This is a genomic window from Pandoraea norimbergensis (genome assembly GCF_001465545.3).
Lineage (GTDB): Bacteria > Pseudomonadota > Gammaproteobacteria > Burkholderiales > Burkholderiaceae > Pandoraea > Pandoraea norimbergensis.
Window position 1 is genome coordinate 1 of record NZ_CP013480.3, and the last position, 115,343, is coordinate 115,343.

Genomic DNA, 115,343 nt, shown 5'->3' on the forward strand with positions numbered 1-115,343 from the left:
ATGAACGACTTCTGGCAACACTGCGCGACGCGTCTCGAGCAAGAGCTCACGCCCCAGCAATTCCGTACGTGGATCAAACCGCTGGCGCCGCTCGACTTCGACGAGGCTTCGCGCACGCTCAAAATTGGTGCACCCAACCGCTTCAAGCTGGATTGGGTGAAGAGCCAATTTTCGGGCCGCATCCAGAGTATGGCGTCCGACTTCTGGAACGAGCCGGTCGAAGTGACCTTCGTGCTCGACCCGAAGGCCGGCATGCGTGTGCCGTCGTCCACCCCTGCCCCCACGCCTGCTCCGGCGCCGGCCGCCACGCAGGCGCCGGCCGCTCGTACGACGCCGGTTGGTGCGCAGACTGGCGCGAACGGTGTCAATGGTTCAAACGGCGCGCATGGCGGACAGCACGGGTCGCATGGATCGAATGGTTCAGACGGCGCGGCGCTCGATGGCGAGCGCCCCGATCTGGAAGCCAGCGAAGCCGAGGCCGTGCGCCGCAATTGGCGCGTCACGCCGCAAGAGCCGGCGCAGACCCATGAGGTCGAATCGATTTACGAGCGCTCGAAGCTCAACCCGGTGCTGACCTTCGACAACTTCGTGACGGGTAAGTCGAATCAGCTCGCCCGCGCGGCGGCGATTCAGGTCGCGAACAATCCGGGTACGTCGTACAACCCGTTGTTCCTGTACGGCGGCGTCGGTCTGGGTAAGACTCACTTGATTCACGCCATCGGCAACCAGTTGCTGGCCGAGAAGCAGAATCCGCGAATTCGTTACATTCACGCCGAGCAATACGTTTCCGACGTGGTGAAAGCCTACCAACGGAAGGCTTTCGACGAGTTCAAGCGTTATTACCATTCGCTTGATCTGTTGCTGATCGACGATATTCAGTTCTTCTCGGGCAAGAGCCGTACGCAGGAAGAATTCTTCTACGCGTTCGAGGCGCTGATTGCGAACCGTGCGCAGGTGATCATCACGAGCGACACGTATCCGAAGGAAATCACCGGCATCGACGACCGCCTGATTTCGCGTTTCGATTCGGGGCTGACCGTCGCTATCGAGCCGCCTGAGCTTGAAATGCGCGTCGCCATCCTGATCAAGAAGGCGCAGGCCGAAGGCGTGGGGCTCTCGGAGGACGTGGCGTTCTTCGTGGGTAAGCACCTGCGTTCGAACGTGCGCGAGCTCGAAGGCGCGTTGCGCAAGATTCTCGCGTATTCGAAGTTCCATGGCCGCGAGATCACGATCGAGCTGACCAAAGAAGCGCTGAAAGATCTGCTGACGGTTCAGAATCGTCAGATTTCTGTCGAAAACATCCAAAAGACCGTCGCCGATTTTTACAATATCAAGGTCGCCGACATGTATTCGAAAAAGCGGCCTGCCAATATTGCACGGCCGCGACAGATCGCGATGTATCTGGCGAAGGAACTCACGCAAAAGAGCCTGCCGGAGATTGGCGAACTGTTTGGCGGACGCGACCATACGACGGTGTTGCACGCCGTGCGCAAGATTGCCGAAGAGCGTAGCAAGGATGCGCAACTCAACCACGAGTTGCACGTGCTGGAGCAGACGCTCAAGGGTTAAAAGGAAAGGCCTGACGAAGGGCCGGCGAGAGATTGGCAAAAGGCAGGCGGCAGCATCAATGCCGGGGGGGTATGGCAGGGCACGAGCGGGGTTGCTCGTCTCCCTGTGGATAAGCTGGGAGCGGTTTGGGGGCAATTCGTGTTTTCGGGCACAATAGCGGATCGGCGCACATTGCGTCCCCCGATCATCCACAGCGTTTTCCGCCCTGTTATCCCTTTTGCAAGCGATTGATTGGTAAGGGAATCTTCGGGTTATCAGCAGGAACTGGCGCCCGTTAACAGTTACTACGAAGGATAAATATGCAATTGGTCAAAACTCAACGAGACAATCTGCTGCGGCCGCTGCAAATTGTGAGTGGCATCGTCGAGCGTCGCCATACGTTGCCGATTCTGGCCAATTTGCTCATTCGCAAGCACGGACAGGACATCTCGTTCCTCTCCACCGATCTGGAACTCCAGATCACCACGACCGCCGATTGCGGCGCGGGCGCCGATGATGTGGCGACCACCGTGGCGGCGCGCAAGCTGCTCGACATCCTGCGCAACATGCCGGACGCTGAAGTGGCGCTCTCGCTGTCGGACAAGCGTCTGACGGTGCAGGCCGGCAAGAGCCGTTTCCAGTTGCAGACGCTGGCAGCGGAAGATTTCCCGACCGTGGCCGAGGCGAAAGATTACGCCGCGAGCTTTGCGTTGCCGCAGCGCACGTTCCGCCAGTTGCTGGCGATGGTGCACTTCGCGATGGCGCAGCAGGACATCCGTTACTACCTGAACGGCATGCTGCTGGTGGTCGATGGTGAAGAGATCAAGGCAGTTGCGACGGACGGTCACCGTCTGGCGTACAGCAGCACGAAGATTGCCGGCGAGAAGTTTGCCAAGCAGGAAGTGATCATCCCGCGCAAGACGATTCTCGAGCTGCAACGTCTGATGGAAGACATCGACGACCCCGTGCAGATCGACGTGGCGCCGAGCCAGGTCAAGTTCCGTTTTGCGAATGTCGAGCTGGTGTCGAAGCTGGTCGAGGGCAAGTTCCCGGACTTCACGCGCGTGATTCCGAAGGGCTACGCCAACAGCTTCACGATCAGCCGTGAAGAGCTGCATCGTTCGCTGCAACGTGCAGCGATCGTGACGTCGGACAAATTCAAGGGCGTGCGCTTCACGCTGGCGCCCAATCTGCTGACGATCATCGCAAGCAATTCCGAGCAGGAAGAAGCGCGCGAAGAAATCGAAATCGATTACAGCGGTGACTCGGTGGACATCGGTTTCAACGTCACGTATCTGCTCGACGTGCTGGCCAACCTGAAGGTCGAGCAAGTGAAGATCAGTCTGGGCGACGCCAATTCGAGCGCGTTGATCACACTGCCGGACAACGACGAGTTCAAGTACGTCGTGATGCCGATGCGCATTTAAGCGGAAATTCCGCTACACGCGCCGCCATGCGCGAAGGGGCCGAGCGCCCCTTTGGCGTTTCTAGAGGATGATCCTTTTGCAGGATAAATCGCTCACCGGGTGCCAAAAGTGCCTGGGAGCGACAGGGTCATGAAGCAGCAAACCGTCAGCAATGACGCAGTAACCGGAAGATTGTCATGAGCGAACAGCAAAAACAGGCCGAAAACGGCTACGGCGCAGCATCCATCCAGATCCTGGAAGGTCTGGAGGCCGTACGCAAGCGTCCAGGCATGTACATTGGCGACACGTCGGACGGTACGGGCCTGCATCACCTGGTGTTCGAGGTGCTGGACAACTCGATCGACGAGGCGCTGGCGGGTTATTGCGACGACATCCACGTGATCATTCACGCGGACAACTCCATCTCCGTGACCGACAACGGCCGCGGTATTCCCACGGGCATCAAGTTCGACGACAAGCACGAGCCGAAGCGTAGCGCAGCGGAAATCGTGATGACCGAGTTGCACGCGGGCGGCAAGTTCGACCAGAACAGCTACAAGGTGTCGGGTGGTCTGCACGGCGTGGGCGTGTCGTGCGTGAACGCACTGTCGACGTACCTGAAGCTCACGGTGCGCCGCGACGGCAAGAAGTCCTTTATGGAATTCCACCGTGGCGTGCCGCAGAACCGCGAGCTGGAAGTCATCGATGGCGTCGAGACCTCGCCACTGAAGGTGCTGGGCGATACCGACAAGCGCGGTACCGAAGTGCACTTCCTGGCGGACCAGGAGATTTTCGGCAAGGTTGAATTCCACTACGACATTCTCGCCAAGCGTATGCGCGAGCTGTCCTTCCTGAACAACGGTGTGCGTATCCGCCTGTCGGATCTGCGCACGGGCAAGGAAGAAGACTTTGCTTTCGCGGGTGGCGTGAAGGGCTTTGTCGAGTACATCAACCGCTCGAAGTCGGTGCTGCACCCGACCATCTTCCATGTGATCGGCGAACGCGACGGTATCGGCGTGGAAGTGGCGATGCAGTGGAACGATAGCTACAACGAGTCGGTGCTGTGCTTCACGAACAACATTCCGCAGCGCGACGGTGGCAGCCACTTGACCGGTCTGCGCGCGGCGATGACGCGCGTGATCAACAAGTACATCGACGAGCACGAGATGGCCAAGAAGGCCAAGGTCGAGACGACGGGCGACGACATGCGCGAAGGTCTGACCTGCGTGTTGTCGGTGAAGGTGCCGGAGCCGAAGTTCTCGTCGCAGACGAAGGACAAGCTGGTGTCGTCCGAAGTGCGTGCGCCGGTGGAAGAGTACGTGGCGAAGGCGCTTGAAGAGTTCCTGCTCGAGACCCCGAACGACGCGAAGATCATTTGCGGCAAGATCGTCGAAGCGGCGCGTGCGCGCGACGCGGCACGCAAGGCACGTGAAATGACGCGCCGTAAGGGCGTGCTCGACGGCGTTGGCTTGCCGGGCAAGCTGGCGGATTGCCAGGAGAAGGATCCGGCGCTGTGCGAAATCTACGTGGTCGAGGGCGACTCGGCAGGCGGTTCGGCCAAGCAGGGTCGTGACCGTAAGTTCCAGGCCATTTTGCCGCTGCGCGGCAAGGTGCTGAACGTTGAGAAGGCGCGCTTCGACAAACTGATTTCGAGCGAGCAGATCGTCACGCTGATTACTGCGCTGGGGTGCGGTATCGGCAAGGACGACTACAACATCGACAAGCTGCGTTATCACCGCATCATCATCATGACCGATGCTGACGTGGACGGCGCGCACATCCGTACGCTGCTGCTGACGTTCTTCTATCGTCAGGTGCCGGAGCTGATCGAGCGTGGTTACATCTACATCGCGCAACCGCCGCTGTACAAGGTCAAGCACAACAAGGACGAGCGTTACATCAAGGACGAGTCCGAGCTGGCCGCGTACATGCTGAAGCTGGCGATGAACAATGCCGAGCTGACGCCGTCGACGGGCGCGACGCCGATTTCGGGCGATGCGCTGGGCGAGCTGACGCGCAGCTACCAGTTGGCCGATAGCGTGATCGAACGTTTGAGCCGCCTGTACGAAGCGTCGGTGCTGACCGCAGTGACCGAAGGTGTCGAGATCAGTCTGGACACTGAGGAAGCCGCAGCGAAGTCGGCGCTGGCGTTGGAGGCTGCGTTGAGCGACGACCCGCTGGCACCGGAGATCACGATCAAGGCGGTGACGGAAGACGTCGAGAATGCGGAGCCGGTGATTTCGCTGCGCGTGATGCGTCGTCACCATGGCAACGTGAAGGTGAGCGTGATCGATCCGTACTTCCTGCAATCGGCGGACTTTGCGCAGTTGCAGAAGACGGCCGAGACGTTCAAGGGCCTGATCGGCGAAGGCGCGACGATTCGTCGTGGCGAGCGTTCGCAGTCGGTGGCGAACTTCAAGGCCGCGATGAAGTGGCTGATGGCCGATGCCGAGCGCAACGTGTCGAAGCAGCGCTACAAGGGTCTGGGCGAAATGAACGCGGGACAGCTGTGGGAAACCACGATGGACCCGACCGTGCGCCGCCTGCTGCGCGTGCAGATCGAAGACGCGATTGCCGCCGACGGCATCTTCACGACGCTGATGGGCGACGACGTCGAACCGCGTCGCGCGTTCATCGAATCGAACGCACTGCGCGCGGGCAATATCGACGTTTGAGGCGTCGCATCCCGTAGGGCGCCAGAGTAAGTGCGACTGGCGCCACAATTGTGCGACTAGACGACTTAGTTTGCGCGACTGGCCGACCTGAGCCGAAGCGGATCACCGCTGTGGTGAACGCTACGATTGTTTTGAGCAAGCGTCGTTATCTAGCGCATGGGTACAGCAAGAGAGATTCAGGCTCGCTTCGCCGCCGCGCTTGAAAAGGCGGGGTGGAGCGTCGAGTGGGAAGTCTTCGTAGAGTATGTCCACCACTATATGGACGACGAACGGTCGCCTAGCTATAGAAATGGACGGATTGACCTCGTCGCCACCCGCGATGGGCGAACCATTGCATACGAGCTTGATTGGGACTACCCGCGCCGAAAATCCCGAGAAAAGCTAAAGGCCTTCGAATGCGATGAGGCGTGGATAATCTGCAAGCTCGATCGCCGGGTACGTGTGAAGTGACGTTTCGGGAGGAACATCCTAGAACTCCTCACGTCTGGTAGAAGCAATGAATCGAGTCCTCTGCCGTCGTCCATAGACGCTTAAATATGTCTCGATATTGCTTCCCATGTACATTTCGGGATCGACTTGTTTGGGCGAGATTTCGGTATTGGTGTCTCGGAAGCAGCTCGGCACATTAAATTATTTGCTCTGCCTCAATCCACTCATAGTCGGCAATTGCCGCCCGAACAGCACACCGCTTTGCGGATGCAAACTCGGCCCGATCTTCAAGCTTCTTCTTAATATCGTTAACGTGACGGTCGAAAGTGTTTCTGGCACGAATGCCCCCATCGTGGTTTTTCCACAATTTATATGCTGTGTTTGCATTTCTCAGATCGGTTTGAATGTCGGTGATGTGCTCAGCACGCTTTCGTTTCAGCTCATATTTGTCAAGGTGATATAGCCAAATAGTAGCTTTGACCCGCCGCTCATCGATGTCCGTTGAGCGCCTTTTCCAAGTTGAGCATGATGGCGCTCCCACTGGGTCGAACCAAAGCAAACTTACATCGCTGGCCGAGCATGGATCGAGGGCCAGTATGTCCTCTTCGACGAGGTCATAGTCGAGTCGCTCAGCGGCTCGCTCGCCCACAATCGGAAAATAGTCCCACTTTCCTCCGTTGGTTTCGCTGTCCACACGCCGCTGATTTGCATGTTCAGAGCTCAATCGAAAATTCCGCAACTCAAAGGCCCACCACCAGTAGCCTGACCAAGTCGTTTTAGTCGGTCGGAGTTCGTTGTCAACCTCTCGAACGCTGCCTTTGGGCCGGAAATGGTCGACATTAGGATCCGCGCCCTCTAGTGGTACTTCCGAATACCAACACTTATTTCCCACCACCGCTCTGAGAGTCTCGAGCAATTCAGGGTGACCCCATGTGCGGTCCCTCTTTGAATTAATGAACTCGATCCTGTCATTGGGATTCTGCTTCAACAACTCTGCCGAGAGCTCCGCGGCATCGTTTCTCCAATGCTGCGGGGGGACGATTTTCTTAGGGTTAATGAATATCATTCTTCCTCCTTAGCCGCGCCCTCGAAGAGATTACTGGCGAGTCGTTCAACCAGTTCCACTCTGTTTCCTGCCAAATCACTTGTATGCAGCGCCCGATCAAGTGAGAGTTGATACGCTTGACGGGCAATATTTCGAAAAGGGTCGGGCGACGATTCGGCAATTTCGAGTGAGGGCACTAGGCGCCGCAGTCGCCTAAGATAGCGGGCTCTGCGATCACTTTTACTTTCAAGCGACACCTCATATATTCGCTTCAAGACTGATAGGCTGAAGCGGTCTAACTGGCTTTCGAGTCCGTACAATGGGCTGGTCAGAACGCCAGCAACCCCGGTGCCACGTGGGCTTTCCGTTGGCGTCACGACGTCAACTCTGCCATCAACTCCCCGTCGAAGAACTCGTATTTCGTCTTTTAGAAGGCCAGCGACCAACAGCGGCTGATGGCTGGCAATCAGCGTGTGACTATTTCTATGGAGTCCGCCAATATTCCGTAGATCCTCCAAATAGTCCATTCCCCATGCGGGATTCAAATGAGTGTCCGGCTCGTCGAGCAAATATAACGACGCGTCATTTCGAGTAAACCGCATCAACCCCAATACAGTTAAAAGTTGTTGCTCCCCTTCGCTCAATTGTCTAGTGTGAATCGCTGTGGTAGCCCCTTGTATGCGTACACGCACTCGGAAATCATCTACCAGGTCGCTTAGTCTCATTGTGTCGAGTGCTTGAAAAAGCGCGCGTTGATCTCCACCATATTCGCTAGCTAACTTGTGTAGAGCATCAACATCGGGCAGAAAGAGATACATAAGTTCATGCTGCCGGCTTCTCTTCCGAAACCCTTCAGGGCGACTGAAAGTATTGAAAAACGGTGCCAGAGAATATTGACGAAATCTCTCCAATAGATCTCGAACAGGGCCTTTTGCATCCCAGAAATTCTCAGCTTTGGCCTTCGGACTAGCCCATTCCGGCTTCTTGACCACCAAGAGGGCCGAGTCAAAGCTATCTATGCGCAGTACACTTCGCATAAATTCCATGACGTGAGCGTCGTCCGAGAAATAGAACGCAAGGAGAGAGAATAGTCCGTGGACTGGTCGCGCGTAGATAAACTGACGAAGAGCTAACGTAGATGGTTTTTCGCTATTTTTTTGGGTAGTATCAACTAGTGTTTCATCTAATGCGCGACGATCATGACGCTGAAAAAGTTTTTCAAATCGATCGCTTACACCGGAATAATATCCGACGACATATTTGGGGCTCCATTTCGATCGAAGCTGAGTCAACGGAATGGAATCGGTGTTTAACTTCGCTAACGGCTGTCGTCCAGCATCAGCTGTGACTTGAACCTTTTGACCGTTGATCTCGTAGCGAATGTCGAATGAGAACTCCGCCACCTCGGCGAGATCGATGCGCGTGAAAATAGTGATTATTGCCTCGAGCAAATTGCTCTTGGCTGCACCATTGCGACCGAGAAGAACCGTTACATCCTTCTCTAGATGAAAATCGATTTCGAATCCCTCAAGATTTTTCCAGGGGCTCAATATTTTGAGTGACTCAATTCTCATCAGAAATATCCCGGATCAGGCCATCTCCAAAGGGTACAGACAGGCGATTGGATGATTTCGCCTCGCGAAGGAGATCAAAAAAAACCTCAATGTCGTCATTCGAAGTACCTAGTCCGCTCGCGCCATGAAGATCTCGTGGAGAAGCCGATGGACCGAACGTTCTCAGGCACTCGACCAATGCGTCCACCGTACCTATGGAGCTCACTTTCGAGACACGATGGTCTGGCAGGGAGGGGATCTCATTCGGATCTTTGTTTTTCATTTTGCTGGCCATTACATCTCGTGGTGCAGGAGGGATGGCGGGCTGAGTCTTCCCCTCACGTTTCCCGACAGAGACCCCAAATACTGCTGATAGATACATCTCCGTTTCAAGTTCTCGAGACTTGAACTCGGTCTCCAGCTTATCGCATATAGCGTTTAAGGAAGTGGCAGTCGATACAATGCGACTTTGTTCGGCTTTCGGCGGCAGCGCAATCGGAAATGATAGCAGCGTAACCTGATTGATCTTGGGCATTGTAGTCTGAGCACCGGTTGCCCTAGATGTGAAGTATTCTCGCCCAAATGGAGAGTTCGCAAACAGATGAATGTAGTCCACATTTATCTGATCGGAAACTCGAACTTTTATCATTAGATCAGGATAGATAAATTCATTTGGCCCCTCTTTGTAAACAGCAGAAATCCCCACGTGTTCGCGCGAATTCCCTCGCTGAAATAGCAGGTCTCCAAAACGAAGCCACAGCTCAGAGTCATCAGGGATATCGGCATCGACTTTCTTGAAATGCCGTGCATCGAACGAGCCCGACGTCGTAGCAGTTAGCGTCACGGCACGGGGAGCATCGACACGAGTAGTCTGCTGGGGCGAAAGTCCGTTCTGGGGGCCGAAGATCAAAAGATCCTGGAGACGCACCCATCGCCAACTTGGTGGGATTTGGAACACCTCATCCAGAGCGACAGGTGGCAACGCTCTACCGCGCTTGAGTGTGCCATGCTCTAGAAGCTGATCCCTTTCTGTTTGAAGTGAATCAACAAGCGATGAAATGCTCTCGTCCTCGGTGTTTTGAGACGTAAGCTGCCCTCGTATCGCTAAACTCGAGATCAACTGTCTTACATGGCCAATATGTGTTTCAGTGCTGAGTCTTCCCGTAATATTAAGAATGTGCGATCGCATTACCTCTGCATTTTCGGGGTTCGACTTGCCTGTGTAAGACGAACTATCCGTCAATAATCGCCCGAGGCTCGCAGAGATTAGCTCGTCCCTTGCCTTTTCTCTATCGAGCTTTGCCCTCTCGAAATCATCGATGAGTTGCATCAGATGCTTAACAAGGTGGACGATACTGTCCTGTACCGATTTCGACGGGACAAGGATAGGGAGTTGTAGGAATTTCCGCAGAGACACGCCCCCGATCATTCCCGTCATCTCGTTGAGAAAAGATTCGTAGAAAGTGGACGACTGGTATACGAGCAACAAGTATTGCGGATTGATGTCGTCTGTTACTTCGATCGCATATAACTTGTTACCAAAACAGACGCTACGATCTGTTATGCCACACTTCTTCCCTGCACTTCCTCCCTCTGCACAAATGAAGACTGCACCCGCCGCAGCAACCTTATAAGACGTGTTGTCAAACGGGACCTTGAGTCCATTTTCGTAGTTGAGAGGAGTGTCGCCACGTCCGACATCTTTCGTAGCGATAAACGGATATCCTTCCTTCACTCTCGCCAGGGTCTCTCGCTCGCTATCGCTGACGCTATTCCCACCAAAAATGCGCCCCAGATCTGTGAGCTGAACTTGTCGCCATCCGTCAGGAAGCTCTCCGGGATAATGGATGTCGAGCTTCCGTAACGAGTTTCGCTGTGCGAGCTTTCCGATCGAGGAGGTCAAACCGGAGAGTTGGTTGAGCGAACTGACCTCACCATCAGACGGCACAGCGAGCCTTCCGCTTGTTGCCGCGTCGAGGACGAATTGGCGAAATCTAGAAATACCGCCCGTCGCCTCCAAAATACGATCGAGACTAGCAACTGGCATGTTTTTCTTCATTGTAGGAGTATCTGCATGAGCGCGTGTTTCAGCCGATCACGAAGCTCAGTGGTAATTTTCTCGCCTTCTTCTAGCCTTGCGAGGAGGTCTGCTGGTTCGTCGAGCTTGTCGACGCTGTTATATGGATTCCTAATTGCAATATTGTAATTTCGAGTCTCGATCTCCGCTAGGCCAATTCTCCAGGCCACGTCGCTTTCCGCGCGATTTCTCCGATCCGGTCCGCCCCACCATCGAACGCAATCGTTCAAGTGATCTTCTTTAATTGGTTTGGACATTGAGTAGGCTTTCTGTCCGTCCGGAATGCGAAGCTCGTAGAACCAAATCTCGCGGGTTGGTTTGCCTTTGTCAAAAAAGAGCAAGTTCGTCCCAACGCTGGCGTAAGGCTTAAAAACGCTGTCAGGCAACCGCACGATCGTGTGTAAGTCGCATTGCTCTAGGAGTGCCTTCTTAAGACGGCGTTTGATCCCGTCTCCAAAAAGCAACCCGTCTGGTAGAACGACTGCAGCCCGGCCTCCAGGTTTCAGAAGCCGCATGTAAAGAGCCAAAAAGAGATCGGCAGATTCTTTTGTTCGAAATTCTATAGGGAAGTTTTGCTCTATTCCTTCTTCGATTTGCCCCCCAAAGGGAGGATTAGAGAGGATGACATCTACTTCATCTCTTCTTGTATAGGATTCATACGGCCTGGCGAGCGCGTTACCATGAATTACAAATCCTGGATCCTCAACGCCATGGAGTAGCATATTCGTGACGCAGAGCATGTGAGGGAGTTGCTTTAGTTCCACTGCGCGTAACCCTGCCTGGAGGGTTCGTTCATCATCTGGCGTTTTGACAAAGCGCCTCATGTGCCGAATCGAGCATGTAAGAAATCCACCAGTCCCGCACGACGGATCCAAAATGGTCTCGCCTAGTTGCGGATTTATTCTCCCCACCATAAACGCAGTTATGGCGCGTGGAGTATAAAACTCGCCTGCGTGCCCCGCGGCTTGGAGGTCGTTAAGAAGTTGTTCGTATATGTCACCAAAGTGTTTTCGTTCGGCTATGTCGTTGAAATCAACTTCGTTGATTTTTTTAATAACCTGCCGCATCAGTTTTCCGGACTTCATGTAGTTGAATGCATCTTCAAAAACGGCATTCACCACTCGGGCTTGCTTTTTGTTGCGTGGCAACGATTTTAGTGCGGGAAAAAGTTCTCCGTTGACGAAGCTGATTAAATCAGATTCATCATTTAAAGATTCGCTCTTTGCCCAATTTTTCCATCGAAACTTCGTTGGAATGGTTGATCTGTAATGCGAATTCTCATTTTTTAATTGTTGTTCTTGGTCGTCGATAATTTTCAGAAAGAACATCCAGCACAGCTGTGACAGACGTTGAGCATCTCCGTCGATGCCCGGGTCTTTCCACATGATATCTTGGATTGATTTAATAACACTTCGAATCGACATGGTTAATTAATAATAAACCTTCGGGTTGCGAGAAAAAATTTGTGGGCCTGATTGACAGGTCACGCTCATTCTTCATCGCAGTTTTGAGCCTGGTGAAGTCCATGTGCAGCGCGGAAGGCGATCTGCTACAGGGCGTTTCTCGAGGCGGGGATGCTTAGTCAGACTGCCCAGTCAGCAGATCCACGACATCGGAACCGAGCGTGGAGGCCAAAGTGGCAAGTACCTGCAACGATGGATTTCCGATCTCTCGCTCAAGTTGGCTTACGTAACTCCGGTCTACGTGTGCACGTACGCTCAGCTGTTCTTGTGACAAGCCGGCTCTCTTGCGTAGGTTCTTGAGGTTTGACGCGAGATCTTGCCGCAGCTTTTCGTAGCAACGATGTGCCATTCAATCCTCATTGGGTGAGCAAATGTGTGGATTATAGTCCACACATTTGCCCCGTGGTCGGTGTTAGTGCATCTCCGTCGCCTGTGAGTTGAGGGTCCCCCGACGCGTTATGGAAAACAGAGACTGAAAAGGGTAGCCGTTGATTACTTGAGTGGTCGATCTCCGTGCAGATGATCCAAATAAATGATTTTTTTTCAATCGCGAACAATCAAAGAAAAATAGTGATTTTTTACAAAAATATCACTATTCGGATAAGCGAATTTTGATTTTGCAAAGGACGAATATTCTAGGTACGCTCCGTAACATTGATCATCAACAAATGCGAGACGAGTGTTATGAGCGCGCTCGGCGATTTCATTCGAGCTAGAAGGAAGAAATTAGGCCTAACGCAGACGGCGTTGGCTGCGCGTGTCGGCGTGGACGACACATATGTAAGCGCCGTCGAAACCGGTAAACGCACTCCGGATGGCGAGCAATTCCTGGAGTTGGTAGCAGCAGCGCTTGAGCTTAATGATGACCTCAAGCGTGATCTAGCTGCCGCCGCTCGCAGATCTCAGCGCATCTTTCGACTGCCAGCCGAAATCTCGGTGCACAAGCACGAGGTTCTTCGAGCACTGGCGATGGACATCAAACTTTCCGACGACGATATGAGTGCATTTGCCGCGATCCACGCTGCGCTTGCGCGCAGCCGGACGTCGGAAGCGGTGGATACCCAAGAATCCACGATAGGAGGTCCTATGTAACGAAAAAGCGCCACAAACCGGAAGGCTTGAAGCGCTTTTCGGGTCCGAATCGACGAAGACTCAGCTCCTAGACAAAGCCAAGTCTCCGCCTCTTCGACCCTAGCGTCAAGCCCTTCTTTTCCTCTTCAGTTTGCACCTGGAGGGATTTGATCAATTCCGATCGAATCCTTGACCGCGTTCGTCCGCAATTCCATACGCTCCCGCGCGGTAATTGTCGGAACCGAGGTGCAAACCAACCACGTGAGCGTCATATCGAGACGCGACGGAGAGAGCTCGTGCCTAGAAAATCGAAGACCGCTATTTCCCCTCCTTTAACACGCCGCCCGCGCCGGATCGTTACAGTCTCGGGCCGAGGCGTTCGAGGGCGATTCCCCAGCAGAAAGGCCCCAAAGCCTCTGCAGTTTGAAAGCCTGGTCGAAGAGATGATGCTGCTCGTTGCCGAAGTGGTGTTGATTTTCACCAAATCTTGACCCGGGATTTTCATCGAAATTTAACCCACCCCCAATCAGCCTAGTACATCTACTTCTGTGTGGATAAGTCGTCATTTTCCGTGCCCTTGGGGGCCTTTTTCCGCGATACCCGAGACTTGGCCGAACTGGTCTTGAAACGCCAGGAATCGTTGCCCGTTTCTACGATGTGGCAGTGATGCGTCACCCGGTCGAGCAGCGCAGTTGTCATCTTTGCGTCCCCGAATACGCTGGCCCATTCGCTAAAGCTCAGATTCGTCGTTATCGCCACGCTGGTGTGCTCGTACAGCTTCGAGAGCAGATGAAATAGCAGTGCACCGCCCGTCTGGCTGAATGGCAGGTAGCCCAGCTCATCGAGGATCACCATATCCACGTACATCAGCTTGTGCGCTATTTGGCCTTGCTTGCCGATAGCCTTCTCTTGCTCCAGCGCGTTCGTCAGTTCCACTGTCGAAAAGTACCTAACTCGCTTGCCTTGGCGCTGCACCGCTTGGATGCCTATCGCAGTCGCCAAATGCGTCTTGCCGGTACCGGGCCCGCCGATAAACACCACGTTGTGTGCGCTGGAGAGAAACGCCAGGTCATGTAGTTCTCGCACCAGCATTTCATCTACGTGCGCTTGGTCGAAATCGAATCCGGTGAGATCGCGATGTGCCGGGAAACGAGCCGCAGTCATTTGATAGGCAATAGATCGGACTTGGCGCTCTGCCGTCTCAGCCATCAGCAGTTGCTTCATGAAACGCTCCGGATCAAACTCCGTGTGCCTGGATTGTGCGAGCAGCTCCGGCCAACTGCTTGCCATGCCGTGCAACTTCAAACCCTTGAGCTGAGCTGTAATGTCATTAGACATGGCGATTCTCCGGGGCATTGGGCCTTAGGCTCTCATAGCGATCGACATCCGCTGAGGGCTCTTCGGTCAGGTGCAGTTTGGTTGGTGCGGGCAGTAACGGCCCGACTGGCGTTTTGAGCCGGCCCAGCACATTGATGACATGCTCGGCACTCGGCCGACCTGACTCCAATGACATTTTTACGGCAGTCAGCACAGCGTCTAAACCGTGGTCACGTACTGCCGCTAGTACTTGCGTCATAACCCGGTCGCCACCGGGATGCTTGAGCAAGTAATGCTGTAAGCGCTGCAGCGGCACCGGCATCGTCGCAAACGGTGCTCCGTTGCGCAGTGCACCGGGTTTTCGCTCCACCAAGTCGATGTAGTGGCGCCAATCGTAAAAAGTGAGGTATCGATCAAAGCTACGCTCATGTCGGGCGACTTCTTGCCCTTCGGAAACGATGCTCAGATATGTCGGGTAGCAGCGCACGCTAACGACCTGATTGGTCAGATTCGATGGCACGCTGTAGCGATTGCGTTGGAAGTGAATCAGGCTCGTTGAGGAGACGCGTAGCGTCTGCTCAACATATCCATCAAATGGCTTAGGGTTGGGCATCAACTTCGTGCGCTCATCTTGCAACGCGTCAGCAATGGTGAGCTCAGGCCACTGCGGGTGTTTGCCTTGCCACGCGCATAGGCATTGGTCGGCAACCCACTCGTTGAGCGTCGCAAGTGTTTCCCATCGATGCTCGGCCGCTTCATGCCAAATCTGTCGTCGCCGATCTTGCACGTTCTTCTCGACGATACCTTTCTCCCAACCGGCAGCGCGATTGCAGAATTCGGGCTCAAAGAGGTAGTGGCCACACATCGCCTCGAAGCGGGCGTTGATCGCTCGCTCTTTGCCTCGGCCGACCTTGTCGACCGCAGTCTTCATGTTGTCGTAAATCCCTCGCCGAGGCACGCCACCAAATGCTGCAAAAGCTCGAGCATGTGCGTCGAATAGCATCTCATGGCTCTGCGTGGGATAGGCAACCAACCAGAATGCGCGACTGGCGTTGAGTTTGACGTGGGCGACCTCGAGCCGCCGGCGCAAGCCTCCCACGAAGGCATACTCGCAGCTCCAATCAAACTGGAACGCCTCACCCGGATCGAAAGCCAACGGCACGTAAGCTTTGGTGCGTGGTGCCTGGGATTGCGTCTCGTGCCAGTGCCGCACGAAGGCGCTCACTCGTGCGTAGCTGCCGGCGTAGCCCTGTGCATGGATTGCCTCAAACATGAAGCGAGCGGTACGGCGATCACGCTTTGGCCGATGGCTGTCGGTGCGTAACCAGCAGCTCAATTGCTCCGCCCACTCATCGATGACGCTGGGGCTGATTCGCTTGGGGTAATGGGGTTCGACCGCATCGGTCTGGCGCAGCCAGCTGCGAATCGTGTTTCGGGACAGGCCCGTGCGTCGCGCAATCTCTCGCAGCGGTACCTTCTCGCGGAAATACATCCGCCTGATCTTGGCTAGCATGCCCACCGTGATCACCTTGGTATCTCCTGCTCAAAGGTTGAGCAGGACATTGAATCACGTGGGTCAATTTTCGATGAAAACTACACCCCTCAAAGGGTCAGTTCTTGGTGCACATCAACACTTATGTTCTCCGCGTTCCAGATGGGCTTTGATCACCCCATGCTGATCGATCAAAACGCGTCGTAAACCGAAACCTGCGGGACCACCTTGCCGGTACCCCAGCTCGATTAGTCGACACTGTCCAGCGAAAACTTTCGCTGATAACTCTCGACTATATTCACCTGCCATCGCCCGCTTAACGCCCTTTACGATAGTGGAGACGGGAGATCCATCGTTCTCGAATTGCTCTGCACAGTACAACACTTGTATGCCAGCGCGGCGGCACAAGTACTCGTAATACGCACTTTCGTCTGAATCTTGAAATCGTCCCCATCGACTAACGTCGTAGACGAGAATAGTGTCGAAATCCGCCCTCTCGTTTTCGACGTCGCTGATGAGCTCCTGCAGCGCTTGCCTACCGTCAATCTTCAAGCCGCTCTTGCCCTCGTCAGCGTAGGTCCGGACGATCGTGAGCCCACGTTGCGTTGCGTATTCTCGGATTCGCTCACGCTGATTTTCTGTCGAGTATTGCTGATGCTCGGTGGACATGCGCACGTACTCCGCCGCGTGCAGACGTTCTCCCGGTGTTGGCGCTGATGGAGTTTTTCGATCGGACGACATGACTTGGTTCCAACACCATAACCATGCAACGATTGCTCGCAGTTCCTGCGTATAGCGGGATCGACGGCGAGCGGCTATGAAATCACATTAGCAGACACACCGCGAAAATTTACTGGTCATCTCTTTGCAAGCCTGACGTGATCCCTCGCAAGGCTCGAACGGCGGTTATCTGTACAAGGTATTCGTCCATATTTGCAAAGTCATAAGCGCCAACGAATTTAATCAGGTACAGGCCCTCCAGTAGTTCGACAGAGACGGGTGACGCGTCCATTTTTGCAATCGCGGATGTGTGATGTTCTGAGTTCCGTATCCGTTGAAGCTCCCTGTTACGTTGGCAATATTCGGGATGCGATCGACGATAATTTCGCCAATAATCGGGGTGTCGGGCCTGCCAGTCTGACTGGGCGCGCTGCTGGTTGACCAGATAGTCAGAATCGGTGTGCAACTTCCGCTTGTGCCACTCGTAACGCCGTTGCCGTTGGCAGACCGCGGAGGAGCAGTAGCGTTGATCGGGTATGTTTGGGCGCGGGGTGAAATCTGCGCCACAGTAAACGCAGCGTCGGCTTGCTCTCATGATTTGCTCCGTGTGCCCCGTCGCGGATGGCACCAGAGACTAGGCCTCGAGCCGCGAACTACTTCGCTGTTTCAAACTTTGTGTCGAGGAGCTGCGCCATGCCTGCAATCAGCAGAGTTTACCGTGGCTGCGAAATGGAAATTTCAATCGACGAAGACCCTTCGATGTGGAGAATCACGATAGTGATTACCCCGCTTGACGGGGTTGAGCTCATCACGCCGTTTGAGGTCAAGCACATGAAGCTGCCCAAGGAGGATACGTTGCCCATAATCCGAGCAATGCTCATTTCTGAAGCATGCCTCGCAATTGACGATCGAATTGTGGGCGGCTAGCGAGGAACCAAATCACGGGGGGCAGTAGTCCCGTCGAGAGGTGAGTGTGCGTCAGCTTTGGCGCCACAGTTCTGCGACTGTGCGACGAAGTTGACGCGACTGACATACCGCCGTGCCAAAGCAGTAACCCTTTGGCGGCGTGCGAAGGAGAATAGGCCTTGATATTCAAGGCTTTTTTCTTTTTCGGCGATTATCTAATGGACGATGCCAGTTATCGCCTAAAGCGGGCAACGTCCTAGAGCCCAATCCGAGTCTGCACTAAGCGCTCGACAGGCCGCTTCTGATAGCACAAAGGCGGGAAGTCGCGTAAAATCCTAAACCCGCGCACTGCGGCTCAAAGACAAACCGGCGAGTCGGCAGGGGGCGAATTTTCGTCACATCGTTACTACCAGCATGCAGTTTCCGCCATCCGGTGGGGCCGGCTTCAGAACGGCGTCCACCGTCTCATAAAAAGGACCCGTTTTGGACAATAAGCTTCGCAAAACTATTGAAAATCTAGTGCGGCTCGACGCCGAACATCGCCATCGTGAAGACGACGAGTATCCCGAAGTCATCACGTTTGGAGGCAACGACTCCTCGGGCGCGAAGGCCGTTGCCTCCGTCCTTCGCAGTAGCCCCAATCCCACCATCGCTGTTCTCGAAAGGCTTACCAAGCCCGAACTGGCCTACATCATGGCCTTGATGTATTTCGGTCGGGGCGACGCCGGTGATGATTTTCAAAGGGCGCGCAAACTCGCCGCCGCTGAAATGAACGCGACAGCCGTTCTGTATTTGGCGCAAAAGCCTTTGTCGAAGTATCTGCCCGACGGTATCGAGCGTCTCAAGCGGCTGGGGCTGTAGCATTGGAGACAGCTTCACTTCGTCCGTCCGTGAGATTTTCGTTCTGCGTGACCCGAGCGTTCCCTTTGATTTCAACACATCGTAATCGCCCGTCTCCCAACACACGACCTAAGCGGCGATGAAGGGTGGAAGTGAGACCCGCGGAGTCGCGCCGCAACGAGGCGTCGAACGAGTCGCAGCGTCAACATCCGCTTCAGGCGGATGTGCGACTACTGTGGCGGTCCGGTAGGCCAGTCGCAAAAATTTTGGGTCTGCTGTCGGCCCACCTATTGGCGCTTACGGTAATAACTCATTGTTTTTATTAAACTCGTAGTCGCGTCGTCTTTGGCGCCCTACGCATCCCCAAGGCGCCAGAGTGTGTGCAACTGGCGCCACCGTTTCACGACGGTTCGACGTAACGACAATGCAGGTGCAATTGGCCTGCTTTGGTATCGAACCGGTAAGACATAAGCGGGACGGAAATTGAAAAGGCCTTGATCATTCAAGGCCTTTTCTGTATCTGGACGCAATGATCGTTTCGCGTTGATCGCTGCACATCGATCACGTCAAATCGATCAGATCACATCAATCACCAAAGGAACAAGACGTTGGCACCATCGGAACACGAGCCGCACCGCGAGGGCGGCAAGGCGGGGGCTTCTGCCCCGGGCGAACTGCGACGGACGCTGTCGGCGCGCCACCTGACGATGATCGCGGTGGGTGGGTCGATCGGGACAGGCTTGTTCGTGGCCTCCGGCGCCACCATCGCGCAGGCGGGCCCCGGTGGCGCACTGCTAGGTTATGTGCTGATCGGCATCATGGTCTATTTCCTGATGACCAGTCTGGGCGAATTGGCCGCTGCCATGCCGGTGTCCGGCTCGTTCTCGACGTACGGCGCGCGCTATGTCGAAGAAGGCTTCGGCTTCGCGCTGGGCTGGAATTATTGGTACAACTGGGCCGTCACCGTCGCGGTGGATCTGGTCGCCGCGCAACTGGTCATGGCGTACTGGTTCCCCGACATACCGGGCGTCTACTGGAGCGCGTTGTTCCTCGCCATCACCTTCGGTCTCAACGCGCTCTCGGCGCGCGGCTTCGGTGAAGCCGAATTCTGGTTCGCGCTGATCAAGGTCGTCGCCGTGCTGGCCTTCGTGGCGATGGGCGTCATGATGCTGCTCGGCATCATTCGTGGCGGCGAGACCGGTGGCCTCGCTAACTGGACCGTGGGCGATGCCCCCTTCGCGGGTGGTTTCGCCGCGCTGATCGGCGTGGCGATGGTCGTCGGTTTCTCGTTTCAGGGCACCGAACTCATCGGCATCGCCGCCGGTGAATCCAAAGACCCCGCACGCAATTTGCCGCGCGCTGTGCGTCAGGTGTTCTGGCGCATTCTGCTCTTCTACGTGGCGGCAATTCTGGTGATCGGCCTGCTCATCCCGTACACCGATCCGCATCTGCTGCGTAACGACGTGAGCGACATCAGCGTCAGCCCGTTCGCCCTGATCTTCGAGCGTGCCGGGCTGCTGGGCGCAGCGTCGGTCATGAACGCGGTGGTGCTGACGTCGATCCTGTCGGCGGGCAACTCGGGCATGTACGCGGCGACGCGCATGCTCTTCAGCCTCGCGCGCGATGGCAAGGCCCCGCGCATTTTCGGCCGCATCTCAAGCAACGGCGTGCCGATGTGGGCGCTGCTGGCGACGGCCACTGTCGCGGCCTTGTGCTTCTTTACCTTCGTGTTCAGTCCCAACGCTGTTTATATCTGGCTGCTCAACACCTCGGGCATGACGGGCTTCATCGCGTGGCTGGGCATCGCGATCAGTCACTATCGGTTCCGTCGCGGTTATATCAAGCAGGGTCACGATCTGGCCAATCTGCCCTACGTGTCGCCGTTTTTCCCGTTCGGTCCGATCTTCGCGTTCGTGCTGTGTCTGATCATCACGCTGGGCCAGAACTATCAGGCGTTCCTGCAAGACAAGATCGATTGGGGCGGCGTGGTCGCGACGTACATCGGCATTCCGCTGTTCCTTGTGATTTGGGCGGGCTACCGGCTGGTGAAAGGATCGCGCTTCGTGAAGTACCGTGAGATGAAGTTCCCGGATGCGCGGGCACGCAACCGCGCAGAGGCCCCGGCGTCTGGCGCGGCTACCGAAATCGCATAGCGCGTTTCAGTACCACTGCCGTTGCAACAAAAGTGAAGGGCCTTGATACTCAATGCCCTTCTTTTTAAATCTCACGCCTCGTAAAACAACCCGTACTCCCCGCCTGTTCGCTTGATTCGCGCGAAGCCTAGTTCGCCCAGATGCATCCCGGCGATCATCAAGCCCTCCGAACTGACCCTATCCAGAAGCCGTGATCGTGTGTCGGCTGCCATCGTCGCATCCTGATCGAAGGCGATCGTCACGTCAGGCCGTTGAATCTGGATATGCGGGAAATGAACGATGTCGCCCCAGACCAGCACGCCTTGATTACCGGATTCGATGAGATAACCGGTGTGCCCGTCCGTATGCCCCGGTAGCGGCATCGCGCTGATCCCCGGCAGCACATCGCCGGCATCGAACGTACGAACTCTCTCGCGATAGCCGTCGAAGACCTGACGCGCGATCAGGAAATTACCGCGTGCCCGCTCGCTGGCCCGACTCAGGTTGCCGTCGTCCTGCCAGAACTGGATCTCCCGCTGATGCACCACAAGCTCTGCGTTCGGGAAGGCAGTTGCCCCGTCGGCATTCACCAGCCCCCCAACATGATCCGGATGCGCATGAGTCAACAAAATGGTGTCGATCGAAGACGGCTCGATGCCGGCAAGCATCAAGTTGGTTTTCAATCGGCCGCCCCATTGCTTGATACCACCCGCCCCGCCATCGATGAGAATAGTGCGGCCCGCGCCGCGCACCACGTAACAGTTGATATGCACCGCGTCGGGCGCCTTCTGTCCGGCATCACTCTGGATTCTGGCGGCGTCCGAGGCCTCGATATTCGCGAGGAAGTCGAGGCTGGCGGTGAGATAGCCGTCGCTGACGGCGGTAATCGTGAATTCCCCGAGTTGCTGACTGGGAAAGATAAGGTTGGACACAGGGCAGCTCCAGAACGACTAATCGCGGGGGTGAATGTTTGGGGTTAAGGACGTTGGCGCGTCAGCGTCCGACGCAATCGCCAGAACACGAGGCGAGGCGCTTGTCAGTTGCGCCGTCATCGGCAAGTAAAGATGGACACCTTCCGCGATGGACTCGACACGCTGCGCGTCCTTCCGAGGCAACACCGCAAGCCAACGTCGCACCGGAAACATCTCCAGCGCAACGGCGTGCATGGCCAGCGGTTTAAGCCCCATTTGAATCAGCGGCTCAGGCCCAGTCGCACAAAGCGCGAGAATCTCGTCGTCATTCACCGCCGGGGCAAGACCAATGCCGTCATACAGATTGCGATGCCAATCCGTGATGTGTTCCTGCCACTTCGCGAAGTTGCCGCCGCCCTTCCGGCGATACTCCTCGCCCGTCAAAACATCGAGCCCATCAATCGTGTGGATGGCCAGATAAACGGGGCAGCCGTCGCTGATCGCCTTGAAGCGCTGCGACGTGTGAAAGCCCGTGACCGAGATGAGCGCGGGCAGCTTTTCAAGGCTGTAGAAGTCATTCCATTCGGCTTCGCTTTCGGCGTCGGCGAAGCTGCATTCCACGGTATAGAGCATCAGATGGTCCTTAGTGACTGATGAGCATTCGCCGGTGAGAAAACGCATGCTCATTGCATTAACGTAATGCTAATCTGATGCTTTCGGCCTTCACATCGATATAAAGTCAGCCTTCAGTGATGTTTGATCAAGCTGACATCGCGCACAGGCCAATCCGCGAGACCCTCATGCGACGCAAGATCCCAAGCAATTCCGCGCTCCAAGCCTTTGAGGCCGCGGCCCGACACGGCAGCTTCGCCCGTGCGGCGGATGAGCTAGCGTTGACCGAAGGCGCTGTTAGCCGCCAGATCGCCCGATTGGAGGCGTTTCTGGGCGTCACGCTTTTCGAGCGTGCTGGAAATCGCGTGCGACTTGCCCCGAACGGCGCGCGATACGCGGTGCAGGTGCGCGAGACGCTGGATCGACTGGAACGCGACAGCCTGTATCTGATGGGCCAACCCATCGAGGGCGCGAGCATCGATATCGCCGCGAGTCCGACCTTCGCTACCCGTTGGTTAATCCCGCGCCTGAAGCATTTCCAGAACAAGCATCCCAACGTCACCGTGCATATCGCAGAGCGCATGGAGCCCTTCCTCTTCGCGGGAAGCGGTTTCGACGCGGCGATTCATTTTGACCATCCGGCGTGGGCCGGCATGCATCTGCATCCCCTGCTGGAGGAGGTGCTGGTGCCAGTGTGCAGCCCGGCGCTTCTTGCGGAAGCCGGGCCGAACACGTTGCTCGACGCACTACCGCGTCTTCACCGCCGTCAGAACCCCGACGCGTGGCAGAGTTACGCGCAGGCGACCGGCATCTTGCTGACCAACTCGGCGGTGGGCGCAAGGTTCGATCTTCATTCGATGTTGATTGAAGCCGCGCTCGCCGGTTTGGGTGTCGCGTTGGTGCCGCGTCTTTACGTTGAAACGGAGCTTGAGCAAGGTCGTCTGGTCGCACCGTGGCCCGACGCGAATGCGATTACCAAGACCTTCTGCCTCGTGCTGCCGGAACCGATCGAATTGAGCGAGCCGCCGATGCAGGCGTTTGCGAAATGGCTGCTGGATGAAGCCCGGGGCTTGGCGGTGTAAAACCGGAGGTCTTCGGCTTCGCGCTCGACGTGTATCCCACACTTCACCTGAAGCCAAAACGTCCCGCCTCGCGCCGCTCACACAATTGCCTCGACGAACTCATCGAACTAATCGACCAGATCGATCCGATCCCGACTCAACGCCGAGGCACCCGAATTGCAGCCACTGCAAACCACCACGAGCGCACCGAACACCGCCATCGACATGGCATTGCTGCTGACGCTATCCACGCTTTGGGGCGCGTCATACACGTTCATCAAGATCGGCGTCGCCACCATCCCGCCGGTGACGTTCATCGCGGCGCGAACGCTGATCGCAGGCACTGCGCTGCTGCTATGGATGCGCTTGCAACGCGTTCCCATGCCGCGCGATCCTGCCGTGTGGCGGCGCTTCTTCGTGCAGGCGCTGCTCAATAGCGTCGTCCCGTTCACGCTCATCGCATGGGCGGAGCGCTCGGTGGACGCCAGCCTCGCCACCATCCTCAACTCCGCTTCCCCGGTCCTCGCGTTTCTCGGCACGTGGCTGTTCACCCGTCATGAACCCATCACCCTTCGCAAGGGCTTGGGCGTGATCGCGGGCCTCGCCGGTATCTGCCTCGTCGTAGGCGTCAGTGCGTTCGACGGACTCGGTCACCAGCTAATCCCGCAACTGGCGATCCTGCTGGCAACGGTCTGCTACGCGGCAGCCGCGATCTATGGACGATCGTTCAAAGGGCTTTCTCCGGCGGCACCGGCGGCGGGCTCACTCATCGTTGGTGCGGTCTTGCTCGTGCCGGTGAGTCTGGTCGTCGACCGTCCGTGGACGCTTCACCCGTCTGCGGCGTCCCTCATAGCGCTGCTCGCGTTGTCGATCTTTTCGACTGCCGTCGCATTCGTCATCTACTTCCGGCTCGTGCAGACGCTTGGTTCCGTCGGCACCACGGCGCAGGCCTATTTGCGGGTGCCGATTGGCGTGGCGATCGGCATCGCGTTTCTTGGGGAATCGCTGTCGACGTCCGCGTGGCTAGGGCTGGGATGTGTCGTCGCGGGCGTTGCCGCCATGACGATCCCTCCCCGGAAACCCCGCCACCAGAACGCCTGAGGCCGCCAGCGCTCGTCGTTAGCCTTCTTCTATCGACAGTCTCATCCGATAATTTCTCCCGACATCTGCATCCGTTGGCGGCCCCCGTTCGTATAGAGGGGAAATACCGCCATCGGAGCTCGCATGTTGCTCGCTGCCGCCTTCGCGTACGTCGCACTGATCGCCATCTTCACGGGGACGTGGCTGCGCCAATTGCGCACGCACAACGCCGGGATGGTCGACCCCGTCTGGGCGGCGTCGCTGGCCGGGGTCGCGGTGCTGGCTGCTGTCCTTGGTACTGGCGCCACCGTCAGCCGGGTGTTCGTGCTCGTCGCGGGCGGCCTTTGGGGGCTGCGCCTCGGCCACCACCTTTGGCAGCGAAACCACGGCCAACCGGAAGACCCCCGCTATCGCCAGTTTCGAGAGCAATGGGGCGACGCGGCGAACCGCAACATGTTCTGGTTCTTCCAGTTGCAGGCCGTGATCTCGATGGCGTTGTCGGTCGCGTTCTTCATCCCGGCGTTTCAGTCGGAAACCCCGTCATGGATCGCCCTCGCGGCGGCCATCGTCATCTGGCTGATTGCCGTCATCGGTGAGGCATCGGCCGACCGCCAACTGCGGCATTTCGTGGCCGATCCGGCCAATCGCGGACAGGTCTGCCGGGTTGGCTGGTGGCGCTATTCGCGTCATCCGAACTACTTCTTCGAATGCGTGCACTGGTGCGCTTATGCCGCGCTGTCGCTGGGCTTGCCGTGGGGCTGGCTCACGCTGCTGCCGCCGCTGCTGATCGCGGTGTTGCTGCTGAAGGTTTCAGGCGTCCCGATGCTCGAAGCACGCCTCGTGAAAACACGGCCGGGCTATGGCGAATACATGCGCACCACCAGTGCGCTTGTGCCGTGGCCGCCGAAGTCTTCGAAGCCGTCCAGCACGGACACGACCCCAACACCCCCCTCATCCCCATCAGGCCGCCAATCATGACCGCCGCCCAATCCACTCGCCCGCCGGAGTCCGCTCCCATGACCGCGATCCTCACGCAGCCACCTGCTGACACGTCGAAGCCCGCTGCTGCGACCGACGAGTCCGGACTCATCCGTTTGTGCGAACGGGGTTTCATACCCGACGTGCTGTTGCGCGCCGCCATGCGCGCCCTGATGCGCCAGCGCCTTCGCGACGAACACGCCGACGATGCCGAGCGCAGCGCGCAGGCCCTCGAAGCGCTCGTTGCCGAGCTCCGCGCCAGCCCCATCGCGATTGAGACCACGGCGGCCAATGTCCAGCATTACGAAGTCCCGAGCGCGTTCTTCGCGGCACATCTCGGACCGGCGATGAAGTACTCGTGCTGTCTTTATCCGACCGGTGAAGAAACGCTCGCACAAGCGGAAGACGCCATGCTGGCTTGCTACGCCGAGCGCGCCGGCATCGAAGACGGACAACGCATTCTCGATCTCGGTTGCGGCTGGGGATCGCTCTCGCTGTGGCTTGCCGCGCGCTACCCCTATGCACGCATCGTCGGACTTTCCAACTCGGCAGGACAGCGTCAGCAAATCGAAGCCGTCGCGGCCCAACGCGGCTTGAAGAACCTGCGCATCGTGACCGGCAACGTTGTCGATTTCGAATTCGACAACACCGTGCCCGCTGGCTTTGACCGCGTGATCTCTATCGAAATGTTCGAGCACATGAAGAACTACGACGCGTTGCTCGCCCGCATCGCCCGCTGGCTCAACGACGACGGCAAGCTGTTCGTGCACATCTTCGCGCACCGCCACCTCGCCTATCACTTCGAGAACAAAGACGGTACCGACTGGATGTCGCGACACTTCTTCACGGGCGGCACCATGCCGTCGGCGGATCTGCTGCTGCGCTTTCAAAACGACTTGCGCGTCACGCATCAATGGTGGCTGAACGGGCAGCACTACGAGCGCACCGCCAACCAATGGCTCGCGTCGCTCGACGCGGTGCGTGACCGGATTCTGCCGATTCTCGAATCCTGCTATGGCCCCGACGCCCGTGTCTGGCTGCAACGGTGGCGCATGTTTTACATGGCCGTCGCCGAGTTGTTCGGATACGCGAAGGGTAACGAATGGGGCGTGGGTCACTACCTGTTCGAGAAGGCTGGTGCATCGCGCCGCCTCGCGAAGTAACGACGGAGACCATCATGCACCCGACACCTGCCTGGCTTCCCCCGGGGCGCCGCATTGCCGTCGTAGGGGCCGGTATTGCGGGACTCGCGAGCGCTTACCTGCTCAAGCGCAGACACCGCGTCACGCTGTTCGAAGCGGCGAATTACGCGGGGGGGCATTCGCACACGGTCGACGTCACACTCGACGGCACCACCGCACCTGTGGACACGGGTTTTCTCGTGTTCAACGACCGCACTTATCCCAACCTGCTGGCGCTCTTCGACGAGCTTGGTGTGAGCGCCATCGCCAGCGATATGTCGTTCTCGGTGTCGGTAGACGGCGGCGCGCTCGAATGGGCGGGCACCAACCTGAACACGGTCTTCGCGCAGCGTAGCAATCTCTATTCGCCGAGCTTTCTGGGCATGTTGCGCGACATCCTGCGTTTCAATGCATCAGCCGAACGTCATCTCCACAACGCTGAACGCGAACGCCATTCCGTCGGTGAACTGCTCGCCGCAAATGGCTACGGTCAGCCGTTCCAGCATCACTATCTGTTGCCGATGGCCGCCGCGATTTGGTCGAGCCGCGCGGCCGATATTCTGCATTTCCCCGCGGCCACGTTTCTTCGCTTCTGCCTGAATCACGCACTGCTGCAAGTCAATCACCGTCCGCAGTGGAAGACCGTGACCGGCGGCTCGCGCGACTACGTCCAACGTATCGTGGCCACCCTCGACGATGTGCGTTTGAATACCCCTGTGCAGAGCATCCGGCGCGACGCCGACGGTGTGACGCTGATGTTCGATGGCGAGGCGCCACAGCATTTCGACGCCGTCGTTATGGCGGGGCACGCCCCCGACACGCTGCGACTGCTGGCCGATGCCGATGCGCAAGAACGAAGCACACTCGGTGCCATTCGCTATCAACCGAACACGGCGGTGTTGCACACCGACGCCCGCTTGCTGCCGCGCCGCCGCCGTGTCTGGTCGGCATGGAATTACCTGAGCAAAACCAGCGCGGCGGAGAGCGACGCGCAATCGCCTGTCTGCGTGAGCTATCTGCTCAACCAGCTTCAGGCATTGCCGTTCAGCACGCCGGTGATCGTCACGCTCAATCCGGTAGACGAGCCCGGGCCCGAAGCGACGCTGGGCCGCTACGCCTATGAACATCCGTTGCTCGATCTTGCCGCGGTCGACGCGCAGGCGCGGTTGCCGGAACTGCAAGGCCAGCGGCGCACGTGGTTTACCGGTGCATGGACGGGCTATGGCTTTCATGAAGACGGCCTGAAGTCTGCGCTGCGCGTCGCGAGAGACTTCGGCGTATCACCGCAGTGGGCCAAGCTATGAAAACCCTCAACCTGCGCGACGGCCCTGCCGCCTATCTCCTGCGCGGCAACGTCATGCACGAACGCCTGCGCCCGGCCCATCACGCATTCGACTATCCGCTGTTCCAGATCGTTTGCGACATTGGCCGTCTGGACGAATCGAAGTGCTGGTGGTTCGGTGTCGACCGCTGGGGGCCGATGTCGATATCGTTGCGCGACTACGGCCCGCGCGATGGCAGCGCACTTGAGCCGTGGATGCGCGCCCGACTTGCCGAGGCGGGCATCCCCGCAGACGGGCGCATCTGGCTGCAAACGATTCCGCGCCTCGCGGGCTACGCGTTCAATCCGGTGAGCTTCTGGTACTGCCACGACCGGCATGGCGACTTGCGGGCGCTGTACGCCGACGTGCGCAACACCTTCGGTGAGCATCACGGGTACTTGCTGAGTGCGCCCGGCCACTTCGCGATTCTGAACGGCACGGTGCTGCAATGCCGGAAGGTCTTTCACGTGTCGCCGTTCTGCGATGTCGAAGGCCGCTACGAATTTCGCGCGCGGCGTTACAAACAAAACCTGTCGGTCGCCATTGACTACTTCGATCACGACGAGGTGTTGCTGCGCACGGCGCTCAGCATGCAGGCCGAGCCGTTCACTGGCCGAAGCGTACTTCGCGCGGTGATGGCGCTGCCGTTCAATGCCATCAACGTGGTGTTGCGAATTCATTGGCAAGCGTTGCGCCTGCTGCGCAAGCGCGTGCCGTTTTATGGCAAGACGCCGCCGACGCAGGTAGCGACGACTTCTGTTGCCAATGCCGATGCGGCCAAACAACAAGCCTCGCCTTCCGATCAAGAGGTCATTCCATGATTCCGATTCGCATGCTCTCGCCGCATTCGGCGATTCCTCTGTCGGCACGTCTGTTCATGGGATTGCTCCAACGCATCCGCGTCGGGCATCTGACGCTCATAGCGCCTGACGGGACACAACACGTCTTCGGTGACCCGCACCTGTCACCCGGGGCCACACTACAGATTCTGGACTGGCGCGCTTGCCGCCGAATACTGCACGCGGGCGATATCGGCTTTGCCGAAGCGTATCGCGCGAAGTGGGTCGATTCACCAGACATCATCGCGCTGTTGCGATTGGCGATCCGCAATCAGTCGTGCGTTTCGCAAACGCTCACGGGCTCGCGACTGGCACAGCTCTGGTATCAACTTCGTCAACGGCTGCGTGCGAACACGCGCTCGGGAAGCCGTCGCAACATTCACGCGCATTACGATATCGGCAACCGCTTCTACGAGCTCTGGCTCGACGAGACGTGGACGTATTCGAGCGCGCTGTTCGAGGGCGACGAGCACCGTTCGCTGGCCGAGGCGCAAAGCGCCAAGTATCAGCACATCGTCGACACACTGAAGCTGCGCCCGGGTGCGCGTGTGCTCGAGATCGGCTGCGGTTGGGGGGGCTTTGCCGTGCATGCGGCACGTCAGGGCATTCACGTGCACAGCCTGACGATCTCGCAGGCGCAGTTCGAGATCGCACAGCAACGCATCGCGGACGAAGGGCTTGGCGCGCTCGCCGACATCGTGCTGATGGACTACCGCGACGTGCAGGGCCAGTTCGATGCAGTCGTGTCGATCGAGATGTTCGAAGCGGTCGGTGAGTCGTTCTGGCCCGGTTATTTCGCGACGCTCAAACGATGCCTTAAACCGGGTGGTCAGGCCTTGGTGCAATCGATCACCATCGACGACTCGGCTTTCGAGGCGTACCGCGCGTCGGGCGATTTCATCCGCGAATTCATCTTCCCCGGTGGCATGCTGCCGAGCGCAGAGCGCTTCGTGAAAGCCGCGGATGACGCCGGCATGAAAGCGGCGGTCACGCTGTCGTTCGGGCTCGATTACGCGCGGACGCTAAACCTCTGGCGCGCTGCCTTCGAAGCGAATCTCGACGAGGTGCGCGAACAGGGCTTTGACGACACCTTCATCCGGACATGGCGGCTGTACTTGCAGTACTGCGAGGCGGCGTTCATGGAGCATCGCATTGATGTTCGGCATTTTCTTGTGAGTGCGTGACCTTGATATGCGATCGCACTTCGCGGCCTACTTATCGAGCGCGTGCGCGCAGGCGTCGTTGTGACCGCCATCGCACGACGCTCGCAAGTCGGCGTCTATGCCATCGCCGGCCAGATCGGCTGGTTCGCGTGCGTGCTTGGCGCAGCGCACGGTAAGGCTTGGATTGGGGCCTTGGTTGTCGCCGTACTGGCTTGCGCTCATTTGGCGATTACGCAGACCCAACGGCGCGAACTCTTGTTCCTATGCCTCGTGACGATCTGCGGCTGGACGTGGGAGTGCGCTGTGGTGCGCACCGGCTGGCTTCGGTATCCGGGGGACGCGGCAACTGCCTATGCCCCCTACTGGATGGCGAGTCTGTGGCTGCTCTTTGCTTTGCAGATCAACGTGGTGTTCCGCTGGCTTCGCGGTCGATGGATGATTGCCGTGCTGCTGGGCGGCATCGCCGGGCCATTGTCGTTTCGTGCAGGGGCAGCGCTCGGAGCGGCGCATTTGATCGCACCGGTTGCTGCGTTGGCACTCATTACTGTCGGTTGGATGGTGTGGCTACCGGCGCTCGTCTGGTTCGGCGAGAAAACGGACGATGCAGGCCCCGCGAGGGCAGCGTCGTCCACGTGATGACAGGCCTTGTCTCAAACATCGATGGACGGTATCGCCGTCAATCCAAGATGTAGCGCCGTCTCCGGCCGCAGCGTCACGTGCATGCGCGGCTTGGGAGCTTCCATGCCTTCAGGCACCGACAGTGTGAAGCGCTGCAAGATCATGGCGGCGATCACGATGATTTCAGTGGTCGCCAGATGCTGCCCGAGACATACACGCGGCCCGGCACCGAAAGGCATATGGGTGCCGCGCGGTGGCGCCGGTGCATCGCTCGCGAATCGCTCCGGGCGGAACGCCGTGGGCTCGGCAAACGATCGCGCGTCGTGCTGCAACAACTGCACCGGCAACATGAACAACGTGCGCGCCGGGAACTGCCACGGGCCCAGCGTGATGGGACGTGTCGCACGACGACTGAGCAGGGTCGGCGCCGCAGGATACAAGCGCAGCGTTTCGTCGATCGTCTGCGAAAGATAACGCAGTGCAGGCCGGGTCTCGGCTGTCGGCACAATCTCACCCGCTGAACCCAACACACGAATCACCTCCTCGCGGGCGGCTTCTTGCATCGCCGGATTCGAGGCCATGCACCACGCCCACCAAGTGAGCGTGCCTGCCGTTGTTTCGTGTCCAGCGAGGAACGTCGTCATGCATTCGTCGCGCACTGCTTGTAATGACCACGTCTGCGGGTCCTCTTGATGCAGTCGAAGCAATCGCGACAACAGGTCGTCAGGCCACGCGTCGGGAGGCATCGCCAGACGCGCGTTCACATGACGATCAATCAATCCCTTCAGCCCGCGAACGGCGTGCCGCTTCTCGCGCTTCCATGGCATCCAGTCGGGCCAGCTCGCGGGCCAATAAAACTCCGCATCGGCGGCTTCGCTCGCGACGCGCAGCGCACGCTCCGCCATGCGTGCCTCGTCACCGATTTCGCCTGAAAACACCTGCCGCATGATCACGTCCATTGTGAGCGAGGTCAGCGCGCTTTCGATGGACCAATGCGCGTCACGCTGCGGCCACGCGTCGAGCGCTCGCGCCGTAGCGGCCGTGATATGTGGCACGAATGTCTGCACCGACTTCGGCAGGAAATACGGTTGCAGCGTCTGCCGCTTGCGATGCCACGCTTCGCCTTCCGCAATCAGCACGCTGTGGCCGTGAAGCTGTGACATGACGGCTACACCTCGCTCCCAACGAATCAACGAGTGGTGGTGCGTGACCAGCAGCTCTCGAACGAGTTGCGGGTCGGTCACAACGACAGCATGCTCGGGCCAGAAGCGCACGTACACCACATCGCCATAAGTGCGTTTCCATTGCGCCAGCGTGCCCAGCAGGTCACCGGACATCTGCCGGAGCAGTCCCCAGCCGGTGATGCCGGCCGAGGGGCCGGGCGGCCATACACCGGGCGGATGCAGGGTCGGTGCGGTCGCTTCGGACGCCGCCGCGGCGTCGCCGTGAAACGGACATTGGGGTGGGGTTCGCGTGTTCATGGCGTGTATTTCACGCCAGCGGGCATCGCTTGTCTTGAACGGAAACGACGTTTACAACGGCCTGTGGCCGTCCCTATACTGCGGAGCCATGACCTCCCGGCTGCCATCCAACCTCTCGCCGTGTCCTGACCGCTATGCGCGCGCACCTCTGGTGGCGTGCGGCGGTCCCGTGCCGCATACGCGGCTGTATCCACCGTCGGCAGCGCTGTACGGCGCGGTGATGGCGGTGGTGTGCAGAGACATCCGGCACGTGGCGCTGACCGATGCGCAGCGCCTGTCGCACTTTCCGGCGTCTCCTGTCGTGTGCCTGACGGTCTACCAAGGCTTCGATGTCGGGCTCGTACACGACACCCCGGCGGGTCCCCGGTGGACGCCTCACGGCACGCGCGTCACCCTCTCAGGCAGCCAATCGATGCCGACGACCACATGGGCGACGACGGGCGGGCGCGGCGTCATGGTGTGTTTTCCCGCGAACGTGGCGAAGGTGTTGTTCGATGTGAACCTGTCCGTGATTCAGGATCGCTTCGTTTGCGCGTGGGAGGCATTGGCGGACGACTGGCATCCGTTCCTCGACGCCTTCGCCGACGCCCCCGATGACGCTGCGACGATGGCCGTGCTCGATCACTACCTCGGGCCCCGTTGGCAGGCCCTTCAGCCCGAACGCTCGGCGCTGACTTCGCTACGCCTCGCGGGGCAGCGCTGGGTGGAGGGGCTGGCGTTTCAGGCGCTTCAGTGGCGGCAGACGCACAGTCCGCGTCAGGTCGAGCGTCGCATCAAGATGCATACGGGGCGCTCGCTGCGCGAGTGGCAGGCGCTCGTCAAAACGGAGGGGGTGTTCTTCGCCGCCCGCGATCGGCTGGCGGCGGGCGAGGCGTTCGACTGGGCCGAGATGGCGCAGGACGAAGGCTTTGCCGATCAGGCGCACATGAGCCGGATGGCCAAGCGCATTACCGGCTTTGCGCCGACGGAATTCACCCAGCGTTATCGGGAAGACGAGTCGTTTTGGCTCTACCGGTTGTGGGTGTGACGAGCCGCACGCGACCCCCTGCACCCCCCTCCTCAACCCGGTGATTTACCGCGCCTTCACCGGCAGCCAGATCTCCAGTGATCCCGTCCCTGCCACGGGGTTGAAGTCCTCGCTGTAGCGCTCGAAATCGGGCGCATCGACGGCATCCATTCCGGACGACGGCAGCCACTGATGCCAGATCGTGTAGACGGTTTGATGCAGCAGCGAGATATGTCCCTTGTGCTCGAACACCGCGTATTGCAACGGTGCGATATCGACACATCGGAACCCTTCCGGCAACCGGTCACGGCGACTCACTTCCACGCCCGCGATGTACTCAAAGCCGCCTTCTCCATCGGGGTTGCAGCACACGCCATACGTCACGTCGCTTACCTGATCGGGGAAATTGCGGAAGTACGGATTAAAGGCTTCCCAAAGTGCCGGAATGCCCTCGTTGGTTGCGAAGGTGAAGCGGCTGCTCAAGCCGGCGACCGTTAATGCTTTGCCCGTCTCAATGCGCGGCGCGGCGAGGTCGATAAATTTGATGTCTTTCATGCGGAGTGGCTCCACGAGTCCAAGGCCGTCGAGATGGCGCCGGGCGCGCAACTGCTCGGGTGTCAGCCCGAAGAAGTCGGCGAAGGCGCGTGTGAACGCTTCGTGGGAGCTATAGCCGGCGTCGAGTGCAACGCTGAGAATATCGGGCGCATCGTTTGCCAGCGTTTGTGCAGCACGCGTCAGTCGACGGGCGCGCACATATCGCATGACAGACCAGCCCGTCGTGATCGCAAACAGACGTGAAATGGCGAAACGCGACATCTCGCTGGCGTGAGCGATATGATCGAGCGTGAGTTCGCTGCCTATCTGAATCTCGATATACCAGAGTGCTTTTCCTACCGGGGTCATAGCGCTTCCGAGAACGTTTGAGCGGACTATAGAGACTTCGCGCGACGCGCATTTGATCGTTCTTGCGCACCTGCTGACTTTGAGCGTTTCGCGTTCGCGCAATGACAGGTAGTCTGCCAACGCAAGCGACAACCCGCAACAGCTTCCCCCGACAGGAAACGAACACGATGTCCCCGACCGATCTCCAGCAATACCTCTACGATCACATTCCGCTGTCGAAGGCGATGCAGGTGTCGGCAGACAGCGTGACACCGGACGCCGTTGTGCTGCGCGCCCCACTCGCCCCGAACATCAACCATCGGGAAACCGTCTTCGGCGGCAGCGCCTCGGCCGTGGCGATTCTCGCCGCGTGGTCGCTGTTGCACACGCGACTGCGTGGCGAGGGCATCGAATGCCGCCTGGTCATCCAGCGCAACACGATGGAATACGAGTTGCCGATCTCGGGAGAATTCACGGCGACATCCGCGCTGGAACACCCTGACCAATGGCCGAAGTTCCTGCGCGTGTTCTCGCGCATGGGCAAGGCACGAGTCTCGGTCGTATCGATGCTGGAATACGACGGACAGCGTGTCGGGCACCTTGTCGGCGAGTTCGTCGCCCTCAGTCCGGTGACTTCATAAGGCGCCAGAACGTCGTGCGGCTGATGCCGAGTGCACGGGCCGCGGCCGCACGATTGCCCCCCGCCGCCTGCAAGGCCGCTTGCGCCGCCTCGTAGGTGACGGCTTCACACGGTGCCACGACTTCTGCATGTTCGGGCGACGGCGTGTGCATCGCGCCAGCCGTATTCAATCGAAGCAATTCGGGGAACACCTCGTGCAGCGACGCTGCGTGTTCCGAGAGATCGTGATCGAGATAGATCGCCGCGCGTGCGAGCAAATTCTCTAGCTCGCGCACATTCCCCGGCCAGTCATAGTTTGCAAAGAGTGGCGCCAGCACCGCGAGAATTTGCCCGGTGGCGCGGGCATTCAATCCGTATTGCGCCGCGCTTCGCGCGAGCAACGTTTCGGCGAGCAGCGCAATATCCGCTCGGCGCTCTCGCAGGGCGGGCAATTCGATCTGCAAGAGGTTCAAGCGGAAATAGAGGTCCGCGCGAAAACGCCCCTGCGCGACAAGCTCGTGCAGATTGCGGTGCGTTGCGGCGATCACGCGCACGTCGATGGGCACCGGCCGGCCTGAGCCCAGCCGCATGACTTCGCGTTCCTGCAACACACGCAGCAAGCGGCTCTGCAACGCGGCGGGCATCTCACCGATTTCGTCCAGAAAGATCGTGCCGGTGTGCGCGATCTCGAAAAGCCCCGCTTTGCCGCCACGCCGCGCGCCCGTGAAGGCGCCTTCGTCGTGGCCGAACAATTCGCTTTCGATCAGCCCTTCCGGTAGCGCCGCACAGTTGAACGCCACGAACGGGTTACCGCGCCGTGCGCTCGCGTTGTGGATACCTTGCGCGACCAATTCCTTGCCCGTGCCGCTCTCGCCGGTCAGCAACACCGTCGCGTCATGCGCTGCGCCCGCGCGTGCGAGACGCCGCACCTTGGCGATCAATGGCGAATCGCCGACCAGTTCATCGAGTTCGTGTTTCGCGACGAGATGTCGTGGGCGTTGCGTCGTTCGCAGCGACCGGTCGATGCGCTGCGCCATCTGCGCGTCCTGCACGGTGACCACGGCACCCGAGCGCAGACCGTGTTCCGAAATCGGAACGCAACTCACGATGAACGCGCGACCGTCGATATGTTCCAGACGTTCTTCGATGGCAACACCATTCGCCGACAACTCGCGCAGCATCGGTCCGAGCTTGCGCGAGAGTTCGAACTGTTGCGCGCCTTGCGTCGCGACGCGTTCCGCCTCGATGCCCAGCAACGCGAACATCGCCGGGTTGACGGCTTCCAGTTGGCCGTTGTCGTCGAAGGCGGCCACGCCATCGCGCATGTGCGCCACGATGGTGTTCAGGCGCATGCGCTTCGACTCTTTCTCGCGGCTCACGCGGGCGAGTTCGACCGATCGCTCGAAAGCCTCTTCCACGGCGCCGAGCGAGTAGAGAAACACGTGCTCGAGCCCGGCCTCCTGCGCGAAGTCGCAGGCCATGCCCGGGCCGATGATGACCTTGCAGCCCTCCGCCGCCAGCGTGTCGACGACGTGGTGGACCTCGTCAATGGACCGATACGCGCGCTGGTGCAATTGAATCTTCAGCAACTCACCCAGATCGTCCAGCTCCCGTGAAACGGCCTCGTGCAGCACGAGACCCACCGGCTGATCGGGCCACGTCGTGGTGGCGCGGGTGATCGCGCTGAGCACGTCGAAACCGTTGACCTTGACCGTCACCACCGGCACCGACAGGTTCTCGCGCAGATAGGCGCCGTTTGAACCAGCAGCGAGCACTACGTCCACCGCCCCCGATTCCACATACGACTGCAAGGCCGTGACGGCGGCGCCGTAGCCCTCGCGCACCGAGTAGAAACGGGCACGGTCGGTGTAGCGCGGCGCGACGGTCTCGCACAGGGTCTGCAAGCGGCTGATGCTCACCAAGGCGATGCCGGGACGGCGGGCACGGGGATCGGCGTGGGCATGCGATGACGAAGGGAGCGCCGCGTGGCGCGACGGCTCGGGGCCGGTAAAGCGGGGGGGCATGACGTTGTCTCCGTAAGGCTCGTGAAACGTTTCATCAAGTGTTTCAGGTGTTCCATGAAACGTTTCAAATCTTGTGCAGGCATTCTGCCACATCCGCAGAAAACGTACCGCGCACCGTAAGTGACTGTTTTGGCTGGGGTTGGCGGCGCATTCTCAAGTCCGGCGGGGGCTGGCACGCGGCTTGCGCAATGTCTTTCCAATGCATCCATTCAATCACTCCGGAGACACTGCCATGACCACCGCGACTGCCCAACGCCGTGCCGAATTCCGCCGTAAGGTCGAAGCCCGTCAAGGGTTGCTCGTGCCGGGCGCCTTCAACGCGCTGTCGGCACGTGTGATCGAAGACGCTGGCTTCGAAGCGCTCTATCTCACGGGTGCCGGCGTGACCAACATGTCGCTCGGCCTGCCCGACCTCGCTTTCGTGGGGCTGGCCGAAATGGCCGAGCACACCGCCCGCGTACGCGACGCCGTGTCGCTGCCGATCATCGTCGACGCCGACACGGGCTTCGGCAATGCGCTCAACGTGCGACACACGGTGCGGGTGCTTGAGCGCAGCGGTGCCGATGCGATTCAGTTCGAAGATCAGGTGCTGCCCAAGAAGTGCGGCCACTTCAACGGCAAGGCCGTGATCGGTGCCGACGAGATGGTCGGCAAGATCCGTGCGGCGGTCGACGCACGCGAAGACGGCAATCTGCAAATCATTGCGCGTACCGACGCCGCTGCGGTCGAGGGCATGGAAGCCGCCATCGAGCGCGGCCGCCGTTTCATCGAAGCGGGCGCGGACATTCTCTTCATCGAAGCCACCGAGACGCTGGCCGACATCGAGCGCCTGCCGGCGCTGTTCGATCGTCCGCAACTGATCAACATCGTGATCGGCGGCAAGACGCCGACCCAATCGCAGCCGCGTCTGGCCGAACTCGGCTACGGCATCGTCCTTTACGCCAACGCCGCGCTGCAAAGCGCCGTCCTCGGCATGCAGAAGGCGCTCGGCACGTTGCGCGACAGCGGTCGTCTGGACGAAGACCCGACGCTGGTCGTGCCGTTTGCCGAGCGTCAGCGACTGGTCAATAAGCCGTTCTACGACGCGCTCGACAAAAAATACGGCACCAGCAACTGAAGTCGCACCGCATCACAGCGACGCCGCCCCCTGCCGGTGTCGCTTGTTTTTCCCGCCATACAAAATAAGTAATTAAGTCACGGAGACAGATTTTGACGCCCCCCTCGGATTCATTCGCCGCTCGTCCTTCCACCGCACCGACCCCCGCCCCTGCCACCGCCACGCCGGCACGCGCCCCGGTCAAGATCGGTTCCATCGTCGGCGGCCTCGCGGGCAACCTGATCGAGTGGTACGACTTTCTGGCGTACAGCATTTTCTCGATCTACTTCGCGAAAGCGTTTTTCCCGGGCGACAACCCGACCGTCCAACTGATGAACACCGCTGCCATCGCGGCAGTGGGCTACGTGGCACGCCCGCTGGGTAGCTGGCTGATCGGGCTGTATGCCGACCGGCGCGGCCGCAAGTCGGCGCTCACCGGCTCGGTGCTCGCGATGAGCGTCGGCTCACTGATGATTGCGCTCACGCCGGGCTACGCGACGATCGGCATCTTCGCGCCGATCGTGCTCATCGCCGCCCGGCTGCTGCAAGGGCTGTCGATGGGCGGCGAGTACGGCACGAGCGCCACCTATCTGAGCGAGGTCGCGCCCGAGCATCGCAAGGGCTTCTATCTCGGCTTCCTGCAAGTGAGCGTGGTCGCGGGGCAACTCGTCGCGCTCGGGCTGATGCTGCTGATGCAGCGGGTGTTGCTCACGGCCGAGCAGATCGAGCATTGGGGCTGGCGCATTCCGTTCGTGATCGGCGGCGTGCTGGCGATGTTTGCGCTGTACATGCGCCGCAACGTGACGGAGAGCGAGGCGTTTGTCCACAGCGCGAAGCATCGCGAGGCGTCCGTCACGCGCGAGGTGCTGCAACACTGGCGGCAGATTCTGCTCGCTATCGGCATCACGATCGGCGGCACGGTGGCGTTCTACACGTTCACCGTGTACATGCAGAAGTTTCTGGTGAACTCGGTCGGCTTGTCGAAAGAGTCGTCGACGTTTGTCTCGACCATCGCACTGCTGCTCTACATGCCGCTGCAACCGCTGTTCGGGCTGCTCTCGGATATCGTCGGCCGCCGGCCTGTGCTGATCATCTTCGGCGTGAGCACGACGCTCTTCTCCGTGCCGCTGTTCACCGCGCTGAGCCACACGAAGGACCCGCTGGTCGCATTCGCCCTGTCGTTTGCCGGACTGGTGATGCTCTCGGGGTTCACGTCGGTGCACATGCTGGCGAAGACCGAGTTGTTCCCGCCGCGTATTCGTGCCCTGGCCGTGGGCTTCCCGTATGCGCTTACGACGGCAATTCTCGGTGGCACGACGGAGTTTGTCGCGTTGCGCTTCAAGGCAAGCGGTCATGAATCGTATTTCTACTGGTACGTGACGATTTGCGCGGCCATCTCGCTGATCGTCTACCTGAAGATGCCTGAAACGCGCGGTCGCAAATTCGACTGACGCATGTTGTGCCAGATTCATGCATCAGTTGAATTGACTTTGCGCTGACGGCTCGATACGATTGAGTCCAATTTCGAACGCCCTCCCGGTCCGCCGGGGGGGCGTTTCTTTTTGGTTTCCGGCGTTCGTCATTGGCGAATCCCCGCTTGAGTGCGCCGGAAGATATGACATCCAAAAGGAAACTTCGAAATGAATCTCTCCTCCTCCGCATCGACTGCCTCGACGGCAACCCAACTGGGCTTCACGCAATTCGGCACCGGCCCGGAGCGCGTACTGGTTCTGCACGACTGGCTGGGCGACCACACCAACTACGACGCCGTGCTGCCGTATCTCGACGGCAATGCCTTCACCTATGCGTTTGTCGATTTGCGCGGCTATGGACGGTCCCAGCACCTGACGGGTGACTATTCCATCGTCGAAATTGCGCGGGATTGCCTCGGCGTAGCGGATGCCCTCGGCTGGCACCGGTTTCACGTGCTGGGCCATTCGATGACTGGCATGGCGACGCAACGCCTCGCCGCCAATGCACCAGACCGCATCAAGAGTGCAGTCGCCGTGTGTCCGATCTCCGCCGCGGGAAACCGGTTGCCGCCGGAGGCCGCCGCATTCTTCGCCGCGACGTGCGAGAACGACGATGCGTTTCGGCGTCTGGTCAAGTTCGTGACGGGGGGATTGTCGGACGTCTGGGCGGACCGCAAGCTACGCCAGAACCGTGACGGCGTGGCATCGGCATGTCGCCCCCGGTACCTTGAGACGATGACGACCACGGACTTCGTCGACGACGTGCGCGGCCTTGAGACGCCGTTTCTGGTGATCGTGGGCGAGAAGGATCCGGGGCTGGGTGCCGAGGCGATGCAATCGACCTTCCTTGCCTGGCATCCGAATGCACAGTTGGCGGCGATACCGAATTGCGGCCACTACCCGATGCAGGAATGCCCGCCGTACTTCGCGATGCTGGTGGAGAACTTTCTGAGGCAGCACGCAGGCTGATCGGACTTCGGGGGGAGAGAGACGGGGGGTGTGTCGGAACTGCTGGTGCCCAGGGCGGGACTCGAACCCGCATGCCTTTCGGCGCTACCCCCTCAAGATAGTGCGTCTACCAATTTCGCCACCTGGGCAGGGGAGCGCGATTGTAACGGGAAAATTTATTTTTGTGAATGCCTGACGCCGCAGAAGTCGAGTTTTCTACGGCAGTGCGTGCAGGGTCAATCGATCGCCTGATACGCGGAGTGGGCCCGCGACAGCGTCATGCGCGACATCGGTCAACCAGCGTTTTCCCGTGGTGTTTCCAAGGATTTTTCACAACGCGCGTGTGCATATTCACAGTGTGACGTGACGCTACGCAACTGACACTCATCGTGTGCCAAATTGAATTCCGCCTGCGACAGACGTTTCCTTCTTGCGGGCCTATTGGTAATCACTTGGAGATAATGCGATGAATGAATCAAACAGCATCGATCTGGTAACCACCGCAGCGGACATCAGAAAGGTGTCAGGCATCCTTGGCGTAAATATTAATGTTGACGCTGACGGAAAGAATTTGGAGGCGTTAGGGCCGCAGGCGCTCAGTAAGTTAGGGGAGGTGGTCACCGGGCTTGGAAAGGTAGAAGATCACGGTCCTGGATTTGGGCTGGTCATCGGAAAAATGAAACAAATTGAGACGCTGACTAGTGACCTGTATAAATTTTTTTCTGCACAGAAAAATCCAGATGTGTCGGAAGAAATCAGAAAGAAGTTTCTGGAAGATGTTCGATCGGATATTGAAGAATTCGGAAGCTCAGGGAAGTCAGAATTTCGTGTGATTAACCATGAAGGACATCGTGGTTATACGGCAACAATCACCTACAGTTTCACTTACAAATCCGGCGAACCGTCCTTAGGCGCGAGAAGTTTCGTCATGAGCCCCAGTGGGGAAATAATTGCTGAGACGTTCAAAGACGACGATCTGAAGAGTTTCAATAACTTGGCGGATTTCCGAAACTACCTGCTCAAGGATTCCGATGAATCGGCGGTTTCTCCGTTGCTTAGGGCCGTAAATCTTCTCGGTGAACTCTCCAAAAATGTTGATAAAAAAATATCAGTCGTTGCGGATGGAGGCGAATTGAAGCAATTGGGTGGAGGCACAATCAGAAGGCTAAATACAATGCTCAATTGCCTCAGGGGAATTAATCGCTATGGCGAAAACTTCAAAGAATTTTTTGCTGGTTCTATTAATGTTGTCAGATTAGTTTCAAGTATCAATAATATATATTTGACTTCCGGTGATGATCGAATGAAAGCGATAGGAGTCGCCAAATCGCTAATCGATGAAAAGAGCCCCCATAGCTACCTTGGTTCGCGCATGTTCAGAATGGGCAATGAGACTGACTCTCCCATAGTGCACATCAATGCCTACCAAGGGGATGGTGATGTGTATCTGAAAGGCAGCTTGCAGCAGTTTTGCGACGGAAAGTGGTCGGAAATAAAGGGATATTCCGAAGCTCAGATTCTCGCGTTGGGCAGCCCGGAGGCATTCGCAAAAATGGCATTTGAAGGCCTGTCTAGTTGTGATCGGCCGCAAACGGTCGCTGGTTTGAGCGACGCACGGATAGCGATTGCCGGCGACGTGCTGCCGCCCGTTCGCACCCACTGTGACGATGATCGATCAAAGCCTGATGTCCGGCTCAACGATTCTGATCCAAGCGTCAGCCCGTTCGCCTCGTTGCCATCCACCGGGCAGTCCAGACTCGGACAACTTGTGCAATCGCTGACCAGCTTCGGCGCGCAGCAGGACGGCATCGACCGGACCACGGCTCGCGTCCTCCCCCTCTCAATGGCATCGCTGTCGCTGGCAACGCCCAACTAACGCGGGGTCGTCTTGCATGCGCTTGCCGATCGCGTCTGAGGGTCGGCAAGTGAGCCATGGATCAGTCGAGATATTCACGCGACTCGGTTCGACAGAGTCCTCTCGTCTGCCGTGACGCCATCAAGATAGCGGTGCGGCGCACCTTCCCGATCGAACGAGTGAATTCCCACCGATCTTCCGGGGATTCGTCACATCGTGATAGCGGTGAATCAAAGGTCTTGATGACCTCACGTAGGGTAGGCGGACTCATCGAGACAAGTCATACCTCACCGCATCGTCATGGGGATCGACGCGTATCAATGAGCGACAACGTGGTCGGGGCATTTGCTGTCGCCGGCGTGACGCGACCGCACTGACTGCATTCCGCTTCGCTAGCCTCAACGCTATGCCATCGCCATGAACCGCGCATTTCTGCTGCCGCTCGTAACAACGTTCTACCTGATTTCGCCCGTGGCGAACGCGTTCGACCTTCTCGACGCCGTGCGCGCCTCGCGCGAATACAACGCAGGCTTTGCCGCCGCGCGCGCCGATTTTGCCGCCAGCGGCGAACAATTCGATCAAGGACTGGCGCAAATCCTGCCGCGTGTTGAAGTCGAAGGCCGGTTCGACAGAGACCGTGACAGCACTTTGCACGGCCGGGAGATTCGCAACCAGACCCTCGACATCGAGATTCGCCAGCCACTCTTCGACATGGCGCGCTTCGCGGGCTTTCAGAAAGGCCGCGAACTCACCGCCCTCGGCGTGAGCACGTTCGCCGGCAGCGAACAGCAACTGATGCTTGAGTGCGCGCGCGCATTCTTCGACATTCTCGTGGCGCGCGACAAGGATGCCGCCGCCAATGCGAGTCGTGACGCTCTCGACGTACAGCTCGCGAACGTCGCGGAAGAAGTGGGACTGGGTCTCTCGGCAAAGCTCGATCAGGATGAGGCACAAGCCGCCTTGGACGAAGCGCGGGCCAATGTTCTTGTGGCGGAGAACGAGTGGGAACTCGCAAACCGTGTATTTGAACGACTCACGGGCCTGAAGCCGGGGGGTATCACGGCCCACTTTGGCGAGCGCTTTGCACAGGCGGGCGCGCTGGCGACGCTGGACGCCTATGTGCAAACCGCCGATACCGACAGCAACGACCTGCGGCAGAAGTCGATCGAGCTCGACGTCGCGCTGACCCATATCAACGAGGCCACAGGCCGCTTCCTGCCGGTGGTCGAACTCTTCGCTCGTCACCGCTCCAGCGACAGCACCCCGGTCTACGCCGATACGGCACGCTTGCGACGCGACAACGTCATCGGTGTGAGCGTGACGATCCCGCTATTTGCCGGCGGCATGCATGCGTCTCAAGTGCGCGAAGCGCGGTACCAAGCCGATGGTGCACAGGCAAGACTCGACGACACCCGCATCAAGGTGCGCGAGAGCGTGATCAAGGCCTTTCTTGGCGTGAAAAGCGGCATTCAGCAAGTGCGCGCGCGGCTGGCACAACGGTTGTCGACACAAAACAAGGTGGGCGCCACGCGGCTCGGACGCGACGTGGGCCTGCGCAGCAATCTCGATCTTCTGCGTGCCGAGAAAGAGCACTTCGAAGCGCGCACCGGTCTTGCGGAAGCGTTTCACGCGTACTACATGTCGCGCTTGATGCTCGCGTACGCCACCGGGCACCTCGACGACAGCGTGCTCGGTGATCTCAACTCAACGCTGATGACAGAGGGAGCCTGACCCGGTATGCAAGTACATCTAGCGCCACAGACAGTGAATGCCGACATGGCCGCCCGTGACAGTGCTGTCGAGAGTGTCGTCATTCTGCTGAGCTTCTTCCGTCTGCCGGCCAATGCGGCGCAACTTCACCGTGAATTGGCGGGCGACCACATCGACGCGGCGCAACTGGTGCGATTGCTGCGACGCCTGGGCTTAAAGTCGCAGCAGGTACGCGTTTTGCCGGCGCGGCTCGACAAGACACCGTTGCCTGCCATTGCCGTCATGCGCGACGGAACGTTCATGCTGTTGGGCAAGATCGCCGAAGGTCTGGCGGTAGTGCAGGACAGTCGCAGCGGTCAGGTCCACGCCCTGCCGCTTGCCGAATTCGAGGCACAGAGCACGGGCGACCTGGTGCTCGCCACACGGCGCGCAGCGCCACTCGGCGCGGGCGGTAAGTTCGACATCGCGTGGTTCTTGCCGGCGTTCATGAAGTACAGACGACTGATCGGTGAAGTGCTGCTGATCTCGCTGTTTCTGCAATTGTTCGCGCTGATCTCGCCGTTGTTCTTTCAGGTGGTGATGGACAAGGTACTCGTGCACCAGAGCATGAGCACGCTCAAGGTGCTAGTGATCGGGCTGGTGACTGTCTCGATGTTCGAAGTCGTGATGGGGGGCCTGCGCACGTACGTGTTCTCGCACACCGCCAATCGCATCGATGTGGAACTTGGCGCGAAGCTGTTCAGGCACCTGCTGGCATTGCCGATTGCGTACTTTCAGTCGCGTCGCACCGGCGAGACGGTTGCCCGCATCCGTGAGCTCGACAGCATTCGCGAATTCATCACAAGCTCTGCGCTCACGCTGGTGATGGATTTGCTGTTTACCGTGGTGTTTCTCGCGATCATGGCGTTCTATAGCCCGTGGCTCACGATGATCGTGTTGATCTCTCTGCCATGCTACGCATTGATCGCCGTGTTCGTCACGCCTGTCCTGCGTGCGCGCGTCGAAGAGAAATTCCGGCGCGGCGCCGAGTCGCAGTCGTTTCTGGTGGAGTCGGTCAGTGGCATCGAAACGCTCAAATCGATGTCGGTCCAGCCGCAGACGCAGAGCCGTTGGGAAACCCTGCTTGCGGCGTACGTGCGGGCGAGCTTTCGTACGGCCAATCTCGGCAATATTGCGGGTCAGATGGTGCAACTGGTCTCGAAGCTGTGCAGCGCCACCCTGCTGTATCTCGGTGCCATGAAAGTCATTGGCGGTGAGTTGACCGTGGGCCAATTGGTGGCGTTCAACATGTTCGCCAATCACGTCACTGCGCCCGTGTTGCGCCTCTCGCAACTCTGGAACGACTTCCAGCAGGCGCGCATTTCGGTCGATCGTCTGGGCGACATTCTGAACAGTCCCACCGAGCCGGGGTACAACCCGGGGCGGGCCATGATGGCGTCGATTCAGGGTGACGTGACTTTCGAGGGCGTGGCGTTTCGCTATCGGCCCGACAAGCCTGAAGTGCTGCATGGCGTCACGCTCGCCATTCGGGCTGGGCAGACCGTCGGCATCGTCGGCCCTTCGGGTTCTGGCAAAAGCACACTGACCAAACTCGTGCAGCGTCTGTACGTGCCCTCGGCGGGGCGCGTGGTGATCGACGGCGTTGATCTCGCGATGGTCGACACACACTGGCTACGCACACAAATCGGCGTGGTGCTTCAGGAGAACCTGCTGTTCAACCGCTCCGTGCGCGAGAACATCGCCATGGCAGACCCCGCGATGCCAATGGAGCGGGTGATCGACGCGGCGAAGCTGGCCGGCGCTCATGAATTCATTCTCGGGATGTCGCACGGCTATGACACATCGATCGAGGAACGCGGTGTGAATCTGTCGGGGGGGCAGCGGCAACGCATCGCCATCGCCCGTGCACTCGTGACCAACCCGCGCATCCTGATTCTCGACGAAGCCACCAGCGCGCTCGACTACGAGTCGGAGAGCATCATTCAGCAGAACATGCGGGCCATCTGTGCCGGCCGTACGGTGCTGATCATTGCGCACCGGCTGTCGACGGTGCGCAGCGCCGATCGCATCATCACCATCGAGTCGGGCGCCGTGGTCGAAGACGGCACGCATGATGAACTGGTTGCGCGGGGCGGCCGCTATGCGCGCCTGTGCAGCATTCAGGCCGGAGAGATCACGTCATGACGTCGCAGCAACGCGTGAAGCTTGTGTGGGAGCGCCTGAGGACACGCTGGCAGCAGGTACCTTCGCACGAGCGTGAATTCTTGCCGGCAGAACTGGAGATTCTCGAAACACCGGCGTCTCCTGCCGGCCGAAAAGTGGCGCTGCTGATCATGGCGCTGTTCGTTATGGCGTTGGTCTGGTCGATCATGGGGCGCGTCGACATGAACGCCGTCGCGCAGGGCAAAGTGGTGCCGCTGGGGGGGACGCAGTCGATTCAGCCGTTCGAGATCGGCATTGTGCGCAAGATTCTGGTCGACGACGGTCAGCAGGTGAAAAAGGGCGACCTGCTGGTCGTGCTCGATAGCGTGGAGGAGCACGTCGACCTGATGCAACTTGAGCGGCAACTGACCACGGCGCAGCTCGATGCGGGGCAGTTGCAGGCGTTCCTCGCCACGTTGGAGGGGCACGCCAGCGCGTCGGCATGGGAGGCGGGCACGGGCAATGCCGTGCAGGTGGAACGTGCGCGCAGTCTGCTGGCGTCGCGTCAGTCCATCTACCGCGCCAAGGTCGCATCGGTGGCGGCGCAACGCGCGGAAGACGACGCGATGCTGGCTGCCAGCGCCAGCGAAATCGAGCGGCTGAAGGTGCGGCGCGAAGTCTTGGCGAGCAAAGAGAGCGCGCTCAGGACATTGCTCGAACACAACGGTGTGGCGCGTTTGAAATGGCTCGAAGCCGAGCAGGAACTTGCGGAGAACGACCAAACCCTGAACGCCGAGCGTCAGCGCAGCCGGCAGCATCGTGCAACGCTCTTGCGTCTGGGCGAGGATCTCAATCAGGCGCGCGCCGAATTTCGTCGAGAGGCGTTGACCGAACTGACGAAAGCCAACGATCAGATTCGCGAGGCGCAGTTGAGTATCGATCGATATCGGCAACGCGAGCAGTGCCGGTTTTTGCGGGCACCCGTAGACGGCACCGTTCAACAACGCGCTATTCACACCGTCGGCGGTGTGGTGCAACCGGCGCAGACGCTCATGGTTGTGGTGCCTCACGATGTGCCGATGGCGGTAGAGGCTAAGGTGCTCAATCAGGACGCGGGTTTCGTCAAACCGGGGCAGGCGGTCACGCTGAAGATCGAGGCGTATTCGTACACCAAGTACGGCACATTGACCGGCACGGTCGAGCACGTGTCTCAAGATGCCGTCAACGATGAAAAACTCGGCCCGGTGTATATGGCACGCATCCGATTGCCACGCGACTCGGTGAGTCATAGCGGACGTACCTTGCACATTCAGACGGGCATGGCAGTCACGGCGGAGATCAAGACGGACGAGCGCCGCGTGATCGACTATCTGCTCTCGCCGATCAAGGAAGTGACGTCGGAATCGTTCGGGGAGCGATAGACGGGCGGGACGAACGTCTGGACCAATGCGGAGATTTCGCCACCTTTGGCCAAGGCTTATTCACATCACGGTTGTGACGTTTCACGGATCTGCATCGGTTTGGATGCCCCCCTCCGGATCTCTGCCAAATTGAAACCGGCCCGCACTCGACACCTCGAACCGCGGACATTTCGTTGATGATCTGGAGCTAATGTGATGCCAGTCGATTTTGCATTTAATCAGTCAGAACTTGAGACGTCGTTCAAAGATGTTGCGGCATTTTTTGACCGAACCTACAACGCGGGCAAGCGTGGGCAAGCTCACACCTATGTGATGCTCTACGCAGCGGCCGAAGCGCGTCAAAAGGGGCACGGCGTTGAGGTGCTCGGCATGCTGAAGAAGGCGATGGAGGGATACGGGAAGGCGGGGGAAATAGACCCACTTTTTCGACGCCAATTCCGGGCCCCCGCGGAGCGTCAAGAGGATATGAACAGGATTGGACGTGAGCTGTGCTCGGTCTTTGAGGCGCAGGCGGCGTACGACTCGAAGTTCAAGGAGGCTCCGATGGCGAAACTACAGACGAAGACCGGGACAGACATTCTCAGGGCGATGACGTCGGACCGGATGGAACTGACTTTTGAGACCTTCGGAATCGATGCTGCCGGATGGACCCCAGTGCGCGATCGTGGCCAGCATTCGATCTATCTTGAGCGGCAAGCGTCGTCGGCAACTGACGCGCCGCGATACACCATATTCGATCCAGACTTCGCGCCCATTCAAAACCTGAGCTTGGCCGATGCGGGGAAGTGGCTTGTTGAGCGTCAGCGCGGGATGAATGTCAAATTGATCACCGAAGCGCCACAGACTCCGTACTACAGGTTCTTTGCGATGGACCTGCGCGACATCTCGAAGCCACCGGAATCCGAACCGCTTCAGGATGGCTGGCGTCGCATGGACCAACTGTGCGGCAGCTTCGCGGCGCCGAGCCCGACCTATGACATCTTTCGATCGGCGGAGTCCTTCACGCCTTCCACGGGGGTACGCATAACGATTGACTATCTCGGCAAGCTCAAGGATGGCGTCCCGCATCTCAGCGCGAACGCCACCATCGTGGAAAACGGTAAGCGGGATCAACAGCTGACGTATGGTGACGATGCCAACTTCGCCAGCAAGACGGAGTTCCTGAAAACGGTGTTCAAAGATGCCGGGGTGGCGCCGACGAAGTTGCCGGATGAGGCACCCTTCACGCCGATGATGGTCGCCGCTGCCAAGGCAGCGAACCTGCTGCACTCAGTGAGTGCCCTGCCGGCAAGTCGCGACGGGGCTGACAAGATCACGCAGGCGATGGCGTTGCCATCAGCATCGGTTTCGCTAGCCGTGCCGCACTGACATCGTTTGACGCGGCTCTCTCGCCGGGTCATTTCTGTGACCTGCAATTGCGGCGGACTTCGTAGCAACGGTCCGCCGCTTTACTTACCTCACACCGTCAGGCAGCCAACCGTTGCGGCGCAGCGCTGCCGACTCGCGACAGCGTAGGTGCCTGCGCCACACGCGGCTCATCGCGCAGACGGAAGAGCGCTACCGTCTCGGCAAGCATGCGCGCCTGCTCGCTGAGCATCGCTGAGGCCGCTGCCGATTCTTCGACCAGCGCGGCGTTCTGCTGCGTAGCTTGATCCATCTCCGACACCGAGCGGTCGATTTGGCTGATGCCGGTGCTCTGCTCGGTCATGGCGCCGTGGATCTCGCTCACCAGACGCTGCACGCGCGTGATGCCGTTCACGATCTCGTTCATCGTGTTGCCGGCCGCCTGAACGCGCTCGGTGCCGCTCTTCACGTTCTGCACCGAGGTTTCGATCAGCGCCTTGATTTCCTGCGCGGCCGCCGCACTGCGTTGGGCCAGCGTGCGCACTTCCCCAGCCACCACCGCAAAGCCCCGGCCCTGCTCGCCCGCACGGGCCGCTTCCACGGCGGCGTTCAACGCCAGAATGTTCGTCTGGAAGGCAATGCCGTCGATCACGCCGATGATTTCCGTAATGCGCTGCGACGATTGCGTGATCGCGCCCATCGTCGTCACGGCGTCAGTGACCACCTGACCGCCGCGTGCCGCCGCGGCGCTGGCGTCGTTGGCGAGGCGCGTGGCGTGCTCGGCGGTGTCGGCCGTCTGCTTCACGCTGGAGGTGAGTTCGGTCAATGCGGAAGACGTTTCCTGCAACGACCCCGCCGATTGCTCGGTGCGTTGCGACAGATCGCGGTTGCCCATCTCGATTTCGCTCGTGGCAGACGTCATCGAGGCGACACCGGAGCGCACGTCGAGCATCACGGAACTGATCTTGTCGACGAACGCGTTGAACGACTTCGAGATCTGCGCCACTTCGTCATGACCCTCCACGTTCAGTCGCTGCGTCATGTCGCCGTCGCCCGAGCCGATGGTGTCCATTGCGTCGCGCACGATCGATAGGCGCTTGAACGCGCGCGACGTGAAAAGCGATGCAATGACCAGCGCAATCAACGTGAGCACGACCAGCGTAATGACGGTGGCGCCCAGCACGTGGGTCAGACCGGCGGTGGCTTCGGCACGGTCGAGTGCGACGACCAGATACCAGTCAGTGCCGGGGATGCGCTTGGCCTTGAGCAGCTTCGGGGCGCCGGAGAGCGTCATTTCCACCGGCTTGGCATCGTCACCGGCCATACCGGCCAGCGAGTCGGCGGTGAGCGTGGCGGCCACGTCGGTCGACGGCTTGAGCGAGAATTTGCTGTCCGGGTGCGCGATTACCTGACCGTCGCTCGCTACCACCAGCGCCAGACTAGACGGCGTCGGATGCACCGCTTTGATGATGTCCTGCACACCCGTGAGTGCCACCGCACCGCTCACGACACCGGTGATCTGCCCGTCGCGCAAAATCGGCGTGGTGAAGGCGACATACGGGATGCCCGTCGACGAATCGCCGTACGGTTTGGTGACCACCAGCTTGCCGGCGGCTACGGCGCTCTTGTACCAGGGGCGTGCCGTCGGGTCGTAATCGGGCTGCGTGACGGCGGTGGAGAAGAACGTCTTGTCCGACCAGCCGACGCTGGTGATCGGGAAATCGTTGGTCTTGCCAAGCAGCTTGACGAGACCGCCGGGGTCGCCCTTTTCCACGACTTGCGCGGTGGCGTTCACGGCGGTCGCCTTATCGGTGGACCAGCGCTCGATGGTGCTCGCGTTGCCGTTAGCCACGGCCGCGAGGGTGTGAGCGATGCTCGACATCATGCTGTCGCGGACAATCACGTAGGTCGTGATGCCAGACAGAATCAGGGCGCCGACCACCGTCAGGCAGGTGATCAGCAGAATCCGGGTTCGCAACGAAGTGACTTTCATAAGCTGCCGTCGATTGGCTCGCGCGCGAGCCGTTGAGAGAGGGGAACCGCCGCGACGGGCACTGGCCCTCGCTGACGCACTCAAACACTACTGGTCTACTCTCTCGGCTTACGGCGCAATCGGGTGACAACTTTAATGAGCGCACCTCAATGTGCGCGAGGCCCGGCTCAATGGGCCTGATAAAGCTTTCCGATGCTTACATCGATGGCACCCCACGGCACCTCACGGCACCGCGACGGTGCATGCTATGCGGCCGGTCGAATGACTCGCCACCACAGCGGCATCATGACAAGACTGACCAAGGCGGCTAGCGCGAGCGCCGCGCGCAGGCCCGCCTCAAACGGGTGCAGGGCCGCCAGCAGCGAGCCGAAGGTGGCGACGCCAAGGGCTGCGCCCGCCTGACGCGCCGTATTGAGCACCGCCGCGGCGACACCGGCGCGGGCCGCGGGGACCGTTTCCAATGCGGGTGCGGTTGCGATAGGCGAAACAACGCCAGACGCCAGACCGATCGCCAGCATTGGCAGGATTGCGAAGCCATAGGGCATATCGTTCGTCACGAACCCCAACCCGAGCGCTCCCGCCGCATAACCGCCAAAGGCCGCGATCATCGGCCAGACCGGGCCGAACCTCGCCGCGATTCGCCCGGCCAACAAACTGCCTGCCGCCACCATGACGGTCATCGGCAGTAGGGCCACGCCGGTTTGCAGTGGCGAATAATCGCGCGCCTGTTGAAAGTGCAGGCTGACGACGAACAGCAGACCGTAGAAGACGAAGGCAGAGGCCATCGACGCGCATGTCGAACCCGAGAAGACGCCATGGCGAAACAAGCCCAACGGCAACATCGGGTGCGCATGGACCGTTTCGATGCGTAACAACGCGGCCCACGCGAGGCATGTCGTGATGGCAGCGGCGACGATGACGGGCGACGTCCAGCCGAGGGTGTGTCCTTCGATCAGCACACCGACCAGCGTGCCAAGCGCCACGATGCCGCAGACGAGCCCCAGCAGGTCGACAGGTGCGCGCGTACCGGGCTTGGCGGCGCCTCGATCTTCCGCAATGCGCCACGCCATCACCATCCCGGCGAGGCAGATCGGGACATTCACGAAGAAGACACTGCGCCAGTCAAACCAATGGATCAACACGCCGCCCACGAGCGGACCGGCAGCCATCGCGATGCCACCGAGCCCGACCCATCGCCCGATGGCGCGCGCCCGGGCTTGCGGGTCTGGGGTAGCGTCGCGAATGAGCTTGAGCGAGCAGGGCACCAGCAGTGCCGCGCCGATGCCTTGCGCCGCGCGTGCGGCAATCAGCAAGTCAGTCGACCCCGCCAGCGCACACGCGAGCGACGCGAGCATGAAGAGCCCGAGCCCCGCGAGATAAACACGTCGCGCACCCCATCGGTCGCCCAGCGTGCCCCCGGTGAGCAGCAGGCTGGCGAACATCAACGTGTAAGCGTTGACCACCCACTGGAGTCCTGCCATCTGCACGTCGAACGCGACGCTCAACCGTTCAAGCGCAACGTTGACGATGGAGGTGTCGAGCAAGACCACGACGTAGCTGATGCAAGTCGCTGCTAGTACCCGGCGGCGCGCGGTGTTGGCTGCGTTGTCGGTGTCGGTGCGATCGGCGTCACCGATGTCGTCGGCGGCGGGAAGGGATGTGGCGTGTTCGATGCCGACACTGTCGGCGAGAGGCAACTCGCGATGCGCACGCATGACCGGCGTTCCTGTGAGGATGATGGCCGGAGTCTACGGGCGCGCGAGCGCGGGATGTTTCTACGCGTCGTGAAGTGTCGACGTCATTCGCGCGGCGTCTTGCTACGGGGCTTGTCGTCACCGGCATTGCGGTCGCTGCCACCGGTATCGTCCTCGCCGACGATCGGTGAATCGGTGTCGACGCGACCATCGCGCAGGGCCTTTCGTGCGGCTTCAGCGAGCGCTTCGTAGCGATTGCGAAAGCGCACCAACTCCTTTTCGTCGAGTTCTTCCAGATCGAGCAGCGCGTTGTGAGCCCCCTCCATGGCGCGGATCAATTCGTCGAGCTTGATCTGCATGGCGGCGGTATCGCGGTTTTGCGTGTTCTGGATCAGGAAGACCATCAGGAACGTGACGATCGTGGTCGAGGTGTTGATCACGAGTTGCCACGTATCGCTGTAATCGAAGAGCGGCCCGGTGACGGCCCACGCGACGACGAGCCCGGCCGCCAGCACGAAGGATGCCGGCCGGCCGGTCACCGAGGAAAGGTAGCTCGAAAACTTCGAAAACCACTTGTCACCCATGACCATCTCCCGAGAACGGATCGATGGCGCGATGATGGCACAGTCGCCGGCTACGCGGGCGTTGCTACGCCCGGTGCATTCAGCGCGGCTTCGCTGCTTCGGATGCGGTGAAGTCGGCGAAGCTGACCGTTCTTGCGCCACACGCTTCGGTGAGTTCGGGATCGTGACTGGAGAAGAACACGCAGCGGTCTTTGCCGAGCGTGGTGAGCAGGTCGATCAACACGGCACGCGCGGCGGCATCTAGGCCGTTGCCCGGCTCGTCGGCGACGATCACGCGCGGGGCACCCAGCAGTGTCGCGCTCAGAAAGAATTTGCGGCGCGTGCCCAGCGACATCTGCTCGAAGCGCTTTTCCATATGCGGCGCGAGCCCGAAGCGGTTGGCCAGATCCAGCACGCTGTCATCGACGCTCACCTTCTTCTCGGCCGCCACCATGTCGAGGAAGGCACGACCGGTCTGAAACGGATAGGCGAGACAGTCGTCGGGCACGTAAGCCAGTGCGGATTTTGCGGCGAGCGGCGCGTCGCGCAGCGAGTGAGCGTCGAGCCAGATGTCGCCTGCGTCGGCATCGATCGTTCCGGCGAGAATGCCGAGCAACGTCGACTTGCCGCTGCCGTTTTCATCGCTCAATGCGACGCATCCGGTGCCTGCGCGAAAGTGCAGATTTTCGAAGAGCGTGCGGCTGCCGAAGCGTTTGGTGAGATGTTCGAAACGAAGCATGGAGGAGCCGGTGAGCAGATCAGGGAACAAGTCAGGGAACAAGGCAGCGCCACGCGACAGTGACCCAGAGCGCGGCGAGTGTGGCGCCGAGCAGCACCGATTGCTGTGGGACGTAGCGTTGCGGGAGTCGTAGCAAGGCAACCAACGGCACGCCACTGGCGACGACGGTCAGCGCCTGAACGATGGAGATTGCACCGTTGAGGGTCAGGAAAGCCGGGCCGAGCGCGACGAATGGCAGGCCAAGTACCGCGATGGTCGTCATGTCGGCGACCATCTGTGTGAATTGCTTGCGGGGCAGCGAATGCATGAAGTGGGCCGCGCGCTGATGGGCGGCGCTCAACTCGCGATAGTGCATCGACGCCACCAGCAGGATGATCGCCTGCGAAATCAATACCAGCGGCAGCACTCGCTTGTCGAAATCCCACAGTGCGGTGAGATAAGCGGTGACGCCGACGGTCGCACCCATCAGAAGAAAGCGGCCAAACACCGTGCTGGAATGATGACGAAGGATGCCGATTTGCAGCCGCGCGATGGGGGCAAGCCAACCCTGTGAGCTTCCTGTCAGTGCATTGACGGAAAGCGCAGGCGGCTTGCGATGCGAACTTTGCATGGGTGACGTGCGCACGAGCGCCCACACGGCGATCAGCAGCGCACCGGTCAGCCCCGCATAGGCGGAGGCCCCCGTGAAGCGCAGTCCCGCGAGGAGCAAGAGATTGGCGGCGAACAGTGGCCACACGTATTGCCGCTTGCGATGCAATACCGCCAACTGCGCCGCCAGTGTGATGAGCGTCAGATCGAATACATACAGGTAATGCGTGCCGGGATGCGTCGCAAGGGCGACGACGGCCGCCGCAACACTTAGCAGCAACGGCGTGCTGGCCAGTGCCAGTACCGCGAGATCGACACCGCGCTCGCGCCATCCGGGAATCGGCAACGACCGGAAGAACGCCGCGAACTTGCCACCCGCAATCGCCCGGCGCTGCGCCAGCACCCACAGCATGCCGATGCCTTCGAGCGCATGTATCCACAGAAACTGCCACTCGATGCCGCGCGTCGGCGACAGCGGTGCCAGTACCGGCGCGCCGAGAATGCGCGCTTGCGCGAAAACGGGCATCGACGGCAGCAGTAGCATGGTCACGAGGCACAGCGCCTGCCAGTGCCGGAGCAGCACTCTCGACGTTTCGTGGGCGTACCAGCGCAAGCGAAGGATCAGCATGACAAGCGACGCGCGGCCGTGGGGATGCGGGTCATTTCAGATAGGTCTTGATGACGTGCAGCATCGGGGCCATTTCGGTCTCCCGCTGCGCCTGATCGGGTTCGTTGACCAGATGGTCGACGAGGTGGCCTTCGATGACGGCCGCCATCAGTCCGTTGACCGCGCCGCGAATGGCCGCGATCTGTTGCAGGATTTCGACACAGTCGCCCTCCTGATCCAGTTGGCGCTCAAGCGCCTGCGCCTGCCCCTGGATGCGGCGAACCCGTGCCAACAGCTTGTTCTTGTCTCGAATCGTATGCACGTCTGACCGCGCTCCTGTAGATGCCGGGAAATCCGTGAAAAAAATGCTAACACAAATATACTGGTGGGGAGTATATTGGCGGCAGTCGCGAGTGACCGTTCCGGGTCACTTTCCGACCCGATTCGTTGAATAGCGACCGCGCTGTTCGATCTTCCCCGTCTGTTCGCGAGCTGTCTCATGACTGAATTCTCGACCCTCCTCCAGCAAGGCAATGCCTGGCTGTTCATTCCGAGCGCGATCCTGCTGGGTGCGCTGCACGGGCTTGAGCCCGGGCATTCCAAAACGATGATGGCGGCGTTTATCGTCGCGATTCGCGGCACGGTCGGGCAAGCGGTGTTGCTCGGGTTGTCGGCGACGGTGTCGCATACCGCCGTGGTGTGGCTGGTGGCGATGGCTGGCCTGTACTTCGGACGCGGCTGGGATGCCAACGCGACGGAGCCGTATTTCCAGTTGGCGTCGGCGGTACTGATCGTGCTGATCGCGTGCTGGATGCTGTGGCGCACGTGGCGCGATAACGCCCGCGCCCGCGCACACAATGCTGGCCACGATCACGATCACGATCACGATCACGATCACGATCACGATCACGATCACGATCACGACCATGACCATGACCATGACCATGACCATGACCACGCGCATCCGCATCCGCATCCGCACGGCCACGATCATGACCATGCACACGATCACGGTCATGAGCCCGGGCACGTCCACACCGGGCATGTGCAGCATCAGAACCTGAGTCGCGTCGCCCACAGCTATGCCCACACACAGCCCGCACAAGCGCGTGCAGCGCCGGGCATGGCAACGGCGGAATATCAGGACGCCCACGAACGGGCGCACGCCCGTGACATCGAGAAGCGCTTCGGCGATCGCAATGCCACTACCGGGCAGATCGTGATGTTCGGTGTGACGGGCGGTCTCGTGCCGTGCCCGGCGTCGATTACGGTGTTGCTGCTGTGTCTTCAGCTCAAGCGCTTCGTGCTGGGCGCCGGGCTCGTGTTGTGCTTCAGCATCGGGCTGGCCCTTACGATGGTCGTCTCTGGCGTGTTGGCGGCGCTGAGCGTGCGGCACGTGTCGCGACGCTGGAGCGGTTTCGGGGAATTCGCGAGAAAGGCGCCGTATTTCTCCGGCGCGCTGATTATTCTGGTCGGACTGTACGTCGGCTATCAGGGCGCATCGCACCTCTGGTTCAACGGCTGAGCTGGTAAATCCTCTGCGCCGATTGGTGCAACCGGCAAACAAATCCTGTGCGGCTCGGCGGCTGTTCGACGCCTTGCCGCGTCCCTAGACTGGAACCCTCGAATGTTTCTGTTAGAGGATTCCGCACATGACGCACCTTCTGCTTCGCACGCTCAAACTGGCCGCACTGGGCCTTTCTCTCGGTGCCGCGACCGCTGGCGCGGCACCCGCGTCTGATACCCCTGCGCACCCGACCATCCGCGCGATGCTCGGTGCCACGCCGGTAGACCATCTCGATCCGAAGCGAACGGCGCTCCTCGTGATCGATTTTCAGAACGAATATTTCACCGGGCGCATGCCGATTCCCGATGGCGCCCGCGCGATGCAAAACGCCAAGCAACTCATCGCGTTTGCCGACGAGGCGAAGATTCCCGTGTACCAAATTCAACACGTCGCCCCCGCTGGCGCGGCTGTTTTTGCGAAAGACGGTGCAACGGTCGCGTTCGTGCCGGGGATGACACCGCGCGCGCACGACACGGTGTTGCAGAAGACCACGGTCAGCGTGTTTGCCAGCACCGACCTCGACAAACGGCTCAAGGCGCAGGGCATCGACACGCTCGTCATCGCCGGTCTGATGACGCATGCCTGCGTGGCCGGCGCAGCGCGCGATGCCGTGCCGTTGGGCTATACCGTCGTGGTAGCATCGGACGCCACCGCCACCCGGGACATCGTGCGCACCGACGGTACGAAAGTGTCTAGCGACGCGTTGCACCGCGCGGCACTCGCCGAAATCGAAGACACGTTCGGCGACGTGATGACCACCGACAACATTCGCCGTCTGCCGCTGCGTTGACGGCGGCCCCGTTCCCCGTTCTGACTTGCTCACGACATCCGTCATGGATCAACTGCTGGCAATGCGCATCTTTTGCACGATCGTCGACGCCAAGGGGTTTTCGGCGGCGGCGGAGGTGCTCGGTATGTCGCATTCCAGCGTGTCGCGGCAGTTGAAGCAGACTGAGGCGGCGTTGGGCGTGCAACTGCTCAATCGCACCACGCGGGGTTTCACGCTGACTAGTGCCGGGGAGCGCTATCACCGGCATTGCCTCGATATCCTGTCGCGCGTCGATGCCATGACGCATGCCATGTCGGGCGAGCGCGAACAGGTGAGTGGTGCGTTGCGTGTGACGGTGCCGTTAGCCATCGGCACGTTGGAGCTGGCCGATTGGCTGCCGGCTTTTCAATCGCAATATCCCGATATCGCGCTGACGCTGTCATGCAGCGATCAATTCGTGGACCTCGTCGCGGAGCGCTTTGATGTCGCATTGCGCATCAGCGCTGCGCCATTGGCGGATAGCAGTCTGATGGCGAAGTTGCTGACGACGTCGGATACCGTTCTCGTTGCCTCGCCGGCGTATCTCGCCCAACACGGCTTACCGTCGGTGCCCGCAGATCTGGTGAACCATCGACGCCTCGCGTCCGTGCGACCGGGCCAAGCGGCCGAGTGGTCGATCACCGACGCCGCGGGCGAGCCGCATCGTGTGCCGGTGGCAGGTGGATTCACCAGTGACGCGATTCCTGCGCTGTTTTCTGCGGCGCTCGCCGGCGCGGGTATCGCCGCATTCACCGAGCGTACGGTGCGAACCGAACTCGCACGAGGCACGCTCGTCCGGGTGCTGCCACAGTACCGCATGGGGGTGCATCACTACTACGCGCTGTATCCGCGTACGCGCCACGTCAACCCGCGAGCGCGCGCGTTCATCGACTTCATGGCTGTGCACTACGGCCGTCGCTAAAGGCAACCCTGCGCACCCGGCGGCTATGCCAGAATTAAAGCGTTGCCTGACCGGCACCGTTTGAGCGAGGCATCTTCCCATGACGGATTTCCACGACATTGCACCGGAAAGCACGGCCGCGCGCGTTGCGCTGTGGCGTGCCCTTCACCGCGAAATCGACGCCGCCCCGCCCGTGCTCGACGACGCTATCGGCCTGAAATTGCTTGACCCGCCCGACGACTGGCGCGAGCGGGGCGACATGAACCCGGCGTTCACCCGCCCGTTTCGCGCGTCCATCGTGGCCAGAGCCCGATTCATCGAAGACCTTGTCGTGAGCGAAGCGCAACGCGGGGTGCAGCAATATGTGATTCTCGGTGCCGGGCTCGACAGCTTTGCGCAACGGCATCCCGATGTGGCGAAGCACCTGACGATCTTCGAAGTGGACCGTCCGGGGCCGCAGCAATGGAAGCGCAACCGGCTCATCGCACTCGGCTATGGCGTGCCCGACACGCTAAGGTTCGTGCCCGTGGACTTCGAGGCAGGTCAGTCGTGGCGTGACGCGCTGCTGCCCCAAGGCTTCGACGCCGACAAGCCCGCTGTCGTCGTCTCGACCGGCGTGAGCATGTATCTCACGCGTGATGCCAACGCGGCGACGCTGCGCGAGGTGGCGGCGTTTGCGCCGGGCTCCACGTTTGCCATGACCTTTTTGTGGCCGCTGGCGATGGCGGATGCCGACGTGCGTCCCGGGCTGGAAATGGCGGAGAAAGGCGCGCGCGCCAGCGGCACCCCGTTCATCAGCTTCTTCCGGCCGGACGAGATGATGGCGCTGGCGATGGAGAATGGCTTCAAGGGGGCGCAGCACGTCAGTGCGCAAAGCCTGACAGAACGCTATTTTGCGCATCGTAGCGACGGGTTGCGTCCGCCCGGGAATGCCGAAGACCTGTTGGTCGCGACGACCTGACTGACCTGATCGAGCGGATGAACGCAGCGCGCATTCTGATCGGCGAAACCGGCACTATCGCGCTATGCTTCGCGCGGCGGCAGTCCATGCCGTCACCGCTCTAAGCCCATCACCGGAGTTTTCGCATGACGTTGACCGAGCTGCTTGTCCCCACGCTGTCGCAGATGCTGCGCGCGTTGTCTAACTGGCTGGATAAGGCCGCAGAATACGAACGCTCAGCGGGCAAAGACCCCAACGCACTGATGACGTTGCGTCTCGCCCCCGACATGTATCCGCTCGCCGCCCAAGTGCGCTTCGTGAGCTATCAGGCGATGGAGCCGGCCTATCGGCTGCGCGGCGAAGCCGTGGCCGAGTCGGCGCTCGATGTGCAGCGCGAAGGCTGGAACGCCAACCAGAAGCCGGGCACGTTCGATGACGCGAAGGCTTGCCTTGCCCGCTCACTCGCGTTTCTCGACGCCCTGCCCCCGGGCGCACTCGACGCGGGCAAAAATCTCACCGTGTCACTCGCGCTGCCTAACGGCGTCGTCTTCGACATGACCGGCGATCAGTACGCACGCGACTGGCTGCTCGCCCAGTTCTACTTCCATATCAACACCGCTTACGGCATCTTGCGTCACCACGGCGTGGAACTCGGCAAGGCCGACTACGTGCCGCATGTGCTGGCTTATCTGCGTCCGGGCACGGCACCGCAGGCATAAGCATCGCCCACGACCCGCTCACGCCACGCGCGCCTCACCGCCCATTACTCTCCGATAAGAAACGGCGGCCCGAAGCGCGTGGCGATGTGTTCGGTCGACTCGAACAGCTCACGAAGCACCTGACTCGTGCACGTGGGCTGCACATACAGATAGAACGCCACATCCGGTAGCCGAGGCAGACCGTCGGCCTCCGAGAGCACGCGCATATTCGCGTCGAGCAACTCGGTGGTGCGCGCGGTCACGCCAAGGCCCGCACTGATCGCAGCCTTGATGCCGGTGAGCGTGGGCGAATGGAAACTGGTTCGCCACGCAATACCGGCGGCATTGAGCCGCTCGATGGAAAGCCGCCGGAACAGGCTCAATTCGTCCGCCATGACGAGCGGCACCGGCTCGGCGGCATTGAAGATGAAGTCGTCCGCGCAAATCCACACCATCGGGGACGTGCGCAACTTGATGCCCGGAAACCCCTCGTCATAGCGCGTCGAGATCGCCAGATCGAGTTCCTTGTCGCGCAACGCGTCCATCAGGTGCGGGCTGCGCCCGACGATGATTTCCAGTTGCAACTCGCCGGAGAGCTTCGACAACCGGCGCAGCATGCTCGGCAGTATCGAGTCGGCCACGTCGTGCGGCGAGCCGATGCGCAGCTTCTCTGCGGGCCCGCGCGTGTGCATGACCTGCACGGCCTGATCGTTGAGCGCGAGAATCTTGTTGGCATACGCCACCAGCCGCACGCCATCGGCGGTCATCGTCTTCTGACGCCCCTGTTTCTCAAACAGCGGGCAGCCCATTTCCTGTTCCAGCCGCTGCATCTGCTGCGTGATCGCCGACTGAGTGCGGCCGACGCGCGTGGCCGCTGCCGCAAAGGTTTCATGCTGGGCGATCGCGACGAAAGTGCGCAGTAGATCGATATCCAGATTTCGCATGTGGCTCCGTGCCGATACTTCAGAGTTGCTAATGTATCCGGGATAAAAATTAAATTGTTCTTGCAGATTTTGGTCGATAACCTGCGTAACACTCAAGCAATATTTATGTGACCGAGGGCAGATCACTCCCCCGCTAATGGATCCCCTCAAACGGTCCAACCCAAGGAGACTCAGGATCATGTGGCAACGACACCTTGCAGCCGCGCTGTTCGCGACACTCGCCATGACGGGCCTCGCGCACGCCGACCAACTGGCTGACATCAAGGCGCGCGGCACGCTCGTTTGCGGCACGCAGAACGCCAGCGAGCCGTACGCGTTTCCCGATGCCGCCACGCGCAAGATCGTCGGCTTCGACGTCGACGTGTGCAGCGCGATCGCCAAGGGTCTCGGTGTAAAGCTGGAACACCGTGCACTGTCGACCGATGCCCGTATCGCTGAGTTGAAGACGCGTCGTGTCGACGTGCTGGCCGCCGCCGTCGCGTGGATGCCCGCACGTGCCGCACAGGTCGACTTCAGCGACCAGTACTTCGTTGCCCCGATTCGCGTGCTGGTGCGCGCCGACTCTCCGATCCAGACGCTGGATCAACTCGCGGGCAAGAAGATCGCTGCCTCGGAAGGTTCCAGCTCGGCCGCTGTCTCGGTCACGCGCCTGCCCGACTCCAACCTGCTCACGTTCCACGACATCTCGTCGGCCTTCCTCGCGCTGCAACAAGGCAAGGTGGAAGGGCTCGTCGCCGGTCAACTGATCTTGTCGCGTTTTGCCAGCGAAGCGGCCGCCAAGGGCACGCCGCAGCAATATCGCCTGCTGACCAAGCCGGTCTACGAAGAGCGCTGGGGGGTGGTGACCAACAAGAACGAGCCGGCATTGATGGCGGCGGTCAACAAGATCCTGCTCGACTACGAGAAGACCAACGGCTTGCAGGACAGCTTCGACAAGTGGCTGGGCGCCAAGTCCGTCTACAAGTTCACGCGCGACTACAAGGTCGAGCCGATCAAAGTGCAGTAAGCGAGACGCCCTGCGATGTTCGATCTCTCGTTTTTGCTCGAAGACGGCTACCTGAAGCTGTTTCGCGATGGGGTGCTGACGACGCTGCGCCTGTTCGTGGTCTCGGGCCTGCTCGCGATCGTGGTGGGTGTAACGCTCACCACCTTGCGCGCTATGCCGGTGAAGCTCTTCAAGGGCTTTGTGATCGTGGTGGTCGAGTACCACCGCAATGTGCCGGTGCTGGTGCAGATTCTCGTGTGGTACTTCGGCGTGCCGCAATTGCTGCCCGACGGCGCGCGTGACTGGATCAATGCCGGCAACACCGAGTTCTTCTTCGCGACGGTGGCGCTCGCGCTCAACGCGGGGGCGTTCATCTCGGAGGACATGCGCTCCGGCCTGCGCGCCATTCCCCACACCCAACAGGAAGCCGCGTGGTCGATCGGCCTGACGTATCTGCAATCGTTTCGCTACGTGATTCTGCCGCAGGGCATTCGCGCGGCGTTGCCCGCCCTGCTCAATCAGGCGTTGCTGCTCTTCAAGAACAGCTCGCTGGCGATGGCTATCGGCGTGCACGAGTTGCTGTATCGCACGCGTCAGATCGATAACCTGACCTTCCGCACCTTCGACGTATTTCTGGTGGCGACGATTCTGTATCTGATCGGCACGCTGGCCTTGATGGCGCTCTCCGAGCACTTTGCCAAGCGCCGTACGGCGCCGTCGGGAGTCTGAGGCCATGTTCGAGATTCTTCACGACTATCTCGCGTTGTTCCTCGTCGGCAGCTGGCCCAACGGCCCGCTGGGCGGCGTGGCGGTCACGCTCATTCTCTCGGCGCTGGGGCTGGTGATCTCGTTCCCGATTGCTGTGGCGATCGGCATGGGGCAAGTCTCGCCGTGGCGCTGGCTGCGCCGTGTGATCGGTGTGTGGACGCGCCTCGTGCGCGGCATTCCGCTGCTGATGATCATCTTCTGGGCGTACTTCGCGGTGCCGTTGCTGGTGGGGGCCGAAGTCTCGGCGTTCACCACGGCGGTCTGCGCCATCATCGTCTACGAGAGCGCTTTCCTGTCGCAAATCGTGCGTGCCGGTCTGGAAGGCCTGCCGCGCGGACAGATGGAAGCCGCACGCTCGAATGGACTGTCGTGGCTGCAAAGCATGCGTTACGTGCAGTTGCCGCAGGCGCTTGCCAACATGCTGCCGTCGATCGTCAATCAGTTCGTGTCGATCATCAAGGCGACGTCGCTGGCGTACGTCATCGGCGTGCCGGAACTGACGTACTCGGCCGCGCAGGTGAACACGATCACGCTGACCAAGCCGCTGCAAACGTTCCTCGTGCTCGCAGCATTCTATTTCGTGGTGTGTTTCGCCATCTCGCGCTTCGCTGGCTGGCTGGAGCGTCGCATCGCCCGCCAGCGCGCGGGGTTGGCCTGAGCCCATGAAGCGTTCAAGTGAGCATTCAAGTATTCAGAAGGAGAACGCGGCCATGACCATGCTCGCATTCGAGAATGTCCAGAAGTACTACGGTGAGCATCACGTGCTCAAGGGCATCGATGCCACCATCAACCGCGGCGAAGTCGTTGTCGTGTGCGGGCCGTCGGGCTCGGGCAAGTCGACGCTGATCCGCACGGTGACCCGGCTCGAAGCGATTCAGCAGGGACGCATCCTGTTCGAAGGCAAGGACGTGACGGCGCGCGACGTGAAGCTCAATCAGTTGCGTGCGCGCATCGGCTTTGTGTTCCAGAGCTTCAACCTGTTTCAGAACCTGTCAGTGCGGCAGAACCTGATTCTCGGCCCGACGAAGGTGCTCGGCATGTCGCGCGACGAAGCCACTGCGCAGGCCGAAGCGCTGCTCGCAAAGGTCGGGCTCGCGCACAAGATCGATGCGATGCCGGCCAACCTGTCCGGCGGGCAACAGCAGCGCGTGGCGATTGCGCGCGCGTTGGCCATGAAGCCGCCGCTCATGTTGTTTGACGAGCCGACGAGTGCGCTCGATCCGGAGATGGTGCAGGAAGTGCTGCAAGTCATGCGTGCCCTCGCCGACGAAGGTCTGACGATGATGATCGTCACGCACGAGATGGGTTTTGCCCGTGACGTCTCGAGCCGCGTCTGGTTTATGGATCAGGGCGAATTGCTCGAAGACTCGCCGCCGGCAGCGTTTTTCAGTCAGCCGAAACACGCGCGTGCGCAGCGCTTCCTGCAAGACGTGCTGCGTCCGCAACCGTTCGTGGGCGTGCCCCGCGACGCGGTACCGGCCTGATACCCCATAACGATAAAACACACACGCGACACTGCCCCCAGTCAGATGTTTTCGGGCACATCCATAACAAAGCTTCACGGAGAACACCCTCACCATGTCCACGCAAACTGAACAACGCCAGGCCGTCGTGGCCGATGCCATCGCCGCAATGAAGGCCGCTCTGGCCCCGGCGGGCGAGACGCGCCCGGCACTCGCTGCCGTGCTCGATCAGGTCAAATCGCTCGCCGCGCGCACCGCGCTGTGGAACGACGCCGACTTCCCGCCGCCGAACGACGGTGAACTGCAAGCGCGCTATCTGATTCACGAAGATGCCGACCGCACCTATGCGCTGTATCTGAACGTGATGCGCCCCGGCAAGAAGATCACGCCGCACAACCACACCACGTGGGCGTGCATCGCGGCGGTCGACGGCACCGAATACAACTACGTGTATCGCCGCACCGACGACGGCGCGACGCCCGGCGTTGGCACGCTCGAAGTGAGCGACACCGTTGTGGTCGATCCGGGGCATGGCATTGCGCTGGCCTCGGAAGATATCCACGCCGTGGAGATCAAGGGCGAAGCCCCCATCCGCCACCTGCACATGTACGGCCGCGCACTGGAGACGCTCACCGAGCGCATCACGTTCGATCTGGATAAAGGCACGTATCAGGTGATGGACATCGGCGTGAAGACACGTCGATAAGCGCGTCGCTAAGCGCAAAAACTCACTGCTAAAAACCGCCGCCTGCGTGGTGCGCTGAGCGCCTGACGCGGCACCGGCGGCGGCAATTCCTGACGGCGCGAGCGAATCTCGCGCCCCCGCATCACATCGCCCTGACCGGCGGTGCGGGCTCGCTCATCCCTACGTTTCGGCAAACGCCGCGACGAACTTCGAAAACTGACGCTACGCTATGACCTCGTTCACTCCTTCATTCGTGCCGGCCGCCCAGCTCAAGGACTGGCTGCACGACGGCGCCGAGATTGCCGTCTTCGACGTGCGCGAGCACGGCCAGTACGGCGAAGCCCACCTGTTCTACGGCGTGACGCTGCCCTACAGCCGCCTCGAACTCGATATTCCCCGTCTCGCCCCGCGCCGCGATGCGCGCGTGGTGGTCTATGACACCGACGCCACGGTGGCCGTGCAGGCGGCAGCCCGTCTGGCGGCGCTCGGCTACACGAACGTGCATGTGCTGGAGCACGGCACCCAAGGCTGGCAACAGGCGGGTTACGCGCTGTTCGCCGGTGTGAACGTGCCGTCGAAGACGTTCGGCGAACTGGTGGAGTTGGCGTATCACACGCCGCGCGTGACCGCGCGTGAACTCGCCGCCATGCGCGAGCACGGCGACGAGGTCGTGATTCTCGATGGCCGCCCCGTCAACGAATATCTGAAGATGACGATTCCGTCGTCGATCTGCTGCCCGAACGGCGAGCTTGGCTACCGCATTCGCGAACTGGTACCGAATCCGCAAACGCCCATCGTGGTGAACTGCGCCGGGCGTACCCGCAGCATCATCGGTGCGCAGACGCTCATCAATCTCGGCATTCCGAACCCGGTGATGGCGCTCGAGAACGGCACCCAAGGCTGGTATCTCGAAGACCTGCCGCTCGAACACGGCAGCACGCGCCGCTATCCGGACGCGGTAACGCCGTCGCACGTGGCGCAAATGCAGGAAGCCAGCGAGGCGCTGGCCGAGCGCTTCGCTGTGCCGGAAATTGACGCAGCGACGTTTGCCGAGTGGGCTGCCGACGCGTCGCGCTCGCTGTACCTGTGCGACGTGCGCACGCCGGAAGAATTTGCCGCCGGCACGTTGCCGGGCGCGCAGCACACGCCGGGCGGGCAGTTGATTCAGGCGACCGATCAGTACGTGGGTGTGCGTCACGCGCGCGTGGTGCTGTTCGACAACGACGGCGTGCGTGCGCCGATCGTCGCAAGCTGGTTGCGTCAGCTGGGTCATGACGCCTGTGTGTTGCGCGACGGACTCGACAGCGGCGTATCGCTGGCCGCGACGACGCCCGCGTTCGACATCACGTTGCCGGAGATCGATGCCGCTGCGCTCGGCGCGTCGCTGGCTGACAACAGCGTCACCGTGATCGACGTGCGCCCCAGCATGAGCTACCGGCGTGAACATATTCCGGGGTCCCACTGGGCGATTCGTCCGCACCTGCCGCAGTTGCCGGCAGCGCATAATGTCGTGCTCGTGGCCGATGAGCGCGGCGTTGCCGAATTGTTCGTGGCCGACTGGCGTCGTGCTCATCCTGCCGACTCGCGCACGTTCTCGCTGCTGGCTGGCGGGTTCAAGGCGTGGACGGCGGCCGGTCAGCCGGGCGTGAGTACGCCCGACTTGCCGGTGGATGCCGAGTGCATCGACTACCTGTTCTTCGTGCACGACCGCCACGACGGTAACAAGGCGGCCGCACGTCAGTATCTGGCGTGGGAGACGGGCCTGCTCGCGCAACTCGACGAGCAGGAGCGCGGTGCTTTCCGCATTGGTGGCATCGGCAGCATCACTGCCCCTGACGCCGCGAAGTAATTGCAGTGCCTGTGCGTGCGCGGCCCGGTCGCGCACGCGACGAATCCGACCTGCCGGTCATTGCCAACGCCCTGATCATGTCCCGACAAACGCCCCCCCAACGCCTTGCCACCCGTCTTGTGAAGGGCGGCACGCACACCCCTGTCGTCGGCGGCCGTGCCGTCAATCCGCCCGTGGTGCGCGCGTCCACCGTGTTGTTCGATTCAATGGACGATCTGAACGATGCCCGCCGCCGTCGCAGCACCGAGCGCATGTTCACCTACGGGGCGCGCGGTAATCCGACAGGTTTCGCACTCGAAGACGTGGTGGCCGCGCTCGAAGGCGGCTATCGCACGCGCCTCTTCCCGACGGGGCTGGCCGCAATCTCGATGGTGTTTCTCGCCTACGTGCGCCCCGGCGATCACGTGCTGATCGCCGATTGCGTGTATCAGCCGCTGCGCCATTTCGTCGAAACCTTCCTCAAGCCGTGGGGCGTGCACGTCACCTACTTCCGCGCGGATGGCAGCGACGTCGGCGAGCATATGACCGCCCGCACGAAGCTGGTGTACGTGGAAGCGCCGGGTTCGCTCGTCTATGAAATGTGCGACATCCCCGCGCTGGCCGACCTTGCTCACCGTCACGGTGCATTGCTTGTCGCTGACAACACTTGGGGATCAGGCGTGCAGTACCGACCGCTGATGCTGGGTGCCGACGTATCGGTGATGGCTGCGACGAAGTATCTGAGCGGGCACTCCGACGTGATGATGGGTACCGTCACCACCACCGAGGAGGTCTGGCAGACACTCTCGACGATGGCCGACGCGCAGGGCGTGGCAGTGAGCCCGGACGACGCCTATCTCGTGTTGCGCGGCACACGCACGCTGGCGGCGCGCTTGCAAATGCACGAGCGCCACGCGCTGGAAATCGCGCACTGGCTGGAAAGCCAGCCTGACGTGGCGCGTGTGTTCTGTCCGGCACTGCCCTCGCACCCCGGGCATGCCCTGTGGCAACGCGATTGTCTGGGCACTAATGGGCTGCTCTCGTTCGAGTTCGCGAACGCGACCGCCGCACAGGCAGACCGTTTTGTCGATTCGCTGAGCCTGTTCGGTATCGGCGCGTCGTGGGGCGGCTTCGAGAGTCTTGCGACGGTGTCGAATGTTGCCGGGACGCGCACTTGTGAGGACTGGTCGACGGCGGGGCCGATCGTCCGGCTGCACATCGGTCTGGAAGACCCGCAGGATCTGATGGACGATCTGGCCGCCGGATTCGCGCAAATGTCAGCGTAACGCTGTTTTCCTCAGCCCTCGCCTCCGGTCATGCGTAACCCTGCAATGCCGAGAATCGCGAGGGCGAGGAAGCCCCCGCGAGACCACGTCAACGTTTCGCCGAAGACCATTACACCGATAACGACCAGACCGATCGTACCGATGCCCGTCCAGATGGCATACGCCGTGCCGACGGGCAGCGTCTTCAATGCCAGCGCCAGCAGATAGATGCTGGCCAGCGCCGCAACCAACGCAATGACGCTGGGCGTGACGCGCGTCCAGCCGCTATTGAGCTTGAGTGCGATCCCCATCCCGATTTCGAGCGCGGCTGCCAGCAGTAGATATCCCCACGCCATCGTGTTATTCCTCCTGCGCCACAGCCACACCGCGATTCGCGACGATGGCGGTTTGCACCGCGGGCCGATCGGCAATCGTCGCGAGCCAGCGCTGCAAGTGCGGGAATGGAGCGATATCCAGATGCAGTTCCTCGTAGGTGCGCAGCCACGCAAATGCGGCGATATCGGCGATTGAATAGTCGTCGGTCGCGAGATAGGCGGACTGTGTGAGGCGCGCTTCGACCACGCCAAGCAGGCGCAGCGACTCCTTGCGATAGCGCTCGATGGCTTCGCGATTGTCTGTTTTCGCGCCGTGCAAAAACCACCACAACTGCCCGAGCATCGGTCCAATGCCACCGATCTGGAAATGGAGCCACTGCTGCACGGCGAGGTGCCCGGCCTCGGTGGCAGGCTGCAAAACCCCCGTTTTGTCCGCGAGATACGTGAGAATCGCGCCCGACTCGAAAACCGTCTGGTCGCGCTCGTGATCGACGATGACCGGAATCTTGCCGTTCGGATTCAGCCGCAAGAACTCGGGCTGCTTCTGCTCGCCTGCCGACAGATCGACATCGATCTGACGATAGGCCAGCCGGGCTTCATGCAGATACAGGCTGACCTTCAGCCCATTGGGGGTGTTTGCGGTGTACAGCGTTAGGGGGTGTGCCATGACGTTCCTCTCGTGGGTGGTCGCCGAATGACTTCAGGATTGACTTCGCGTTAAGGATTGCAATTGCAATCGTTGCAATGGCAATCCTATGCGGTTTCGTTTTGAACCGCAAGCGAGTCATCGGCGCGCACGCCCATCGGGCGACCGGGGAGATCGCGAGAAACGTCGATGGATGGCGATGGAGGCTTGTGGGCCCTAGCGTTTGCTGTCGGAGAGGAGTTCGAACGCGGCGGCACTGGCGCGGTCGAGCGCTTCGGCCGTCGGGCGTACGTCTTTCTCGCGGAACTGGCTCAGGAACAACTCTGCGACCGTGGACTGGTAGACCTTCCACATCTTCTTGCGCAGGGTGCGGCCTTTGTCGGTGATGGTCGCGTAGGCGGCGCGGCCGTCTTCCGGCGAGCGCATCCGTGTGACTAGCCCCTCCTGCTCCAGCCGGTCGATCAGCCGCGTGAGGTTGTAGCGCTCGATCGCGAGCACGTCGGCCAATTCATGCATGCGGCGGGTGCCGTCCGGGCCGCTTTCCAGTCCCCAGAGCGTGTCGTACCACGCATAGGCCGGCAAGCCAGCGTCGGCCAGACGGCGCTCGATTTCGCGAATCATCGTGCGGTGCGCGCGCACAAAGGAAAACCACAGATCGGGGTCGGTTGAACTCATGAGGGCCCTCGTCAAATTCGAATGTGAGTTGCAGTTGCAATTGTACATGGCTAGAATGACCGCCAAGACGATTGCAATTGCAACTCACAAGGAGGCATGTCATGACTCAACCGCTGCTGGCGGCGCACGCCGCAAATTCCTCGTCCACGGATGTCGACGCGCAGGAGACGCGCGAGTGGCTAGACGCGCTCGACGGCGTGACGCAATACGAAGGCCGTGCCCGTGCGCACTACCTGATGGATCGCCTCGCCGACTGGGACTTCGAGCGTCATGGCGATTACCACGGGCGCGTCACGACGGCTTACGTCAATACGATTCCCCGGTCGCGTCAGCCGGACTATCCGGGTGATCTCGCCATCGAGCGACGGCTCAACGCCTTCATTCGCTGGAACGCGATGGTGATGGTGTTGCGCGCGGGCAAGCACTCGAACGTCGGTGGGCATATTGCGACGTATCAGTCGGCAGCGGTGCTGTATGACGTGGGCTTCAATCACTTCTTCCGTGGCCGCACCGACACGTTCGACGGCGACATGATCTACATTCAAGGGCACTCCGCGCCCGGCATCTACGGCCGCGCGTATCTGGAGGGCCGCATTACCGAGGCGCAGCTCGATGACTTCCGGCGCGAGGCGGGGCGCGATGGTATTTCGTCGTATCCGCATCCCCGGTTGATGCCTGACTTCTGGCAGTTCCCGACGGTGTCGATGGGGCTCGGGCCCCTCACCGCCGCGTATCAGGCGCGTTTCATGCGCTATCTCGAATACCGCAGTCTCAAGCCGCATCAGGGCCGCAAGGTCTGGGCGTTTCTCGGTGACGGCGAGATGGATCAGCCGGAGTCGCTGGCCGCGATTTCACTGGGCGGGCGCGAACGGCTCGACAACCTGATCTTCGTTGTGAACTGCAACCTGCAACGGCTCGACGGGCCGGTGCGTGGCAACAGCAAAGTCATTCAGGAACTGGAAGGCACCTTCCGCGCGGCGGGATGGAATGTCATCAAGGTGGTCTGGGGCAGCGGCTGGGATGCCCTGCTCGAAAACGACACGCACGGTCTGCTGCGCGAGCGGATGATGGCCTGCGTCGATGGCGACTATCAGACATTCAAGTCGCAAAGCGGTGCCTACGTGCGGGAGCATTTCTTCGGCAAATCGCCTGAGTTGCTGGCGATGGTCGCGCACCTGAGCGATGACGAAATCTGGCAACTGGCCCGTGGCGGTCACGACGCGCTGAAAGTGCACGCGGCCTACGCGCAGGCGATGCGCACCGAAGGGCGTCCGACGGTAATTCTCGCAAAGACGGTTAAGGGCTTCGGCATGGGCGAGGCGGGCGAAGGGCAGAACGTCAATCATCAGTTGAAGAAGATGAGCGCCGATGCCGTGCGCGCGTTTCGCGATCGCTTCGATTTGCCCGTGCCGGACGATCAGCTCGACGCGATGCCTTATCTCAAGCCGTCGCCGGATAGCCCGGAGGGCCGATATTTCGCGGCGCGGCTTGCTGCGCAGGGCGGAAACTTGCCCGCACGGTTCGGTCTTCGCGCACCGCTTGCGATCCCGCCGTTGAGTGCTTTCGGCGGCCAGTTGAAAGACTCCGGCGAGCGTGAATTGTCGACCACGATGGCGTTCGTGCGCATGTTGACCACGCTGCTCAAAGATCCGGAGATCGGCAAGCGTGTCATTCCCATCGTGCCGGACGAGTCACGCACTTTCGGGATGGAGGGCCTGTTCCGACAGATCGGTATTCACTCGTATCTCGGCCAGCTCTACACGCCGCAGGACGCCGGGCAGTTGAGCTACTACAAAGAAGCGCGCGACGGTCAGATCTTGCAGGAAGGGATCAATGAATCAGGGGCCATCGCATCGTGGATTGCGGCGGGCACGTCGTACAGCACGCACGACTTTGCAACGATTCCGTTCTACATCTTCTATTCGATGTTTGGGCTGCAACGGGTCGGTGATCTGGCGTGGGCGGCTGGCGATGCGCGCACGCGTGGCTTCCTGTTGGGCGCGACCTCCGGGCGCACGACGCTCATGGGCGAAGGGCTGCAACACGACGACGGGCACAGCCACGTGCTGTCGTCGGTGATTCCGAACTGCGTGTCGTACGACCCGACGTTCCAGTTCGAGCTGGCCGTGATTCTGCAAGACGGCATGCGGCGGATGTATGCGAACGACGAAGACGTCTATTACTACGTCACGTTGCTCAATGAGAACTACCAGCACCCGGCCATGCCCGAAGGCGCCGAAGCGGGCATTCTCAAAGGGCTGTACCTGTTGCAGGAAGGCGCTGCGCCCGCGCCCGATGCGCCTCGCGTGCAACTGATGGGCAGTGGCGCGATTCTGCGAGAAGTCATTGCGGCGGGAGAACTGCTGGCGAAGGACTTCGGCGTGGCGAGCGATGTCTGGAGTGCGACGAGCCTCACCGAAGTGCGACGCGAAGGGCTGGCAGTGGAACGCTGGAATCTGCTGCACCCATCGCAAATGCCGCGTGTGCCGTATGTGCAGCAATGTCTCTCCGAGCGGGACGGGCCGTTGGTGGTCGCCACCGACTACATGAAGATCATCGGCGATCAGATTCGACCGTTCGTCTCGGACCGACGGTTTGTGACGTTGGGTACGGACGGTTTCGGCCGGTCAGACACGCGCGAATCGCTGCGTGAGTTCTTCGAAGTCGATCGGCATTTCATCGTGCTTGCGGCACTTACTGCGCTGGCCGACGAAGGCAAGCTGCCGCGCGAGCGCGCCGCCGAGGCCATCGTCAAATACGGTATCGATCCGGAGAAGCTGGACCCGGCGTCGGTGTGACGTGCGGCGCGCCGTCAACAATCACTTTGGCGTTGGCGGCGCTTTACCCGTGGTGGTGACGGAGGCGATATAGCGGGCAATCGTGCTCACGACGCCCGGGGCCAATGACAGCGAAGGGTTGCCATAGGTTGCGATGTTGGCAGCACGCTCGCCGGTGGTCACGGTTTTCAGGACGTGATTGGTGTCGGGGAGCAACGCGAGCGTTGCGGCCGGCTGGGCCTGCTTGAGCCGCTGCGCATCGACCAAGCCGACTTGCAGGTCACGCTCGCCTTGCACGATGAGGGTGGGCACCCGCACATCGGCAATCAGCTTGGCGGGGTCTTGCGAGAAGAGGCTGATGAGAAAGCCCTGCACGGCCGGTGCGAAAAGCGGGGCCAGCGGCGCGGGCAGTGTCTTGACGTCCACACGCTCGCCCTTCGTGAGCGAGAGAATGGCCGCGTCACCGGCGTCGGCGATGTGAGCGTTGACGGGGTTGGCGTGCAACTGTTCACTCAGCACGTCGCCCAGCGGCCGGCCGCCTGTGGATACGAGAATCAGTCCGCAGACGCCGTCCGGATGGCGGGCCGCCGTTGCCAGCGCCATTAGTCCACCCTCGCTGTGGCCGAGCAGCCAGACGCAACGTGCACTCGTTTGCTGACGGATGGTGTTGACCCACGAGAGGGTGTCTTGCACGTAATCGTCGACGGTCACGGCGTTTGGGTTCGCCACGGCTTTTGCGCTGCCGAACAATCCGCGCTTGTCGATGCGAACGGTGGCGATGCGATTCGCGGCAAGCCCTTCGGCGAGCAGCTTGTACGGCTCAGCCCGCACGCCTAACGGATTGTTGCCGTCACGATCCGTCGGCCCAGAGCCCGGAATGATGAGCACCGTGGCGATCGGCTGCGCGGGAGATTCGAGCGTGCCCGCGAGCGGCCCTTGCGGCCCGGGGGCCTGTATCTCAGTGGTCGCAGCGTGTGTCATGGTGGCGGCGGTGGTGATCGAAAGTGCTAACCCGAGAGACAGTGCGGACTTGAGCATGACGAAGACATCAACATGACGACGTGACGGAATGCCTCACCAGTCCTCCGGCGGGCGCGCAGTCGCTATTCGTACCACAGCCATCTGACAACTTCCCCGGCGTCATGCAATCAGGGCACCCCGCGCGCCACGACACAGCGCGCGGGGATGGGGTTCGACAACGCGTCAGCGCGCGTTACCGTCGAGTGTCGACAGAATCTGATGTGCCGCGCGCACGCGCTCCGCGATCGGGAACGCCTTGTTCGCGAGGATCACGATGCCCATCTGCTTCGCAGGTACGAACGCGACATACGCGCCGAAGCCGTTGGTCGAACCGGTCTTGTTGACCCAGACGGCGGGCGTCGGGGCGATCGACGGCGAGAGTTCGCGCGCCGATGTGGTCTCGTATGCCATCTTCGGACCGTTGCCTGCGAGCAACGAATCCAGCGTGACCGGGTACGGGTACTGCTCCCAGATCAGGTCCTGCGTCATCGGGCTGTCGAAGTAGTAGCCGATGCGCGTGTCGTGAATCGCCTGCTGCAACTTGGCGTCACCCACTGGCTTGCCGAGTTGCACGCTCACGAAGCGCAACAGGTCGCCCGCCGTAGTGCGCACGCCGTAGGCTTCCGATTCGAGAATGTCCGGTCGGATTCGCACCGGCTTGTCGGTCTTCGAATAGCCCCAGGCGTAGTTCGTCATCTGATCGGCGGGCACGTGCAGATAGGTATGCGACAGGCCGAGCGGCGTGAACACGTGCTGGGTCATGAGCGTCGTGAAATCGCTGCCCATCGAGCGGGAGGTAATCCAGCCCAGCGTGCCGATGCTCACGTTCGAATAGGTGCGCACGGTGCCCGGCGGCTTCGCAGGCTTCCACGTCTTCAGATAAGCGAGCAGTTGATCGTCATCGCGAATGCCGTCCGGCAGTTGCAGCGGCAGGCTGCCGGCCGTGTGGGTGCCCAGATTGAGCAGCGTGAGCTCACCGAAGGGTGTACCGGCCAGCGACGGCAGGAAACGGCTGGTTTTGTCGGTGAGCGAGAGCGCGCCCGTGGTTTGCGCGTAGGCGGTGAGCGTCGCAGTGAAGGTCTTGCTGACGGAGCCGATTTCAAAGAGCGTATCGGCGGTCACCGGCTTGTTTGCTGTCTTGTCGGCGACGCCGTAGTTGAAGACGTACGACTTGCCGTCAACGATGACGCCGACGGCCATGCCCGGCACGGCATTGTCTTTCATGAGCGATGCGGCGGTCTGGTCGACAAGTTTTTTGATGGCGGCACGTTGCGGGTCGGCGCCGGGTTGTGCGGCGTAGCTGCCCGCGCTCATGGCCATCCAGCCAATGGCGGCAAGGGTGGCAATCGCCGCAATCGGCGTAAGGAAGGTGAAATGGCGTTTTTGCATCGGTCGGGGGTCTCCCTGAAGGCTTGTGCGGCGGGCAATCGACGAAATACGCGACGCCCGTTTGGACTGCGCTAAGCCTAATCCGAAAGTTGTCGCTGGTCGTTGCCCATGCTGGTAACAGACGTAACCTTTGCAACGCTTGTTTGACATCGGCCGTGGGGCCGTCTGCGCGTTGGCGAAAAAAAACCGCCCTCTACGGGGCGGCAACACGCTGAATCGATACAGGGGGGGGATTGCATTCAGCGCGGGGGTATCGACGATCCGCCATCAGCCCTGCGCTATCAGCCAGCGGCCAGTGGCGAATCGATTCATAAGTCAGGCGTCTTGAAGCGCAGGCTCTTCGCGGCGGATCGATTCGGCGGAGATCATCGCGTCGGCGTTGAGCGGCGGAATATCGCCGAAGAGCGGACGGTAGACAAAATCGCCCACGTCGATCGGGGCACCCGTGAGCGCACAAACGCCGGGGTGATGGGCCTTGCGCACGCGCCAGATCTGTGCGCCGTAGTTGCCGCCCATCGCGTCGTTCCACGAGACGGTGATCGTCAGTTCGCTCGCAATTTCGAGCACGCGCACGATCGGTGCGCGCCGTGTGTACGGAATCACCGGCCGGCACTCGACCGGTTCCGCATCGAGCATGGCCACGGTGTGCTGCCAGACGCCCTTCTTGCGCAATGACGCGCCCGAGGCACTCGATACGCCGGATGCGCGGCCGCGGCCGCCCCGGTTGCTGCAATTGGTTCTGTTTTCGCTTCGCATAGTCAGGCCAGCCGGATGCGCGGCCCGAGAAGGCCGCCGAGTTTTTCGGCACCCAACAGCGCCGTCGCGCGGGCAACCCCGTGCAGCGCATGTTGATGACGCCGGTACAACATCGCGTGGCTCCACTGCGCAAAGCGTCCGCGCACGATGCCACCTTTGAAAAAACCAAATCGCCCAAGCGCCCCGAACGCGTTGTAGTCCGAGAGCGATACGAGGGCCCCGTGATCGCGATAACCGAACGGCGGAATCGCATGACCTTCCAGCCACGCCCCCAGATGCCGGCTCAAATGCGCGGCCTGTTGGGTCGCCACTTGCGCGGTCGGGGGCAAGGCACGTTCGCCGTCTGCCGGCACGAGCGACGCGCAGTCGCCGACGGCGAAAATGCGCTCGTCCTGTGCGGTCTGCATCGTCGCGCGCACCAAAATCTGGTTCGCGTGATTGGTGTCGAGCCCGCCGATGCCTTGCAAGAAGTCGGGTGCCTTGACGCCAGCGGCCCACACGAGCAGATCGCCCGGGATCAACTGGCCGTCGTCACGATAAAAGCCGTCGCGGTCGGCGCACACGATGCGCGTATCGGTCAGCACGCGAAAGCCCAGGCGCTCAAGCTGCGCTTGGGTGGCCGACGAAATCTCTGGCGCAAAGGCGCCCAGCACGCGCGAGCCGCTTTCTACGAGTGTGAGTTTCAGACGTTCGCGAATTTGCGGATCGCCGTAGGCCGTGGCCATTTCGAACATGCGGCTAAGTTCAGCCGCCAGTTCCACGCCCGTGGCGCCGCCGCCCGCGATCACGACACGCAACGCGTCGTCGTTCACGGTGCTGCGTAAGGCTTCGCAACGCAATGCGGTGTTGAAGGCTTCGGCTTGCGGCTGGCTGTCGATGAAATGACACACGTCGCGCACACCGGGGATGCCGAAATCGTTGGCCTGCGAGCCGAGGGCCAGCACCAGCGCGTCGTAGGGCACCCGGCGCTCGCCGAGCAGACGCGAGCCGTCCGGCGCGTCCATTTCCCCCAGCACGATCTCGCGGCTGCGGCGATCCAGCCCGCACATGCGCCCGACCTGATACGTGAAGCCATGGCTGCACGCATGCGCCAGATAGGCGACCTGCGCCCGCGCCACATCGCGGGTGCCGGCTGCAATGGTGTGCAGCATCGGCTTCCACAGATGCGTGGGGTGGCTGTCGATGAGCGTCACGCGCGCAGCGCCGGTACGACCCAGCGTGCGGCCCAGGCGGGTCGCCAGCATCAGGCCGGCAACGCCACCACCGACGATCACGATTCGGTTAGCGGAAGACATTTGGGGGGGAAATGTCCAATTCAACAAGTGATGAATAAGCGCATAATAGCGACCGTGCCCCCTATGTGTCAAATGGGGTGTGTCTGGGCAGGCAGGTGCGCGCGGGTCGGTTAGACTTGGTGCATTGCTGTCGCAAATTCGACCAACCCATCGCTCAATGACTCCGATTAAAGCTGTCTCGCAAGCCGACCTGCCGCGCAAACGTACGCGCGGCCGTCCCACCGATAACTGCACGCACGGTGCCGAAGCGTTGTTGCATAACGCCCGGCGGATCTTTGCGCAGCGGGGCTTCTATGCGAGCAGCGTGCGGCAGATTGCCGAGGCGTCGGGGGTGGATGCGGCGCTGATCGCGCATCATTTCGGCTCGAAAGAGGCGCTCTGGGTGGCGGTGGTCGATCAGATCGCGACGCTCACGCGCTCGCTGATCGACGACACGCTGGCGTTGCGCCATGCGCCGATCGAGCCCGCCGAGCGTATCGAACAGGCGGTTCAGCTGTTTGTGGAGGCCGTGTTCGATAACCCGGACATCGGCATGTTCTTCTCGACGGCGGCCACCGAAGAAGGCGAACGGCTCGATATCCTCACGCAGCGCCTCGTACGCCCGTATCGCGACGCGATGGTGCCGCTCGTGGCTGATTGGCTCGTCGCACAAGACCGCCGCGTGGAAGACGCCGATGTGATGTTCTTCATGCTGACCTCGGCGATCAGCAAGACGGTGTCGTATCGCCACATGATGGGACCGTTTCTGCCGCCCGAAGGCATGGCCGATCTCAAGCGCACCGTGCTCGACTGCGCGATGGCGCTGATTCGGCAGTAATTCGTCAGTCATCCGGCTGCCATTCGGCGGTCATCCACGCGTCATCGGGCGGTAGCGACGCATGACAGTCGTATCAGTCGTATAAGATATCGGGGCCAGGGCCGACGTCCGGCCCTTTTTCTTTTACGGTGCCTCAATGTCGAACGAAATCAAACGTCTGCAAACCAACGCCCGCATGAGCCAGGTGGTGATCGCCAACAACGTGGTGTATCTGGCGGGCCAAGTGCCGGATACGGCGAACGTTTCGGTGACGCAGCAAACGACGGAAATTCTCACGCGCATCGACAAGCTGCTGGCCTCGGCCGGTGTCGACAAGACCCGCCTGCTCACCGCCAACATCTGGCTGTCGGACGCCAAGCACTTCGCCGAATTCAACGCCGTGTGGGACGCCTGGGTGCCTGAAGGCCACGCGCCGACGCGCGCTTGCGTGCAGTCGCCGCTGATGCGTGCTGGTCTCGAAGTCGAGATCGCCGTCACCGCGCTGGCGTAAGTTTCACCCACGTGGCTCACTTCGGTGGGCCACATTGCTTCTCCCCCTCTCCTTCCTTTTCTCCCCCCTTCCCTATGACGTTCGACGCGCTTGTCCTCGGTGCAGGAATGGTCGGTGTGTCGGTCGCCGTGCACTTGCAACGACGCGGATTGTCGGTGGCCTTGGTCGATCGCAAGCCGCCCGGCAACGAGACGTCGTTCGGTAATGCCGGGCTGATTCAGCGCGAAGGTGTCTATCCGTACGCGTTTCCGCGCGACCTCGGCACGTTGTTGCGCTACGCGCGCAATCGCTCGACCGACGTGCGTTATCACCCGTCGGCCATGCCTGCCATGGCGCCCTTCCTCGCGCGTTACTGGCACAACTCGGCACCGGCACGGCATGCGCAGATTGCGCGGCACTACAGCCAGTTGATTGCCCATTGCCTGACGGAACACCGTGATCTGATCACGGCATCGGGCGCGGATGCCTTGTTGCGCGAGGGCGGCTGGGTGAAGGTGTTTCGCACGGTCACGGCGATGGACGCGGCACGGCGCGATGCGGAGCAATGGGAACAGGAATACGGTGTGCCGCACGAGGTACTCGGTGTGGAGAGATTGCGTGCGGAGGAGCCTTCGCTCACGCATGCGCTCGTCGGTGGCTTACGTTACACGGCATCGAATTCAGTGCGTGATCCGGGCGGTCTGGTGGCGGCATACGCGCGCTACTTCGAATCCCTCGGCGGCCGGGTGCTGACAGGCGACGCGACGACGCTCAAGCCACAGTGGACGGTGCAGACGTCCGAGGGTGTGGTCGAAGGCCGCCGTGCGGTGATCGCACTCGGACCGTGGTCAGACACCCTGAGCGCGTCGCTCGGCTACCGGTTGCCGCTAGCGGTCAAACGCGGCTACCACATGCACTATCGCGCGCAAGATGGCGCGCAACTGAATCAACCGGTGCTGGATGCCGAGTACGGTTTCCTGATCGCACCGATGGCGCGTGGTATTCGCCTGACGACGGGTGTCGAACTCGGTCTTCGCGATACGCCGCCGACACCGGTGCAACTCGCGGCCGTCGAGCCGCTCGCACGCGAGACGTTCCCGCTGGCAGAGCGCGTCGACGATGCGCCGTGGATGGGACGTCGCCCGTGCACGCCGGACATGATGCCGATCATCGGCCCTGCGCCCGCACATCGGGACCTGTGGTTTGTGTTCGGCCACGCGCACCACGGTTTCACACTTGGACCGGTGACTGGCCGTCTCGTGGCCGAGATGATGACGGGCGAAACCCCATTGCTGGACCCGCGCCCGTTTGGTGTGCAGCGGTTCCTGTCGTCCACGCCGCACTAACTCACACCAGAAATTTGATCAGGCTTGATGGAAGATTTCGTTGATACCTCGCGCGCGCCGCGCTTCGTGCCGAACGGTCCGGCACCGACAGCCGAGCAGGTGGCGATTCAGTTGGCCAAGGAACGCGTTTGCCTCGTGCAGGCCAACGCCGGCGCGGGGAAAACGTCGGTGCTGGTGGCGCGCATTGGTGAGGCGGTCGCGCGGGGCACGTCGCCCGGGAACATTCTGGCGCTCACGTTTACCGACACGGCCGCGTCGGTGCTGAATCGCCGGCTGGCGCAGGCAGGCATTCACGCGCGCGCCGCCGAGCAGGTGCACGTATTCACGTTCGACAAATTCAGCAGGCACGTGCTCTCCCGACTGCCGGGCGACGACTCGCGCGCCACGCAGTTCGAATTGGATCGGGATCTGGCGCCGTGGATCGAAGAGGCCATGGACAACGTGCCCGACGAGACCGTCGAGGCGTTTCCGGAAGGCACCTTCGAGCCCAATCACGTGAATGTGGCGCTCGCTATTGACGCGATGCGCCGTCTGAAAGCGTCCGGTGCCTTGTTCGACGATATCTACGACGAGAATCTGGACGGGATGCTCGACGCGCTGGGTGTGACGCGTGCGCAGTTCATCATCACGATCGAATACGAACGGATTCGACGGGGACGCGACGATGAACCGCGTTTTCGCGATCCGTACGACGCGACCTACGATTTGGCGAAGGCGATCGGCATGGATGCCATCGCCGATGCGTATCTGGGGCCGTACAGTCTGGTCGTGTGCGACGAGCAGCACGACTTCAACGAGGCGGCTTACCGGGTGTTGTGTCGCGTGTTGCTCGCCAATCAGTGCCGTTTTCTCGGCGTCGGCGATAAGGATCAGGTCATCCACGCCACGTTGGGTGCGAGCGATACCTACATGGGCGACCGATTCCGCAACGACTTCACGTCGACCGAACACTATCCGCTGAGTCAGACGTTCCGTCACGGCCCGCACATTGCCTACCCGGTCGCTGCGTTCAAGCAAAAGACGATCGAGTCGTACGTCCGTTCGCACACGCCGATCCAACTGGTGGAAAGCGACGGCAGCCCGCTGGGTGTTGCCAACGCAGTGGCGGACGAGGTGGCCGAGTGGGCCGCGCAGGCGGGAAGCGGCGACGCGTGCGCGATCCTGCTGCGCGACTGGCATCAGTCGGCATTGATCGAAGAAGTACTTTGGCGACGCAATATCCGCTATCGGGCGCCCGCCGCACGTAACTTCCATCATCGCGAAGAGATTCGTTTCGTTCGTGGTGTGTTTGCTTATGCCTTGGGCGCCTTCGGCAGACTGGAATCGTCCGATCGCGTGGCAATTGCCGCGACGTTGGCGCTGTTCGGGAACGTGCAAATCGAACCCGGACGCGTGCGGGAAATGCAAGCGCTGCTGGCGCAGAACCCGGAGTTGTTCGAGGAATTCCTGAAGACGTGGCTCGTGGGCGATGTGCCGGAGCGTCCGGTGACCAAGGTCGGCGCACTGGTGCTGGAAATTCGTGGGCTCGTGAAGGGATTGAGCGCCGTCGATGCGTTCAAGCTGATTCGCGCAAGGATCGATTTCGGGGCCATTGCGCGTCGCGTCTACGCGAAACCCTATGACGCGGAAATGGTGTCCCGGTCGCTCGACGCCTTTGAAAGCGCGATGGCGGGGAAGCCGGATACGCTCGCGGGGTTCTTCGATACGTGGCTCACGACAGTCACCTCCGCGACGACCGGACGGCGCGTCGAGCGCGTGATCATCGATACGGTTTCCAACGTGAAGGGCCGCGAATTCGACCGCGTGATTCTGCCGTACATGGATCGCAACGAATTCCCGAACCCGCATCTCGCGCACGATCAGGAAGCCAATCTGTTCTACGTGGCCGCGACGCGCGCGCGCAACAAGCTGGTGCTGGTGACCTCATCTGCCAATGCCGTGCTTCAGAGCCGATTCATCGGTGATCTGGCGTTGGAGACATCGACGCTGCGCGCGGATATTGCGCTGGACCGGAACCGGCAACTGGCATCCGCAGACAACATCATTCGTATCTATCTGAAGCACTACGATCCGCGCGATCACGCGGAAATTCGAGGGCTCGGTGCGAGCTACGACCCCGCGCGGCGGCAGTGGTACATCACGTCGGATATGAGCACGGAACGCTTCCTGCCGTGGCTCTGATTCGTGACTAACACCGCATCCGTTACTGCGGCATTTCCTCCGGTGTGTCGGCACTCTTGGCGTGTGCCGCGTCGCCGCTGGCGTCGGCATTCCCGTCGCCAATCACACTGATTTCGAATAGCCGCTTGCCCGCCAGCGAGCGCGCTTCGGGGTCTTCGGGATACGTCTTCAACAGCGGCAGAATCACCGAACCGCCAATGACGTTGCGCCGGCTGTTATCCGCTGGCGACAATCCCCAGACGTTCTGATACGTCATGGGTACGGTCTGCCCGTCGATCTGCGTGTTGCCGAGGTACAGCATGATGTGGCCGTCGATGTGGATCAACGTCATGAGCGGCCGGCCACGCTCGGCGAGCGTGCGCAAACGCGTATCGATGCCGGCCTGTCGAAGGTCAGTGCGCTGCCCCGCGCGCAACTGGTCGGAGGAATGTCGCGGCAGCCAGATCCCGAACGGCGCGAAGAGGCTGCGCGTCTCCGCCGAACAGTCGTTGTAGAACAGCGTATTTCCCCACCCGTACGGCCGCCCGATCATCTGCTTCATGACTTGCGCCATATGACGCGGCGTCAGCGACCACGGCATGGGTACGACGGTCGACGCATCGACTTGCATCGAGCGCATCGTGGCGGTTCGCTGCGTATCGGCCACGGGGAACATCACGATTTGCCGGCCGTCTTGTGCGCGTGTCATCGGCAGCACTGTCCCGATGGGCGCGGTCGTGCGATAGATCGCCTTGAGTGTGCCGGGAACGGTGTCGGCGAGCGTCGTATCGGCGCGCACGATGGCACCGAGTCCGCGCTGCGCCGCTGCGCGCCACGTCGCGACAAACCGCTCGTCCACCGACGCCACGGTGCGCGCATCCACCCAGCCGATCAAATCCGGCGAATACACCAGCAGCCATGCCCCGTCCGCACTGCGCGCGAGCGTGTACACGGGCGTGCCCGGACGCAGCGCGGAGTCTTGCAGCGCGTCGAACGGATAGCCTTCGCCTGCCTGATGAAAATCGTAGAACGCGGGGTCGGATGTCGGCAGTTGCCGCACCAGCGCGTTATCAACCGTGATGCCGCGACGGCGTGGGTTGTAACGCCAGTCGGCATGGTCGGCATCGAGTTGCGCGAGCGCCATGTTCGATTCGATTGCACGAATCCACACCTGCGAGTGCGGTTGGAAGTTCTCGCCGTAGGTCTTGCGCACACCGGCGGCGCTGTTGTCGAAGCGGCGGACGCGGCGTGCCTGCGAATCGGCAATCTGGCTGGCACCCGCGGCGTTGAGCAGAGACGTCGAGAGCCATGTTCCATTCCACGGCGACGCATCGCTTGCGGCGGTGCCGAAGTAGCGTGCACGGAATGCTTCGAACCGGCGCGTCTGTTCTGCTTGGGAAATGAGCGGCTGGTCGTAGCCGGGGGCATCGGGACGGATCCAGTGATCGACGTCCTGATCGTAGTGCTCGATGGGGAAGCGGGCGACGTTGAAGCGGGGCTGCGCGGGCGCGGTCGTCGCGGTCGCGGGTGCGGTGGTGGCGTCACCCTTTGGCGACGGACCGGCACACGCGGCCAACAGAACAACAGTGCTGACGAGGGCAACGGAAACGCGAGTGATCGAAGCGAGCACGTTGGCGCGTGGCGCCGGCAGGTTTGCACCCATGGGAGACGATGGAAAGCCCGAATGACGTCATGCTACTCCATCGTTTCCATCGCTCCGCCTTCGGTCGCGGCGACGCGTTGTAGCGCGCGTCGCCGCGTGGGTGCTTCAATGGCTACCTGTGGCTTACCCGTGGCTAACCCGTGGCTTACTCGTGGCTTACGGGTGTGCTTACCAGCGCGCCGTCACACTGCCGATCACCGTACGGCCCGTGCCGTAGTAGCACTGCACGGTGGTGTTGCAGCCCGCCACGTAGGTGCGATCGAACAGGTTGGTCGCGTTCAGTTGCAGGCGCCAGCGCCAGCCGATATCGGCGTGCAGCGAAGCGTCAAAGAGCGTCACGCCCGGCACCGAAAACGAGTTGGCGGTATCGCCTGCGGTCTGGCCCAGATAGCGCACACCGGCCCCGGCGCCGAGCTTCACGTCGCCGATATTGCCGAAGTTGTAGTCGGCCCAGAACGACGCCATGTTGCGCGGCACACCATACGGGCGCTTGCCCAGATCGGCGTTGTTGCTGCGCGTGACTTCCACGTCCTGATACGTGTAGCTGGCCACGACGTTGAGCTTGTTCGTCAGGCTCACCTTGCCTTCGAGCTCCACGCCGCGCGAGCGCACTTCCCCGGTCTGGATCGTGTTGCGCGTGTTGGCCGGGTCAGCCGTCGACACATTCTGCTGCGTGAGGTTGAACAGCGACGCGGTAAAGAGCGCGTTGATGTTCGTCGGCTGGTACTTGATGCCGATCTCGTACTGCTGGCCGGTGGTCGGCTTGAGCGGGTCGCCCGCGAGGTTGGTCGACAGCGTGGGCAAGAACGACGTCGAGTAGCTGAAGTACGGCGAGACACCGAAGCTCGACTCGTACAACAGACCGGCGCGCCACGTGAACTTGTTCGGCGTTTGCTTCACCGTGGTCTTGGCGATGTTGTTGTCGGTCGTCGACCACGTGAAATCTTCGCGTCCACCCAGCGTCAGATACCAGCGGTCCCAGCGCATCTGGTCCTGCAAATACAGGCCGAGCTGCGTTTGCGTCTGGTCGGTGCTGGTGGTGGGGTTGGCCGGCAGCACGCCCTTCACGCCGTACACCGGCGCATAGAGGTCGAGCGACGGCGCCGACCCGGTCCACACGCGATTCAGGAATCGTTGCGTTTGAAAGTCCGTGCCAGCGACCACCTTGTGCGCGACGGGGCCGGTCTTCGTGTCGTACTGCACGTTGTTGTCCATCTGCCAGCCGTTCAGGATCGGCTCGGCCTGATAGGCGGTGCGTTGCAACGTGCGTTGGTCCGCGAGCAGCGCGGTGCCGTAGATCGACTTGTAGTCGAGGTCCATGTGCGTGAAGCGCACGCTGGAGCGCAGTTGCAGCGCGTCGTTGATGCGGTGCTCGAAGCGGAACCCCGTAGCGACTTGTGTCTTGCGATAGCGGTCGAAAGCGGGGTCGCCGGTGAGCAGTTCACGGTCGATGCGTCCCCAGCGCGACGGCGTCACCATGCCGATAGCCGGACCGTAGCTGACCGACGAACCCATGTTGTCCTGCAAGTAGTTGAAGAACCACGTGAGGCTCGTCTGCGCGTTCGGACGCCACGTGATCGACGGCTGAATCATGATGCGGTCGTCGGTCACGTTGTTGGTCTGCGTGTCCGCCAGACGGCCCAGACCCGTGATGCGATAGAGCAGCGTGCCGTCGTCGTTGACCGGGCCCGTCACGTCCACGCGCAACTGGCGGCGGTCGAACGTGCCGTAATCGACGCCGATTTCACGATACGGTTCGGCGCTCGGCACCTTGCTCACCAGGTTGACCAGACCGCCAAGATTGCCCGCGCCGTAGAGGATCGAGCTGGGGCCGCGCAGCACTTCCACGCGCTCCAGCGTGTACGGGTCGACACGAATGGCGGCGTAGCTGCCCGGGCGGTTGGCGATCTGCGGAATGCGCAGGCCGTCCCAATACGCATCGGCGTTGAAGCCACGGATGTAGAACCAGTCGGCGCGCGTGTCGCTGCCGTACGGGTCGGCGTTCACACCGGCGGCGTACTTGAGTGCGTCGCTGACCGTCTGCACGGCCTGATCGTTGAGCTGGTCGCGCGGAATCACGCTGATCGACTGCGACGTCTGCATGATCGACGTGTCGGTTTTCGTCGCGGTATCGCTGCGCTGCGCCACGTAGCCCACTACCGGGCCACGGGCGACGTCGCGATCTGCGCGGGCGTTCACGTCGGTCGCGGGGAGTGCCACGGCTGCGCCCGTGGCCGGCGCACTGCCGTTGGCGCCGGGGGCCACGATGTAGCCGCCGTTGGGCTGACCGGTGGCTTGCAGGCCGGTGCCTTCAATCAGAATCGCCAGCGCGAGCGACGGCGTGTAGTTGCCGGAGACACCGGCCGTGCGCTTCTCGGCGATCTGGGCGGCGTCGTAAGAGATCATCAGCCCGGTTTGCTGGGCGAACGCGACGAGCCCCTGTTGCAGCGAGCCGGCAGGAATGTGCAGCGACTGTGCCGGGCGGGTTGCCGTTGCCGCGGGGGTGCCTGCAAGCGGGGTAGCGTCAGCAGCGTGGGCTTGTGCGCTCAGGGCAAAGACGGCGAAGGCGGCCAGTGAGACGGCGCGACGGGCGGTGATGACGTAGGCAGCGCAAGCACGAGCGGCACGCGGCGGCGTGGGGCTGACGTGAGAAGACATGACGGCGGATTCCTTTCTATGGAGCATCGAACATCGAAATGGGCATTCCTTCCTATGCCCCGCGAGATTCGAAAGCCCCTCATCCGACGGCAAAAAAGTTTTTGGCGGGCGGTGCCTGTCGCCCGACGACTGGGGGGCGATCGGTGTACCGCGCGCGGTTCAGGTGTGTGTACGGTCCCCGCCGAAGGTCCGGATCGTCCGGATACGCCCCGGCGGCTCGCCGGTTTGTGTGCCGGGCAGCACGCGCACCCACCAGCGGGTATAGCGCTCGACTTCGACCGGCAGCGCGCGCGCGAGCATGTCGAGCACGCGGTCGGTGTCGTCGATCGGATAGATCCCCGAGACCAGCAGGTTGGCCACTTCGGGCGCGCAACCGAGATGACCGCGCCGATAGCGGCTCAATTCGGCGAGGAAGTCGCCGAGCGGCATGGCGTGCACGACGAGCATGCCTTGCGTCCATGCCGCGGTGGCATTGGCGGCGCTGGTGTCGTCAAAGCGTGAGCGGATGGCCGTAGCGTCGAAGGTTGCCCCCTGACCGGCGGTGAGCACGATGGCATCACCGGCGGCGCTCGATGGCGTCACGCGCACGGCGCCTTCGAGCACGGTGACCGAAGCAGTGTCGTTCTGCTGACGCACGAGGAAGTGCGTACCGAGCGCCTGCAAGCGGCCGTGTGCCGTATCGACGAAGAACGGTCGATGGCCGTGGTCGGCATCGGCGCCAGTGATGACGGCAATCTCGCCGCGAAGCAAGCGCAGACGGCGGGTGTCTTGCGTATAACGCACGTCGACCGCGGAATCGGTGTTGAGCGCGAGTGCGGTGCCGTCGTCCAGTTGCACGGTGCGGCGCTCGCCGACAGCGGTGCTCAGGTCTGCGCGTAGCGATTGCACGGTTGCGCTGTCGCGCGCGGTCCATGCGGCCCCGGCGACCGTCGCCAGCGCAAAGAGGCCGAGCACGCGGCGTCGGCTTTGGCTCGTCGCAGCCTTGCGCGTCGCCATGCGCAGGAGCGTGCCGTGGGCGACTACGGGGGGAATCGTGCGCAACTGGCTGCCGAAGTCGACCAGCCGCTGCCATGCCTGCGCGTGTTGCGGGTGCGCGTCATGCCAGCGTTGCCACGCGGCCTGATCGGCCGCGCGAGCGCTGGACTGCGCATCAATGGAATGGGTGGCATCCGTCGCCGCGCCGCCCGTGCCGCCCGTGCCGCCGGTAGACATTTCGTTCGCTTGCAGACGGACGAACCACTCGGTGGCGGCCAGCGTGACCGATTCCGGCAACGGGTCGCCGACGGTGTGCGAATTGGCGTTCATGGGCGGTGGCTCCCGAAGCAGCAGGCATGCAGCGCCTTGACGATATGGCGTTGCACGGTGGCGATCGAAATGCCGACGGCTTCGGCAATGTCGCGTTGGGCGAGGCCGTCGAGTTGCGACATCAGGAACACACGGCGCACGACCGGCGGCAGGCCGTCGAGGCGGCGGTCGATGTCGATGAGGGTCTGGAGCAGGATGGCGCGCGTTTCCGGATCGGGCGCGACGGCTTCCGGCTGGGCGGCGAGCGTATCGAGATACGCGGCTTCGATCTTGCGATGGCGGTGCAGGTTGGCGACGAGGCCTTGCGCGACCACGGTCAGGAACGCGCGCGGTTCGCGCGGGCAGACAGGGGCGTCTTTGCTGAGCAGACGCACGAAGGTGTCGTGCGCGAGGTCGGCCGCGTCGCCGTGGTTGCCGAGCTTGCGGTGCAACCAGTTACGCAACCAGCCATGGTGATCGTGATAGAGCGCGGCCACGCCGGACGCGTCGGCGCGTGCGTGGTCTGAACGGCCCCCGGTGTCGTCACGCATCATGATCTTGGCTCGGCCGCGGACTTGCGCCGCCGCCACTGATTCAACAGTTTTGTTGGTTAATGATAATCATTCGCATCATATCATGTCACGCATGGGGCGGCGACGGGTGGGAAATAAATGCGGGGGGATTGGGGGCGGGCGGGGGCGAGGCGAGGTGCGGGGTGTCAGGCAGACCGCCGGGGGGAAGCGGTAGGTGGTGGCAGGTGGCGTCAGGCCGTCAGTCCCGAAGCCAGTTTTCAATCTTCAGGCCGGGATAGGCGGTGAAGTCCCGTTCGTTGTTGGTCACGAGCACGACGTCGAGCGATGCCGCGTGTGACGCGATCAACTTATCGAGGTGATCCTTGCGGCGCTCGCGGGTGGCTTCGCGGATCGGGCCGTAGGCGGTTGCGGCCGCCGCATCGAAGGGCAAAACCGGAATGTCCTCAATCAAAGCCGCTAGGTGGCGACGCTCCCGTACGGGTTCTGCGCATACGGAAACCCCGTAGCACAGCTCGGCAAACGTGATCGCCGACATCACGACGTCACCCACCATGCATTGCGCGAAGCGCTTTGCGACGGCCTCCGGTTGGTGTTTCATCAGATAGATGCAGATGTTGGTGTCGAGCATGTAGCGTGACATTACAGTGCCTCGCGATCCGATTGCTCATGCGCTTCGCGCCCGTCGCTCATGACGTCGGCTCCGAAGCGGGCGAACTTATCGAGCACGCCAGTGAGTGGTCGCCGACGCGGCCGGATGCGCAGTTCGTCGCCAACGCGCTCGATTTCAAGCTCGATATCGGTAGTTTCGTAGGCCAGATCGGCAGGGATGCGGACGGCTTGTGAGTTGCCGTTACGAAAGGCGCGGGTGATGTGCATGAGCGGCTCCGGCAGGAAAACATCGTGCTCATACTTTAGGCGCTGTATCGGCGAATGTAAATACACATGTGTGTACGTCGATGCGGCGTGCTGAATGCTGGAAGACAAGGCAGGGGCTCCCGAAAATTAGGACTATCGGCAATGGGGGTATGGGTGAGGTGCTGTACAAATATACAGTACAATCGCCCCATGCCGAACGGAGCGTGGATGCTGTCAGCGCCTGTCGTATCGGCCTGATACAGTAGTTCCCCCGAGGCGCGCATGCGCACTTTCAGACGTCAACCAAGCGGCCCTGAACAATTGGATAATTCGTCCTCGAAACCCGACCTGTCGGCAACCCCGGCGACAAGCCCGGCGACAAACCCGTCGACCACGCCGTCGCCTGCACCGTCGGCCAACCACGCCATTCGCATTCGTGGCGCCCGTCAGCACAATCTCAAGAATCTCGACGTCGATCTCCAGACCGGCGAGATGACGGTCGTGACCGGTCCGTCCGGCTCCGGCAAGTCGAGTCTGGTCTTCGACACGCTGTTTGCCGAAGGCCAGCGCCGCTACGTCGAGACCTTCAGTGCTTACGCGCGTCAGTTTCTCGACCGCATGGACCGTCCGCAGGTCGACCATGTGGAAGGCGTGCCGCCCGCCATCGCCATCGATCAGACCAACCCCGTGCGCAGTTCGCGCTCGACGGTCGGCACGATGACCGAGCTCAACGATCACCTGAAACTGCTGTTCGCCCGAGCGGCGGCGCTGTTCGATCGCGAGACGGCGCAACCCGTGCGTCACGACACCCCCGAGACCATCTACGCGGAACTGATGACGCGCACGGCGCAGGGCGACCCGCGACTGGTCGTCACGTTCCCGGTGGAACTGCCGGGCAGTGTCACGCCCGACGAGGTGACGCAATGGCTCTCCGCCTCGGGTTACACCCGCGTGCAGGCCGAGCGCGAAATCGTGAGCGCCACCGGTACGCGCAAGGTGCTCGACGTGGTGGCCGACCGCTTCCGCTTGCAGAACACCGAGAAGGCGCGCGCGATGGAAGCCATCGAGTCCTCGCTCAAGCGCGGACGTGGCCGTGTGAACGTCTATGTGCTCGCGGAAGAAGGCGAGCCGGACATCTGGCGGTATTCGCAGGACCTGCACTGCCCGGATAGCGATCTCCATTACGCCGATCCGCAGCCGGCGCTCTTTTCGTTCAACTCGGCCTACGGCGCCTGCGAGGCATGCCGGGGCTTCGGACGCGTGATCGGTGTCGACCTCGGTCTGGTGATTCCTGACGAGCGCAAGACACTGCGCGGCGGCGCGATCAAGACGATTCAGACGCCTGCGTGGAAAGAGATTCAGCAGGACTTGCTCGAATACGCCGGTAAGGCAGGCATTCCGCGCGATACGCCGTGGTCGAAGCTCTCGCCCGAGCATCAGGAATGGGTGATCGAAGGCGACCCGACGTGGAAGGGCGAGTGGAACAAGCAGTGGTATGGCGTGCGTCGCTTCTTCGGCTATCTGGAGTCGAAGGCGTACAAGATGCACATTCGCGTACTGCTCTCGAAGTACCGCAGCTACACCACCTGCGATACCTGCGGGGGGGCGCGTCTCAAGACGGAAGGTCTGCTGTGGCGTCTGGGGTCGAAAGAGAACGCCGACGCTGTGCTGCCGCCGTCGCAACGCTTCATGCCGCGCGGCGTGTCGTGGTCGCGCGCGCAACTCGAAGCGCTGCCCGGCCTGACCATGCACGACCTGATGCTCATGCCGATTTCGCGCGTGCGTCAGTTCTTCGACTCGCTCACGCTGCCGTCGAGCCTGCTCGACGATGCACTCAAGCTGCTCCAAGAGGAAGTTGGCACGCGACTGAAGTACCTGTGTGACGTCGGTATCGGCTATCTCACACTCGATCGCCAGAGCCGCACGCTCTCCGGCGGCGAAGTGCAGCGGATCAACCTGACGACGGCGCTAGGCACCTCACTCGTCAACACGTTGTTTGTGCTCGACGAGCCGAGTATCGGCTTGCACCCGCGCGATATGGACCGCATCGTTGCCGCCATGCATCGTCTGCGCGATGCGGGCAACACGCTGGTGGTGGTCGAGCATGACCCGGCCGTCATGCTGGCGGCCGATCGTGTGATCGACATGGGGCCCGGCCCCGGCGAGCGCGGTGGTCAGATCGTGTTCGACGGCACACCCGAAGAAGTGCGTAACGCCGACACCCTCACCGGCAGTTATCTCGGCGGGCGCAAGCACGTGGCGAATGCGTCGAACTGGCGCGCACGTCCGGTCGATGCCGACACGCCGCGCCTGTCGCTCACGGGTGTTCGCGAACACAACCTCAAACAGATCAGCGTCGACATTCCGTTGCAACGGCTTGTCTGCGTGACGGGCGTGTCGGGTTCCGGCAAGTCGACGCTCGTGCAAGACGTGCTCAGCCCAGCGCTCGCGCGTCACTTCGGTGACCCGACGGAGGCACCCGGTGCCCACGATGAATTGGTGGGTGCCGAGCAGTTGTCGGGTGTCGTGTTCGTCGATCAGTCGCCTATTGGCAAGACGGCGCGTTCGAACCCGGCAAGTTATGTCGGTGCATTCGATGAAATTCGCAAGCTGTTCGCCGCTGAGCCGGTGGCCCTGCAACGTGGCTACAACGCCAGCACGTTCAGCTTCAACTCGGGTAACGGACGCTGTCCGACCTGCGGTGGCTCGGGTTTCGAGCACGTGGAAATGCAGTTCCTGAGCGACGTGTATCTGCGCTGCCCGGACTGCGATGGCAAGCGCTATCGCGCCGAAGTCCTCGACGTGAAGATTCAGCGCGCGGTGCCGGGTGAAGCCATGCGCGAGTTGAGCGTGTCGGATGTGCTCGATCTCACGGTGAACGAAGCGGTGAAGTTGTTCTCGTCGGATCGCGACGTGCTGCGTGTGTTGCAGCCGATCGTGGACGTCGGACTTGAGTATGTGAAGCTGGGCCAGCCGGTGCCGACGCTCTCGGGCGGTGAGGCGCAGCGTCTCAAGCTCGCGGGTTTTCTGGCCGAAGCGTCGCAAAAGAAGACGGCAAGCGGACAGAAGGTGGCGCATCGCGGTCGCCTGTTCATCTTCGACGAGCCGACGACAGGCCTGCACTTCGACGACATCGCCAAGCTGATGCGCGCGTTCGGCAAGTTGCTCGACGGCGGCAATTCGCTGCTGGTGATCGAACACAATCTCGACGTGGTGCGCGCGGCCGACTGGATCATCGATCTGGGGCCGGAGGGCGGTGAAGGCGGCGGCGAAGTGTTGTGCGCCGGTACGCTGGCCGACGTGGTGGCATGTCCGGGATCGCATACCGGCAAGGCACTGGCCGACTACGAGCGCAATATCGTGGCACCTGCACAGGCCGTGGCGACCAACGCGAAAGACGATGCCGGCATGCCACTGCAAACCGCCTTGCGTGCTGCACGCGCCCATCGCAAGCCGGCGGGCGGCGACGCCATCCGGATCATCAATGCGCGCGAACACAATTTGAAGTCGCTCGACGTGGAGATTCCGCGCGGCAAGTTCAGCGTGATCACGGGCGTGTCAGGGTCGGGCAAGTCGACGCTCGCGTTCGACATTCTGTTCAACGAGGGACAGCGCCGGTATCTGGAATCGCTGAACGCATACGCGCGCTCCATCGTGCAACCGGCAGGGCGTCCGGAAGTTGATGCCGTGTATGGCATTCCGCCGACGGTGGCCATCGAGCAACGTCTGTCGCGTGGCGGCCGCAAGAGTACGGTGGCGACGACCACGGAGATCTGGCACTTCCTGCGATTGCTGTACGTGAAGCTCGGTATTCAGCATTGCATTCACGACGGCGCGCCGGTGACGGCGCAGAGCCCCGATTCGATCGTGGCGCAGTTGCTGCGCGACCGGCGCGGTCAGCACGTCGGCTTGCTGGCCCCACTGGTGGTGGGCCGCAAGGGTATCTACACCGATCTGGCGAAGTGGGCTAAGGCGCGCGGGCATTCGCATCTGCGAGTCGACGGCGTTTTTCTGCCGGTGGATCCGTGGCCGAAGCTCGATCGCTTCCGCGAGCACACCATCGAGTTGCCGGTCGGCGACGTGGTGATCACGCCCGAGAACGAAGGCCTGCTGCGCACGTTGCTCGCGGCGGCGCTCGAATTGGGCAAGGGTGTCATGCATCTGCTGGCGCCGCTCGACGGTCTTGGCGATGCCATGACCAGCGAACAACCCGGCGAAGGCGTCGGCAAGATCGAAGTGTTTTCGGTCAAGCGTGCCTGTCCGGTGTGCGGCACGAGCTATCCCGATCTCGATCCGCGCATGTTCTCGTTCAACAGCAAGCACGGCTGGTGCACGACCTGCGTGGGTACGGGACTCGCGCTCACCCGCGAGCAGCGCGAAGCCTTCGACGACACAGTGCTCGGGCAAGACAACCGAGGGCGCGAGCATTCGCTGCCGTCGGAGGAGCAGGAGCCGGAAGACGTCGGCGATCAGCCGTGTCCGGATTGCCACGGTGCGCGACTGAATCCGGTCGCACGGGCCGTGACCTTCGACGAAGAGGCGATCTCGGACGTTGCGCAATGGACCGTCACCGACGTTCGCCATTGGGTGCAAGGACTGCATCTGCATGGCCGCGATGCGAGCATTGCGCGCGACCTGATCAGCGAAATTCAGGGCCGCCTCGAGTTCCTCGAAGAAGTGGGGCTGGGCTATCTGACGCTGGACCGTGCGGCGCCGACGCTCTCGGGCGGTGAATCGCAGCGTATTCGTTTGGCGGCGCAACTCGGCAGCAACTTGCAGGGCGTGTGCTACGTGCTGGACGAGCCGACCATCGGCTTGCACCCGCGCGATAACGGCATTCTGCTTGGCGCGCTGCGCAAGCTCGGCGATCAGGGCAATACGCTGGTGGTGGTCGAGCACGACGAGGACACGATTCGTCGCGCTGACCACATTATCGATATCGGACCGGGTGCGGGCAAACGCGGCGGTACGCTCGTTGCGCAGGGCAGCGTGGCCGATCTGGCGGCGCATCCCGATTCGCTGACGGGCAAGTTCCTCGCGCATCCGTTGCAGCATCCGCTGCAACCGCGTCGCGAAGTCGTTGCGCCAAAGAAGGGTACGGAAGCGGTGCCGCCGAACTGGCTGACGGTGCATGGCGCGACGCTGCACAACCTGAAGAACGTTACGGCATCGCTGCCGCTCTCGCGGCTGACGGCGATCACGGGCGTCTCGGGCTCTGGCAAATCGACGCTGGCCCGCGATGTGCTGATGACGAACCTGCTCGACGCCGTGGGGCGTTCGGTGATGTCGTCGCCGGCCGAGCGCCGGGCACGCAAGGGCACGGTCCGGCATGCGGTGAAGGCGGACGGCAAGCCGCGCGCCAAGTCGGAGGTGCCGGTGGAACCGCGTCGTGCGGTGACGCACGCGTGGCACGGCTGCGAGTCGGTGACGGGCTGGGAGACGATCGATCGTGTGCTCGAAGTCGACCAGACACCGATCGGCAAGACACCGCGCTCGTGTCCGGCGACGTATATCGGTTTCTGGGACACGATCCGCCGTTTGTTTGCCGACACGTTGGAAGCACGGGCGCGCGGTTACTCTGCATCTCGCTTCTCGTTCAACACGGGTGACGGGCGTTGTCCGGCGTGCGAGGGGCAGGGCGTGCGCACGATCGGCATGAGCTTCCTCGCCGATGTGAAGGTGTTGTGCGACGTGTGTCATGGCCAGCGTTTCAATGCCGAAACGTTGGCGGTAACGTGGCGTGGCAAGAGCATCGGCGACGTGCTGACGATGGAAGTGGACGAAGCGGTCGAGTTCTTTGCGTCGATGCCGAGTATCGGGCACCCGTTGCAGTTGATGAAGGACGTGGGGCTTGGCTACCTGACGCTGGGGCAGCCGTCGCCGACGTTGTCGGGCGGCGAGGCGCAGCGTATCAAGCTGGTGACGGAGTTGACCAAGGTGCGCGACGACATCACGCGCCGTGGTCAGAAGTCGCCGCACACGCTGTACGTGCTCGATGAACCGACCGTGGGGCTGCACATGGCGGACGTGGCACGCCTGATCAAGGTACTGCATCGTCTGGTGGATGGCGGACACACTGTGGTGGTGATCGAGCACAACCTCGACGTCATTGCCGAAGCCGACTGGATTGTCGACATGGGACCGGAAGGCGGCAAGGACGGCGGCACCGTGGTGGCGGCAACGTCACCGGATGCGCTTGCGAAGGTCGCGGTAAGTCATACCGGTATCGCCCTCAGGCCAGTGCTGGCGCAATCGGCTGCCAAGGTCGAAGAAGCGGAAGCGGTGAAGTAACCGCAGGGCTTCCGCCGAGCAGAAAGACAAACGGGACGCTTCGGCGTCCCGTTTGCTTTTCACTGCGTTCACTACGTCAGCCCCGACCAGCCACTCAGGTGCGAACTATTTGATGCGGCTTAGTCGCCATCAACACGACAGCTACCGCCCCCCTACAATTCTGTAGAGAACCACACCACACCCATCAGAACTTATGACGCAGTCCGGCGTAGTAAGTCACCTGATTATCGTGTCCGTTCAGGCGCACGCCGGAGCCGCCGGTCCACGACGTGGTCGACGTGCCAAACAGGCCGGACCAGTCGCCGTTCACGTGATCGTAGGCACCGGCCACATAAACGTCGGTGCGCTTCGACAGGCGATAGTCGAGAATCGCGTAAGCCGTTTGACGCGTGCCGCCGAAGTTGCTCGCCGACGTGTTGTTGTACATCCACGCGCCCGTGAACGAGAGCGCCGGGTTGAAGTTGTACGTCGCACCCAGTGTCAGGAACTGATCGCGGCGCGCTGCGCTGAACACCGAGCCGATCGACGCCGTCGAGCTGGCCGTCGCCGGGGTGCTCATGTTCGTGATCGAAGCGAAATCCACGCCGCCGTTCGTCACGTCGAAGCCTGCGTCGCGTTGGCTTTGCAGATAGTCAGCGTAGAACGTGGCCGGACCAAACGCGTACTTCGCTCCCAACACCCACAGCTTGGCCGTGCGGCTTTGCGTGTCGCGCGTTTGCTGCAACTGGCCCGTCATCTTCAGGCCGTTACCTTCATACGACAAACCACCGGAGAGCGACGAGCGTGCCGAACCCTGACCCGCGATGCCGCCCAGCGCGTACTGCAAGTTCACCCCAATCGCACCGAACGACTTGGTGTACGTCAATGCATTGTTAAAACGCTGACCGGTGAGATACACCTGCCACGAGTTCGTCGCCGGGGCACCGACCGACAACGGATCGACCGCCGACACCGCGAGCAAGGCACCCGTGTACTGGCGGCCGATGTCCACTTCACCGAACGCGCCCGACAACCCCACGAACGCCTGACGGCCGAATAACTGACCCTGCTGATCAAAACCGCCGTTGTTGACCGTGAGGCCGTTCTCCAGCACGAAGCGTGCTTTCATGCCACCGCCCAAGTCTTCACTACCGGTCAGGCCGAAGCGGCTGCCCGAGAGAAAGCCCTCGCCGCCCTGCTGCACGCTGAAGGTCTTGCCGCCTTGCGGGCTGGTGTTGGTCTGCATCACCACCGCCGCATCGAGCACGCCGTACAGCGTGACGTTCGATTGCGCAAAGGCGCTCGGGGCGACGCTGGCAAAACACACGCCGGCAGCTGCGGCGATCAGGGAAGGAAGCGGATATTTCATGAGAGTTCCGATCGGTCTTGAAGCACGAGAAATAGACGGAGCCATGGCATGTCGCCGGCCCTCGATTCAAAAAATTGACGCAAAAACGCCCCCGCGCTCTCGTGCACAAGGCAAGAGAACGACGTCATGTCGTCGCAGAGGAGCCACTCGACACAGGTCCGGCGCAGTCGCCGGCGAACCGGGTGTGTCAGGGCGTTGGCGGCAGCCAGGCACGTCGCGCGGGTTTGTGACCCAGCACGGGCGTGTCGCGGTTCAGCCTGTCGCCTTGGGGAAAAGTCGGGCGACTCGACTCACATCGAATCGCCCGGGTCTATCAACCACCTTTCGTGTTACGCGGCCTTTTGCAACACCGTCATCGGGCCGTACAACTCCAGCAGACGCGCATATTCCGTCTCGCTGTAGAAGTCGCACTGATAGCGTTGGCGGTCGGTGTACTGAATCGCCACTTCCACGCAGAAACGCACCGCTTCTGCGATATCCACTTCATGGCTCGCGCTGCCGCCGCTGCCCGCCACGGCCGCTTGCGCCGTGATTGGCACGCCGACCACCGGTGCTTCAGTCGCCACCGTCGGCTGCATGATGCTGTTGATGTGGTACAGGCCGTTGTCATAGTCGGTGATGTCCTGCGTCGTCAGCGGCATGACGCGCGGCAGATGGCCGGTCGTCTGCTGCATGATGTTCAACAGGCTGTCGGACACGCGCAGCAAATACCCCTGCTTGGACGTCGGCGTGATCGCGAAACCGCGTTCGTTGAACACGCGATTGCCCTTGCTCGTATCGACCGACAGGATGGCGTCCATGGCGGCGTCGACTTCGAACTGATTCATCGTCGTCGAGCTGCACGGCATGCCCATGAAGTCGACCGGCTGACGCGGCGTGATCGGCGCATCGGTGCACAGGTGCGTGGTGACGATGACGTCGCCCTGCAACGTGTCGCCACGTGCCCGCAGTTGCGCGAGTTTCAGACCCGCAGCGATCACCGCCGTCGCGCCGTCGGCATCCGACACCTGCGCGATACGGTCCGGGCGTGCGCCAATCGCGCCGTTACGGCCGATCAGGCCCAGCGTCGGGGCCGTGCCGCCGGCCGTCTTGCCTGCCGCGCCCGGCACCACGATCTTGATGAAGTCGGCCACGCGGCCTTCGGTCACACGCTCCACCGTGACCGTTACGCCGGCGTCGGTGTAAGGCGCGAACAGGGCGACGATGTCGTCACCGTTCACGCTCGGCAGGTCGATGAGTTCATACACCGCCAGGGTTTGCTGCAATGCCATGTTTCTAAACCTCTTGAATCTGCTTTGTTACCAGAGACGCCGTAGCGAGCTCAGATCGATGCGAGCGAGAACGTGCTGCCCGTGGCGATCTTGTCGATGGCGCCGCCCTGCTTGAAGTACAGCGCGTCGAATTCGCCGAGCACGGTGGCGTTGTCACCCTGCACGTGCAGCGCGGTGCCTTCCGGAATGCCGACAACACGCTCGTCCGGATTGATGCCGAGGTATTCCGCCAGACGCTCTTCGCGCGACTCGCCGTTATGACCGGCCGGTTTGCCGCTGATGAAGTGCGGGTTCACCTGGAACGGAATCAGGTTCAGCGCCTTGAGCGTGGGCGGCTCGACGATCGGCATGTCGTTGGTGGTGCGAATGGTCGGGCACACGACGTTCGAACCGGCGCTCCAGCCCACGTACGGCATGCCCGCATTCACGCGTTCGCGAATCAGACCGACGATGCCCGCGTTGTACATGCGATCGAGCAGGGCAAACGTGTTGCCGCCGCCGACAGCCACGGCTTCCGCCTGTTCCACGGCCGCGCGCGGATCCTTATGGTGATGGATCGATTCGAGTTCGTAGCCCAGACGCTCGAACACCGGCTTCACGCGCGATTCGTATTCGTCGTAGCTGAACGTGATGCCGCCCGCGTAGGGCACGAACAACACGCGCCTGGCGCGACCCTTGAGCAAGGCGTGCAGTTGGTCGTCCGCATGCTCCAGATAGCCCAGGTTGCCCTTGCGGGAGCTGCTCATCATCAGAATTTGTTTCATGGCTTATGCCTCGTCGGGGGAAGGAAGTGACGGTTCAAAGACGACTGGATTACGGGTCACGAACGCGGGTCGAGCAGCTCACGAATCAGGCCGACGGCCCGGTCGATTTCCTGCTCGGTATTGAAATAATGCACTGCCAGACGCGCCATGCGCTCGATGTTGAAGCGCTTGAGAATCGGCGTCGCCATGAAGTGACCGGCTTCAATGATGACACCGGAGGCTTCCAGATGGGCGACGATGGCATCCGCTTCGAGACCCTTGACGTTGAAGGGCACGAGGCTCAGACGCTGCTCGACTTTCGACGGCCCGTAGATCTCGGCGCCCGGCAACGTCTGTAATTGCTCGACGGCGTAGCGCGTGAGTTGCTGCACGCGTGCGAAAACATCGGTCATACCCAGCGACTGCGCGTAAGCGATGGCTTCGCCCATGCCGAGAATCGACGGCACGATTGGGCAACCGGCTTCGAAGCGCTTGGCCGTCGCCGGCAGCGACAACGCGCCGCTCGCGTCGACGGACGCATTCCACCAGCCGATCAGCGCCGGACGCAGTTGCGTAATGAGCGCTTCGCGCACGTAAAGGAAGCCGCTGCCTTCCGGGCCGCGAAGGGCCTTGCGGCCACACGTGGCGAGAAAGTCGCAACCGAGCGTGCGCACATCGATCGGCACCATGCCGACGGTTTGCGTCGCGTTGATCAGCGTCCAGACATTGCGCTCACGTGCCAGTGCACAGATCGCATCGATCGGCTGCAAGGCGCCCGTCACGTTCGGCAGATGCGCCATCGAGATCAGACGCGTGCGCGGCGTGAGGTATTGCGCGAGCGTGTCGACTTCCATCACGCCATCGGCGTTAGCCGGCACGACTACCACCTTCACGCGGCCCTGTGCCTGCAATTGCAGCCACGGTGCCTGATTCGAAATCATCTCGAAGTCGGAGAGCACGACTTCGTCGCCGTCTTGCCAGTCGATGCCGGCGGCCACGAGGCTGATGGCTTCGCTACCGTTTTTGGTGAAGGCAATTTCAGACGCGTTGGCGCCGACGAAGGCTGCCGTGGCGGCGCGCACTTGCTCGACACGTGCATACGTCTCACGACGGAAGGCGGGCAGGTACGGGCCGGTGCGTGCGGTCTCGGCGAGATACGCGGTCATGGTGTCGACGACGCAGCGCGGCGGCACCGAGGCGGCGGCGTGATCGAAGTAGACGAGGCCGGGCGCGAGCGCGCTGTCGGCGGTGATGCGATTCAGATCCATCGAACTGTCCTACGGGGGTGAGACAAAACAACAACGGGCGCGCGCGAGTGGCGCGCGCCACTCGAAATTACTTGGCCAGCAACTTGCCGAACAACAGCGGCTTGAAGAAGCTGTACAGCGCATCGCCTGCGATGAAGCCGGCAGCCAGCGTGCCGCAGGCCGATTCGCCTGCTGCGCCCCAGCGGCGCACGATCAACACGCGCAGTACGAGACCCGCTGCGACGGCCCAGCCAGCGGCCGGGCTCATCAGCAAGAGGCCCGTCGCCATCAGCACGCCAAGCTGACGCTTCGGCCCGCCAATCAGTTGCAGCAGCGCACCGGGGATGGCCCAGATCATCAGTTGATGACCGATGTCGTTCGACACACCAGCTTCAATCGTGGCGGCGTAGACCTTGTCGACCGGCGGGAACATGTTGTTGGCGAAGAAGTGCGGGTAGGCCAATACGACCGCCACACCTGCGACGCAGAAACCCAGCATGCCGGCGTAGTACTGCTGCTTGCGACCGGCACGTTCCAGCGCCGGGTCGGCGCCGTTGCCGCGCAGGATGAAGCCGGTCTTCAGGTCGTAGCCCATGTCGGCGAAGGCGGGGCCGGTGGCCGACGACAGGCCGACCAGCAGACCGAGGGCCGTCGGCGGGAAGCCGCACAGCATGCCGATCACCAGCGTAATGAGGGCGACGGCGAAGGCCGGGAACCAGCCCGAGTACATCGCGGCGATACCGACGATCAGTTCATGCGCGAAGGCTGCGAACGCGGCAAACAACAGGAAGCCGATCAGCATGCCCGGCGACATGTGCGTGGCAAGGCCGGCGCACAGTGCGATCAGCAACGCAATGCCGACATAGGCGAGAAAGCTCACGCCAAGGAAGCCGGCGAGCTTGCGATCCGACACCGTGGGCTGGTAGCCGGTCTCTGCCTGCGCGCCCTTGCGGTTGCCGCGCAGCACGAGGAACGTCACCTGAATGAGCGCGACGACACCGGCACCGATCATGAAGCCGTGCGGCAGATAGATCTTGTTCAGGTCGACGTGCAGCAGCGGCAGTGAGTAGCCCTTGATGAGCAGGCCCGTGCCGAAACTGCCCAGCGCCCAGATGTTGCCGATGAAGGCCACACCGAAGGCGGACATCGGAATGCCCAGCACCGAACCGGCGACGCCCCCCACCACGCCATAGACGAGCAGGCGGGCTTTCTTGCCGCCTTGATCGCCGGCAATGATCGATTCGGCCGTGGCGATACCGGCGGGCCAGGTGCCCGTGGCGGGGAATGCCTTCGAATCGAACACGCGATAGAGCACCGTGCCGTCGAGGAACATCGCGATCATCACGCCGATGAGCAGCGGCACGATCAGGTCGGGGCGTCCCATGGCGAACGGGATGCCGATCGGAATCATCAGGCTGTTCGACGCGCCGAAGGTGGCCGACGAGATTGCCGTCTGCACCAGATTCTGACGATGCACCGAGCGGAACTTGCGCATCATCGCGATGGGCAGGCGTGCCACGAGCATGGCGAGCAGCGCGCCGATGATCGAGGTGTTGGCCGAGATGCCGAGCGTGACGATCAACTGCATGCCGATGATCGCGCCCGCGACCGAGACGGCCACCATCAGCAGTAACGATGTCGGCTCGAAAACGGACGGATGCTTGCCGTCGAGCGGCGCATAAGGTGCGCCGGGTGGCTTGGTGGCGGCAGAGGGCGGGGCGGATTTCATCGGGTTGATTCTCGAAGGGGCTGGTCTGGCGAAATCGGGGCGGGTCAGTAGAAGCGGCGCATGAGCGACTGCACTTCGGCGAGTTCCTGACGCACGGCGGCGAGCATCTCGCGGCGCTTGTCGTCGGTCATGCGGAAGTCGGGGCCCGAGACGCCGAACGAGGCGAGGATGCCGTCGGTCTCGTCGAACACGGGCAGGGCGAGGCCGAACACGCCGTCGGCAAATTCATTGGCCGAGTAGCTCCAGCCTTGTTCGCGAATGGCCGCGAGATCGGCGCGCAGGGCGGCCGGTTCGGTGATGGTGCTGCTCGTGTAGCGCTTCAGACCGTGTTCAAGAATGGCGTCGAGTTGCGCTTCGGGCAGATACGCGGCGATGACCTTGCCCGACGAGCCAGCGTGCAGCGCGAAGCGCGTGCCGGCGGCGACCGAGTATTTGATGTTCTGATCCGACTCGGCAATTTCGAGATAGACCGCCTCTTTGCCATCGAGCACAGCGAGAAACGCGGTCTCACCGGTGTTGGCCGCCAGACGGCGCATGATCGGCAGGATGAGGTCCGACAGATGCAACCCTTCACGCAGCGATTGCGCGAATTCGAGAAACGCCATGCCGAGTGCGTACTTGCGCGACTTGCCACGCTGCGTGACGAAACCGTGCTGGGCACAGGTCGCGAGAATGCGCTGCACGACCGAGTGGTTGATGCCGGTTTCCTTGGCCAACTCACGCACGCCCCACGTCGGATTCTCGGCCGTGAAGTGGCGCAAAAGCGTCAGCGCGTTGTCGAGCGTCTTCAGCGTCATAAAAATTTGTCTCTCTATTAGCACCACTGTGTCTGTATGTGGTACATTTTAGAAAGGCATAAATGGGGCGGCAACGCTAAATTCACAAATTCAGGGTAAACACCCGTGTCGCTTTTCGCCCTTTTTTGGTGCGAAGTGTGCTGAAAACGGCCCCCCAAGCCGCATGAATGCTGGATCTGCCGGGAATTCCCGGTGCGCGTGTGACAAGCCTCGCACGCCGAGACAAAACGCCCGGACTTGTCCGGGCGTTTTTCATTGGGCGAGAAAGAGGGGCTTCGCGGGCGAGTGACTAGGTCGCCGGATAGCCGCCGGAAGGCAGGCCGAGCCTGTCGAAGAACGCGCGGTTGCGTTCATAAGCCGATTGAAGCAACCGGTCGTACGAGATCACTTCGATATACGTCTTGAAGTGGCTGTTGTAGCCGAAGAACCCCATCCCATCCATGGTCTCGCTCAATTGCAGCATCTGGCAGCGCTGCACGACAGAGCGGGTGATGTCGCACACCACGTAGCAAAAGCCCGGTAGCGACGCCGCCCCTGGCACGGGCCGGCCGCCCGGTGTGGTGACCGACCCGGCACGAATCCGCACGAGATAACCGATGGCCTGCTCGACCGGGTCTTTGTCTTCCCCCGCCGCCGCGTCATTGCGCATCGGGCGTTTGAGCTCGACCACCACGAGCGACGCCAGCGGCCCGTGCGCGCCATCCGCCATCAGCATCGGCCGGTCGAAGACCTTCAGTGCGCACAGGTCGGGCTTGCGCCCTGAAACACAGTCCGTGATCGGCATCGATTGCAGGGGTTTGTCGCTCGCTAAATACGAATGAAACGTCAGCCGCTCGTCAAGCAGCCACAGATTCCCATGCTCGGCGTGCACTTCCTCCGAGCTTTTGCCCATCGGCATGAACAACTCGTGAATCACCTCTTCGCGAGCGAAGCGTCCGTCTTCGCCTCGCTTTAACGCCTGCGCGAGGATGTCGAGAATGGTTTTGCGATGAAATACGTAATTGGCGAGATCCGATTGCTTGATGTCGTCCGCCTTTGCGATATAGCCCGCGAGGCGCTGGCGGTACATTTCGGTGGTTTCGCTTGAGGCGAACTGCATGATGTCGTGCCCCTCTGCGATCAGCGAGTGTTCGACATTGGCCAATTCGCGATGCAGCAGCAGATCGAGATCCCGATCGGAGATGTCAGGCGGCACACTCAGACGGTCCTGATCGATATGAGCGAGGATCGGGCGGTAACGGGGCGCACGATGAGTGACAAAACGCTCGACGCGGTCGCGGCTCGCCTGCCGGGTTTGGGTGAGCCATGGTGCGAGATAGTCGGCGGCAGCCGCGAGCAGCGCCTCCCGGATATCGGCACGTCCCGGCGACGCACTACCGAAGAGATCGTCGGACGACTCTGGAATATCAAAGCCGATACGCTCGGGCCGTACGTGCTGATCGAGCCAGGAGGATGTGACGTAGCAGGCATAGGTGAAATCTCCCTCGCCGTCCTGCAATTTGCCGTGAAGGCCCGGCAGCTTGCCGCTGAGCGGCTCGTTCTCGATGACCCGGCTCGCCGCGCACCAGGCAATGACGGGTTGTGTGACCGCACTCGTCTTGAGCTTCACGTGAGTGATGACGAACGAATGTCCTTTGATATCGAGCGTCTCGCGTTGTGCACCACCCAACAGATAGCTGTCGTAGACGTCGACCAGATCGATGATTTCGTCGCCATCACAAATGACGATTTTGGGCACGCCGCCATCGCGCACGAAGTACCACAGACAATGTTCGAAAAGACTGTTGGCGATGGCGCGCGCCGTCTTGGCCGACTTCTCCCGATAACTCTGGAAAAAGCCTTGCAGATGCACGACCGTGTGCGGGGCTTCGTTCGCGCGCGCGTCACGCAAGTCGATGTTCCGGATGCCTTGTCCGGCGGTGAAATGGAACTGCCGCCGCCGCGCGCGCTGACGGCCGGTGCGAAAAACACTCGCTACCGTGACGCACTCGAACGCCTTGAGCCAGAGCAGACGCCCCACGCCGCGGCAGCCGTGCGCGGCTTTATGGTCGCTGTCGAGTGTTTCGAACGACGTCATGTTCGCGGCGTCGAAGCCCACGCCGTTATCGACGATACGAAAGCCGGAGATCGGTGCCAGAGGTGGCGCGCCGCGTCGGGACGACGCGTCGTCGAGCGTCAGGTCGGTCTGGGCGAGACGCTCGATGTCGATCTGAATCTCGCCCCGGGTGGCATCTCCCTCGCCTGCGCCGACGGCATGGATCGAATTCACGACCGCTTCGAAGAGCGGCAAAAGACCTTTGTGCTGCGGCAGTGGCGTATTGCGCAACCGCCCCGTCAGATTGGTGTTCATGTTCACGGGATATCCCCTTGAAGGCGGCTAAGGGTTGTGACGTCGAGAGGGGGGCGACTCGGCAGGATTGTGGGCATCGCGTGGGGAAGCTGCAACGCTCGATGGGTATCAATTTGGCATTTCGGATTCCTATCGCGCCCCGCTCATTTCTCATGAAGTGAAACGCCATACCGAATGCTGCAACCGCACGTCCAAAAATGACGGGTGCTCGCGAAGGCCCGTCAGGCCGACGTCATACGCAAACCCTTATGCCACCTATAAGCTGGGGTGGAGTCACGACTCGAAATCCCGGGTTTCCGAGCGCCGGGAGAACGATTACACTCAGGGTCTTATATAAGACTGCCCCTTTTCGTCAGCGATCATGCGCCGCCCTAACGTGAAATGCGTTTTCGGTGACAAGTGAATGGCCCGGCGAAGCAGCGTCAACCAGGTTTTCAAACTCGAGTACAGCATCATGACTTCCACTTCCCAGCGTGGCGGCCTGACGGTCGCAGACAATCTGATCGCGTTCATCGAAAAGGAAGCCCTGCCGGGCGCCGGTGTCGATGTCGAAACCTTCTGGAAAGGCTTCGACGCCATCGTCCACGACCTCGCGCCGAAGAACCGCGCGCTGCTCGCCGAGCGCGATCGTCTTCAAGGTGAACTCGATGGCTGGCACCGTGCCAACCCCGGCCCGATCGCCGACGCTGCCGCCTACCGCGCCTTCCTCGAAAAGATCGGCTACCTGCTTCCCGCACCGGCTGACGTCAAGGCGACCACCGCCGAAGTCGATTACGAAATCGCCGAACAAGCCGGCCCGCAACTCGTGGTGCCGCTCTCCAACGCCCGCTACGCCCTGAATGCCGCCAACGCACGTTGGGGCAGCCTGTACGACGCGCTCTACGGCACCGACGCCATTCCCGAAGCCAACGGCGCCGAGAAGGGCACTGGCTACAACCCGAAGCGCGGCGAGCTCGTGATCGCCTTCGCGCGCGGCTTCCTCGATCAGGCAGCGCCGCTGGCCGAAGGCTCGCACAAGGATGCACTCGGCTACAGCGTCGAGAACGGTCAACTCGTCATCACGACCAAGAACGGCAAGACCACGCTCGCTACGCCGTCGCTGTTCATCGGCTTCCAGGGCGACGCCGCGAAGCCGACCGCTGTGCTGCTCAAGCAAAACGGCCTGCATTTCGAAATTCAATTCGACGCGAACCACCCGATCGGCAAGACGGACGCCGCCCATATCAAGGACGTGCTCGTCGAAGCCGCTGTGACGACCATCATCGACTGCGAAGACTCGGTCGCCGCTGTGGACGCCGACGACAAGGTCGAGCTGTATCGCAACTGGCTGGGCCTGATGCAAGGCACGCTCACGGAGGAAGTGTCGAAGGGCGGCAAGTCCTTCACGCGCCGCCTGAACGCCGATCGCGAATACACGGGTGCCGACGGCAAGCCGGTGAAGCTGCATGGCCGCTCGCTGCTGTTCATCCGCAACGTGGGTCACCTGATGACCAACCCGGCGATCACCGATCGCGACGGCCGCGAAATTCCGGAAGGCATTCTCGACGGCGTGGTCACCGTGCTGGCATCGCTGCATGACCGTAAGCACCGCCTGAACTCGCGCACCGGCTCGATCTACATCGTCAAGCCGAAGATGCACGGCCCGGCCGAAGTGGCCTTCGCCGACGAACTGTTCGGCCGTATCGAAGACCTGTACGCCCTGCCGCGCAACACGCTCAAGATGGGCATCATGGACGAAGAGCGCCGCACCAGCGTGAACCTGTCGGCATGTATCGCCGCGGCGGCTGCGCGCGTGGCCTTCATCAACACGGGTTTCCTCGACCGCACCGGCGACGAAATGCATACGGCGATGGAAGCCGGCCCGATGATGCGCAAGGGCGACATGAAGTCGTCGGCGTGGATCACCGCTTACGAGAAGAGCAACGTGCTCGTGGGTCTCGCTGCCGGCCTGCGTGGCCGCGCGCAGATCGGCAAGGGCATGTGGGCCATGCCTGACCTGATGCACGCCATGCTGGAGCAGAAGATCGCGCATCCGAAGGCCGGTGCAAACACCGCCTGGGTGCCGTCGCCGACCGCCGCCACGCTGCACGCGCTGCACTACCACGTCGTCGACGTGCAGGCCGTGCAACAGGCGCTCGAGAAGATCGATTACGCGACAGAGCGCGACGCCCTGCTCACCGGTTTGCTGACGGTGCCGGTGGTGGCCAAGGCCGAATGGAACGCTGAAGAGATTCGCAAGGAAATCGAGAACAACGCGCAGGGCATTCTCGGTTACGTGGTGCGCTGGATCGATCAGGGCGTGGGCTGCTCGAAGGTGCCCGACATCAACGACATCGGCCTGATGGAAGACCGCGCCACGCTGCGTATTTCGAGCCAGCATCTGGCGAACTGGCTGCGTCACGGCGTGATCACGCGCGAACAGGTCGAAGAGACCATGAAGCGCATGGCCGCCGTGGTGGACAAGCAGAACGCCGGCGACAAGCAATATCGTCCGATGGCCCCGAACTTCAGCGATTCGCTGGCGTTCCAGGCCGCCAGCGCCCTCGTGTTCGAAGGCCTCACGCAGCCGAACGGCTACACCGAGCCGCTGCTGCACAAGTACCGTCTGAAGCTCAAGGCGGAACAACGCGGTTGAAGTCGTCGCGCATATCGCGTGAATAGCAGGTCTCGATAAGCACAAGACTTATCACCGGACGCCTGACGGGGTAACCTGTCAGGCGTTCGTGTTTTTTCAGGAGCCTGCTGCGCATGGACCCCGCCATCGCACTGCAACGCGCCGAACGGCGTGCCCTGTACTTCCTGCTGGTCGCGCTGGCGATTTTCATCGCCACGCTCTTCATGCCGCCCCACTTTCTCACCGGCTGGATTCGCGCTGCCGCCGAAGCGGCGATGGTCGGTGGTCTGGCCGACTGGTTCGCGGTGGAGGCGTTGTTCCGGCGCATTCCGATCCCCGGACTGGCTGCGCACACCAACATTCTCATTCGCAAGAAAGACGCGCTGGGCGATGGTCTGGCCCGCTTCGTTCGCGAAAAATTTCTCGATACGCCCTCGGTGGTGCGTCTCATCCAGCAACAGAATCCGGCCGATGCGGTCACCCACTGGCTGGGCTCACATGAGAACGCGCGCCAATTGAGCGCCGTGCTGGTGAAGGTGGCCAGCGGCGTGCTCGACGTGATGGACGAGCGCAACGTGCAGGCGTTCATTCGCCGCGCGCTCGACACGATGATCGACCGGCTCGACCTGTCGCAATCGGCCGCCGCCATTCTCGACACACTCACGCGCGATGGCCGCCATCAGGCGCTGCTCGATGAAACGCTCGAGTACCTCGTCGAACTGCTCAATGAACCGCAGACGCGTGAATTCCTCTCGGCACGCATCGTGGAGTGGCTCAAGGCCGATCACCCGAAGAAGGAGAAGGTGCTGCCCTCGGAATGGATCGGCAACAAGGGCTCGGACATGATCTCGGCCGCCGTGACGCGCCTGCTCGCCCAAATGGAGGCTGACGATTCGCACCAGTTGCGGCAGGCGTTCGACCGCGCGGTGGCCGGACTGATCGAGCGGCTGCGCAACGACGCCGAGTTTCAGGCGAAGCTCGACGGCTTCAAGGCGCAGTTGAAGGGCGACACCGCGCTGACCGCTTACGCGGGCAGTCTGTGGAACGAGTGGCGCAGCTGGGTGAAGCGCGATCTGGCGCAGGAAAACTCGGTGATCGGCGCGAAGATCGTAGGCGCCGCGTCGTGGATCGCGCAGGAACTGGCGCGTAGCGAATCGCTTCGCCGGGCGCTCGATGCCCAGTTGCTCGACGCCGCCGAGCGCATGGCGCCGGGCTTTGCAGACTTCGTGACCGAACACATCCGCGCTACGGTGCACGGCTGGAATGCGGAACATCTCTCTCAGCAGATTCGCCTGAGCGTGGGGCAGGATCTGCAATACATCCGCATCAACGGCACCCTCGTGGGTGGACTGATCGGCGCGGTGCTGTACCTGATCGCGCAGGCGCCAGCCCTGCTCGCACGCTAGTGTCTTTCTGGCGCAACACTCTACGGCGCGTGCCATCATCGCGTCAAAAATCACGGGTTGCCGCCCCGCAAGGCCTGCGCCGTTGAATCGATAAAATTTATCGATATATAAGAAATCAAAATTATATTTATACAAACCCGTTCCCTATAGTTCGGTCCCTGTAGCGCCGAATGCACCTATCTCGCTGGCGCGCAGATAAAACCTTAGAGAACGCCACACCTCATGAAGACCACGATTCTGGCCCGTCTGGGCCTTGCCGGCGCCTGCGCCGCGATGGCCCTTGCCGCAACCTCGGCGCATGCGCAAAGCAACGTCACCATCTATGGCCTGATTTCGGGCGGCGTGGGGTACGTGAGCAATCAGGGTGGCAACAAGACGTGGCAGGCGCTCTCGGGCACGAACCAGAACCCGCGCTGGGGTTTCCGTGGATCTGAAGACCTCGGTGGCGGCACCAAGGCGATCTTCACGCTCGAAGCTGGCTTCAGCATCGTGAACGGCACGGCGGCCCAGAACGGCCGCGCCTTCGGCCGTCAGTCGTTCGTCGGCCTGTCGGACAACAAGTGGGGCACGCTGACGCTCGGCCGCCAGTACGACACGATTCACGATTACGTCGGCCCGATCATCATTTCGAGCAATGGCGTGAACATCGGCGATAACGACAACGGCTACAACGACATCCGCATGCAGAACTCGGTGAAGTGGGTGAGCCCGACGGTGGGCGGCTTCCACGGCACGGCGCAATACGGCTTCTCGAACTCGGCCACGGGCTTTCGCAACAACAACGCCTACAGCTTCGGCCTGGGCTACAAGTACGCCGACTTCGACTGGAACGCCGCGTACGCGCAATACAACAACCCGTTCAGCGGCACGAACAACGATGGCGCCATTGCCAACGATTACGCCAGCCCGTTGCTGATCTTCTCGAAGAGCGCCGTGCACCCGACGATGTACGCGAGCCAGCAGCGCATCTTCGCCACGGGCGGCTTCTACCACTGGGGCCCGGCGCTGATCGGTGCGATGTTCTCCGATGTGCGCTACACGTATCTCGACGCGTCGCATCTGCACTTGCAGAACTACAACCTGACGCTGAACTACAACGTCACCCCGGCCCTCGTGCTGGGCGCTGCGTACGGTTTCACGACGGGCAACTACGATGTGATCAACACGCGCCCGCAATGGCATCAGGTGAACCTGCAAGCCGATTACTGGCTGTCCAAGCGCACTGACGTGGCGCTCACGCTCAACGCGCAGCAGGCCGCTGGCGACGCACAGAATGCGCAACTGTTCGGCTACGCCGCATCGAGCACCAAGCGTCAGCTGGCCGTCACGCTGGGCATGCGCCACACGTTCTGATCGACCGACGCAGCCTCACGACTTCGCCTTTCACGCTAATTTCAGATTCGACGCCATGGCAGACATCAACGAACCGGGCACGGCCCCGCAGCGCAATCGCCGCACTTTCCTGCGCACGTCGCTCGCCGCCTCGCTGGCGACGCTGGGCGCCACCGGTGCCGGTAACGCGCTGGCCGAACTGACGTCGACCGAAGGCGCGTCGCGCCTCGCGGCCGACGGCACGCCGCGTCGCACCGTCATCATCGATTGCGACCCGGGTCAGGACGACGCCATCGCCATCCTGTTTGCCCTGGGTGCCAGCGATCAGATCGACCTGAAGGCGCTCACCACCGTGGGCGGCAACGTCCCGCTGGAACTGACCGAGCGCAACGCGCGCATCGTGCGCGACTGGGCAGGCAAGACGAACTCGCTGCCGGTGTACGCCGGTTGCCCGAAGCCGCTCATGCGCGACCTGATTACGGCCGCCAACGTACATGGCCGCACGGGCCTCGACGGCGTGACGCTGCATGAGCCGCGCGCACCGCTGGCCCCGCAGCACGCCGTGACGTATCTGATCGACACGCTGCGCGCGGCCAAACCCGGCAGCGTGACGCTCGTGGCGATCGGGCCGCTCACTAACGTGGCCACCGCGTTGACCGCTGCGCCGGACGGTGCAAAAGCGTTGCGCGAAATCGTGGTGATGGGCGGCGCGTGGTTCGAGCGCGGCAACATCACGCCGTCGGCCGAGTTCAACATCTTTGTCGATCCGGAAGCGGCGAGCATCGTGCTCAATGCCGGTGTGCCGATCACGGTGATGCCGCGCGATGTTTGCGTGAAGGCCCCGATCACCCCGGCGCGTGTGGCACCGTTTCGCGCGTTGAAGAACCGTTGCGGCCCGATCGTGGCGGATATTCTCGCGGCAGAAGTGGCCTATCAGAAGGGCCGCCGCGGTGTGGAGTCGGCACCGATGTACGACCCCTGCACGATCGGCTACCTGATCGACCCGACGATGTTCGGCGGGCGTCGCGTGAATGTCGCCGTCGAGACGACGGGGCAACTCACGCTGGGCGAAACCGTGGTGGACTGGACCGGGCGAACCAAGCGCGCCGTGAACGCCACGTGGATCACCGATGTGGATGATGATCGTTTCTACGAGACGCTGCTGGCGCGTATTGCACGCCTGCCGTAACGAATCAAGGTGATGAAGCAACGCGGTGCCCGAGCAAAGACAAGGGCACCGCGTTTTCGCATGTTGTGATTACGTCGCGAGATGCTTCGCGATCCAGTCGCGGCAGGCGCTGACCTGCGGGCCGCGCTCCTTGCCGTCGAGCGACATCAGCGCGACGGTACGTGTGACGCGCGGCGCCGTGACGTCGAGCGCGACGAGTTCCGGGTCATGCAGGTGCAGCGTGTAGAGCTTGGGCAGGATGGCAAGCGCGAGACCGCTGCGCACGAGCGCGTACAGCGGCTCGGTGTACTCCATGCGGTATTTCGGCTCCAGACGTAGATTTTGCGAGCCTCCCGTGCGTCGTAGCGAATCGCTGACGTTGCCGCGCACGAAGACGGCGAGGTCGCGCTCGGTGAGCTGCGACCACGTGGCAGACGCCGCCTTTGCCAGCGGATCGTCGTGGCGCGCGACCAGCACGATTTCGTCGTCGAACAGGTCGTCGCAGCGAAAGCCCTCGGCGCTGGCCGCTTCGTCGTCTTCATCGCGAATGCCCACGCCGAGGTCGATTTCGCCACGGGCAAGTGCGGCGACGAGTTCGCTGTTGGGCAAATCGCTCAGGGCGAAGCGAACCCCCGGGTGCGCTTCGCGCAAACTGCCGAGCACCGGCAGCAAGCGGGCGGCCACCGACGGGATGAAGCCGATACGCACCGTCTGCGCTTGCAGCGTGAAGGTGCTGGTCATGTCGTCGAAGGTGCCCCGCGCGGCGTTGAGCAGGCGCTCGGCAAGCGGCAGGATGGTCGTGCCGGCCTCGGTCAGCGTGAGGCGGTGTGCTGAGCGCTCGAACAACCGGCCGCCCAGCAGAAACTCGATTTGCCGGATCGCGGCGGTGAGTGCTGGTTGGGTGACGGAGAGTGCCTGTGCCGCTTGCGTGAAGCTGCGCGAATGCGCCAGCGCGACGAAGTACTGCACTTGCCGCAGCGTCAGTGCAGGCAGAGGCGGCACGGCGGCTGGGGTGGCGGCGGTTGCCTTGGCCGTCGCCGGTCCCTGAGCGTCCTTCTTCGCTTGCGGCGTGGCGGTGGCGGGCGAGGCTTTGGCGGCGGCCGATTGACCGGTCCGGCGCGATGAATTCGGGGGTGTCGCCATGGCGCGCTCCTGCGTTTGCGAAGAATAGATTCGAATTATCGAATCATAAGTAATTTGATTTTTTATTTATAGTCGCTTGGCCGTAAAGTGCCACGCAAAGACCCAACTATTCTTGGCATATGCATACCTCTCCTACTGAGCGCGACGTTAGTGTTGGCACCAGCGGCAGCAGCAACGCCAGCCTGCCGCAGGGCGGCACGGCCAGCGCACCGCGCGGCTGGTTCGAGCGACGTTTCGCCATCGCCGAGCGCGGTTCGTCCGTGCGCACCGAAGTGCTGGCCGGCATCACGACGTTCCTCGCCGCGGCCTATCTGATGGTGGTGATTCCCTCGTTGCTCGCCACGGGCGGGATGGATCGTGGCGCGGCCACCACGGCGGTCATGCTCGTGTTCGTGCTGTTCTCGGTGCTGATGGGCTTCTACGCGAACCTGCCGTTCGTGGTCGGCCCGGGCATCGGCGGCTCGGTGATCGTCGGCGTGACGCTGGCGGCGACGGAGCACGTCGCGTGGCAAACCGGTATCGCCATCGCGTTCCTCTCAGGCGTGCTGTTCCTGCTGCTGACCGTGCTCGGCGCGCGCAGCGTGGTCGCACGATTGATCCCGACGGCGATCAAGCTGGGGTTGGGCGCTTCCATCGGGTTGTTTATTGCGGTGCTGGGCGTGCGCAACGCCGGCATGGTCGTGGCTAACGCCAAGACCAACGCCTTCGCGCTGGGCGACTTCAGCAAGCCGGGCACCATCGTGGCCTTGGTCGGGCTGGGCGCGGCCATTCTGCTGCAAGGCCGCAAGGTGCCGGGCGCCATTCTCTGGTCGATCCTGCTGGCGGCGCTCGCGGGCGTGCCGCTGGGCGTGACCAAGGTCCCCGAGTCGTTCATTTCGCTGCCGCACAGCATTGCGCCGGTGGCGTTCCAACTGGATCTGCACAGTGCGTTGACCGTCGCGGCGCTGCCGTATCTGTTCGCGTTCTTTGCGGCGGAATTCTTCTCCACACTGGGCACCACGCTCGCCGTGGGTGGCAAGGCCGGTCTGCTCGACGAGCACGGCAACATGGCCAACATCAATCGTCCGTTTCTGGTCGATTCGATTGCGGCCACGGGCGGTGCGCTGCTGGGCATTCCCGCGCTGACGGCGCTGGTCGAATCGGCGGCAGGCGTGGAAGCGGGTGGCCGCACGGGACTGACGTCGATTGCCGCCGCGTTCATGTTTGCGCTGGTGTGCTTCTTCGTGCCGGTGGCATTGGCCATTCCGAAGGAAGCCACGGCGCCCGCGCTGATCCTGATCGGCTTGTCGATGTTCAGCACGATTCGTCATGTGCCGTTCGACGACTTCAGCGATGCGTTCCCGGTGCTTGCGATGGTGCTGCTCACGCTGCTCTCGAACAGCTTCGGCACGGGTATCGCGGGCGGTTTGCTCTGCTACGTGCTGGTGAAGGTGCTGATGGGGCGCTTCAAGGATCTGCCGTGGGGGCTGTACGTGTTGACGCTGCCCCTCGCGTATTACTTCTGGACGGTGGTGGGGCGTCACTAAGCGGCGCGGTATCCACTGAGCAACATCGGCCCGTCCGCCATGGGCGGGCCTCACGAATTCAATAAGACTGAGCGTTATGACAGAGACACCGGGCCACGTGCCCGCCGCACGCACCGGCGTGCAGATTCAGGAGGCGCATCGCACGTTCTTCCACGCGATGCCGAAGGTCGAACTGCACTGCCATTTGCTGGGTGCCGTGCGTCATGACACGTTCGTCGCGCTGGCCGAGAAGTCGAAGGCCCCACTCGCGCGCGAAGAGATCGATGCGTTCTATACCCGTGGCGAGAAGCCCGTGGGCGTGCTGCGTGTGCTGCGCGCGCTCGACGAGTTTCTGCTGACCACGCCGGACGACCTGCATCGCATCGCCTACGAGTATCTGGCCGATGCCGCCGCGCACAACGTGCGCTACAGCGAGTTCTTCTGGAACCCGACGGGCACGGTGCGCACGTCGGGTATTCCGTATGTCGACGCGCAAGACGCTCTCGTCGCTGCGATTCGTGACGCCGAGCGCGACCACGGCATCGTCGGGCGTCTGATCCCGAGCATCGACCGCGAGGCCGATCCACGCGAAGCCGTCGAGATGGTGGAGTGGATGCGTGCGCATCGCGCCGACGAAGTGATCGGCATCGGTATCGACTATCGCGAGAACGACCGTCCGCCGGAGTTCTTCTGGAAGGCGTATCGCAACGCGCGTCTGGCGGGCTTCAAGACGACCGCGCATGCGGGGGAATTTGGCACGCCGTGGACGAACGTCGAGACGGCGGTCGAGTTGCTCAAGTGCGATCGCATCGATCACGGCTACACCATCGTCGACGCACCGGACTTCGCGCACGAATGCGCGGAGCGCGGCATTGTCTTCACCGTGGTGCCGACCAACTCGTATTACCTGCGCACGCTGACGCCGGAGCGCTGGGCGGAAGATCACCCGATTCGCCGTATGCCGGGGTTGGGTTTGAAGATTCACCCGAACACCGACGATCCGACGCTGCACAAGGTCAACCCGGCACAGGCGTGGGAGTTGATGTTCAGCCATCTGGGCTTCTCGCTCGAAGACTTGCAGACGTTCATGCAGAACGGTCTCGACGGCGCGTGGATCGACGACAGCACGCGCCGCGCATGGCGTCGTACGTTCGCCGTGGAGTTCGATACGGCGCGTCGTGCGCTGGAGGTGTCGTTGCAGGTGCCCGGCGCCTGAGTCACCGCTTTTCCTTGGTCTCACCCGACCATTTGCCGCCTTCGGGCGGCATTTTTTTTCCCGCAAAATCCCAACAAAAAAGCCGCCGGCGTTTGCACGCTGGCGGCTTCGCATCGCTTGGGGACGATGCGCGGGCAACGATCCAACCGGTGAATTACGAGTGGTTGTCCGGGTCGACCAGATTGCGGTCGTTCAACTGGGCGCGTACGTCGGCGCGCGTGATACCGCTGGCCGGGGCTGCCTTGTTGTCCTGAATCTGTGCGGTCAACGGCGTGCCGGTTTCCACTTGATTGAGTTGACCGTCGGCGCGAGCTTGGGCAATTTCGCTGCGCACTTCAGCACGCGACACGTCGCTTTGGCCGGCGAGTTGTTGCGTGTCGCCGATCGAATTGTCGTAACGAGCGTCGGCGAAAGCAGAGGCCGACACGAATGCAGTAGCAGCGACAACAGCAGCAAGGATACGGGTGTTCATGGTGATACTCCTGTCAATTGATTGTGTTCTTTCGTGTTCAGCTAGCGTTCGGGGCATTTCCGCGGTTTTGCTGCACTGCGGTGTCCGTCGCGTTGGCATGAGATGAATCTTAGGGATAACCCGTGGTTTTTTCGCAACTGAGCGTCCACAAAACACAACCAATCGTCTGATTCGAAAAATCTATTGAAAATCAACGGTCTGGCGCCGATATAAGGGGTATATGGCTGTGCGCTGACCGGGTTTGGGCGGGGATTTGGCGGGAAATGCCGCTTTGCGCAACAACCTGTCTCATGCAATGGGGTTTATTGCTACGCGTGTCAGCAGTAGAGTAACAATCATGAAGTCTGGCCGACGTCGTGGTTCGCAAGGTGCGCCGCACCGCGGACGATGTTGGCCCGTACAGGAGCATAAAAATGGCTGCCCTCGGTTCTTTCCTCTTGCTGGCGAGTGCTTCGTTGCTCACCGCCGTGTATTTGCGCAGCCGCCAGGAACGTGCCAACCGCTCGCGTCGTCAGGCAGTGCGTATTACGCGTCGTTGATTGCCGAGGTATTGGCGTA

General features: G+C 61.6%; 91 protein-coding genes, 1 tRNA gene and 1 pseudogene. 50 read left to right on the forward strand and 43 right to left on the reverse strand.

The features are described 5' to 3' along the window. The 3 genes from dnaA to gyrB all read left to right on the forward strand — a co-directional run bounded on the left by dnaA (position 1) and on the right by gyrB (position 5,629). On the forward strand, positions 1 to 1,569 hold the full coding sequence (gene dnaA, locus AT302_RS00005) for a chromosomal replication initiator protein DnaA (RefSeq protein ID WP_058376641.1): 1,569 nt from the start codon (positions 1 to 3) through the stop codon (positions 1,567 to 1,569). Positions 1,570 to 1,868: 299 nt separating this feature from the next. Further along, entirely contained in the window at positions 1,869 to 2,975 is a 1,107-nt protein-coding gene (gene dnaN, locus AT302_RS00010; RefSeq protein WP_058376642.1) for a DNA polymerase III subunit beta, read from the forward strand. Between the two features lie 176 nt (positions 2,976 to 3,151). Next, positions 3,152 to 5,629 carry a DNA topoisomerase (ATP-hydrolyzing) subunit B gene (gene gyrB / locus AT302_RS00015; RefSeq protein WP_058376643.1) on the forward strand — a complete coding sequence of 826 codons (2,478 nt, stop codon included), beginning with the start codon at positions 3,152 to 3,154 and terminating at the stop codon, positions 5,627 to 5,629. A 625-nt stretch (positions 5,630 to 6,254) separates the two neighbouring features. Here the strand turns inward: gyrB and AT302_RS00025 are convergent. The 5 genes from AT302_RS00025 to AT302_RS28380 form a co-directional block, all read right to left on the reverse strand. After that, a complete protein-coding gene (locus tag AT302_RS00025; RefSeq protein WP_058376644.1) occupies positions 6,255 to 7,124 on the reverse strand; it encodes an RNA-binding protein in 870 nt (289 codons plus the stop codon). Continuing rightward, positions 7,121 to 8,677, reverse strand: a complete 1,557-nt coding sequence (locus tag AT302_RS27085; RefSeq protein WP_058376645.1) for an AAA family ATPase — start codon at positions 8,675 to 8,677, stop codon at positions 7,121 to 7,123. The genes AT302_RS00025 and AT302_RS27085 overlap by 4 nt, the downstream gene beginning before the upstream one ends. After that, positions 8,667 to 10,715 carry a restriction endonuclease subunit S gene (locus tag AT302_RS00030; RefSeq protein ID WP_058376646.1) on the reverse strand — a complete coding sequence of 683 codons (2,049 nt, stop codon included), beginning with the start codon at positions 10,713 to 10,715 and terminating at the stop codon, positions 8,667 to 8,669. Before AT302_RS00030 ends, AT302_RS27085 begins: the two co-directional genes overlap by 11 nt. Next, a complete protein-coding gene (locus tag AT302_RS00035; protein ID WP_237172028.1) occupies positions 10,712 to 12,118 on the reverse strand; it encodes a class I SAM-dependent DNA methyltransferase in 1,407 nt (468 codons plus the stop codon). Before AT302_RS00035 ends, AT302_RS00030 begins: the two co-directional genes overlap by 4 nt. Positions 12,119 to 12,311: 193 nt before the next feature. Next, positions 12,312 to 12,545, reverse strand: coding sequence for a helix-turn-helix domain-containing protein (locus AT302_RS28380; protein ID WP_084655942.1), 234 nt, complete (start codon positions 12,543 to 12,545; stop codon positions 12,312 to 12,314). 305 nt (positions 12,546 to 12,850) lie between these two features. Here AT302_RS28380 and AT302_RS00040 point away from each other — a divergent pair, with 305 nt between their 5' ends. Continuing rightward, positions 12,851 to 13,288, forward strand: a complete 438-nt coding sequence (locus AT302_RS00040) for a helix-turn-helix domain-containing protein (protein ID WP_237172029.1) — start codon at positions 12,851 to 12,853, stop codon at positions 13,286 to 13,288. A 519-nt stretch (positions 13,289 to 13,807) separates the two neighbouring features. Here AT302_RS00040 and istB read toward each other — a convergent pair. The 3 genes and pseudogenes from istB to AT302_RS00055 form a co-directional block, all read right to left on the reverse strand. After that, positions 13,808 to 14,605, reverse strand: coding sequence for an IS21-like element helper ATPase IstB (gene istB / locus AT302_RS00045; protein ID WP_058376310.1), 798 nt, complete (start codon positions 14,603 to 14,605; stop codon positions 13,808 to 13,810). Continuing rightward, a complete protein-coding gene (gene istA / locus AT302_RS00050) occupies positions 14,598 to 16,103 on the reverse strand; it encodes an IS21 family transposase (protein WP_058379935.1) in 1,506 nt (501 codons plus the stop codon). The genes istB and istA overlap by 8 nt, the downstream gene beginning before the upstream one ends. Positions 16,104 to 16,217: 114 nt before the next feature. Continuing rightward, a pseudogene (locus tag AT302_RS00055) lies at positions 16,218 to 16,817 on the reverse strand (recombinase family protein); the annotation flags it as partial. Positions 16,818 to 17,489: 672 nt separating this feature from the next. Between AT302_RS00055 and AT302_RS00060 the strand changes: the two are divergent. From AT302_RS00060 to AT302_RS00070, 3 genes are all read left to right on the forward strand, one after another. Next, the gene (locus AT302_RS00060; RefSeq protein WP_058376649.1) at positions 17,490 to 17,723 is read left to right on the forward strand and encodes a hypothetical protein; all 234 of its coding nucleotides are present in this window, start codon (positions 17,490 to 17,492) and stop codon (positions 17,721 to 17,723) included. 462 nt (positions 17,724 to 18,185) lie between these two features. After that, a complete protein-coding gene (locus tag AT302_RS00065; RefSeq protein ID WP_157125641.1) occupies positions 18,186 to 18,563 on the forward strand; it encodes a DUF3775 domain-containing protein in 378 nt (125 codons plus the stop codon). Positions 18,564 to 19,150: 587 nt separating this feature from the next. Next, entirely contained in the window at positions 19,151 to 20,695 is a 1,545-nt protein-coding gene (locus tag AT302_RS00070) for an amino acid permease (protein ID WP_058376651.1), read from the forward strand. Positions 20,696 to 20,766: 71 nt separating this feature from the next. Here AT302_RS00070 and AT302_RS00075 read toward each other — a convergent pair whose 3' ends face one another. Both AT302_RS00075 and AT302_RS00080 read right to left on the reverse strand, forming a co-directional pair. Continuing rightward, on the reverse strand, positions 20,767 to 21,606 hold the full coding sequence (locus AT302_RS00075; RefSeq protein WP_058376652.1) for an MBL fold metallo-hydrolase: 840 nt from the start codon (positions 21,604 to 21,606) through the stop codon (positions 20,767 to 20,769). A gap of 18 nt (positions 21,607 to 21,624) precedes the next feature. Beyond that, positions 21,625 to 22,218, reverse strand: a complete 594-nt coding sequence (locus AT302_RS00080; protein WP_058379988.1) for a hypothetical protein — start codon at positions 22,216 to 22,218, stop codon at positions 21,625 to 21,627. 167 nt (positions 22,219 to 22,385) lie between these two features. On the opposite strand from AT302_RS00080, the gene AT302_RS00085 reads away from it, so the two are divergent. The 8 genes from AT302_RS00085 to AT302_RS00120 all read left to right on the forward strand — a co-directional run bounded on the left by AT302_RS00085 (position 22,386) and on the right by AT302_RS00120 (position 30,457). Next, entirely contained in the window at positions 22,386 to 23,279 is an 894-nt protein-coding gene (locus AT302_RS00085) for a LysR substrate-binding domain-containing protein (RefSeq protein WP_058376653.1), read from the forward strand. Positions 23,280 to 23,483: 204 nt separating this feature from the next. After that, positions 23,484 to 24,359 (forward strand): DMT family transporter, encoded by an 876-nt coding sequence (locus AT302_RS00090; protein ID WP_058379989.1) that lies wholly within the window; start codon positions 23,484 to 23,486, stop codon positions 24,357 to 24,359. A gap of 123 nt (positions 24,360 to 24,482) precedes the next feature. Beyond that, the gene (locus tag AT302_RS00095; protein ID WP_058376654.1) at positions 24,483 to 25,316 is read left to right on the forward strand and encodes a DUF1295 domain-containing protein; all 834 of its coding nucleotides are present in this window, start codon (positions 24,483 to 24,485) and stop codon (positions 25,314 to 25,316) included. A gap of 38 nt (positions 25,317 to 25,354) precedes the next feature. Continuing rightward, on the forward strand, positions 25,355 to 26,479 hold the full coding sequence (locus AT302_RS00100; protein ID WP_058376655.1) for an SAM-dependent methyltransferase: 1,125 nt from the start codon (positions 25,355 to 25,357) through the stop codon (positions 26,477 to 26,479). A 14-nt stretch (positions 26,480 to 26,493) separates the two neighbouring features. Further along, a complete protein-coding gene (locus tag AT302_RS00105; protein ID WP_058376656.1) occupies positions 26,494 to 27,801 on the forward strand; it encodes an NAD(P)/FAD-dependent oxidoreductase in 1,308 nt (435 codons plus the stop codon). After that, on the forward strand, positions 27,798 to 28,640 hold the full coding sequence (locus AT302_RS00110) for a DUF1365 domain-containing protein (protein ID WP_058376657.1): 843 nt from the start codon (positions 27,798 to 27,800) through the stop codon (positions 28,638 to 28,640). The genes AT302_RS00105 and AT302_RS00110 overlap by 4 nt, the downstream gene beginning before the upstream one ends. Continuing rightward, positions 28,637 to 29,842, forward strand: a complete 1,206-nt coding sequence (locus AT302_RS00115) for an SAM-dependent methyltransferase (RefSeq protein WP_058376658.1) — start codon at positions 28,637 to 28,639, stop codon at positions 29,840 to 29,842. Before AT302_RS00110 ends, AT302_RS00115 begins: the two co-directional genes overlap by 4 nt. Positions 29,843 to 29,902: 60 nt before the next feature. Continuing rightward, on the forward strand, positions 29,903 to 30,457 hold the full coding sequence (locus AT302_RS00120) for a DUF2878 domain-containing protein (RefSeq protein ID WP_237172030.1): 555 nt from the start codon (positions 29,903 to 29,905) through the stop codon (positions 30,455 to 30,457). A 14-nt stretch (positions 30,458 to 30,471) separates the two neighbouring features. On the opposite strand, the gene AT302_RS00125 is transcribed toward AT302_RS00120, so the two are convergent. Further along, a complete protein-coding gene (locus tag AT302_RS00125) occupies positions 30,472 to 31,776 on the reverse strand; it encodes a cytochrome P450 (RefSeq protein ID WP_237172230.1) in 1,305 nt (434 codons plus the stop codon). A 232-nt stretch (positions 31,777 to 32,008) separates the two neighbouring features. Here AT302_RS00125 and AT302_RS00130 point away from each other — a divergent pair, with 232 nt between their 5' ends. Beyond that, entirely contained in the window at positions 32,009 to 32,947 is a 939-nt protein-coding gene (locus tag AT302_RS00130; RefSeq protein ID WP_058376660.1) for a helix-turn-helix domain-containing protein, read from the forward strand. 45 nt (positions 32,948 to 32,992) lie between these two features. On the opposite strand, the gene AT302_RS00135 is transcribed toward AT302_RS00130, so the two are convergent. Beyond that, positions 32,993 to 33,829 (reverse strand): AraC family transcriptional regulator, encoded by an 837-nt coding sequence (locus AT302_RS00135; protein ID WP_058376661.1) that lies wholly within the window; start codon positions 33,827 to 33,829, stop codon positions 32,993 to 32,995. Between the two features lie 167 nt (positions 33,830 to 33,996). Between AT302_RS00135 and AT302_RS00140 the strand changes: the two genes are divergently transcribed. Beyond that, on the forward strand, positions 33,997 to 34,449 hold the full coding sequence (locus AT302_RS00140) for a YiiD C-terminal domain-containing protein (protein ID WP_058376662.1): 453 nt from the start codon (positions 33,997 to 33,999) through the stop codon (positions 34,447 to 34,449). Here the strand turns inward: AT302_RS00140 and prpR are convergent. Next, positions 34,430 to 36,451 (reverse strand): propionate catabolism operon regulatory protein PrpR, encoded by a 2,022-nt coding sequence (prpR, locus tag AT302_RS00145; protein WP_084655943.1) that lies wholly within the window; start codon positions 36,449 to 36,451, stop codon positions 34,430 to 34,432. The genes AT302_RS00140 and prpR overlap by 20 nt on opposite strands. Before the next feature lie 232 nt (positions 36,452 to 36,683). Between prpR and AT302_RS00150 the strand changes: the two genes are divergently transcribed. The 3 genes from AT302_RS00150 to AT302_RS00160 all read left to right on the forward strand — a co-directional run bounded on the left by AT302_RS00150 (position 36,684) and on the right by AT302_RS00160 (position 39,988). Then, entirely contained in the window at positions 36,684 to 37,568 is an 885-nt protein-coding gene (locus AT302_RS00150) for an isocitrate lyase/PEP mutase family protein (RefSeq protein WP_058376663.1), read from the forward strand. Between the two features lie 92 nt (positions 37,569 to 37,660). After that, positions 37,661 to 38,998, forward strand: coding sequence for an MFS transporter (locus AT302_RS00155; RefSeq protein WP_157125642.1), 1,338 nt, complete (start codon positions 37,661 to 37,663; stop codon positions 38,996 to 38,998). 189 nt (positions 38,999 to 39,187) lie between these two features. After that, a complete protein-coding gene (locus AT302_RS00160; protein ID WP_058376664.1) occupies positions 39,188 to 39,988 on the forward strand; it encodes an alpha/beta fold hydrolase in 801 nt (266 codons plus the stop codon). A gap of 43 nt (positions 39,989 to 40,031) precedes the next feature. Here the strand turns inward: AT302_RS00160 and AT302_RS00165 are convergent. Then, positions 40,032 to 40,116, reverse strand: a tRNA-Leu gene (locus AT302_RS00165). 317 nt (positions 40,117 to 40,433) lie between these two features. On the opposite strand from AT302_RS00165, the gene AT302_RS00170 reads away from it, so the two are divergent. From AT302_RS00170 to AT302_RS00190, 5 genes are all read left to right on the forward strand, one after another. After that, entirely contained in the window at positions 40,434 to 41,843 is a 1,410-nt protein-coding gene (locus tag AT302_RS00170) for a hypothetical protein (protein WP_058376665.1), read from the forward strand. A gap of 396 nt (positions 41,844 to 42,239) precedes the next feature. Continuing rightward, positions 42,240 to 43,553: a TolC family outer membrane protein gene (locus AT302_RS00175; protein WP_058376666.1), complete on the forward strand. Its 1,314-nt coding sequence runs from the start codon at positions 42,240 to 42,242 to the stop codon at positions 43,551 to 43,553. Between the two features lie 6 nt (positions 43,554 to 43,559). Further along, positions 43,560 to 45,716: a type I secretion system permease/ATPase gene (locus tag AT302_RS00180; RefSeq protein ID WP_218918980.1), complete on the forward strand. Its 2,157-nt coding sequence runs from the start codon at positions 43,560 to 43,562 to the stop codon at positions 45,714 to 45,716. Beyond that, on the forward strand, positions 45,713 to 47,095 hold the full coding sequence (locus tag AT302_RS00185; RefSeq protein WP_058376668.1) for an HlyD family type I secretion periplasmic adaptor subunit: 1,383 nt from the start codon (positions 45,713 to 45,715) through the stop codon (positions 47,093 to 47,095). Before AT302_RS00180 ends, AT302_RS00185 begins: the two co-directional genes overlap by 4 nt. 195 nt (positions 47,096 to 47,290) lie before the next feature. Continuing rightward, positions 47,291 to 48,463, forward strand: a complete 1,173-nt coding sequence (locus tag AT302_RS00190; protein WP_058376669.1) for a hypothetical protein — start codon at positions 47,291 to 47,293, stop codon at positions 48,461 to 48,463. A gap of 97 nt (positions 48,464 to 48,560) precedes the next feature. Here the strand turns inward: AT302_RS00190 and AT302_RS00195 are convergent, their stop codons facing one another. The 6 genes from AT302_RS00195 to AT302_RS00220 form a co-directional block, all read right to left on the reverse strand. After that, positions 48,561 to 50,432 carry a methyl-accepting chemotaxis protein gene (locus tag AT302_RS00195; RefSeq protein ID WP_058376670.1) on the reverse strand — a complete coding sequence of 624 codons (1,872 nt, stop codon included), beginning with the start codon at positions 50,430 to 50,432 and terminating at the stop codon, positions 48,561 to 48,563. A 245-nt stretch (positions 50,433 to 50,677) separates the two neighbouring features. Then, a complete protein-coding gene (locus tag AT302_RS00200) occupies positions 50,678 to 52,147 on the reverse strand; it encodes an MFS transporter (RefSeq protein WP_084655945.1) in 1,470 nt (489 codons plus the stop codon). 83 nt (positions 52,148 to 52,230) lie between these two features. Continuing rightward, complete coding sequence (locus AT302_RS00205) at positions 52,231 to 52,710, reverse strand: low affinity iron permease family protein (RefSeq protein WP_058376671.1); 480 nt, start codon at positions 52,708 to 52,710, stop codon at positions 52,231 to 52,233. A gap of 79 nt (positions 52,711 to 52,789) precedes the next feature. Continuing rightward, complete coding sequence (locus AT302_RS00210) at positions 52,790 to 53,428, reverse strand: ABC transporter ATP-binding protein (protein ID WP_058379994.1); 639 nt, start codon at positions 53,426 to 53,428, stop codon at positions 52,790 to 52,792. 31 nt (positions 53,429 to 53,459) lie between these two features. Further along, entirely contained in the window at positions 53,460 to 54,644 is a 1,185-nt protein-coding gene (locus tag AT302_RS00215) for a hypothetical protein (protein ID WP_058376672.1), read from the reverse strand. A gap of 31 nt (positions 54,645 to 54,675) precedes the next feature. Continuing rightward, positions 54,676 to 54,945, reverse strand: coding sequence for a metal/formaldehyde-sensitive transcriptional repressor (locus AT302_RS00220; RefSeq protein WP_058376673.1), 270 nt, complete (start codon positions 54,943 to 54,945; stop codon positions 54,676 to 54,678). A gap of 177 nt (positions 54,946 to 55,122) precedes the next feature. On the opposite strand from AT302_RS00220, the gene AT302_RS00225 reads away from it, so the two are divergent. The 5 genes from AT302_RS00225 (at position 55,123) to AT302_RS00245 (ending at position 59,558) form a co-directional block, all read left to right on the forward strand. After that, a complete protein-coding gene (locus AT302_RS00225) occupies positions 55,123 to 56,148 on the forward strand; it encodes a nickel/cobalt efflux protein RcnA (RefSeq protein ID WP_058376674.1) in 1,026 nt (341 codons plus the stop codon). Positions 56,149 to 56,275: 127 nt separating this feature from the next. Further along, positions 56,276 to 56,980: a cysteine hydrolase family protein gene (locus AT302_RS00230; RefSeq protein WP_058376675.1), complete on the forward strand. Its 705-nt coding sequence runs from the start codon at positions 56,276 to 56,278 to the stop codon at positions 56,978 to 56,980. Between the two features lie 43 nt (positions 56,981 to 57,023). Further along, positions 57,024 to 57,920, forward strand: coding sequence for a LysR family transcriptional regulator (locus tag AT302_RS00235; RefSeq protein WP_058376676.1), 897 nt, complete (start codon positions 57,024 to 57,026; stop codon positions 57,918 to 57,920). A gap of 79 nt (positions 57,921 to 57,999) precedes the next feature. After that, entirely contained in the window at positions 58,000 to 58,860 is an 861-nt protein-coding gene (locus tag AT302_RS00240; protein WP_058376677.1) for a class I SAM-dependent methyltransferase, read from the forward strand. A gap of 125 nt (positions 58,861 to 58,985) precedes the next feature. Further along, positions 58,986 to 59,558: a DUF1993 domain-containing protein gene (locus tag AT302_RS00245; protein ID WP_058376678.1), complete on the forward strand. Its 573-nt coding sequence runs from the start codon at positions 58,986 to 58,988 to the stop codon at positions 59,556 to 59,558. Between the two features lie 44 nt (positions 59,559 to 59,602). Here AT302_RS00245 and AT302_RS00250 read toward each other — a convergent pair whose 3' ends face one another. Then, a complete protein-coding gene (locus tag AT302_RS00250) occupies positions 59,603 to 60,481 on the reverse strand; it encodes a LysR substrate-binding domain-containing protein (RefSeq protein ID WP_058376679.1) in 879 nt (292 codons plus the stop codon). Positions 60,482 to 60,659: 178 nt separating this feature from the next. Between AT302_RS00250 and AT302_RS00255 the strand changes: the two genes are divergently transcribed. From AT302_RS00255 to metC, 7 genes are all read left to right on the forward strand, one after another. Beyond that, positions 60,660 to 61,487, forward strand: a complete 828-nt coding sequence (locus AT302_RS00255; RefSeq protein ID WP_058376680.1) for a transporter substrate-binding domain-containing protein — start codon at positions 60,660 to 60,662, stop codon at positions 61,485 to 61,487. A gap of 15 nt (positions 61,488 to 61,502) precedes the next feature. Continuing rightward, the gene (locus AT302_RS00260; RefSeq protein ID WP_058376681.1) at positions 61,503 to 62,195 is read left to right on the forward strand and encodes an amino acid ABC transporter permease; all 693 of its coding nucleotides are present in this window, start codon (positions 61,503 to 61,505) and stop codon (positions 62,193 to 62,195) included. Between the two features lie 4 nt (positions 62,196 to 62,199). Further along, the gene (locus AT302_RS00265; protein ID WP_058376682.1) at positions 62,200 to 62,892 is read left to right on the forward strand and encodes an amino acid ABC transporter permease; all 693 of its coding nucleotides are present in this window, start codon (positions 62,200 to 62,202) and stop codon (positions 62,890 to 62,892) included. 58 nt (positions 62,893 to 62,950) lie between these two features. Next, a complete protein-coding gene (locus AT302_RS00270; RefSeq protein WP_157125889.1) occupies positions 62,951 to 63,718 on the forward strand; it encodes an amino acid ABC transporter ATP-binding protein in 768 nt (255 codons plus the stop codon). 94 nt (positions 63,719 to 63,812) lie between these two features. After that, positions 63,813 to 64,403, forward strand: coding sequence for a cysteine dioxygenase family protein (locus AT302_RS00275; RefSeq protein WP_058376684.1), 591 nt, complete (start codon positions 63,813 to 63,815; stop codon positions 64,401 to 64,403). Between the two features lie 208 nt (positions 64,404 to 64,611). Further along, positions 64,612 to 66,231, forward strand: a complete 1,620-nt coding sequence (locus AT302_RS00280) for a rhodanese-like domain-containing protein (RefSeq protein ID WP_058376685.1) — start codon at positions 64,612 to 64,614, stop codon at positions 66,229 to 66,231. A 77-nt stretch (positions 66,232 to 66,308) separates the two neighbouring features. Next, positions 66,309 to 67,496: a cystathionine beta-lyase gene (gene metC, locus AT302_RS00285; protein WP_058379995.1), complete on the forward strand. Its 1,188-nt coding sequence runs from the start codon at positions 66,309 to 66,311 to the stop codon at positions 67,494 to 67,496. 11 nt (positions 67,497 to 67,507) lie between these two features. Here the strand turns inward: metC and AT302_RS00290 are convergent, their stop codons facing one another. The 3 genes from AT302_RS00290 to AT302_RS00300 form a co-directional block, all read right to left on the reverse strand. Beyond that, the gene (locus AT302_RS00290; protein WP_058376686.1) at positions 67,508 to 67,831 is read right to left on the reverse strand and encodes a DMT family transporter; all 324 of its coding nucleotides are present in this window, start codon (positions 67,829 to 67,831) and stop codon (positions 67,508 to 67,510) included. 4 nt (positions 67,832 to 67,835) lie between these two features. Continuing rightward, a complete protein-coding gene (locus AT302_RS00295; protein WP_058376687.1) occupies positions 67,836 to 68,477 on the reverse strand; it encodes a glutathione S-transferase family protein in 642 nt (213 codons plus the stop codon). A gap of 195 nt (positions 68,478 to 68,672) precedes the next feature. After that, a complete protein-coding gene (locus AT302_RS00300; protein ID WP_058376688.1) occupies positions 68,673 to 69,131 on the reverse strand; it encodes a MarR family winged helix-turn-helix transcriptional regulator in 459 nt (152 codons plus the stop codon). 101 nt (positions 69,132 to 69,232) lie between these two features. On the opposite strand from AT302_RS00300, the gene aceE reads away from it, so the two are divergent. Next, complete coding sequence (gene aceE, locus AT302_RS00305) at positions 69,233 to 71,929, forward strand: pyruvate dehydrogenase (acetyl-transferring), homodimeric type (protein ID WP_058376689.1); 2,697 nt, start codon at positions 69,233 to 69,235, stop codon at positions 71,927 to 71,929. 21 nt (positions 71,930 to 71,950) lie between these two features. Here aceE and AT302_RS00310 read toward each other — a convergent pair whose 3' ends face one another. The 4 genes from AT302_RS00310 to AT302_RS00325 form a co-directional block, all read right to left on the reverse strand. Beyond that, positions 71,951 to 72,946, reverse strand: coding sequence for an alpha/beta hydrolase (locus AT302_RS00310; protein ID WP_058376690.1), 996 nt, complete (start codon positions 72,944 to 72,946; stop codon positions 71,951 to 71,953). A 165-nt stretch (positions 72,947 to 73,111) separates the two neighbouring features. Then, the gene (ampC, locus tag AT302_RS00315) at positions 73,112 to 74,248 is read right to left on the reverse strand and encodes a class C beta-lactamase (protein ID WP_064675154.1); all 1,137 of its coding nucleotides are present in this window, start codon (positions 74,246 to 74,248) and stop codon (positions 73,112 to 73,114) included. A gap of 384 nt (positions 74,249 to 74,632) precedes the next feature. Next, on the reverse strand, positions 74,633 to 75,073 hold the full coding sequence (locus tag AT302_RS00320) for a DUF3331 domain-containing protein (RefSeq protein WP_058376692.1): 441 nt from the start codon (positions 75,071 to 75,073) through the stop codon (positions 74,633 to 74,635). 2 nt (positions 75,074 to 75,075) lie between these two features. Continuing rightward, positions 75,076 to 76,368, reverse strand: coding sequence for an NAD(P)/FAD-dependent oxidoreductase (locus tag AT302_RS00325; protein ID WP_058376693.1), 1,293 nt, complete (start codon positions 76,366 to 76,368; stop codon positions 75,076 to 75,078). 157 nt (positions 76,369 to 76,525) lie between these two features. Between AT302_RS00325 and AT302_RS00330 the strand changes: the two genes are divergently transcribed. From AT302_RS00330 to AT302_RS00345, 4 genes are all read left to right on the forward strand, one after another. Continuing rightward, positions 76,526 to 77,185 (forward strand): TetR/AcrR family transcriptional regulator, encoded by a 660-nt coding sequence (locus AT302_RS00330; protein WP_058376694.1) that lies wholly within the window; start codon positions 76,526 to 76,528, stop codon positions 77,183 to 77,185. A 136-nt stretch (positions 77,186 to 77,321) separates the two neighbouring features. After that, positions 77,322 to 77,675, forward strand: coding sequence for a RidA family protein (locus tag AT302_RS00335; RefSeq protein WP_058376695.1), 354 nt, complete (start codon positions 77,322 to 77,324; stop codon positions 77,673 to 77,675). Between the two features lie 74 nt (positions 77,676 to 77,749). Beyond that, positions 77,750 to 79,000 carry an NAD(P)/FAD-dependent oxidoreductase gene (locus AT302_RS00340; RefSeq protein ID WP_058376696.1) on the forward strand — a complete coding sequence of 417 codons (1,251 nt, stop codon included), beginning with the start codon at positions 77,750 to 77,752 and terminating at the stop codon, positions 78,998 to 79,000. Between the two features lie 27 nt (positions 79,001 to 79,027). Continuing rightward, positions 79,028 to 81,181, forward strand: coding sequence for a UvrD-helicase domain-containing protein (locus AT302_RS00345; RefSeq protein ID WP_058376697.1), 2,154 nt, complete (start codon positions 79,028 to 79,030; stop codon positions 81,179 to 81,181). 22 nt (positions 81,182 to 81,203) lie between these two features. On the opposite strand, the gene AT302_RS00350 is transcribed toward AT302_RS00345, so the two are convergent. The 6 genes from AT302_RS00350 to vapB all read right to left on the reverse strand — a co-directional run bounded on the left by AT302_RS00350 (position 81,204) and on the right by vapB (position 88,174). Continuing rightward, complete coding sequence (locus tag AT302_RS00350) at positions 81,204 to 82,823, reverse strand: SH3 domain-containing C40 family peptidase (RefSeq protein WP_058376698.1); 1,620 nt, start codon at positions 82,821 to 82,823, stop codon at positions 81,204 to 81,206. Between the two features lie 168 nt (positions 82,824 to 82,991). Continuing rightward, complete coding sequence (locus tag AT302_RS00355; RefSeq protein ID WP_058376699.1) at positions 82,992 to 85,481, reverse strand: TonB-dependent siderophore receptor; 2,490 nt, start codon at positions 85,479 to 85,481, stop codon at positions 82,992 to 82,994. A gap of 159 nt (positions 85,482 to 85,640) precedes the next feature. Beyond that, the gene (locus tag AT302_RS00360) at positions 85,641 to 86,786 is read right to left on the reverse strand and encodes a FecR domain-containing protein (RefSeq protein ID WP_058376700.1); all 1,146 of its coding nucleotides are present in this window, start codon (positions 86,784 to 86,786) and stop codon (positions 85,641 to 85,643) included. Next, on the reverse strand, positions 86,783 to 87,319 hold the full coding sequence (locus AT302_RS00365; RefSeq protein ID WP_237172031.1) for a sigma-70 family RNA polymerase sigma factor: 537 nt from the start codon (positions 87,317 to 87,319) through the stop codon (positions 86,783 to 86,785). Before AT302_RS00365 ends, AT302_RS00360 begins: the two co-directional genes overlap by 4 nt. A gap of 217 nt (positions 87,320 to 87,536) precedes the next feature. After that, on the reverse strand, positions 87,537 to 87,938 hold the full coding sequence (locus AT302_RS00370) for a type II toxin-antitoxin system VapC family toxin (RefSeq protein ID WP_058376701.1): 402 nt from the start codon (positions 87,936 to 87,938) through the stop codon (positions 87,537 to 87,539). Continuing rightward, positions 87,938 to 88,174 (reverse strand): type II toxin-antitoxin system VapB family antitoxin, encoded by a 237-nt coding sequence (vapB, locus tag AT302_RS00375; RefSeq protein ID WP_058376702.1) that lies wholly within the window; start codon positions 88,172 to 88,174, stop codon positions 87,938 to 87,940. The genes AT302_RS00370 and vapB overlap by 1 nt, the downstream gene beginning before the upstream one ends. 405 nt (positions 88,175 to 88,579) lie before the next feature. On the opposite strand from vapB, the gene uvrA reads away from it, so the two are divergent. Beyond that, the gene (gene uvrA, locus AT302_RS00380; RefSeq protein ID WP_058379997.1) at positions 88,580 to 94,444 is read left to right on the forward strand and encodes an excinuclease ABC subunit UvrA; all 5,865 of its coding nucleotides are present in this window, start codon (positions 88,580 to 88,582) and stop codon (positions 94,442 to 94,444) included. 184 nt (positions 94,445 to 94,628) lie between these two features. Here the strand turns inward: uvrA and AT302_RS00385 are convergent, their stop codons facing one another. The 7 genes from AT302_RS00385 to AT302_RS00415 form a co-directional block, all read right to left on the reverse strand. Continuing rightward, entirely contained in the window at positions 94,629 to 95,792 is a 1,164-nt protein-coding gene (locus tag AT302_RS00385; RefSeq protein ID WP_058376703.1) for a porin, read from the reverse strand. Between the two features lie 329 nt (positions 95,793 to 96,121). Beyond that, the gene (locus tag AT302_RS00390; protein WP_058376704.1) at positions 96,122 to 97,063 is read right to left on the reverse strand and encodes a DUF1177 domain-containing protein; all 942 of its coding nucleotides are present in this window, start codon (positions 97,061 to 97,063) and stop codon (positions 96,122 to 96,124) included. A gap of 50 nt (positions 97,064 to 97,113) precedes the next feature. Further along, on the reverse strand, positions 97,114 to 97,827 hold the full coding sequence (pepE, locus tag AT302_RS00395; RefSeq protein ID WP_058376705.1) for a dipeptidase PepE: 714 nt from the start codon (positions 97,825 to 97,827) through the stop codon (positions 97,114 to 97,116). Positions 97,828 to 97,883: 56 nt separating this feature from the next. Next, entirely contained in the window at positions 97,884 to 99,074 is a 1,191-nt protein-coding gene (locus AT302_RS00400) for an aminotransferase class V-fold PLP-dependent enzyme (protein ID WP_058376706.1), read from the reverse strand. 67 nt (positions 99,075 to 99,141) lie between these two features. Next, positions 99,142 to 100,782: an OPT/YSL family transporter gene (locus AT302_RS00405; protein WP_058376707.1), complete on the reverse strand. Its 1,641-nt coding sequence runs from the start codon at positions 100,780 to 100,782 to the stop codon at positions 99,142 to 99,144. A 44-nt stretch (positions 100,783 to 100,826) separates the two neighbouring features. Beyond that, complete coding sequence (locus AT302_RS00410; RefSeq protein ID WP_058376708.1) at positions 100,827 to 101,579, reverse strand: IclR family transcriptional regulator; 753 nt, start codon at positions 101,577 to 101,579, stop codon at positions 100,827 to 100,829. A gap of 289 nt (positions 101,580 to 101,868) precedes the next feature. Continuing rightward, positions 101,869 to 103,929, reverse strand: coding sequence for an ATP-binding protein (locus tag AT302_RS00415; protein WP_237172032.1), 2,061 nt, complete (start codon positions 103,927 to 103,929; stop codon positions 101,869 to 101,871). Between the two features lie 454 nt (positions 103,930 to 104,383). On the opposite strand from AT302_RS00415, the gene AT302_RS00420 reads away from it, so the two are divergent. From AT302_RS00420 to AT302_RS00435, 4 genes are all read left to right on the forward strand, one after another. Continuing rightward, positions 104,384 to 106,564 (forward strand): malate synthase G, encoded by a 2,181-nt coding sequence (locus AT302_RS00420; protein ID WP_058379998.1) that lies wholly within the window; start codon positions 104,384 to 104,386, stop codon positions 106,562 to 106,564. 113 nt (positions 106,565 to 106,677) lie between these two features. Next, on the forward strand, positions 106,678 to 107,949 hold the full coding sequence (locus AT302_RS00425; RefSeq protein WP_058376710.1) for a DUF445 domain-containing protein: 1,272 nt from the start codon (positions 106,678 to 106,680) through the stop codon (positions 107,947 to 107,949). Between the two features lie 222 nt (positions 107,950 to 108,171). After that, positions 108,172 to 109,302 (forward strand): porin, encoded by a 1,131-nt coding sequence (locus tag AT302_RS00430; protein ID WP_058376711.1) that lies wholly within the window; start codon positions 108,172 to 108,174, stop codon positions 109,300 to 109,302. Positions 109,303 to 109,357: 55 nt separating this feature from the next. After that, on the forward strand, positions 109,358 to 110,470 hold the full coding sequence (locus AT302_RS00435; protein WP_058376712.1) for a nucleoside hydrolase: 1,113 nt from the start codon (positions 109,358 to 109,360) through the stop codon (positions 110,468 to 110,470). Between the two features lie 69 nt (positions 110,471 to 110,539). Here the strand turns inward: AT302_RS00435 and AT302_RS00440 are convergent, their stop codons facing one another. Continuing rightward, positions 110,540 to 111,592 carry a LysR family transcriptional regulator gene (locus AT302_RS00440; RefSeq protein WP_084655947.1) on the reverse strand — a complete coding sequence of 351 codons (1,053 nt, stop codon included), beginning with the start codon at positions 111,590 to 111,592 and terminating at the stop codon, positions 110,540 to 110,542. Between the two features lie 119 nt (positions 111,593 to 111,711). Between AT302_RS00440 and AT302_RS00445 the strand changes: the two genes are divergently transcribed. Both AT302_RS00445 and AT302_RS00450 read left to right on the forward strand, forming a co-directional pair. Then, positions 111,712 to 113,118: an NCS2 family permease gene (locus AT302_RS00445; protein WP_084655948.1), complete on the forward strand. Its 1,407-nt coding sequence runs from the start codon at positions 111,712 to 111,714 to the stop codon at positions 113,116 to 113,118. A gap of 76 nt (positions 113,119 to 113,194) precedes the next feature. Further along, complete coding sequence (locus AT302_RS00450; RefSeq protein ID WP_058376713.1) at positions 113,195 to 114,313, forward strand: adenosine deaminase family protein; 1,119 nt, start codon at positions 113,195 to 113,197, stop codon at positions 114,311 to 114,313. 154 nt (positions 114,314 to 114,467) lie between these two features. Here AT302_RS00450 and AT302_RS00455 read toward each other — a convergent pair whose 3' ends face one another. Next, the gene (locus tag AT302_RS00455) at positions 114,468 to 114,785 is read right to left on the reverse strand and encodes a DUF4148 domain-containing protein (protein WP_058376714.1); all 318 of its coding nucleotides are present in this window, start codon (positions 114,783 to 114,785) and stop codon (positions 114,468 to 114,470) included. Between the two features lie 413 nt (positions 114,786 to 115,198). Between AT302_RS00455 and AT302_RS28245 the strand changes: the two genes are divergently transcribed. After that, positions 115,199 to 115,324, forward strand: a complete 126-nt coding sequence (locus AT302_RS28245) for a hypothetical protein (RefSeq protein ID WP_254915918.1) — start codon at positions 115,199 to 115,201, stop codon at positions 115,322 to 115,324. Positions 115,325 to 115,343 lie beyond the last annotated feature (19 nt).

Coding starts and splice junctions, on each gene's coding strand:
- aceE (WP_058376689.1), top strand. CDS start 69,233: ATGACTCAACCGCTGCTGGCGGCGCACGCCGCAAATTCCTCGTCCACG.
- AT302_RS00210 (WP_058379994.1), bottom strand. CDS start 53,428: ATGCTTCGTTTCGAACATCTCACCAAACGCTTCGGCAGCCGCACGCTC.
- AT302_RS00355 (WP_058376699.1), bottom strand. CDS start 85,481: ATGTCTTCTCACGTCAGCCCCACGCCGCCGCGTGCCGCTCGTGCTTGC.
- AT302_RS00255 (WP_058376680.1), top strand. CDS start 60,660: ATGTGGCAACGACACCTTGCAGCCGCGCTGTTCGCGACACTCGCCATG.
- AT302_RS00435 (WP_058376712.1), top strand. CDS start 109,358: ATGGCAGACATCAACGAACCGGGCACGGCCCCGCAGCGCAATCGCCGC.
- AT302_RS00025 (WP_058376644.1), bottom strand. CDS start 7,124: ATGATATTCATTAACCCTAAGAAAATCGTCCCCCCGCAGCATTGGAGA.
- AT302_RS00105 (WP_058376656.1), top strand. CDS start 26,494: ATGCACCCGACACCTGCCTGGCTTCCCCCGGGGCGCCGCATTGCCGTC.
- AT302_RS00415 (WP_237172032.1), bottom strand. CDS start 103,929: ATGAACACCAATCTGACGGGGCGGTTGCGCAATACGCCACTGCCGCAG.
- AT302_RS00160 (WP_058376664.1), top strand. CDS start 39,188: ATGAATCTCTCCTCCTCCGCATCGACTGCCTCGACGGCAACCCAACTG.
- AT302_RS00030 (WP_058376646.1), bottom strand. CDS start 10,715: ATGAAGAAAAACATGCCAGTTGCTAGTCTCGATCGTATTTTGGAGGCG.
- AT302_RS00340 (WP_058376696.1), top strand. CDS start 77,750: ATGACGTTCGACGCGCTTGTCCTCGGTGCAGGAATGGTCGGTGTGTCG.
- AT302_RS00440 (WP_084655947.1), bottom strand. CDS start 111,592: ATGGCGACACCCCCGAATTCATCGCGCCGGACCGGTCAATCGGCCGCC.
- AT302_RS00310 (WP_058376690.1), bottom strand. CDS start 72,946: ATGCTCAAGTCCGCACTGTCTCTCGGGTTAGCACTTTCGATCACCACC.
- AT302_RS00235 (WP_058376676.1), top strand. CDS start 57,024: ATGGATCAACTGCTGGCAATGCGCATCTTTTGCACGATCGTCGACGCC.
- AT302_RS00215 (WP_058376672.1), bottom strand. CDS start 54,644: ATGCTGATCCTTCGCTTGCGCTGGTACGCCCACGAAACGTCGAGAGTG.
- AT302_RS00125 (WP_237172230.1), bottom strand. CDS start 31,776: ATGTCCGGTGACCTGCTGGGCACGCTGGCGCAATGGAAACGCACTTAT.
- AT302_RS00080 (WP_058379988.1), bottom strand. CDS start 22,218: ATGCTCTATACCGTGGAATGCAGCTTCGCCGACGCCGAAAGCGAAGCC.
- AT302_RS00335 (WP_058376695.1), top strand. CDS start 77,322: ATGTCGAACGAAATCAAACGTCTGCAAACCAACGCCCGCATGAGCCAG.
- AT302_RS00115 (WP_058376658.1), top strand. CDS start 28,637: ATGATTCCGATTCGCATGCTCTCGCCGCATTCGGCGATTCCTCTGTCG.
- AT302_RS00250 (WP_058376679.1), bottom strand. CDS start 60,481: ATGCGAAATCTGGATATCGATCTACTGCGCACTTTCGTCGCGATCGCC.
- AT302_RS00290 (WP_058376686.1), bottom strand. CDS start 67,831: ATGGCGTGGGGATATCTACTGCTGGCAGCCGCGCTCGAAATCGGGATG.
- AT302_RS00280 (WP_058376685.1), top strand. CDS start 64,612: ATGACCTCGTTCACTCCTTCATTCGTGCCGGCCGCCCAGCTCAAGGAC.
- AT302_RS00430 (WP_058376711.1), top strand. CDS start 108,172: ATGAAGACCACGATTCTGGCCCGTCTGGGCCTTGCCGGCGCCTGCGCC.
- AT302_RS00345 (WP_058376697.1), top strand. CDS start 79,028: ATGGAAGATTTCGTTGATACCTCGCGCGCGCCGCGCTTCGTGCCGAAC.
- AT302_RS00190 (WP_058376669.1), top strand. CDS start 47,291: ATGCCAGTCGATTTTGCATTTAATCAGTCAGAACTTGAGACGTCGTTC.
- AT302_RS00180 (WP_218918980.1), top strand. CDS start 43,560: ATGCAAGTACATCTAGCGCCACAGACAGTGAATGCCGACATGGCCGCC.
- dnaA (WP_058376641.1), top strand. CDS start 1: ATGAACGACTTCTGGCAACACTGCGCGACGCGTCTCGAGCAAGAGCTC.
- AT302_RS00200 (WP_084655945.1), bottom strand. CDS start 52,147: ATGCGTGCGCATCGCGAGTTGCCTCTCGCCGACAGTGTCGGCATCGAA.
- AT302_RS00035 (WP_237172028.1), bottom strand. CDS start 12,118: ATGTGGAAAGACCCGGGCATCGACGGAGATGCTCAACGTCTGTCACAG.
- AT302_RS00265 (WP_058376682.1), top strand. CDS start 62,200: ATGTTCGAGATTCTTCACGACTATCTCGCGTTGTTCCTCGTCGGCAGC.
- AT302_RS00365 (WP_237172031.1), bottom strand. CDS start 87,319: ATGATGCGTGACGACACCGGGGGCCGTTCAGACCACGCACGCGCCGAC.
- AT302_RS00095 (WP_058376654.1), top strand. CDS start 24,483: ATGTTGCTCGCTGCCGCCTTCGCGTACGTCGCACTGATCGCCATCTTC.
- AT302_RS00090 (WP_058379989.1), top strand. CDS start 23,484: ATGGCATTGCTGCTGACGCTATCCACGCTTTGGGGCGCGTCATACACG.
- AT302_RS00410 (WP_058376708.1), bottom strand. CDS start 101,579: ATGACGCTGAAGACGCTCGACAACGCGCTGACGCTTTTGCGCCACTTC.
- AT302_RS00370 (WP_058376701.1), bottom strand. CDS start 87,938: ATGTCACGCTACATGCTCGACACCAACATCTGCATCTATCTGATGAAA.
- AT302_RS00230 (WP_058376675.1), top strand. CDS start 56,276: ATGACGCACCTTCTGCTTCGCACGCTCAAACTGGCCGCACTGGGCCTT.
- AT302_RS00225 (WP_058376674.1), top strand. CDS start 55,123: ATGACTGAATTCTCGACCCTCCTCCAGCAAGGCAATGCCTGGCTGTTC.
- AT302_RS00385 (WP_058376703.1), bottom strand. CDS start 95,792: ATGAAATATCCGCTTCCTTCCCTGATCGCCGCAGCTGCCGGCGTGTGT.
- AT302_RS00330 (WP_058376694.1), top strand. CDS start 76,526: ATGACTCCGATTAAAGCTGTCTCGCAAGCCGACCTGCCGCGCAAACGT.
- AT302_RS00205 (WP_058376671.1), bottom strand. CDS start 52,710: ATGGGTGACAAGTGGTTTTCGAAGTTTTCGAGCTACCTTTCCTCGGTG.
- AT302_RS00405 (WP_058376707.1), bottom strand. CDS start 100,782: ATGAAATCCGCCCCGCCCTCTGCCGCCACCAAGCCACCCGGCGCACCT.
- AT302_RS00260 (WP_058376681.1), top strand. CDS start 61,503: ATGTTCGATCTCTCGTTTTTGCTCGAAGACGGCTACCTGAAGCTGTTT.
- AT302_RS00270 (WP_157125889.1), top strand. CDS start 62,951: ATGCTCGCATTCGAGAATGTCCAGAAGTACTACGGTGAGCATCACGTG.
- AT302_RS00170 (WP_058376665.1), top strand. CDS start 40,434: ATGAATGAATCAAACAGCATCGATCTGGTAACCACCGCAGCGGACATC.
- AT302_RS27085 (WP_058376645.1), bottom strand. CDS start 8,677: ATGAGAATTGAGTCACTCAAAATATTGAGCCCCTGGAAAAATCTTGAG.
- AT302_RS00150 (WP_058376663.1), top strand. CDS start 36,684: ATGACCACCGCGACTGCCCAACGCCGTGCCGAATTCCGCCGTAAGGTC.
- AT302_RS00425 (WP_058376710.1), top strand. CDS start 106,678: ATGGACCCCGCCATCGCACTGCAACGCGCCGAACGGCGTGCCCTGTAC.
- ampC (WP_064675154.1), bottom strand. CDS start 74,248: ATGGCCATGAGCGCGGGCAGCTACGCCGCACAACCCGGCGCCGACCCG.
- AT302_RS00300 (WP_058376688.1), bottom strand. CDS start 69,131: ATGAGTTCAACCGACCCCGATCTGTGGTTTTCCTTTGTGCGCGCGCAC.
- AT302_RS00110 (WP_058376657.1), top strand. CDS start 27,798: ATGAAAACCCTCAACCTGCGCGACGGCCCTGCCGCCTATCTCCTGCGC.
- AT302_RS00130 (WP_058376660.1), top strand. CDS start 32,009: ATGACCTCCCGGCTGCCATCCAACCTCTCGCCGTGTCCTGACCGCTAT.
- AT302_RS00275 (WP_058376684.1), top strand. CDS start 63,813: ATGTCCACGCAAACTGAACAACGCCAGGCCGTCGTGGCCGATGCCATC.
- AT302_RS00390 (WP_058376704.1), bottom strand. CDS start 97,063: ATGGCATTGCAGCAAACCCTGGCGGTGTATGAACTCATCGACCTGCCG.
- AT302_RS28245 (WP_254915918.1), top strand. CDS start 115,199: ATGGCTGCCCTCGGTTCTTTCCTCTTGCTGGCGAGTGCTTCGTTGCTC.
- AT302_RS00140 (WP_058376662.1), top strand. CDS start 33,997: ATGTCCCCGACCGATCTCCAGCAATACCTCTACGATCACATTCCGCTG.
- AT302_RS00295 (WP_058376687.1), bottom strand. CDS start 68,477: ATGGCACACCCCCTAACGCTGTACACCGCAAACACCCCCAATGGGCTG.
- AT302_RS00195 (WP_058376670.1), bottom strand. CDS start 50,432: ATGAAAGTCACTTCGTTGCGAACCCGGATTCTGCTGATCACCTGCCTG.
- pepE (WP_058376705.1), bottom strand. CDS start 97,827: ATGAAACAAATTCTGATGATGAGCAGCTCCCGCAAGGGCAACCTGGGC.
- AT302_RS00325 (WP_058376693.1), bottom strand. CDS start 76,368: ATGTCTTCCGCTAACCGAATCGTGATCGTCGGTGGTGGCGTTGCCGGC.
- AT302_RS00135 (WP_058376661.1), bottom strand. CDS start 33,829: ATGACCCCGGTAGGAAAAGCACTCTGGTATATCGAGATTCAGATAGGC.
- dnaN (WP_058376642.1), top strand. CDS start 1,869: ATGCAATTGGTCAAAACTCAACGAGACAATCTGCTGCGGCCGCTGCAA.
- AT302_RS00085 (WP_058376653.1), top strand. CDS start 22,386: ATGCGACGCAAGATCCCAAGCAATTCCGCGCTCCAAGCCTTTGAGGCC.
- prpR (WP_084655943.1), bottom strand. CDS start 36,451: ATGCCCCCCCGCTTTACCGGCCCCGAGCCGTCGCGCCACGCGGCGCTC.
- AT302_RS00350 (WP_058376698.1), bottom strand. CDS start 82,823: ATGGGTGCAAACCTGCCGGCGCCACGCGCCAACGTGCTCGCTTCGATC.
- metC (WP_058379995.1), top strand. CDS start 66,309: ATGTCCCGACAAACGCCCCCCCAACGCCTTGCCACCCGTCTTGTGAAG.
- AT302_RS00185 (WP_058376668.1), top strand. CDS start 45,713: ATGACGTCGCAGCAACGCGTGAAGCTTGTGTGGGAGCGCCTGAGGACA.
- AT302_RS00420 (WP_058379998.1), top strand. CDS start 104,384: ATGACTTCCACTTCCCAGCGTGGCGGCCTGACGGTCGCAGACAATCTG.
- AT302_RS00060 (WP_058376649.1), top strand. CDS start 17,490: ATGCCTGCAATCAGCAGAGTTTACCGTGGCTGCGAAATGGAAATTTCA.
- AT302_RS00400 (WP_058376706.1), bottom strand. CDS start 99,074: ATGGATCTGAATCGCATCACCGCCGACAGCGCGCTCGCGCCCGGCCTC.
- AT302_RS00100 (WP_058376655.1), top strand. CDS start 25,355: ATGACCGCGATCCTCACGCAGCCACCTGCTGACACGTCGAAGCCCGCT.
- AT302_RS00360 (WP_058376700.1), bottom strand. CDS start 86,786: ATGAACGCCAATTCGCACACCGTCGGCGACCCGTTGCCGGAATCGGTC.
- AT302_RS00175 (WP_058376666.1), top strand. CDS start 42,240: ATGAACCGCGCATTTCTGCTGCCGCTCGTAACAACGTTCTACCTGATT.
- gyrB (WP_058376643.1), top strand. CDS start 3,152: ATGAGCGAACAGCAAAAACAGGCCGAAAACGGCTACGGCGCAGCATCC.
- vapB (WP_058376702.1), bottom strand. CDS start 88,174: ATGCACATCACCCGCGCCTTTCGTAACGGCAACTCACAAGCCGTCCGC.
- AT302_RS28380 (WP_084655942.1), bottom strand. CDS start 12,545: ATGGCACATCGTTGCTACGAAAAGCTGCGGCAAGATCTCGCGTCAAAC.
- AT302_RS00450 (WP_058376713.1), top strand. CDS start 113,195: ATGACAGAGACACCGGGCCACGTGCCCGCCGCACGCACCGGCGTGCAG.
- AT302_RS00445 (WP_084655948.1), top strand. CDS start 111,712: ATGCATACCTCTCCTACTGAGCGCGACGTTAGTGTTGGCACCAGCGGC.
- AT302_RS00245 (WP_058376678.1), top strand. CDS start 58,986: ATGACGTTGACCGAGCTGCTTGTCCCCACGCTGTCGCAGATGCTGCGC.
- AT302_RS00320 (WP_058376692.1), bottom strand. CDS start 75,073: ATGCGAAGCGAAAACAGAACCAATTGCAGCAACCGGGGCGGCCGCGGC.
- AT302_RS00240 (WP_058376677.1), top strand. CDS start 58,000: ATGACGGATTTCCACGACATTGCACCGGAAAGCACGGCCGCGCGCGTT.
- AT302_RS00455 (WP_058376714.1), bottom strand. CDS start 114,785: ATGAACACCCGTATCCTTGCTGCTGTTGTCGCTGCTACTGCATTCGTG.
- istB (WP_058376310.1), bottom strand. CDS start 14,605: ATGTCTAATGACATTACAGCTCAGCTCAAGGGTTTGAAGTTGCACGGC.